This window comes from Bacteroides sp. An51A (genome assembly GCF_002161565.1).
GTDB classification, from domain to species: Bacteria; Bacteroidota; Bacteroidia; order Bacteroidales; family Bacteroidaceae; genus Phocaeicola; species Phocaeicola intestinalis.
Window position 1 is genome coordinate 1 of sequence record NZ_NFIC01000006.1, and the last position, 115343, is coordinate 115343.

At 42.2% G+C, this 115343-nt stretch carries 106 protein-coding genes, 1 tRNA gene and 8 pseudogenes (1 of these 115 running past the window's edge); 67 read left to right on the forward strand and 48 right to left on the reverse strand.

The window, feature by feature from the left end; translation table 11 throughout:
* Positions 1-157 precede the first annotated feature (157 nt).
* From B5G04_RS12145 to B5G04_RS12180, 8 genes are all read right to left on the reverse strand, one after another.
* Entirely contained in the window at positions 158-1330 is a 1173-nt protein-coding gene (locus B5G04_RS12145) for a polysaccharide pyruvyl transferase family protein (protein ID WP_087248147.1), read from the reverse strand.
* The gene (locus B5G04_RS12150) at positions 1327-2442 is read right to left on the reverse strand and encodes a glycosyltransferase (RefSeq protein ID WP_087248146.1); all 1116 of its coding nucleotides are present in this window, start codon (positions 2440-2442) and stop codon (positions 1327-1329) included. Before B5G04_RS12150 ends, B5G04_RS12145 begins: the two co-directional genes overlap by 4 nt.
* Positions 2443-2729: 287 nt before the next feature.
* Entirely contained in the window at positions 2730-3647 is a 918-nt protein-coding gene (locus B5G04_RS12155; RefSeq protein ID WP_087248144.1) for a glycosyltransferase family 2 protein, read from the reverse strand.
* 235 nt (positions 3648-3882) lie between these two features.
* Complete coding sequence (locus B5G04_RS12160; protein ID WP_087248142.1) at positions 3883-5190, reverse strand: O-antigen polymerase; 1308 nt, start codon at positions 5188-5190, stop codon at positions 3883-3885.
* A gap of 14 nt (positions 5191-5204) precedes the next feature.
* On the reverse strand, positions 5205-6386 hold the full coding sequence (locus tag B5G04_RS12165) for a polysaccharide pyruvyl transferase family protein (protein ID WP_087248140.1): 1182 nt from the start codon (positions 6384-6386) through the stop codon (positions 5205-5207).
* A complete protein-coding gene (locus tag B5G04_RS12170) occupies positions 6383-7891 on the reverse strand; it encodes an MATE family efflux transporter (RefSeq protein WP_087248138.1) in 1509 nt (502 codons plus the stop codon). The genes B5G04_RS12165 and B5G04_RS12170 overlap by 4 nt, the downstream gene beginning before the upstream one ends.
* A 341-nt stretch (positions 7892-8232) precedes the next feature.
* The gene (locus B5G04_RS12175) at positions 8233-9738 is read right to left on the reverse strand and encodes a transcription termination/antitermination NusG family protein (protein ID WP_087397377.1); all 1506 of its coding nucleotides are present in this window, start codon (positions 9736-9738) and stop codon (positions 8233-8235) included.
* A gap of 494 nt (positions 9739-10232) precedes the next feature.
* Positions 10233-10454 (reverse strand): hypothetical protein, encoded by a 222-nt coding sequence (locus B5G04_RS12180; RefSeq protein WP_204247018.1) that lies wholly within the window; start codon positions 10452-10454, stop codon positions 10233-10235.
* A gap of 8 nt (positions 10455-10462) precedes the next feature.
* On the opposite strand from B5G04_RS12180, the pseudogene B5G04_RS20540 reads away from it, so the two are divergent.
* The 30 genes and pseudogenes from B5G04_RS20540 to B5G04_RS12335 form a co-directional block, all read left to right on the forward strand.
* Positions 10463-10588 (forward strand): annotated as a pseudogene (locus B5G04_RS20540) (glycoside hydrolase); the annotation flags it as partial.
* A gap of 130 nt (positions 10589-10718) precedes the next feature.
* Positions 10719-11936: a site-specific integrase gene (locus B5G04_RS12190; RefSeq protein ID WP_087248134.1), complete on the forward strand. Its 1218-nt coding sequence runs from the start codon at positions 10719-10721 to the stop codon at positions 11934-11936.
* Between the two features lie 618 nt (positions 11937-12554).
* Positions 12555-14060, forward strand: a complete 1506-nt coding sequence (locus tag B5G04_RS12195) for a transcription termination/antitermination NusG family protein (RefSeq protein WP_087397381.1) — start codon at positions 12555-12557, stop codon at positions 14058-14060.
* Between the two features lie 108 nt (positions 14061-14168).
* Complete coding sequence (locus B5G04_RS12200; protein WP_087397382.1) at positions 14169-15290, forward strand: hypothetical protein; 1122 nt, start codon at positions 14169-14171, stop codon at positions 15288-15290.
* A gap of 49 nt (positions 15291-15339) precedes the next feature.
* Positions 15340-16089, forward strand: a complete 750-nt coding sequence (locus tag B5G04_RS12205; RefSeq protein WP_239414096.1) for a site-specific integrase — start codon at positions 15340-15342, stop codon at positions 16087-16089.
* Positions 16090-16390: 301 nt separating this feature from the next.
* Positions 16391-16540, forward strand: coding sequence for a hypothetical protein (locus B5G04_RS20545; protein WP_239414097.1), 150 nt, complete (start codon positions 16391-16393; stop codon positions 16538-16540).
* Positions 16541-16730: 190 nt separating this feature from the next.
* Positions 16731-16997: a hypothetical protein gene (locus tag B5G04_RS12215; protein ID WP_140400090.1), complete on the forward strand. Its 267-nt coding sequence runs from the start codon at positions 16731-16733 to the stop codon at positions 16995-16997.
* An 81-nt stretch (positions 16998-17078) separates the two neighbouring features.
* The gene (locus tag B5G04_RS12220; RefSeq protein ID WP_087395870.1) at positions 17079-18011 is read left to right on the forward strand and encodes a transposase family protein; all 933 of its coding nucleotides are present in this window, start codon (positions 17079-17081) and stop codon (positions 18009-18011) included.
* 83 nt (positions 18012-18094) lie between these two features.
* The gene (locus B5G04_RS12225; RefSeq protein ID WP_087397386.1) at positions 18095-18463 is read left to right on the forward strand and encodes a hypothetical protein; all 369 of its coding nucleotides are present in this window, start codon (positions 18095-18097) and stop codon (positions 18461-18463) included.
* A gap of 220 nt (positions 18464-18683) precedes the next feature.
* Complete coding sequence (locus tag B5G04_RS12230; protein WP_239414098.1) at positions 18684-19124, forward strand: YfdX family protein; 441 nt, start codon at positions 18684-18686, stop codon at positions 19122-19124.
* An 86-nt stretch (positions 19125-19210) separates the two neighbouring features.
* Entirely contained in the window at positions 19211-20011 is an 801-nt protein-coding gene (locus B5G04_RS12235) for a hypothetical protein (protein WP_143270467.1), read from the forward strand.
* A 99-nt stretch (positions 20012-20110) separates the two neighbouring features.
* Entirely contained in the window at positions 20111-21628 is a 1518-nt protein-coding gene (locus B5G04_RS12240) for an oligosaccharide flippase family protein (RefSeq protein ID WP_087397391.1), read from the forward strand.
* Positions 21625-22788 carry a polysaccharide pyruvyl transferase family protein gene (locus B5G04_RS12245; RefSeq protein WP_087248118.1) on the forward strand — a complete coding sequence of 388 codons (1164 nt, stop codon included), beginning with the start codon at positions 21625-21627 and terminating at the stop codon, positions 22786-22788. The genes B5G04_RS12240 and B5G04_RS12245 overlap by 4 nt, the downstream gene beginning before the upstream one ends.
* Positions 22785-23657 (forward strand): N-acetylneuraminate synthase family protein, encoded by an 873-nt coding sequence (locus B5G04_RS12250; protein ID WP_087397392.1) that lies wholly within the window; start codon positions 22785-22787, stop codon positions 23655-23657. The genes B5G04_RS12245 and B5G04_RS12250 overlap by 4 nt, the downstream gene beginning before the upstream one ends.
* A complete protein-coding gene (locus B5G04_RS12255) occupies positions 23651-24805 on the forward strand; it encodes an N-acylneuraminate cytidylyltransferase (protein ID WP_087397394.1) in 1155 nt (384 codons plus the stop codon). The genes B5G04_RS12250 and B5G04_RS12255 overlap by 7 nt, the downstream gene beginning before the upstream one ends.
* A gap of 15 nt (positions 24806-24820) precedes the next feature.
* Positions 24821-25951, forward strand: coding sequence for a hypothetical protein (locus B5G04_RS12260; RefSeq protein ID WP_087397396.1), 1131 nt, complete (start codon positions 24821-24823; stop codon positions 25949-25951).
* Positions 25952-26072: 121 nt separating this feature from the next.
* Positions 26073-27011 carry a glycosyltransferase gene (locus tag B5G04_RS12265; RefSeq protein ID WP_087397398.1) on the forward strand — a complete coding sequence of 313 codons (939 nt, stop codon included), beginning with the start codon at positions 26073-26075 and terminating at the stop codon, positions 27009-27011.
* 8 nt (positions 27012-27019) lie between these two features.
* The gene (locus B5G04_RS12270) at positions 27020-28165 is read left to right on the forward strand and encodes an EpsG family protein (RefSeq protein WP_087397400.1); all 1146 of its coding nucleotides are present in this window, start codon (positions 27020-27022) and stop codon (positions 28163-28165) included.
* Positions 28166-28203: 38 nt separating this feature from the next.
* Positions 28204-29130, forward strand: coding sequence for a beta-1,6-N-acetylglucosaminyltransferase (locus B5G04_RS12275; RefSeq protein ID WP_087397403.1), 927 nt, complete (start codon positions 28204-28206; stop codon positions 29128-29130).
* A gap of 221 nt (positions 29131-29351) precedes the next feature.
* Entirely contained in the window at positions 29352-29714 is a 363-nt protein-coding gene (locus tag B5G04_RS20220) for a hypothetical protein (RefSeq protein WP_204247024.1), read from the forward strand.
* 75 nt (positions 29715-29789) lie between these two features.
* Positions 29790-30737: pseudogene (locus B5G04_RS12290) on the forward strand (IS66 family transposase); the annotation flags it as partial.
* Between the two features lie 177 nt (positions 30738-30914).
* Positions 30915-31874: a glycosyltransferase gene (locus B5G04_RS12295; protein ID WP_087397737.1), complete on the forward strand. Its 960-nt coding sequence runs from the start codon at positions 30915-30917 to the stop codon at positions 31872-31874.
* Positions 31875-31908: 34 nt separating this feature from the next.
* The gene (locus tag B5G04_RS12300) at positions 31909-32505 is read left to right on the forward strand and encodes a phosphoribosyltransferase (protein WP_087397408.1); all 597 of its coding nucleotides are present in this window, start codon (positions 31909-31911) and stop codon (positions 32503-32505) included.
* Positions 32505-33131, forward strand: a complete 627-nt coding sequence (locus B5G04_RS12305; protein WP_158100102.1) for an HAD family hydrolase — start codon at positions 32505-32507, stop codon at positions 33129-33131. The genes B5G04_RS12300 and B5G04_RS12305 overlap by 1 nt, the downstream gene beginning before the upstream one ends.
* Before the next feature lie 18 nt (positions 33132-33149).
* Positions 33150-34082: a ribose-phosphate pyrophosphokinase gene (locus B5G04_RS12310; RefSeq protein ID WP_087208944.1), complete on the forward strand. Its 933-nt coding sequence runs from the start codon at positions 33150-33152 to the stop codon at positions 34080-34082.
* 16 nt (positions 34083-34098) lie between these two features.
* Positions 34099-35115, forward strand: a complete 1017-nt coding sequence (locus B5G04_RS12315) for an NAD(P)-dependent oxidoreductase (protein WP_087397411.1) — start codon at positions 34099-34101, stop codon at positions 35113-35115.
* Positions 35116-35151: 36 nt separating this feature from the next.
* Positions 35152-36241 (forward strand): annotated as a pseudogene (gene gmd, locus B5G04_RS12320) (GDP-mannose 4,6-dehydratase).
* A gap of 97 nt (positions 36242-36338) precedes the next feature.
* Positions 36339-37433, forward strand: coding sequence for a GDP-L-fucose synthase (locus tag B5G04_RS12325; protein WP_087397413.1), 1095 nt, complete (start codon positions 36339-36341; stop codon positions 37431-37433).
* 331 nt (positions 37434-37764) lie between these two features.
* Positions 37765-38619: a PD-(D/E)XK nuclease family transposase gene (locus tag B5G04_RS12330; protein ID WP_087397416.1), complete on the forward strand. Its 855-nt coding sequence runs from the start codon at positions 37765-37767 to the stop codon at positions 38617-38619.
* 19 nt (positions 38620-38638) lie between these two features.
* The gene (locus B5G04_RS12335; protein ID WP_087397739.1) at positions 38639-39619 is read left to right on the forward strand and encodes a PD-(D/E)XK nuclease family transposase; all 981 of its coding nucleotides are present in this window, start codon (positions 38639-38641) and stop codon (positions 39617-39619) included.
* A 247-nt stretch (positions 39620-39866) separates the two neighbouring features.
* Here B5G04_RS12335 and clpB read toward each other — a convergent pair whose 3' ends face one another.
* Entirely contained in the window at positions 39867-42455 is a 2589-nt protein-coding gene (gene clpB, locus B5G04_RS12340; protein WP_022038597.1) for an ATP-dependent chaperone ClpB, read from the reverse strand.
* A 201-nt stretch (positions 42456-42656) separates the two neighbouring features.
* On the opposite strand from clpB, the gene B5G04_RS12345 reads away from it, so the two are divergent.
* Both B5G04_RS12345 and B5G04_RS12350 read left to right on the forward strand, forming a co-directional pair.
* Positions 42657-43238, forward strand: a complete 582-nt coding sequence (locus B5G04_RS12345) for a DUF6621 family protein (protein ID WP_087397418.1) — start codon at positions 42657-42659, stop codon at positions 43236-43238.
* Positions 43239-43250: 12 nt separating this feature from the next.
* Positions 43251-44180: a LysR substrate-binding domain-containing protein gene (locus B5G04_RS12350; RefSeq protein ID WP_087208955.1), complete on the forward strand. Its 930-nt coding sequence runs from the start codon at positions 43251-43253 to the stop codon at positions 44178-44180.
* 89 nt (positions 44181-44269) lie between these two features.
* Here the strand turns inward: B5G04_RS12350 and B5G04_RS12355 are convergent, their stop codons facing one another.
* Entirely contained in the window at positions 44270-45712 is a 1443-nt protein-coding gene (locus tag B5G04_RS12355) for a carbon starvation protein A (protein ID WP_022038600.1), read from the reverse strand.
* A 184-nt stretch (positions 45713-45896) separates the two neighbouring features.
* Positions 45897-46973: a YeiH family protein gene (locus B5G04_RS12360; RefSeq protein WP_087208956.1), complete on the reverse strand. Its 1077-nt coding sequence runs from the start codon at positions 46971-46973 to the stop codon at positions 45897-45899.
* Positions 46974-47446: 473 nt separating this feature from the next.
* Between B5G04_RS12360 and B5G04_RS12365 the strand changes: the two genes are divergently transcribed.
* Positions 47447-49117 (forward strand): M23 family metallopeptidase, encoded by a 1671-nt coding sequence (locus tag B5G04_RS12365; RefSeq protein ID WP_087397421.1) that lies wholly within the window; start codon positions 47447-47449, stop codon positions 49115-49117.
* Between the two features lie 144 nt (positions 49118-49261).
* A complete protein-coding gene (locus tag B5G04_RS12370; protein ID WP_013616918.1) occupies positions 49262-50908 on the forward strand; it encodes a C69 family dipeptidase in 1647 nt (548 codons plus the stop codon).
* A 226-nt stretch (positions 50909-51134) separates the two neighbouring features.
* Here the strand turns inward: B5G04_RS12370 and B5G04_RS12375 are convergent, their stop codons facing one another.
* The 5 genes from B5G04_RS12375 to B5G04_RS12390 form a co-directional block, all read right to left on the reverse strand.
* A complete protein-coding gene (locus B5G04_RS12375; protein WP_087397423.1) occupies positions 51135-52427 on the reverse strand; it encodes a hypothetical protein in 1293 nt (430 codons plus the stop codon).
* A 1-nt stretch (position 52428) separates the two neighbouring features.
* Complete coding sequence (locus B5G04_RS19885) at positions 52429-52596, reverse strand: hypothetical protein (protein ID WP_158098060.1); 168 nt, start codon at positions 52594-52596, stop codon at positions 52429-52431.
* 16 nt (positions 52597-52612) lie between these two features.
* Positions 52613-53668 carry a hypothetical protein gene (locus B5G04_RS12380; RefSeq protein ID WP_087397426.1) on the reverse strand — a complete coding sequence of 352 codons (1056 nt, stop codon included), beginning with the start codon at positions 53666-53668 and terminating at the stop codon, positions 52613-52615.
* A 66-nt stretch (positions 53669-53734) separates the two neighbouring features.
* Positions 53735-55111 (reverse strand): hypothetical protein, encoded by a 1377-nt coding sequence (locus B5G04_RS12385; protein WP_087208968.1) that lies wholly within the window; start codon positions 55109-55111, stop codon positions 53735-53737.
* 39 nt (positions 55112-55150) lie between these two features.
* A complete protein-coding gene (locus B5G04_RS12390) occupies positions 55151-55393 on the reverse strand; it encodes a DUF2158 domain-containing protein (RefSeq protein ID WP_143269865.1) in 243 nt (80 codons plus the stop codon).
* A gap of 578 nt (positions 55394-55971) precedes the next feature.
* Here B5G04_RS12390 and B5G04_RS12395 point away from each other — a divergent pair.
* On the forward strand, positions 55972-56598 hold the full coding sequence (locus B5G04_RS12395) for an HU family DNA-binding protein (RefSeq protein WP_087397428.1): 627 nt from the start codon (positions 55972-55974) through the stop codon (positions 56596-56598).
* Between the two features lie 171 nt (positions 56599-56769).
* On the opposite strand, the gene pflA is transcribed toward B5G04_RS12395, so the two are convergent.
* Together pflA and pflB are read right to left on the reverse strand one after the other, a co-directional pair.
* Entirely contained in the window at positions 56770-57501 is a 732-nt protein-coding gene (pflA, locus tag B5G04_RS12400) for a pyruvate formate-lyase-activating protein (RefSeq protein WP_087397430.1), read from the reverse strand.
* 97 nt (positions 57502-57598) lie between these two features.
* Positions 57599-59821, reverse strand: coding sequence for a formate C-acetyltransferase (pflB, locus tag B5G04_RS12405; protein WP_022039928.1), 2223 nt, complete (start codon positions 59819-59821; stop codon positions 57599-57601).
* Positions 59822-60348: 527 nt separating this feature from the next.
* Between pflB and B5G04_RS12410 the strand changes: the two genes are divergently transcribed.
* A tRNA-Ser gene (locus B5G04_RS12410) sits at positions 60349-60435 on the forward strand.
* Between the two features lie 323 nt (positions 60436-60758).
* On the opposite strand, the gene B5G04_RS12415 is transcribed toward B5G04_RS12410, so the two are convergent.
* From B5G04_RS12415 to B5G04_RS12465, 11 genes are all read right to left on the reverse strand, one after another.
* The gene (locus B5G04_RS12415) at positions 60759-61349 is read right to left on the reverse strand and encodes a hypothetical protein (RefSeq protein ID WP_087397433.1); all 591 of its coding nucleotides are present in this window, start codon (positions 61347-61349) and stop codon (positions 60759-60761) included.
* The gene (locus B5G04_RS12420; protein WP_087397437.1) at positions 61339-61809 is read right to left on the reverse strand and encodes a sigma-70 family RNA polymerase sigma factor; all 471 of its coding nucleotides are present in this window, start codon (positions 61807-61809) and stop codon (positions 61339-61341) included. Before B5G04_RS12420 ends, B5G04_RS12415 begins: the two co-directional genes overlap by 11 nt.
* Positions 61806-62660, reverse strand: a complete 855-nt coding sequence (locus B5G04_RS12425; RefSeq protein ID WP_087397440.1) for an alpha/beta hydrolase — start codon at positions 62658-62660, stop codon at positions 61806-61808. Before B5G04_RS12425 ends, B5G04_RS12420 begins: the two co-directional genes overlap by 4 nt.
* A gap of 254 nt (positions 62661-62914) precedes the next feature.
* Complete coding sequence (locus tag B5G04_RS12430; RefSeq protein WP_087397443.1) at positions 62915-64708, reverse strand: IS66 family transposase; 1794 nt, start codon at positions 64706-64708, stop codon at positions 62915-62917.
* 72 nt (positions 64709-64780) lie between these two features.
* Positions 64781-65116 carry an IS66 family insertion sequence element accessory protein TnpB gene (gene tnpB / locus B5G04_RS12435; RefSeq protein WP_087395778.1) on the reverse strand — a complete coding sequence of 112 codons (336 nt, stop codon included), beginning with the start codon at positions 65114-65116 and terminating at the stop codon, positions 64781-64783.
* Positions 65110-65472, reverse strand: coding sequence for a hypothetical protein (locus B5G04_RS20225; RefSeq protein WP_204246993.1), 363 nt, complete (start codon positions 65470-65472; stop codon positions 65110-65112). Before B5G04_RS20225 ends, tnpB begins: the two co-directional genes overlap by 7 nt.
* A 361-nt stretch (positions 65473-65833) precedes the next feature.
* Entirely contained in the window at positions 65834-66823 is a 990-nt protein-coding gene (locus B5G04_RS12445) for a hypothetical protein (RefSeq protein WP_087397445.1), read from the reverse strand.
* Positions 66820-70119, reverse strand: coding sequence for a hypothetical protein (locus B5G04_RS12450; protein WP_087397447.1), 3300 nt, complete (start codon positions 70117-70119; stop codon positions 66820-66822). The genes B5G04_RS12445 and B5G04_RS12450 overlap by 4 nt, the downstream gene beginning before the upstream one ends.
* Complete coding sequence (locus B5G04_RS12455; protein ID WP_239414100.1) at positions 70109-70423, reverse strand: hypothetical protein; 315 nt, start codon at positions 70421-70423, stop codon at positions 70109-70111. The genes B5G04_RS12450 and B5G04_RS12455 overlap by 11 nt, the downstream gene beginning before the upstream one ends.
* 28 nt (positions 70424-70451) lie before the next feature.
* Complete coding sequence (locus B5G04_RS12460) at positions 70452-71903, reverse strand: transposase (protein WP_087394992.1); 1452 nt, start codon at positions 71901-71903, stop codon at positions 70452-70454.
* Between the two features lie 95 nt (positions 71904-71998).
* Positions 71999-73486 carry a protein kinase gene (locus B5G04_RS12465; RefSeq protein WP_158100103.1) on the reverse strand — a complete coding sequence of 496 codons (1488 nt, stop codon included), beginning with the start codon at positions 73484-73486 and terminating at the stop codon, positions 71999-72001.
* 470 nt (positions 73487-73956) lie between these two features.
* Between B5G04_RS12465 and B5G04_RS12470 the strand changes: the two genes are divergently transcribed.
* Positions 73957-75408, forward strand: a complete 1452-nt coding sequence (locus B5G04_RS12470) for a transposase (RefSeq protein WP_087394992.1) — start codon at positions 73957-73959, stop codon at positions 75406-75408.
* Here the strand turns inward: B5G04_RS12470 and B5G04_RS12475 are convergent.
* Both B5G04_RS12475 and B5G04_RS12480 read right to left on the reverse strand, forming a co-directional pair.
* Positions 75384-75773, reverse strand: a complete 390-nt coding sequence (locus B5G04_RS12475) for a hypothetical protein (RefSeq protein WP_239414101.1) — start codon at positions 75771-75773, stop codon at positions 75384-75386. The two genes, B5G04_RS12470 and B5G04_RS12475, sit on opposite strands and share 25 nt — an antisense overlap.
* Positions 75743-77053 carry a hypothetical protein gene (locus B5G04_RS12480; RefSeq protein ID WP_087397453.1) on the reverse strand — a complete coding sequence of 437 codons (1311 nt, stop codon included), beginning with the start codon at positions 77051-77053 and terminating at the stop codon, positions 75743-75745. The genes B5G04_RS12475 and B5G04_RS12480 overlap by 31 nt, the downstream gene beginning before the upstream one ends.
* Positions 77054-77190: 137 nt before the next feature.
* Between B5G04_RS12480 and B5G04_RS12485 the strand changes: the two are divergent.
* Positions 77191-78003, forward strand: a pseudogene (locus B5G04_RS12485) (transposase).
* Between the two features lie 852 nt (positions 78004-78855).
* Here B5G04_RS12485 and B5G04_RS12495 read toward each other — a convergent pair.
* The gene (locus B5G04_RS12495; RefSeq protein ID WP_087394992.1) at positions 78856-80307 is read right to left on the reverse strand and encodes a transposase; all 1452 of its coding nucleotides are present in this window, start codon (positions 80305-80307) and stop codon (positions 78856-78858) included.
* Between the two features lie 280 nt (positions 80308-80587).
* Here B5G04_RS12495 and B5G04_RS12500 point away from each other — a divergent pair, with 280 nt between their 5' ends.
* The 23 genes and pseudogenes from B5G04_RS12500 to B5G04_RS12610 form a co-directional block, all read left to right on the forward strand.
* The gene (locus B5G04_RS12500; RefSeq protein ID WP_087397457.1) at positions 80588-80770 is read left to right on the forward strand and encodes a hypothetical protein; all 183 of its coding nucleotides are present in this window, start codon (positions 80588-80590) and stop codon (positions 80768-80770) included.
* A 540-nt stretch (positions 80771-81310) separates the two neighbouring features.
* Positions 81311-82531 carry a site-specific integrase gene (locus B5G04_RS12510; protein WP_004326283.1) on the forward strand — a complete coding sequence of 407 codons (1221 nt, stop codon included), beginning with the start codon at positions 81311-81313 and terminating at the stop codon, positions 82529-82531.
* A 225-nt stretch (positions 82532-82756) separates the two neighbouring features.
* Entirely contained in the window at positions 82757-83926 is a 1170-nt protein-coding gene (locus B5G04_RS12515; RefSeq protein ID WP_087397461.1) for a hypothetical protein, read from the forward strand.
* A gap of 3 nt (positions 83927-83929) precedes the next feature.
* Positions 83930-84808, forward strand: a complete 879-nt coding sequence (locus B5G04_RS12520) for a hypothetical protein (protein WP_087397463.1) — start codon at positions 83930-83932, stop codon at positions 84806-84808.
* A 57-nt stretch (positions 84809-84865) separates the two neighbouring features.
* Complete coding sequence (locus B5G04_RS12525; RefSeq protein WP_228680635.1) at positions 84866-85483, forward strand: DUF4313 domain-containing protein; 618 nt, start codon at positions 84866-84868, stop codon at positions 85481-85483.
* A gap of 15 nt (positions 85484-85498) precedes the next feature.
* On the forward strand, positions 85499-85654 hold the full coding sequence (locus B5G04_RS20230) for a hypothetical protein (RefSeq protein ID WP_004326287.1): 156 nt from the start codon (positions 85499-85501) through the stop codon (positions 85652-85654).
* A gap of 15 nt (positions 85655-85669) precedes the next feature.
* The gene (locus B5G04_RS12530) at positions 85670-86014 is read left to right on the forward strand and encodes a hypothetical protein (protein WP_009121407.1); all 345 of its coding nucleotides are present in this window, start codon (positions 85670-85672) and stop codon (positions 86012-86014) included.
* A gap of 18 nt (positions 86015-86032) precedes the next feature.
* On the forward strand, positions 86033-87010 hold the full coding sequence (locus B5G04_RS12535) for a hypothetical protein (protein WP_087397467.1): 978 nt from the start codon (positions 86033-86035) through the stop codon (positions 87008-87010).
* A 33-nt stretch (positions 87011-87043) separates the two neighbouring features.
* A complete protein-coding gene (locus tag B5G04_RS12540; RefSeq protein WP_004326290.1) occupies positions 87044-87337 on the forward strand; it encodes a DUF4120 family protein in 294 nt (97 codons plus the stop codon).
* A gap of 299 nt (positions 87338-87636) precedes the next feature.
* Positions 87637-88575, forward strand: a complete 939-nt coding sequence (locus tag B5G04_RS12550; protein WP_087397469.1) for a hypothetical protein — start codon at positions 87637-87639, stop codon at positions 88573-88575.
* On the forward strand, positions 88572-88841 hold the full coding sequence (locus tag B5G04_RS12555) for a hypothetical protein (protein WP_004326292.1): 270 nt from the start codon (positions 88572-88574) through the stop codon (positions 88839-88841). The genes B5G04_RS12550 and B5G04_RS12555 overlap by 4 nt, the downstream gene beginning before the upstream one ends.
* Positions 88838-89650 (forward strand): DUF4121 family protein, encoded by an 813-nt coding sequence (locus tag B5G04_RS12560; protein WP_087397471.1) that lies wholly within the window; start codon positions 88838-88840, stop codon positions 89648-89650. Before B5G04_RS12555 ends, B5G04_RS12560 begins: the two co-directional genes overlap by 4 nt.
* 21 nt (positions 89651-89671) lie before the next feature.
* On the forward strand, positions 89672-90391 hold the full coding sequence (locus B5G04_RS12565) for an N-6 DNA methylase (RefSeq protein ID WP_087397473.1): 720 nt from the start codon (positions 89672-89674) through the stop codon (positions 90389-90391).
* Between the two features lie 26 nt (positions 90392-90417).
* Positions 90418-91209: pseudogene (locus B5G04_RS12570) on the forward strand (DUF932 domain-containing protein); the annotation flags it as partial.
* A gap of 182 nt (positions 91210-91391) precedes the next feature.
* A complete protein-coding gene (locus B5G04_RS12575; RefSeq protein ID WP_087397475.1) occupies positions 91392-92633 on the forward strand; it encodes a site-specific integrase in 1242 nt (413 codons plus the stop codon).
* Positions 92614-93621, forward strand: a complete 1008-nt coding sequence (locus tag B5G04_RS12580) for a tyrosine-type recombinase/integrase (RefSeq protein ID WP_087397477.1) — start codon at positions 92614-92616, stop codon at positions 93619-93621. The genes B5G04_RS12575 and B5G04_RS12580 overlap by 20 nt, the downstream gene beginning before the upstream one ends.
* Positions 93622-93629: 8 nt before the next feature.
* On the forward strand, positions 93630-94643 hold the full coding sequence (locus tag B5G04_RS12585; protein WP_087397479.1) for a site-specific integrase: 1014 nt from the start codon (positions 93630-93632) through the stop codon (positions 94641-94643).
* 104 nt (positions 94644-94747) lie between these two features.
* Positions 94748-94855, forward strand: a pseudogene (locus B5G04_RS19375) (DUF932 domain-containing protein); the annotation flags it as partial.
* An 87-nt stretch (positions 94856-94942) separates the two neighbouring features.
* Positions 94943-95209 (forward strand): hypothetical protein, encoded by a 267-nt coding sequence (locus B5G04_RS12590; RefSeq protein WP_022052945.1) that lies wholly within the window; start codon positions 94943-94945, stop codon positions 95207-95209.
* A 43-nt stretch (positions 95210-95252) separates the two neighbouring features.
* Complete coding sequence (locus B5G04_RS12595) at positions 95253-95846, forward strand: hypothetical protein (protein WP_004326298.1); 594 nt, start codon at positions 95253-95255, stop codon at positions 95844-95846.
* Complete coding sequence (locus tag B5G04_RS12600) at positions 95843-97777, forward strand: hypothetical protein (RefSeq protein WP_087397480.1); 1935 nt, start codon at positions 95843-95845, stop codon at positions 97775-97777. The genes B5G04_RS12595 and B5G04_RS12600 overlap by 4 nt, the downstream gene beginning before the upstream one ends.
* A 575-nt stretch (positions 97778-98352) precedes the next feature.
* A pseudogene (locus B5G04_RS20240) lies at positions 98353-99057 on the forward strand (DNA methylase); the annotation flags it as partial.
* Positions 99058-99245: 188 nt separating this feature from the next.
* Positions 99246-99499, forward strand: a pseudogene (locus B5G04_RS12610) (TetR family transcriptional regulator); the annotation flags it as partial.
* Here the strand turns inward: B5G04_RS12610 and B5G04_RS12615 are convergent.
* The gene (locus B5G04_RS12615; protein ID WP_087397484.1) at positions 99499-100068 is read right to left on the reverse strand and encodes a Crp/Fnr family transcriptional regulator; all 570 of its coding nucleotides are present in this window, start codon (positions 100066-100068) and stop codon (positions 99499-99501) included. The pseudogene B5G04_RS12610 and the gene B5G04_RS12615 sit on opposite strands and share 1 nt — an antisense overlap.
* Before the next feature lie 160 nt (positions 100069-100228).
* On the opposite strand from B5G04_RS12615, the gene B5G04_RS12620 reads away from it, so the two are divergent.
* The 6 genes from B5G04_RS12620 to B5G04_RS12640 all read left to right on the forward strand — a co-directional run bounded on the left by B5G04_RS12620 (position 100229) and on the right by B5G04_RS12640 (position 103116).
* Positions 100229-100555 (forward strand): multidrug efflux SMR transporter, encoded by a 327-nt coding sequence (locus B5G04_RS12620; RefSeq protein ID WP_087397486.1) that lies wholly within the window; start codon positions 100229-100231, stop codon positions 100553-100555.
* Between the two features lie 13 nt (positions 100556-100568).
* On the forward strand, positions 100569-101762 hold the full coding sequence (locus tag B5G04_RS12625) for an MFS transporter (protein WP_087397489.1): 1194 nt from the start codon (positions 100569-100571) through the stop codon (positions 101760-101762).
* A gap of 152 nt (positions 101763-101914) precedes the next feature.
* Positions 101915-102088 carry a hypothetical protein gene (locus B5G04_RS19380; RefSeq protein ID WP_022126199.1) on the forward strand — a complete coding sequence of 58 codons (174 nt, stop codon included), beginning with the start codon at positions 101915-101917 and terminating at the stop codon, positions 102086-102088.
* A 56-nt stretch (positions 102089-102144) separates the two neighbouring features.
* Complete coding sequence (locus B5G04_RS12630; protein WP_087397492.1) at positions 102145-102480, forward strand: type II toxin-antitoxin system RelE/ParE family toxin; 336 nt, start codon at positions 102145-102147, stop codon at positions 102478-102480.
* Positions 102464-102769: a helix-turn-helix transcriptional regulator gene (locus B5G04_RS12635; RefSeq protein ID WP_004326306.1), complete on the forward strand. Its 306-nt coding sequence runs from the start codon at positions 102464-102466 to the stop codon at positions 102767-102769. The genes B5G04_RS12630 and B5G04_RS12635 overlap by 17 nt, the downstream gene beginning before the upstream one ends.
* The gene (locus B5G04_RS12640) at positions 102769-103116 is read left to right on the forward strand and encodes a hypothetical protein (RefSeq protein ID WP_087397494.1); all 348 of its coding nucleotides are present in this window, start codon (positions 102769-102771) and stop codon (positions 103114-103116) included. The genes B5G04_RS12635 and B5G04_RS12640 overlap by 1 nt, the downstream gene beginning before the upstream one ends.
* Before the next feature lie 47 nt (positions 103117-103163).
* Here the strand turns inward: B5G04_RS12640 and B5G04_RS12645 are convergent, their stop codons facing one another.
* From B5G04_RS12645 to B5G04_RS12720, 15 genes are all read right to left on the reverse strand, one after another.
* Positions 103164-103619, reverse strand: a complete 456-nt coding sequence (locus B5G04_RS12645) for a glycoside hydrolase (RefSeq protein ID WP_087397741.1) — start codon at positions 103617-103619, stop codon at positions 103164-103166.
* A 47-nt stretch (positions 103620-103666) separates the two neighbouring features.
* On the reverse strand, positions 103667-104170 hold the full coding sequence (locus B5G04_RS12650) for a DUF3872 domain-containing protein (RefSeq protein ID WP_087397497.1): 504 nt from the start codon (positions 104168-104170) through the stop codon (positions 103667-103669).
* Positions 104167-105027 carry a toprim domain-containing protein gene (locus tag B5G04_RS12655; RefSeq protein WP_087397498.1) on the reverse strand — a complete coding sequence of 287 codons (861 nt, stop codon included), beginning with the start codon at positions 105025-105027 and terminating at the stop codon, positions 104167-104169. Before B5G04_RS12655 ends, B5G04_RS12650 begins: the two co-directional genes overlap by 4 nt.
* Positions 105028-105033: 6 nt before the next feature.
* On the reverse strand, positions 105034-105591 hold the full coding sequence (locus B5G04_RS12660) for a conjugal transfer protein TraO (RefSeq protein WP_004326311.1): 558 nt from the start codon (positions 105589-105591) through the stop codon (positions 105034-105036).
* Positions 105588-106502, reverse strand: coding sequence for a conjugative transposon protein TraN (gene traN / locus B5G04_RS12665; protein ID WP_087397743.1), 915 nt, complete (start codon positions 106500-106502; stop codon positions 105588-105590). The genes B5G04_RS12660 and traN overlap by 4 nt, the downstream gene beginning before the upstream one ends.
* Before the next feature lie 46 nt (positions 106503-106548).
* Positions 106549-107853, reverse strand: a complete 1305-nt coding sequence (traM, locus tag B5G04_RS12670; protein ID WP_087397500.1) for a conjugative transposon protein TraM — start codon at positions 107851-107853, stop codon at positions 106549-106551.
* A 252-nt stretch (positions 107854-108105) separates the two neighbouring features.
* On the reverse strand, positions 108106-108729 hold the full coding sequence (gene traK / locus B5G04_RS12680) for a conjugative transposon protein TraK (protein WP_004326315.1): 624 nt from the start codon (positions 108727-108729) through the stop codon (positions 108106-108108).
* Positions 108730-108761: 32 nt separating this feature from the next.
* A complete protein-coding gene (gene traJ / locus B5G04_RS12685) occupies positions 108762-109775 on the reverse strand; it encodes a conjugative transposon protein TraJ (RefSeq protein WP_013619035.1) in 1014 nt (337 codons plus the stop codon).
* Positions 109776-109778: 3 nt separating this feature from the next.
* Positions 109779-110408 (reverse strand): DUF4141 domain-containing protein, encoded by a 630-nt coding sequence (locus B5G04_RS12690; protein ID WP_087397504.1) that lies wholly within the window; start codon positions 110406-110408, stop codon positions 109779-109781.
* Positions 110405-110764, reverse strand: coding sequence for a DUF3876 domain-containing protein (locus B5G04_RS12695; protein ID WP_004294975.1), 360 nt, complete (start codon positions 110762-110764; stop codon positions 110405-110407). The genes B5G04_RS12690 and B5G04_RS12695 overlap by 4 nt, the downstream gene beginning before the upstream one ends.
* Before the next feature lie 44 nt (positions 110765-110808).
* Positions 110809-111423, reverse strand: coding sequence for a hypothetical protein (locus B5G04_RS12700; RefSeq protein ID WP_204247019.1), 615 nt, complete (start codon positions 111421-111423; stop codon positions 110809-110811).
* Between the two features lie 5 nt (positions 111424-111428).
* Positions 111429-113948, reverse strand: a complete 2520-nt coding sequence (locus B5G04_RS12705) for a TraG family conjugative transposon ATPase (protein WP_087397508.1) — start codon at positions 113946-113948, stop codon at positions 111429-111431.
* Positions 113945-114268: a DUF4133 domain-containing protein gene (locus B5G04_RS12710; protein WP_087397510.1), complete on the reverse strand. Its 324-nt coding sequence runs from the start codon at positions 114266-114268 to the stop codon at positions 113945-113947. The genes B5G04_RS12705 and B5G04_RS12710 overlap by 4 nt, the downstream gene beginning before the upstream one ends.
* Positions 114269-114271: 3 nt before the next feature.
* Positions 114272-114568: a DUF4134 domain-containing protein gene (locus B5G04_RS12715; RefSeq protein ID WP_087397513.1), complete on the reverse strand. Its 297-nt coding sequence runs from the start codon at positions 114566-114568 to the stop codon at positions 114272-114274.
* Positions 114569-114752: 184 nt separating this feature from the next.
* Positions 114753-115343, reverse strand: the 3' portion of a protein-coding gene (locus B5G04_RS12720; protein ID WP_087397515.1) for a DUF4122 family protein. It continues 69 nt past the right edge of the window; the window shows 591 of its 660 coding nt (coding positions 70-660); its start codon lies off the right edge, out of view — the gene reads right to left on this strand; its stop codon occupies positions 114753-114755.

A 115343-nucleotide genomic window follows, 5' to 3' on the forward strand; every position in this document is an offset into this window, starting at 1 on the left:
TCACGTATATAATTGTTTTCGTCCAAGTCGCAATTTTGCTCATTCCATTCAATAATTTTTACCCCCCCCCCCAATTTGTTAAAAGATTTAACGTATCGATTTGCTAAATAATTCTTGGGAGTATTGCCAAACCAACAATAATGTACAATTTTGGGTATCATGATTTTATTCCTTTTAAAGCCGTATGTAAATAATCAATAGAAGATTGCCTTAACATATCCAGTCTTTCATCTACTCCCTTATAATTACAAGGCATATCCAAAATAGAGTGCAAATCACTTTGGGAATTGATTCTTCTTTGCGACAACTCTGTCAGATTCAATAAATTGTCTATACGTGTATTTGTGCTCTGTTTAGCTCGCTCGCTGAAACGGCTGAACGTAAAGAACTGTTTTTTATAGAGAATGGAAAACACCGAACAATGGAAAGAATCGGTAAATATATAGTCTGCATTCCGAATATAATTAAGAAATTCCCGTGGTCCGACATTATAGGGTGCTTCATCGGCAAAGCCTTCGTCCGACGGTATATATTCGTCCAAATGTTGTAAAGCTACAATTTTCAATCCTGTTTTTTTCTGTACCTGTTTGATTAATGTACGCTGGTCGGGATTGTTTCCTAATAGATAACAGAAAATATAGTTATCCGTAGTCAATGGCTCTATCTGTTGGATATTCATCCATTGTTCTCCCGTAAACAACAGCGTAGGGTCAAGCACCACCTGCACTTTACGTCCAGTCAGCTTATAAACCAAATCACAAGCACTTTGCTCACGTAAGGCAATATAGTCGAACCGATTCATAAAACGTCTGTTCTTTTCTACTTGAAACCAAGGCACTTCTTTTACACCGATACTGGTAGAATAAGCTATCTTCCGTACATTGTCAGGTACCCATTCCAATGTATAATAGCCATGCTCCACACTATCCGTACGCCACAACTGGTCACTTCCTACAAGGATAGCCGAATAATCGTTTGCCATTGCTTTCAACTCCGCACGGTTCTTGCAATAAGGTGAAAGATGAAACGATTCTTTCGCAAACAGATTGAACGCTTCATCACGTATTGTCCAATTTCGGGCAAAAATCGGATTCTTTTTCTTTTCCCGTTCTATCTTCATCTTGCCAAGCCGCATCTTCCAGTCGCCAATAAGCAATTTCTTGACAATGTAAATTGCTTTGTTTTCTTCCATATAATCTATTGGAGCTTTACAAGCAATGGTTTGATAAGGCAAGTGCATCTGCTGCATAATCATTTCGGTAGCGTATGCTTGCAGCATACTTCCGTAATTGTGATGAAAATAACAGGTTACGAGGGCTATGGGTTTCATAGATTATATATTGATAATAATTTTTCTCTTAAACAATTTTTAGAGTAATGCGAATCGTAATACTTTCTTTCGCGTGCAGAAATGAGATTCAAATTATCTTTTAACAAATCTAGAATCTTTTCTTGCATATTTTCCACATTCCCTTTTTTGAAATTTCTTCCAAATTCTAGTTCTGAAACCATCATGAAAAAAGGAATATCTGAAGCTATTATTGGTTTGCCAAAATAACAAGAAAGAGAAAGTACTCCAGACTGAGTGGCTGAGAGATATGGATATATTGTTACTAATGCATTCTTAAAAAGATAAGCTACTTCATCATCATTTATATAGCGATTGATAAAAATGATGTTATCTTCTTTATTCAAGTTTCTTGGGAAATATATGTCACCACTTCCTGCTATTACGAGAGTTACGTTTTTTAGTGCGGTAGATTCTGTAAATACCCTGTAAGCTAAATCAACACCTTTATATTTTTCAATGCGTCCAAAATACAATACATAATTGTTTTTGCCTGCAAGTTCCAATGGGGAGGATTGACCAGTAATTATAGTACTATTCACTAGTGACGGAAAGTCAAAATAATAAATATTTTTATGCGGAAACATTGCTTTCAGTTCTTTTTCTTGTGTGTTACTATTGGTGACTAAATTGTTGATAGATTTTCTGATTTTATCTAATTTCTTATACATTAATTTTTGTCGCAACATCTTATAAAAAGCCTTATTTGCTTCATGCGGATGTAAATCGTGAACCGTGAAAAAGACTTTATACTTTTTAGACAAATCCGTTATTATTTTTCCATATGGGACTTCACTTGTCATGAAATGTATTGTATCAACTTCATTTTCATCACAGTATTTGAACAAAAGCCGTGAAATTTTTTTTGATGGATAAATTAAATCACATAACTTGTTTATATTGGAATTTTTACGGTATATAATGATGCCATTGTTTCGCATTTCTTCAGCTATATTTTTACTGAAATAATGTCTTTCGTCTTCAACTAAAAAGTATTTTACCTTGTCTTTTGGACAGAATGCATTGATTATTTCACTCGCATATGGCCCCATTCCCGCCCAAGAACTAGTTGCTACAAATAAAATATTAGACATGAATTCAAAGTATTATTAAAACATTTTTGAGGTTTTGGTTATTTATAACAGCAAATACCTTTAAAGGATAATTTTTTATTTATCAAAATGTTATTTGCTGGTAGATTTACAATACGATTTAAAGCATCTATTAAATGCCTACATTGTGTATTTCTTATAATGAAATACTTCAAGTGTAAGTTTTTGAAAAACATAGGATAATCATTTGCTTGATTTTAATGTTCTTATGCATAAGAAATCTGCATAATCTGTGGTATTTATGGATTTAAAATCATAGCAATTTGCTGTTATAAAAATTTCAAACAAAACATTAGTAATTTGCAACTATGAGTTGGGTTTAGAATCTTGTTATAATAACTTAATAAGTCTTTTTTTTGTTTTTGCGTCAAATTCTTTCTTTCTTTTAATATCTCACCTAAAGGACGTTTCATATAAAAAGTTCTATTGCCATATCCTTTGTCTTTTGCGAAGTCTGAAATCCATTTGGTGTTTAAAATTAGAGACTTAATTTTTCTATATAAAATAGAATTTTCTTTATTGGGAGATATGTTTTCATCGCTTTTGCGCCATTGGACTTTTGCATTATTACAAGTTATGATTCCGTTTGTAACATTTGAGAATTTTATCCAACTGATAAAATCACTTCCCCATGCTAAATCAAAATTTTGAAACCTTCCTTGTGCATAAAAAATGTCTTTTCTAATTACAAACTCAATGACAAAGCTAATCAAATGCCCTTTTAATTTTTCATCAATATAATATCGTGTAGAACATTTTTTTGGGAATAGTGGTAATTCATCTATGGTATTAGTGGAATTGTTTAAACGATTTACATTAAAATGTATTAATCCATTATTGGGATTATTCTTTATAGTCTTATAGAATTCTTCAACGCAGTTTAAATCCATTACGTCATCATCTGAGAAAAGCCAAATCCATTCCTCATCTTGCACCATATCAATACAGCGTTCCCATTGTGCTACGAGATCCTTACTTCCAAGATTTGAGTTAAATCGCTGATATACAATATTTATTTTATCATTATATTGTTCTACAATTTCTTTAATATTATTGGGGCTACAATCATCACCTATATAAAGCGTGAAGTTTTTGCAAGTCTGTGCAGCTATCGAGTCTAATGCTTCTGATAGAAATTTTGATTTATAGGCTGGAATTATGATTGCTAAAGTATTTCTATTATTCATATAATTTGCTTTATAGATTCAATATTTTATAACTATTCAGTGGATAATTTTGTTAACAGTAATTATTCTCAATGGAAATATTGCAGAAAGCAAGAGTATAGATATATAAGTGAAAGTCAATATTCTATTGTGTTCATTTCTTTTAATTGTTAGGACTTGTTGATTTAAACATCTGATTATCATTATATTTATCTAATAAACAACTGTAGTTTTATTATACTCTACAATTGCTTTGTTAATATTTTAATCTTCCGTGCGAAATAGATGTGATTACACGCATTAAGAAAATAATTGAGATGCATAGCCAAAAAATAAATTCATCTTGTTGAACAGACATAACTGCATATACATTAGAAGTAAAACCTGTAACAAATAAGCAAAAAAACTTTACAATTATAATTAGTTCAATAAATCCTATTTTTTGTTTAATCTTTATTTTATTGCAGATTGAGTTTAAAAAGAAAAATATTAAAACACATACTATTATTGTTCCTAACACGTTGAAATCCAAGTAAAATGATCCAATAAAGGTGTAAAATACACTTGTTTTGATACCTATTCTGCTTTCATAGACATCATTGGCTATATCATTGTTTTTATATCCATTACCGTTTAATAATGACTTTATATAAGAAAAGTTTTTATCTCCATTTAAATCTTTCTCTAATGGCCATAAAACATCTGAAAACCGTATCATCCCTTCACCCAAATATTGAGAAATCCATTGTGACATATATATGTTGGATGTACTTAATTCTCCTGTGGTAAAACGTGATATTGATATAGCTGAAAGACCTAATACAATACTACTAAATACAACGATTGCTGTTATTCTTATTTTTTTTACAATGTTTTTCCAAATACCACTATTATATATACTACTAAATATTAGGAAATATCCAATAGCTACAGTGCAATCTTTCACAATTCCTCCTCTGCTACCTGCTTGGAATGCATATAGAAAAAAAGATAATACTCCTAGCAGAAGACAGGTATTTACAATTTTGTTATATTTAGTATGCTTTTTTAAAAAAACATTATAACAGAGAAGGAAGACGATTAGATCGTAGAATCGCCTAATTACTGAAAAAAAAAGTTTTACTGGTGGAAAAAATATTGAGGTTGCATTGTCTATATTGCTTTCATACATGGAGTTCAGAACATTTCCTGTGAATGATCTTGTAGCTAAGTTTATTAGTAAATTTATAAATACTGGTACAGAACACAATCCAAAAATAGTAGACAGTGCATTGAAAATATCTTCATAACCTGTGGAATCGAATTTCTTTATTTTGTCTAATCTTAATCTTATAAATGGCGTGATACATAACAACACGAGAGCGTATATATATATTAATGGAACTATTCTGATGTTAGGGTAATACAATGGGACTAAATCAAATGAATAATACCAACATGCCCCAAGGCTTGATAATGTGAAAGCTGAAATACATAAAAATCCTAAATCAATTTTTCTTTTGTGTTTAGCATATATAATCAAAGTGAGTAGATATGCGAAAAAATTCAATATTAATATATACATAAAGAAAGGGTAGTTTATTGGTATAATTCAGCTAATTCATGAAATTTTTCTATAACATTAGATTTTTGCCGTTCAGCATTCCGGTCGATGAATGAACTTTTATATACATTGATCGATGTTTCAGATAAAGAGTTTTTTTGAGAGAATAATTTTATGTTGGAATCTGTCCATTGTTCAATATATGCTTTTAATTTTCTTGCACCATAACCCACATAAGGTACCCCAAAACTCATAGCCGTTATAGTTCCGTGTAAACTTGATCCTATATACATCTGAGAGTGTTTGATTAGCCACATGATATCAAATATGTTTGGCTGATTAATTAAGAAATAGTTTTCCCCCATTTTTTTTGCTATATTTTTAAGTGCAATTTGATCAGAATGTCCAAGAGCCGTTCCAATAGGGCATAAGCATATTGTACAACCTAATACTTTAGATATGTTAATGAGTTGATTTGCAGCAAGATCATATTTCCCTTTCCATAAGTTTAAATTACCTTGGAAAAATATATAATTGCTATTTATTATATCTTTTGATACAGTTATTTTAGCTCGTAGTATATCTTCGTTAAAAACTTCAGACATTAGTATTGCTGAGTCTGGACATATCGAATGTTTAATATGTCGTAGTGTAAGTGCTTTACTTGTTTCATTGTCTCTTACAGCGAAATAATCAACGCTTTTAAGAATTTCTTGTACTTTAGGATTGTCCAGTTCATCTGAGTGTAATAGCCATGATCCTCCCAATGCATTATATGCAATAGTCTTAAATTGAGGCAATTCATTTTTACCTACGGAAAAGACAAAGCATGTTTTTGTTTTAAAAACATATTTCACAAATGAAGCGCATATATCTTTAAAATAGCATCCAAGCGGAATTTTTGAAACCTTTGAAGAAAAGCGATATAAATAATCAACCCATGGAAAAATGTATGATAAGATAGTGAACCAACGTACGCATAGTGATTCACCTCCAGCAACAATCAAATGATTTTCCCATTCTTTGTCAGTTTTGAATAATTCAGAATATTCTTTAGTTTTTATACCGCCTTTTTCAGACAAATCTGATGCTGTTGTTGATACATATACAACATCATCAAAGATTTTGGAAAAATAGTATGTTATAATGTGCGGGAATAATAAATCCCCATAATTAAACCTATCATTTGGTGCTAAAATATACAACCGCTTTTTCATTTCTTTTTAAAGATTTTAGTTATGACATATTTAAATTCGGATTTCTTTACGCCGATTAAAATCGTTAATATGGATGAAATGGCAAGGGATATCAAGACTCCCCAAAATGTAGGACTGATGTTTTTTTTAAGAAATAAATAGGCAATGGTCATTAATAAAAAGACTAATGTATTTCTAAACATCACTTCTTTGTTAAATAAATTTATCGATATATCAACTATGCGCTTTAGCATAAATAGACGGGCATATAAGGTCAACAATGCCAATGATATTGCAACGATATAAACCGTTTCTGGTCTAAATCCATAATGAAGCAAAATAAGTGAAATTGGGAAATTCATCATGTGCATTGTTCCAACAACGATTTGGTAATTTTTAATTTTTCCTGTTGCTTGTTGAAGTGTAACTAATGGCAAACTAATAACTTCTACAATTGTTAGAATCAAAGTCAATCTTACAAAATTCACGGAATAATCGGGTACTATTTTTAGCCATAATTCTAGTATGTAGGTTGTCTCGCATATTATAGGAAAAGAAATTATGGTCAATAATAAAAATGAAAAACGTGCACTATATATAGCTAATTTAAAAGAGCGTTTTAGATCATTTTGTGAATATGATTTTATTATTTGAGGATTTACTGCCATTAAGAAGTTATTTGAAAAACTTGAAATAGCATTATTTACTTGGACAGCTATGCCTCGTGCTGCATTTACCATTGGATCAAAATAAATATTTAACAAAATGTTAGTTCCTTGAGTCCTCAATACACCGGCTGAAGCACCGATAAAATTCCATCCTGCAAAGCCGAACATTTTTTTTAAAATTTCCATATCCCAATAGAAATGATAGTTGCATTCTTCAAAATGCTTCTTACAATAATAACCATATACTAAACGGATTATAATTGCAACTGAACACATTAATATCGCATAAAAGACTAACTTGTCTATTGGTGAGATTGTAATCAAAAAAGCTATAGCAAGTTTGCTTAATGCCTCCAATATACTAATATAAGCAAATGCTGACATACTTTCATGTGCAATAATTGTAGCATTATAAGGCACACTTATTAGATTTATTACAAAAGTAATTATTGAAAACTGTAGGGTCCAATTAGCAGCAATAAGTCGATTTGTTGGAATTGTCATTTTTGTATTTAAAAACCATACGCCAAATGATTCTATCAGGATGACAATTATAAGAGACAATAATAATTGGATGGTAAGAGACGCTGAAAATATTTTTCGAAGCTTACTTGTATCACCTTTTCCTAATTCATATGTTATAAATCTACTGATTGAAGAAGACAATGAAGCTGATATGATTGTAAACATCATAACCACTCCGCCAACCACATTATAAATCCCGAAATCTTCTACTCCAAGAGCATTCAGCACGACACGTGAAGTGTAGAGACTGACTGCCATCATGAAAAGCATGCGGAAGTACAGCAGCAGCGTATTCTTGGCTATGCGCTTGTTGTTTGCAGAAGTGTTTTCCATGAATAAAATAAATAGTTATACTTTGAACCGTGTGTGAATGTGCATTTTATGGAATACACACAGCCGGTGTTACACTGGGTTGCAAATCCGCTTCTTCAATTATGCTGGCTTACATATCCGGCATGTCAAGCAAGCTTTGTTCTCTCCGCAATATAGCTGCATCGTTTGTAAGATTATTAATCTTACAGCTTGAAGATTAATAATCTTTCGGCGTGAAGATTAATAATCTTACAAGCAACGCAGTTATGAGGTTCCGAATCAGCACGCGATAAATTCAAGACACAGTCTCTTAAAACAGGCTTTCAGATTATTCTCTATTTTTTCTTGATTTCTCCGACGGTTTATTGATGCAGCCATACCGTCCGCAAGTACCTGCGCCATATAGCAAGGTGTGTGGTGGTGTTTATCTCCTGGCAGATATCGGTGCATGTCTTTATCAATTCGTTTTTACCTTTTTCGGGGTCGGTGGTCGTTATTGCCATCACATTCAAGGTATCTGTACCGATTGTAAGCCTTTGTATGGCTTTTACTGCTGAAGACGTATCCGTTAATACCTTATAGAGGGAAGGGGCGTAGTTGCGGAAAGACTCGATGAGCTTTTTTTGCTTTCCGTTGTCCGTATTGTTCCCGTGAGCGGTTTGGGTGGTTCCGCTAACCAGTTTTTCGTTGGCTTTTTCTGCCGTCAGGAAGTATTCGCCGAGGAATTCGTCCCAGTTGGCGAAGAATGTATATTCGTCTTTTTCCTTATCCTTCAGGATGCCGATGTGCGCATAATAAGTCGTGGTAATGCTTTCGTTTTTTTTCTTGCTGGGGTAGTAAGCTTCTTCTGTTATTTCTATTTTACGGATGATTTCCGTAAAGTGTGTATGCTGAAGCTTTGTCTCGTCTTGGCTGTCTTCCAATGTTATACCTGCTGTCGGAGTGAGGTACGGACGGAGAACGAGCTTCTGCCAGTTTTGCCTTACATAGCCGGGATTGTCATGCTCGTAGCGCACGAGATTCAGGATGAGTTCTGCCTCATTGCCGTTTATTTGTGCCAGTCGCATGCTTAAGGCTGTGTCGCCTTTTTTATGAAGGTCTTGGCAAAGGGAAACCAATGAGGGTCTGACCGTCAGGTTGTCTATGATTTCGTAGAGTAAGGGGAGTGTCTGTTCGCCATAGCCGCAGGCTTGCAGGATACCGATTAGCAGGTCGATGGCACGTCCTTTTTCGGTACCGATGGACAAACGGTCGCCTTCGGCATTGTGCAGGCGGACTACGTGGAAGTTCCAGATGTTGGGAAGGGAAACGGTGAGGTAACTGTCTTTCTTTAGTCCCCGCATTTGGAACACCAGCCGTTTATCTCTGCGGAAGCGGGCGATATATCCTTCCCGTCCTTTTAGCGGACCGTCTATGACGCGCACAATTTCGTTGGGGTTACCTGTCTTGGGGTTGAATGCATAGTCGGTGTATGGTCGTTCAAGGATAATCATCTGCTCTGCGTAGTTTTCGTTGAAATCCCGGAAAGCGCGCATTTGTTCTTCAGGGATAACACGCATGCGTGTCTTTTCTCCTTTCTCTGTTTTGCGCTCGTACTGCACAACGCCCTCCATAGCGTGTTCTTCCATAAAGTCTATCAACGATTTTTGGGTAGCAAGTACAAATACAATTCCCACAAACAAGGGTGCCTGCTTGTCGCCATTGTCACCACGGACTGTGACTGTGGTATGGGTAGGTGCATAGACTTCGAGAATGTTTTTAGACTTCGCCTTGTATTGTTCTAAAAGTTTTACAAACTTTTTTTCCTGACGAGGCCGGGTGCGCACAACGTACCAGCAGTAATCCAAATGATTGAGTTTGTCGATCATTTGTATGCTTCATTTAAATGTATTTCCCATGTTCCCTTCATGACAATTGCATGAAAGTTCTGAAGTACCTTTTTCCAGGTGTAGCGGTAGGATTCTGGACGAAACTCAGCAGCAATGGTCTACCGTTTTTATGTGACAAGAAGAATAAAGCATCATGTGCTTCAAGTATATTGCTTCCATATCACAAGATTTTAATATTCAGTTTGTTAACTTGATCCAATCTTGCCGCTTCGCTATGGTTCGTATGTATGAAGCGGTGATTTCGTTGCAAAGATAAGAAAAAAATTTAGAAACTGTTTTGAATTTCTACAAAAGTTTTTCTTGGCTTGATGGTTCACATGATAAATTCGGAACAGGCTTTTATTTTCCCCAAATCTTGTCAATCATTTTCCGGTTGGCTTTCATTACGCCGTAGGTGTTTTGTTTTTTATGTTACTTTTTTGTTAGCCGTTTCTTGGAACTTTCAGATGGTTTTGTTATCTCTGCATTATCAGTTAAACTAACCAAGAAACACGCATACGGGCTTCACTATGCAATGCGGACAAGACAAACTTCTTTTCATGCTTCTGCAATTGCCTCGGAATCTCTTCAAAAATGGCGGCGACTTTCGTTTCTTGATTGTCAGCATATTTGCGGATGTCATTGCGGTAAAGAGCCAATACGTCGCGCTTCACCTCATCCACTTTTTCAAAATCCCGCGTTTCCACATATTTCATACAGATGCAAATTAGAACGTGGAGACCGGGATATTTTCAAAGAATACGTGTCTTTCCGAAAATGGAAAGGAAAGGTCATTCCCGGCATTGAGCGGCGCAGGAGGGTCGAGTTAGCCTTGCTGTTCGAGCCTTGAAACTGGAAAGAAGGAAATAGGCAACCGAATAATGCCCGGCATTACACAGACAAACTATTCAGGACAAAATGCTAAATAACGACCGCTTCTGTATATTTTCATTTGGACTACAAATTTAAAATCAGACATCATGGCAACATTCAAACTAAAATTCCGCCCTTCTACCGCTGAAGGCAAGCCTGGCACTATGTATTTCCAAGTGACACACCGCAGAAGCACGAGAGCTATTTATACCGATTATCATATCACACCAGAGGAATGGGACGGGCGGACTTCGTTCATCCGCATCACCGGCACGCCGGAACGGCAGGCGGAACTGCAACTGATTGCCTCCAAGGTACGGTGGGACTGCAAACAAATCACTTCATTGATTACGGAAAAGGAGCAGGCAATGGTGGAATATACGGCAGATGACATTGCATCGGCCTTTCGGCTGCTCCCGCCTTGCCCAACGTGGTTCGGCTTTATCCACGGCATGGTGGCGAAAAAGCTCCGCATCGGCAGGCTGGGTACAGCCAAGACCTATCGTGATGCCTTGGCGAGCTTCTCTCGTTACCGTAACGGCGAGGACATCGCCATAGACGCATTGGACGCGGAACTGATGAACCAATATGAGGCATGGCTGAAAGAACAGGGCGTGAAGCGAAATTCATCATCGTGCTACCTGCGCACCTTGCGCACCCTTTACCGCAAGGCGGTGGAAAAGGGGCTGGCAACCGACAAGGACATCTTCCGCCATGTCTTCACGGGCTTTGCCTCTACCGTGAAACGCGCCCTCCCGTTAGATACCATACGGACCATCAGAAGGCTCAACTTGCCGGACGGTTCCGACCTTTCCTTTGCCCGTGACCTATTCATGCTCTGCATCTACCTGCAAGGCATCTCGTTCGTAGACATGGCGTATCTGAAGAAGAATGACATCAAGAACGGGCTGCTGCAATACAGCCGCAAGAAGACAGGGCAGAGCATTTCCATCGGATGGGAACCGGTCATGCAGGAGATTGTGGACACCTACGCCCACCTGACTGTCGGTAGTCCTTATCTGCTGCCCATCATCACCAAGCAGGACGGCACGGAACGCCGGCAATATGAGCGGATGGAACATAAGGTGAACCGTCTGCTGAAGAGAATCGGCGACATGGTGGGGCTGCAGGTTCCGCTCACAACGTATGTAGGAAGGCATTGCTGGGCAAGCACGATGCGGGACATGGGAGTCAGCCTGTCCATCGTTAGTAAGGGTTTGGGGCATGAAAGTTTAAAAACCACGCAAATCTACCTTTCGTCCATTGACACGGAGGGTGTTGTGAAAGCCAACCGTCAACTGATTGGCAAGATTTTTCGCAAATAAAACGACTGGAATCTGTTCGACAAAACCTGCCACTGTATATTATGAAGCGGCAAAACACGTTGCAAATGTAATAAAAAGATTTAATACTAAGGAATTTACGGCCTAATTTTTTTCAAGATTAGTGATTAAAATTTTCCAAAAGCTGCATTTGTTCGACTAATTAAGAAAACCAAGGCTTGATATCCGCTGAATATCAGTGTATTATAAAAACCTGCCGTTTCATAATATAAAACTATGGTAAAGCGGCGAACTATAAGATACTTAATTGATTGAAAACTAAAGATTTGTGATATGGGAACAAAAATGTTAAAGCGCATTGCGCTTTGTTCTTCTCGTCACATAACAACGGCAGGTCATTGTTGCTGAGTTTTTACTCCGGAATGCTGCCGCTAAACCTAAAGAATACTGTAAACAACGCCTAAGAACGTCCTAAAAATGTTTGCAAAGCGTGGTGATTCAAATTCGGAGAGGTATCAGTCAGCCATCATGCGATTGTCATGGGGGTAGCGTAAGGAACGCCTTGTTCATTTACAATTCGTCTATTTACAATTTACGATTTGGTGTGTTGTAAATGGGATAAACCACCGTAAATAGTACTTTGCAAATCGTAAATCCATCATGTTGTCCGACAAACTCAACACAGTCGATTACCATTGGTTTCTTGTTTGCACCAAACCCGGACATGAAACGGAACTGTGTGCACTCATCGAGCGCGAAAAGGGCAAGATACGGAATATATTGGAAGTCTATTGTCCTACGCATACCAAGGTCTATGTGCGCCGTGGTGACAACGAGCAGCGGCAGCCCTTTTTCGACGGCTATGTGTTTGTGCTTGCCACCCAAGGCGCGTTGGCTGAGTTTCTCCGTGACAACGATTCCGGTGCTTATATTTGGTACAACCGAAAGCGCATGTCGGACGAGAAAGCTGTCGCTTGCATCATACCCGAATCCCAAATTCGTGCTTTCCGCGACTACAACGAGAACTATGCCGACAAGGTGATAGTGTTGGAGCGTTCTTATACGGATTATGCGTTCAATGCGAAAACGGACGAGCCGAACGAGATAGTCCGTGTGGTTGATGGCCCGCTTGCCGGGTGTGAAGGATACATCTGCCGCTTCCACAAGAAAAAAGGACTGGTGTTCCGTGTTCAGGGCATAATGCCGGGCAGTTGGCTGACCGTAACCTACCCAAATGCTTCCGACCTTCATGTAGTCCGCCTTCACAATGCCGAGGGTGACCGATTGTCCATCGGTACGGAGAAAGGGCGGGCTGTTGACTTGCTTGTCGGCATTCTGCAAGGCTGTGGCTACAGAGAACGCACACAGCCCATGCTGTATGAGCTGATGGAGCATCTTGCCGCCGACCTGTCGTTGGAGGCTCTTTGCAAGTATCTTCAGAAACAAGAAGAAAAGGCTTTGGCTGACCGTCTTGCCAAACTGACCACCAAAGAAGCCGAACTCCTGATAAACCTTGCCCGCTACGAGCATGACACGCCCGGATATGTGAAGGAAAACTGGCCGCGGATTACCTTCCGCCCGTTCCTTACGCCCACATCCGGAATAGAGATGGAAGAAGACAAGAATGAGGTAGAGTTGCAACATAAGGATTTTACGGAAATCATCCGCAAGGTGGACATCACCGAAGAGGTTTATTACCCCAGCCGACAGGAGGACGGAAAAACCAACACTGCGTATTATGCCCATATCGGCATGAGGGAAGAGATGGGGAACCTCATTTTCTTCGCCAACTGGGACGATTTTCTCCGCGAGTATTTCCTCACGGCAGGAAAAGCCAACGAGAAGTTGGTTTCCGGTAAGGTGCAGAAAGTCCGTAACGAGGTTACCCTTACAGAAACGGAAAAGCTCATCGAGTCTTTCCGTAATTACGCGCCTACTTTATATAAGGTATTGACGGAACCTGATTCAGCCGTAAAAGCAGTATCGAATTTCAAGGTCGGCGAAGAGTTGCTGAACGTATTTGCCATCCGGTCGTCAGCGCAAGAAAAAGAGGCGGCAAAGGACCAATTGATTAAAACCTGTGTCCGTATCTGCAAGGAAATAAACACCACCAACCATCTTGCCGTATGGCGCAGGTATCTGCGGACGGTGTGGTTGCACAATTGAAGTTGACAAGGTATCAGTTGACAAGGCAACAAGGTTCTGAATAGTTTCACTAATGGCATCTAAAACCTCGTTAACTCGTCAACTGGTCAACTTGTTACCTAAAATAAAATGTTTACATTTGTCCAATTCTCCTCCGAATGGAAACGCCTTCACCATCCGTCCATGAACGTTGACGGCGATGTGGCTTTCTTTTATGAAATCTACGTCAGGCTGCACCGTTTGTTAGAACAAGAAGCGGCGGCATTCGACGAGCAGCTTATTCTTTTCTTGCTGCTCTATACGGAGAACACCGTTTCTATCGGGCTTGACGGCGTTTACGAGTACAGGTACCGCAGCGTGGGCAATGTGGTGTCCAGCTGGTGCGAGAGTTTGGACATGAGCGCGGAAGCCACCTCCCAAGTGGACAGGTTCGTATCTGCGGTCGTGACAAAAGCTCCTTGCAGTGCCCTTCGTGGGTGGATGACGGCATGTGTACTGTCAGGCGATTTCTCCCGTTTGGGCGAAATGCTGACATGGTTTCCACAGGAAGACCAAGTGATGTGGCGCATCTTCCCAGACTTGCGTTTCAGGGAAATGATGTTCCGCAGGCTTACGGGAGACTGGCAGACCGCCCGGCAAATGCTGTGGGCAGACCTTGCCTTCAACTGGCGTGACAAGCGCGGTGATTCTTTGGCGGTTACCATTGCCAAACAGTTCCGTTATGAAACTTCTTTTGTGGAAGCGGAGGAAAAGGCTTTGCTGATGGAAGCGGCAGAAACACTTGATGCCATCCATGCCGAACAGTTGGACACTTATACGGTCATAGAACGAAACAATGAAAATGTGCTTACCTTGCGCCATAGGGACGGTCGTGTGTTCCAGAATGTAATTTTCCCGACACCCGTTCCCAAAGACGTGCCCAGCCATTATCTTGCCGTCCAGCTTGTTACCTATAATAACAAAACATACATAAGCGGTTCTGCTGTATGGCTCAACGAGGAAGCCCTGCCGATATGGAACGGTGAAGCCAATTGGAACGACATCGTGAAGAAAGAACAGGATGCGGCAAAGCTTACTTATTTCACCACCACCTTTGGCAAGCGGATCAGTCTTTATGAAGACCTCTACACCGTGCCTGAAGACCCTGAGGAAGCCTATTACGCCGACATGGGCATCTATTTTGACGAGCCGAACATCTTTGATTTCTTGGGAGGCAGGCCGAATGGCAGGGTAATCTATTTTGGCGGCTGACAGACAAGGTAAAATTGAAATAAAAGTGGATAACAACAGAAAAAAGAACATGCAGACGGCAATCATAACCCTCTCTCCTCCTGGGGATAGTTGGAGAGGGGCTGGAGAGGAACTGGAAGGTTTCGGTTTCATCGCCTACGCCAACTCCCGCGTTGAGAAACTGAGGGATGAGGGACGGTATGACGCCGCCAATAAGTTGAAAATGTATCTCAGGAGGTTCATCGCCTATCTGGGAAAAAACGAAGTGCCTTTCAAGGACTTTGACGCCCTGTTGATACGCAACTACCACACGTGGCTGAAGAATCAGGAGCTGGGGCGCAATACCATTTCCCTCTATATCCGGAATTTGAAGCGGGTGTACCGTCTTGCCGTTGATGACGGCCTTGCTGCCGACAGCAACCCCTTTGAAGGCATGGACGTGAGCTACCGCGTCAAGAAAGACAGGAACGGGTTGACGCTTGATGAGGTGAAACGCCTGCGTGATTTGGACTTGAGCGGCGAGCCACAGCAGGTCGTATTCGCCCGTGACATTTTCCTGTTCACGGTCTATACCAAGGGCATGAGGAGCGATGACATTTTCCGGTTGACAAGAAAGAATATCAAGAACGGACATCTCACCTACGCCAACACATCACCGGCAAGGAGATTTCCATTCCGTGGGAGCAGGCTCTGCAGGAGATTGCGGACCGCTACAAACAGGAAGGGACGACACGGCTTTTCCCTGTCATCACGGCAAAATCTCCGCGCGAGCAATGGAGACAGTATGACGGCATTCTGCACCGCATCAATTACAGCCTGAAGAAATTGGGTGAGATGATGGAGCTTGGTTATCCGCTGAACCTTACCGTTGCCCGGCATTCGTGGCAGAACATGGTGGGAGGGATAAGGATAAGCGACATCCTATAGAAAATAGCCTTGCTTCTGAAAGCGGTGCAAAAGGTATTGGCATTTAACTCCCAGCCCGCACTGGCGGGCGATAACTGCCTGTAACTCCCTTTTTTGAGATACCTTACCTCAGGCAGATAGCCGCCGCTCAGGAATACCTGAATGCAAACCGCAACGCCGACCTCTCGCACGTAAAGTGCCTTCTCCGCTGGATAATGCCCAAGGAGTACCACGATGAGATAGACAAGCTCCACGAGCGGGAAGACCCCCAGTTTGTCTGCATCATCAACGGCGGCCAGAACCTCATCGCCCCGAACGCGCAGCAGGCAGAACAGAACATACAAGATAGTATACCCGAAAAATGAATATATACTGCATCGGCAGTTGAATATATACTGCAACTGCCGATGAATATATACTTCATCCGCCGATGCAGTATATATCCTTTAAAAAAGCAGTACGAATGTCCTCATTTTGCCAAAATTTTTCATTCAGACATTTGCTTAATAAAATAGAAACGGCTATATTTGCCTTGTAGAGTTATATTTTTCACTTATGGCAACAACTGTAACTATTGAACCAAACGACAAAATGGCGGATAAACTGTTTGATATTATTCGTTCACAAAGCCTTGACGTAAAAATCAAGTTGCAACGCCTTTTGTCCAAGGATATAGACAGGCAGAAGAAAGAAGAGATATTGTCCGGCCATGTTGACAAACCGTATTCATTAGACGAGCTCTACGGTATACTGAACCATGACGATGGTTTGTCTTACAAAGAAATGAGGGATGAATACTTAAAAGACAAGTATCAGCTATGAAAGTGTTTTGTGATACTAACATCATTAGAGTTTATGTAATTTAGATTTGTTATATATCGCGCATACGCGTACCTTTGCAACATGAATTACCACGACCATAAAGACAACAGCAAAAGTTTCCGTGCCTTGACGGGAGTTAGCCATGAACAGTTTTGTGCGCTTCTCCCTTATTTCGAGGCTGCGCATGAGGACTATTTGTCCGAGTATGAAATGACCGGGGAACGCCGTAGCGGAAAACGCCGCAGTCCTTCCATCTACAAGAACAGCCCCCTTCCCAGCATATCCGACCGCCTGTTCTTCATTTTGGTTTATTTGAAAAACAACCCGTTGCAGGAATATCATGCGGCCTGTTTCGGAATGAACCAGAAGCACTGCAACATATTCATCCATTGCCTGACTAAAATCCTTCGTCTGTCCCTTAAAGCGAAAGGTCTTGTCCCCGCAGAAACCGACAAGGAGCTTGCCGAACGGCTGGCGGAACTTTCCAAAGAGGGAGACAAGCCGGTACTTCTTCATGACGGGACGGAACGGGAGATTCCCCGTCCGGCAGACCGGGACATGCAAAAGGAGCGTTACAGCGGCAAGAAAAAACGGCACACGGTCAAGAACGCCGTCATTGTAACGATGGCTTGTCTGGTCATATTTGTCAGTCAGACCGTTTCGGGCAAGACCCACGACAAGAAGATGGCTGACACAATGTATTCTTTTCCTGTGCCTTGCACCTTGTATCAAGATACGGGATACCAAGGCTATGAGCCTGAGGGGGTGGAAATCATACAACCGGTCAAGAAGCCCAAAGGGAAAGAGCTTTCCAGGCAGGACAAGGAATACAACAAGAAAGTTTCCGCCATCAGGGTGCGTATAGAACATGTCATAGGAAGCGCGAAAGTCATGCGCATCGTCAAAGACGAGTGCAGGCTCAGGGCAAACAACTTTGTAGAAAACATCTTTTCCACATGTATGGCACTGCATAATCTCAGAATTAAAATCAACCCTTGGAACTATCATAACTAATTTACATAAACTCTATTATAGAATATCTCTTCAAACGCAAAGAAGCTGAAACGATAAGGCGAATATTCCATTATTTGAGCAGGATGGATGTAGAGAAAGTCTTGTCATGCGGTTCTTTTTATACGTTGACTTACCTCATAGAAAATTATCTGAAAAAAGATGGACTTGAAAAAGACGAACGTATATCTGAATTAAGGCGTATCTTGAATGGCTTGCTTCTGGAATATCACATTGAAAGCGGAATAAGCTGGAAAGCTGGTATAAACGATATTCATTTTAACGATATTGAGGACAGTTATCAATATCAGGCTGCCTTATCATCCGGTTGCGATGTCCTGTTAACATTGAACATACATGATTTTCAACATGTCTCGCCTACTTTATTAAAAATATACACTCCTGTCGAATTTCTAGCTGAATATGGGGATAATAATGTAAGCACCCAAAACTGACGTATTGTCCAATCTGATAGATGTGCCTGCCTTCGCACTGTAAACATTAAAATTATAATGATATGTACAGCAGTGAAGATTTTGAAAGGCTTTTCATCCGTTACAAGAGTGAGGTCTACCTTCACCGCCCCGTGAAGGTATCTTCATAAAAACAAGGGCAGGATGTCAACTCACAAACTCATAAACTCACAAACTTAAAATGAGCTATATCTGTCAGCGTATGAAAGACAAATCACGTACTGACATTGAATTGACTCCGTTGAAAGCTAAAATCGAAACCGTTTTCAACAAGCGGAATATCGATGAGGATTGCGATACCATTGCAAACCTGCTTGCACCCTATCAGAAAGCGGTTCGTGAATTGTTGAGTCAAGGCAAGTATGCCGAAGCCGTAACCATCTTGCTCGAAGTGCTCGAAAGCCTTACTTATCACTTCGTAAAAGACGAGCATTACAATTATTTCGATGATATGTACAGTCCCGATTATGTCTGCCAAGATATGATGGAAGCAATTATCAATGGCATAAAAAACAGGAATTTTCCAGCGGCTGAGTTGCTGCGGTTGAAAGACGGATTGGAGAAGTTGAAGCATACGGAGGAATACGAAAATTATGGTGTGCCGTATGCATTGGATGTGTGGGAGAAGTTTCAATGTCAATAATATGCAAGGACATTTCCATATAACGTTACAATGTTATAGCCATGCACAACAAATCGATTAGAGGAACATCGTTCACCCTTCCATCCGTGAAGAAACTTAAGAAGCAATTAGGTGAAATGGATGCTTTCACACAATATATTGAAGTTGCTTTAAGGCATCTTGAACAAGGGTATAATGCAACAGAAATGACCTATAATCAATATGTCAAGGCTACCGCAACTGAACTGGGAATGAATTTGCATAATATAGACATAGAAAACTACAAACAGAAAATCATTCTTCGGCACCTGATTATCCCTCGTGCTTTTCTTGAATCATTTGTAGAAGACTTGCAAGAAGACATAAAAGGCATGGGACATCCCATGTTTGATATTGGGAAAAAAGCTCCGGCAGGCATGCCTAATACGGAGTTGAATAGGCTTATCAATCATATAAATGCGGATTTACATATAACTGTTGATCTGACAGTTTTTCAAAAAGACTTGTTTGATTATTACCGGACATTGCGTAATGCAGTGGCACATGCTTCAATCGATTCCACTAAAATAGAAGATGCATACAATGCTCTTGATATAAATGCCATACATGCTTTTTACCCAACTCTGTCAGCCCCTAATAAGATAGAAAATCTGACATTTGATGATTTCACTCTTTGTACGGCTAATATCAAAAATATAGCCGATATGATTGTATGCTCGCTTGAAAACGCGATACGTTGGGACTCTCCAGAAGTATTGGGCAATGCTTGCTTTGCAAACGTCAAACAAAAGGCAAAGGTAAGAACGAAAGAAAGGATGTTAGGGTACATCAGACATAGTGCCAAGATGACATGGAACATAGTGCCATCGGATGCAGATTGTGAAATAATATACAGTTCACTCGTATAATGGTCAGTACAGCATCCTCAGGACAGGGATAATATCATATCCTTATCTAAAAGATGCAGGTCAGAGTTCGAATCTCTGGTGAACTACAAAATAATTTGTATGACAGATTATTCAACCAACAACAAGCGCATAGCCAAGAACACGCTCTTCCTTTATCTTCGACAACTCATAACGATGGCTGTGTCTCTTTACACGGTACGGGTGATACTGGACGTGTTGGGAGCGGAAGACTATGGAATTTATAATGTGATTGGTGGAATTGTGTCTTTGTTCAGTTTCCTGAGCGGCACTATGGCCTCTGCCACACAACGGTTTCTGTCATTTGAGATGGGTAAGCAGGAAAATGGTTCCCTTACAAAAGTCTTTTCTGTTTCCATGTACACTTACTTGTTGTTGATTGGCATTATCCTGTTATTGTCTGAGACAATAGGATTATGGTTTGTCAATAATCAATTGACGATTCCAGCAGAACGGTTGACTGCTGCGAATTTTGTTTATCAAAGTTCCATATTGTCATTTATAGTCACGTTGCTATGCATCCCATATAACGCTTCCATTATAGCGATGGAACGCATGAGTGTATTTGCCTATTCAAGTATTGTCGATGCTGGGCTAAAGTTGGCAATCGCTTGGCTATTACCCTATATCGTAATGGATCATCTGAAAGTGTATGCCATATTGATGTTCATCGTCATAGCTTCTGTCCAACTTTATTATGTATGGTATTGCCGCCGGTATTTTGATTTTTGCCGATACAGCCATTACAAAGATCACAACCTGTTCCGAAATATGCTTTCGTTCGCAGGATGGAACATGATTGGAGCATTGGCCAATATTTTACGAGGGCAAGGGCTGAACATCCTAATAAACCTGTTCTTCAATCCTGTATTGAATGCGGCGTATGGCATCGCACTTCAAGTAAACAATGCCATTACCAATTTCACGAACAATTTTTATACGGCTGTCCGCCCGCAACTGGTAAAGTTATATGCCGGAGGAGATACGAAAGGAATGTTGGACTTGGGCTATCAAAGTTCAAGGTATGCTTTCTATTTGATGTTGGTCATCACGATTCCCATTATGCTGAATACGGAAGAAATCCTGTCCATTTGGCTAAAAGATGTACCTGAACATACAGTTGTTTTTTTAAGAATAATAATGCTGTCATCATTGATTGAAGTGTTATCCGTACCTTTAGCCAATATGTTACAGGCTTCCGGAAAAATAAAAATATACCAATTGACGGTATCCATACTTTTCCTTTTAAATATTCCTATATCTTATATATTCCTTCGTATGGATTATAATCCTGAAACTACATTATGGATAAATTTGGCAATAATCCTCTTGTCAATGTTTCCACGATTATATATCTGTAAAAACATTATAGGTTTATCCATAAATGATTATATGAAGGACGTTATCATAAAGATAAGCATTCCACTTATCTTTCTTATGCTACTGTTTTATATTCTAATGCCTGTTATTTCAACAATGAACATTATTGTAACCATAGCCGTCCAGATGAGTTTATCCAGTATTCTAATTTTTACGACAGGATTCACACGTCTTGAAAAATCATTCATTTTAAAACAATTAAAACTACGTATCAAATGAGAATTATCAAAAGGATTTTAAGAAAAATCTATAAATTGGTTATTGGCAACAGAGTGCCATGTATTTCAGAATATCCCTTCGTTTCTGATTTTGGTTTAATTGTAACCCATATATCAGCGTATGGGAATGGTAATATGGGAGATACCTATCTACCTATTGCATTGAGGAATCTCTTTAATTCACAAATTGGAGTAAAGAAATGGATTAATAGGTCTGTATACAAAGAAGTGACAGATAAGGACATATCAGTTTACAATCAATCTGATTTAGTCGTAATTGGAGGTGGCGGATTGTTTTTGAAAGATACAAACCCAAATGATTTATCCGGCTGGCAATGGAGTTGCAGTTTGGAAATGTTAGATAAAATAGAATCTCCTTTAATCGCTTTTGCTATAGGATATAACAGATTTAGAGGACAAGATGATTTTGAACCTGTTTTTCAAGAACATATAAATAAATTTGTTGAAAAGGCAAAATTTATCGGACTTCGAAACCACGGAAGCATTGAGAATTTAAAAAGATATCTGAAGACAGAAGCATCAAAAAACAAATTGGTTTTCCAGCCTTGCATGACTACACTGACTTCTTTGTTGTATCCTCGATTGCACCAATATGAAAAGAAAGACGATTTTATTGCTTTGAATTGCGCTTTCGACCGCCAGCAACTGAGAATATCCGGTGACGAAACTCTAAAAGGTATAGCAAGAGTAATAAGTAAGCTATCGAAATTTGCAAAAATTAAAATTTATGCTCATGCAAATACGGACGGAAAGATTTGTCCCTACTTAGATGCACTGTCTATCAATTATGAATATATAGAATTTAAAAGAACAGAGCAGATGCTTTCGGCATACTCTAAGCCAAGATTGGTGATAGGTATGCGTGGACACGCACAAATGATTCCTTTTGGATGCAACACCCCCATCCTTTCTATTATTTCCCATGATAAAATGCAATGGTTCTTAGATGACATACATCATCCAGAATGGGGAGTAGATGTATTGAATCCGTCTTTTGAAGCAGAATTGCTTGAAAAAGCGAAAAAACTGTATGAATCTACAGAAATATTGATTCCTATCCTCAAAGACGAACAACGCAAGTTGTGGAATATTACCCAACAGAACATGAATTATATAAAATCTATAATCAAAAACAAATGAAAGCTCCAAAAATCATTGCAGAAATCGGTTGCAACCACAAGGGTGACATGGCAATCGCAAAAGAGATGATTATGACGGCTGCCACCTACTGCAAGGTGGATGTTGTCAAGTTTCAAAAACGTTGTGTCAAGGAACTGTTGACACCGGAAGAATACAATGCCCCGCATCCTCATCCAGAAAATTCATACGGAAAGACATACGGTGAGCACCGGGAATTTCTGGAATTCAACCTTGACCAGCACCGCCAGTTGCAGGAATGGTGTAACGAGTTCGGCGTGGAATATTCCACTTCGGTATGGGACATTACTTCGGCAAAGGAAATCTGCACGCTGCATCCCAATCTGATAAAAGTGCCTTCCGCCTGCAACTTGAACAAAGGCTTGTTAGAATACCTGTGCGATAACTTCGGCGGTGAAATCCATTTATCTTTCGGCATGACGACCCATGACGAGGAAGAACAGATTATCCGGTTCTTCGAATCAAAAGGACGCAACAAGGATTTGGTCATTTACGATTGCACATCAGGTTATCCTGTGCCTTTCGAGGACATTTGCCTGCTCGAAATCACTCGTTTGCGTGAACTGTACGCTGATCGTGTAAAGTCCATTGGTTTTTCCGGACACCACTTGGGTATAGCTGTAGATAGTGCCGCTGTAGCACTTGGTGCTGAATGGATAGAACGCCACTATACACTCGACCGTACTTGGAAAGGCACAGACCATGCTGCTTCTTTGGAACCGGACGGTGTACGGAAACTGGCACGTGATTGCCGTGCCGTAGCAAAGGCTTTGACTTACAAGAAAGAAGATATACTCGATATCGAGAAGGTACAAAGAGATAAATTGAAAAAACATCAAGTGAAATGGTAATCGCATTTATACCTGTTAGGGGTGGTAGCAAGTCTATCCCCCTTAAAAACATTAAGTCTTTCTGCGGCAAGCCTTTGGTCTGCTGGAACATTGAGGCGTTGGAGAATTGTTCCGAAGTGGACGAGATTATTGTAGCTACAGATTCGGATAAGATAGAAGAAACAGTAACATCACAATCTTATAAAAAAACAAAAGTATACCGCCGTTCTGCCGAGAACGCTTGTGACACGGCAAGCACGGAAAGCGTGATGCTGGAATATATCCATTATGCACAGCTTCCGGCAGATGATGTTTTTATGTTGGTGCAAGCCACTTCCCCGCTGACAGAAACGGTTCACTTTACAGAAGCACTTACTATGTATGGCAAAGGTGAATATGACTCTATTCTGACTTGCGTGCGAAACTACCGTTTCTTTTGGAATGAAGACGGCACAAGCATGAACTACGATTACAAGAATCGTCCACGTAGGCAGAACTTTTCAGGTATGCTGATGGAAAACGGCGCTTTCTACATAAATAAGGTAAGGAATATCCTTGAATCGGGCAATCGTCTTAGCGGACATATTGGCATTTATGAGATGCCGGAATATACGGCAACGGAGATTGACGAGCCGGATGACTGGATTGTATTGGAGAACCTGATGCGCAAGCATGTCTTGTCTAAGCGCAAAGAAGTGAAAAAGCCGATTAAGCTTTTCTTATGTGATGTAGATGGTACGTTGACAGACGGTGGCATGTATTATTCAGAAAAAGGTGATGAACTGAAAAAATTCAATACCCGTGACGGCATGGGCTTCCAGTTGCTGCGTGAAGCTGGAATAAAGACAGGCATCATTACTTCGGAAGATACCAAGATCGTAGAAAACCGAGCAAAGAAACTAAAAGTGGACTTTCTAAGTCAAGGTAAACGAAATGGTGGAAAGCTGGCAGTCGCAAAAGAAATATGCGAACAACTTGGCATCACATTGGATGAAGTAGCTTATATCGGTGATGATGTGAATTGTGTGGAATTGCTTGAAGCTGTTGGCTTGAAAGCTTGTCCTGCTGATGCTTGTGAGGAAGTGAAAGCGATTGATGGCATCCGTGTGATGACAAAAAAAGGTGGAGAAGGATGTGTGAGGGAATTTATAGATCAGATAGTAAAATAGTAATTATTGTGTCTTATGGCAAAATTGGTATTTATATCACATGAACCATTAACCCAATATCTTTATCATCTATTTTACATGGATGAAATCTATAAAGCAGGTTTTGAAATTAGTTATTGGGATTGTTCTGAAATTGTATGGAAAGGATTATCGTTACCAGATTCATTAACTGAAAGTTTTATCAGAAAAATCAAAAGCCTTGATGAATTTTCTCTGTATATAAATCAAGAAGATATTAGAAATACTATATTTTCTGTAGAATTAGATAAAGACACAAAATCCTTGCTTCTTTATAAAATTCTATCTCAGAAAAATTGTTGTACGGTGAGATTTAGACTTTTTGAGAATTGTGTGCTTCCAACAACTTTAGAAGATATTTTTAGGAGTATCAAAAGTGGCAAGATTCTGATTGATGTCAAAAATAGAATAACCAATATCTTAAGAAATAGAAAACTCAACAGACTATATTCGGATAATGGCATTAAGCATTATGATGTCATTTTTTCTCCAACACAAAGTGGAACGGTGTATATAAATCATCCTGATTATGATAGTTGTTTGACCAAGGAAATTCCTAAAATTATCCCTGAAATAAATTATGCGGTTTATTTAGATAATTATTTTCCATACCATCCAGATATTATCAAAAACAACCCCAATATTATTATTGACACTAAAGTACATTACGATGAATTAAATGCATTGTTCTGCGAGATTGAAACTAAATTCAATTTAAAAGTTATTATTGCCGCACATCCTAAAGCTGATTACAAAGATAATGAATTTCAAGGTAGAGTGATTGTTAAATACAAGACGCAAGAACTTGTTCGCAATGCATCTCTTGTATTGCTTCATTCAAGCAATGCCATTGCTTTTGCCATTACTTATGAGAAACCATTTATGTTCATTTCAACCAGTCAATACAAATTGGCTGTTAAGGAATATAACCGAATGAAACGATTGTCTAGCTATTTTAAAGCACCTATTATTAGGCGACCTTATACTAATAAACAATTGGGAAAATGGGAAAGAGCACCAAAAAAACTATGTGACAAATATAAATATATGTTTTTGACGAAACCAGAGATAGAGAATGTTTGTAATGTTGATATTATTATTCCTTGTTTGAAAAATCTGATTAAGTAAGTAGTTGTCTATCGGCAGTATTGTTTCATTATATTTTAAGTGATAATTGTATGTCTGCCAATAATGCTACAAAAAATAGCACATAGAGGTAATAGTGAATTAAATCAAAAAGCACATACAGATGAAAAATCCAAGTATTAGCATAATCGTTCCGGTGTATAATGCTGAGGCTTATTTGCCTCGTTGCATAGGCAGTATCCTGTCACAGACATTTACAGATTTCGAGTTGTTGCTTATTAATGACGGTAGCACCGATAATTCAGGCAACATATGCGATGCTTACGCTCAAAGAGATGACCGTGTAAGGGTGTTTCATAAGAAAAATGGAGGAGTAAGCTCGGCCAGAAATTTAGGGATAGATAATGCTAAAGGGGAATGGATTGCATTTTGTGATGCGGATGATTATATTTCAAATGATTTTTTGGTAATCGAAGATAAATATATTGAATGTGATGTTATCGAGAAGCCATTTGTTATTGAGATAGATGGTCGCATAAAAAAACAACCAAAAAGAACAGAACGTATCTATTGTGGAGAAAAAGTTCTATATAAATACTATCTGAAAGAACGAAATACTGCACTTTGGAATAAACTTATCTCTATGAGATTAGTTCAGGGGAAACGTTTCGATGAAACCGTGAGTATAGGAGAAGATTTATTGTTTTTCCTCTCTTTTATAAATCAGATTCATAGGTATGCAATATCAAATATAGGTGTCTATTATTATGTGCGAAACGATATGTCTGCCATGTCCATAGTGAATGAGGATGTTCATAGTAGAGTACAATCTGCTTTATTATTGAATGATAAAATTAAAAAGTCCATTTCAGATTCATCCTTAGTGCATGGGCTTATTCTTCAAAACAACTTGTTTTATTTCTATAAAAACATAAAATTATTCAATGTTCAAGACTATAAAGCTGTTAATGAAATATTTAATCTGATTAATCTGGAAAATGTTCGATTGTTGCCTTTCTTTGTTAAATCAAAAGTTTTTATTTTGAAAATATTATTTCTAATAAAAAACATGTTTTTAATGGGTCGTTCATCTTATAAATAATTCTTCAAATGCTTATATACCTAGTAGTTTTTTTCTTTTCCATTCTATTTACATACATTGCTGAAAGAAGTATAGCCAAAAATAGAAAACAGTTTATTGCATTTTCTGTTTTATCGGTTGGCTTACCGGTATTGTTAAGCGGACTTAGAGACAACAGTGTAGGTACCGATACGGAGGGATATGTAGCATGGGTTTGGAATATTGTTTCCCGTTGTTCCGATTGGGATTCCTTTCTTCATTTATATCATGGTGGCTATTTTGCAGACATAGAATTCGGTTATTTGATGGTCAATTTTGTTGCCAATGTCTTCAGCAATGATGTTCACTCCGTATATTTCCTAACAGGTTTACTCTCTATTTTGCCCATTTATATAGCAATATATCATTATAGGGCTAAAGTCCCCATGTGGTTGTCCATGGCTATATTTTTGCTGACATATTATAATCTTTCATTAAATTTGACCCGACAATCCATAGCATTGGCTTTCTGTATTTATGCATTTCGTTATGTAGAGCAACGAAGATGGTTCAAGTTAGTAGTAATGTTTATTGTTATACTTGGTTTTCACAATACAGGATTTATCTTCATTCCCGCCGTTGTAATGTTTTTATTAATGGAACATCTGCGTTGGAGAGGCAAAATTATTTTCTTATTAGCTTGTTTTGTATCACTTATGATTGCTTTTAGATATGTGGATGTTTTGTTATTTGCATCAGTTACTTATGGACTGCTTCCTGAGAAATTCTTGTATTACCAAATTGATGAAATGACTGGCTTTCTGTCCCGTTCTAATTTTATCGTGTACATTTTTGAAAGTTTGTTGATGCTAATGGTTATATTGTCTCGGGCTAGTAGAAAAATGAAGTCAAGACTGTTCTCATACTTCACGTTAAAGTGTATAGGTGTTTATTCGTTTACACTTTCCACTTTGTCCATGTGGGCATTTCGGATTTCATACTATTTCAATTTCCCCGCAGACTGTCTGTTCCTTCCTTCATCATTAAACACCCTTCGCCAAAATGGCAAAACAAATCTTTATCGATGGAGTCTTGTACTGCTAATATCATTGCTTTTGTTTAATTGGTATTTTAATATTGTGATTAAAAATGCGAATGAAACTTATCCTTATAAATCTTCAATATTAGGGATATAATACATAATCAATAAATTGGATATTTAAAATCAATCCCGATGAAACTGACATACATTATAACTGCACATAATTACCCGCAAATGTTGGAGCGTTTAATTGAACGCTTGAAAGGTGATGAAATATCTTTCATTGTCCACATTGACGCTAAAAGTAAGAAAGATTTTTCTTTTGATAGATTATATAAAATCGGCGTTAATATGCTGATTATCAATAATGTAGATTGGGGCGGGTATTCGCAGGTAGATGCGGTGCTAAAATGTTGTAAAAAAGCTCTTGAGATCAATGGTAATGATGGATATTGCATTTTGCTGAGTGGCACAGATTATCCTGTTAAAAGTAGTAGTTACATACAAAATTACCTAATAAATAATTTTTATGATTATATTACAGGTTATCCATTGCCGCATATGATGAATTGGTTGGAGGGGGGACGTAGAAAAATCAGTTGTTACGCTTTACGGATTGCTCCACAAAAAATAGCAACGATAGAACCTCATGTATATAATTGGAATAATTTGAGGCAATTCATGAAAGTACTAAGATACAATCCTTCCAAGTTTTCGTATGCATTAAAAATCCTATTTACTTATTCTTTGCGTGTCCATCCGTCTTATATAAAGCCTTATGGGGGAGAGTTTTGGTGGGGATTACGTATGAATACGATCAAAGATATACTTGCTTTTTTAGAAATTCATCGCGATTTCGAGATATGGCATCATGATACAGCTAATCCAGATGAAATGTTCATGAACTCTTTGGTATACAATCTTAGTAAGCCAAATGAAATTAGGAATAGTTGTTTGCGTTATATACATTGGGAAAATGGTCGTGGCAATTCTCCTGGTTTCATTAAGGATAGAAAACTCATTGATGGGTTAATTGCTCATCCCGATTATTTATTTGCTCGTAAAATCAACGATTGTTCTGTATGCGATTATATCGATTCAAAGATAGTTACTTATTGATCAGTATCTAAATAGTTAGATTCGCATCTATAAGATGTCTTGATGAAGCGAACCCAATTGTGAGAGTGAAGCTAATCTTTAAGACAAATAGACTGTTCGGCTTAAGAAAATGCAGAATAAATTCAAAACAGTTCCTAAGCGCATGAATTGAAAAGTAAGCAGTCAAAAAATGGCTATTGATTGAAATGGGTAACTTCGCTGCCAACCAAATTTATAGAATTATGTATAGCAGTGAAGATCTTGAAAGGTTTTACTTTCAGTACCAGACGGAGGCGTTACCCCGTGGAGAATCTCTCCAATCGTTTTGTGTCAAGAACAAAGTCCCTTATAACATTTTCCAGAAATGGTTTAAGGATACCCGCAAAAAAGTAGTTGAAGTCCAGGTTGACGGTGCTCCAGTGATTGCCCATGAAGAAAAGACCAAGACTGGTGACCGGCCTAAACCTGTATCAAAAGGCTGCAATGACAATCCCGTCCGCATATGGATTGACATCCGTATCAGTAATGGATTGCACTTGTCCCAAAAGAATTTAAGCTATCAGGACTTAGTCCGGATGATAGAGAAACTGGAGGGTTTATGCTGAGTGTTACTGGCCTGAATCATTTTTATTATGTGCGTGACTTTACCGACATGCGTTGTAAGCACAGCCGTGTGTTGTCTATCATTCATAGGTATGACCATTTCTAAAAACACCTTACGCAACTGGCTTAAGAAAGGCAAGAAATACCTTGATGAACTGGTTCGTGTATTGAAGTCCGTTGCCTTGGAAAAGGACTCGGTTGTGAACTGCGATGAGACCTGGTGCAAGGTTCGCAAATATGACCGTTATAAGAAGTGTTATATCTGGGTATTGGTCAACAAGGCTCAGAAAACAGCCATTTTCTTCTATGAGGATGGCTCCCGCGGCCGTGAGGTGCTTACGGATTTTCTGGGTGATGCGGAATTGAAGAGTATCATGTCCGACGGCTACAATGCTTATGTTTTTATCGGTGATGAGTTGAAATCGGCTCAGTTTAAGGATACTATCCATCAGGTTTGTATGTCCCATGCGAATAATAAGTTCGTTAAAGCCGGTAATCAAGGAGGCGAACCGCTGGCCGAACGTTTTTCAAAGCTTTTAAAGTGGTTCTTTTCTAAAGAACATATTTATGATGAAGCCGGTCTTACTCCGGAAGAGAGACTGCGGGAAAGGCAAAGCCTGGAAACGAAGGAACACCTGATAGAATTGCGCAGCCTGTTGGAGAGTGAACTGTCGAAGAATTCAGAATTTAGAAGCCAGTATTATACAGAAGCTCTTAATTACTTGAAGAAGTTTTGGAAGGAACTATTTGCTTTTCTGGACGATGGGGATCTTCCGATAGACAACAATCTTGCCGAGCGGACCATCCGGAAGCTGACTACCCAACGCAACAATTCACTCCATTATGGCAGTGATGCCGGGGCTGAGATGGCCGCCACTTATCATAGTGTAATAGGCACGGTAAAGCTTCATGGCAGTTCTGTCTGGAACTTCATCGGAACTTTTTTCAAAAATATCTTTAACGGGTGCAGGGATTATGTTAACATGGTTCCTGACAAAATCACTTTGGCTACCAGCCAATGTTAAATTCAAAGCTAATTAATTAACAAAACTCGGTTTAGGGCACTCAAAAGTGCCCTTTCAAAGGGGGATGCCCTAAATTGAGTGCTTACCTCTGGATAGATATACTTGTCGTAGTGAATGAGTTTTGTTGATAAAACAATCGCTTTCTTATTGGCTATTAATTAAAGCACTGATATGAATATGAGCAATCCCCTAATTTCTGTTATCGTCCCCGTGTATAACGTGGAGAAGTATTTGCCTATGTGTGTGGACAGCATTATAGGGCAGACTTATCGCAACCTTGAAATCTTTCTTGTAGATGACGGTTCACCAGATAATTGCGGAAGGATTTGTGATGAATATGCACAAAAAGACAAGCGCATTAAAGTAATCCATAAGAAGAACGGAGGGTTATCGGATGCACGCAATGTCGCTATTGATATAGCCAAGGGTGAATACATTACGTTTGTAGACAGTGATGATTATCTGTCTTTGGATTTTATTGAACAACTTTATTTGTTGGCAATCCAAACAGATAGTGAAATTGCTATTTCCAATTTCTTTTTTTTTAAAGAGCCTAAAAGGGAACTTGAGGTAGCTTATAAAAAGATGCCTAAAATGTCTGTCTATTCTTCTAAAGAGGCTTTGTGTGCCTTGTTATATCAAAACAATATAGAAACATCAGCATGGGGGAAATTATATAAAACATCATTATGGAAAGAAATCCGTTTTCCTAAAGGAAGATTATTTGAAGATATTGCTACTATATATAAATCTTTTTTATTATCAAAACGTATAGTTACCATATCATTACCCCTATATTACTATCGTATTCGTTCAGATAGTATTATGGGGAAAGAATTCTATCCAAAGAAAATGGAAGCTGTAACTTCTTCAAAAATGATGCTGGATGATATTTTCTTATTAAAGGACAAAGAGTTATGCAAAGCTGCGACATGTAGATATGTATCGATGTGTTTTAATATTTTGTTTCAGACAACCCAAAAATCTAAAGAAGAACAATTCATTTATGCGGAAATAAAAAGATACAGATGGAATATTATTTTAGATAAAAATGCTAGATTTAAATCCCGAGTAGCCTTAATACTATCTTTTTTCGGAAATCACTTTCTTAGATTTATATACAAGTTCATAAACTAGTGAATTTATAATCTTCAACAAACTATTTTCCAATATGAAAGTAATTACATTATTAGGTTCGGATTTCTCCGAGTCTTGCCTTTTATTGTCTCAAAAAATAGACAAGGAATATAATCCGGATTTAGTGATAGGAGTATTAACAGGAGGCGGATATGTAGGTCGTGAAATATTTAAGACTTTATCGGGAATGTCTGGCAGGAAGTATGCAGAGATTAAAATACAACGTCCTGATACAAGACAGAAAGAAAATGGATTGCTAAAACTGGTCTTGAAATATTCTCCAACTTTTTTATTGAATTGGTTGAGAATGTTGGAGTCTGTTGTTTTAGAGAAAAAGGCTCGGAAGCATAATCCCAAACGTAGCGGAACAATTGCCATTCCCAATGATATTGACTCTTTCCTGAAAGAAACTCCCAAGAACATATTACTGGTAGATGACGCTATAGATTCGGGAGCAACCTTAAATCTGCTGAAAGAATATTTGGAATCGCATTATGATAATGCAGCAATAAAGATAGCAGTAATTACGGTCACAACTCCCCATCCGATAATTGACGCTGACTTTTTCTTGTACCATAATAGGGTGTTGGTACGTTTCCCATGGTCGAACGATGTAAAAAAGAAGCGGTGATGCAGAAAGCAATTGTAATAGATTTGGACGGTACATTATTGACAATCAATACATTCAAGAGTTATATCTTATTTGTAAGTAAGTTAGCTTGCAGAAAATGCCGGTTGGATATAGCCGTTGCCTTAGCCTTTTGGGTAGGTTTAAGGAAATGCCGTTTGACCAGTCACGAAAAGATGAAACGTCACATATTAAAACATTCGGCACATTTCATGAACCAGGAACGCTTGAATGACTTTGTTGACTCCATTTTACCTTTTCGGAACGGAAAAGTTTACGAATGCGCTTTGGCTTATCGCAAACAAGGCTTCTTTTTATGCCTGTCTACCGCTGCTCCTTGCAGTTATGCTTCTTTGATAGCTGAACGGCTGTCTTTTGATAGTGTCTGCGCTACTCCGATGCCTTCGCAGATACATAATTGGAAAGAAAATGTAAAGGAAATAAAATGTAAAAACACATTGAAACAATTAGAGAAACATCATCTGACATTAGATGTTCTAATGACAGACCATTATGATGACATACCTTTATTAAAAATAAAGAAATTGAAGAATATTGTTGTAAATCCAACGGCACATACCCTAGAAAAATTGGAAACAGAAAGCATCAATTTTGAACTTTTAAAATGAATATCCTATCTGATTATCATGGAAGAACCTTTTAAAATTTTTGCAGGAAGCAATTCAAAGTATCTTGCCGAAAAAATATGCAAAAGTTTGAGTTGTCCCTTAGGCAATATGAACATATTGCATTTTGCGGATGGTGAGTTTGCTGTCTCATTTGAGGAATCTATTCGAGGTAAACACGTATTTTTAGTCCAATCCACTTTCCCAACTTCGGACAACCTAATGGAATTGTTATTAATGATTGATGCTGCCAAGCGAGCATCAGCGAAACATATCATAGCTGTTATCCCCTATTTTGGCTGGGCACGTCAAGATCGGAAAGACAAGCCACGGGTTTCTATAGGTGCAAAGTTAGTGGCGGATATGTTAAGTGTGGCCGGCATTGACCGATTGATAACGATGGATTTGCACGCCGATCAAATACAAGGATTCTTTAATATTCCAGTAGATCATTTGTATGCGTCCAGCATTTTCCTTCCTTATATAAAAAAGCTAAATTTGGAGAAGCTCGTTATAGCCACTCCAGATGTAGGCGGTTCAAAACGTGCCAGTTTATATGCTAAATATTTGAATGTCCCTTTGGTGTTGGGACATAAGACACGCGAAAAAGCCAATGTTGTTTCGTCTATTCAGATTATAGGTGATGTAAAAGATAAAAATGTCATTCTGATTGATGATATGGTGGATACAGCCGGAACAATAGTACAAGCAGCTGATGTTATTAAATCGGCTGGAGCCATATCAGTGCGTGCTATGGCTTCTCATTGCGTTATGTCAGATCCTGCATCAAGACGCATACAGGATTCTGAATTGGACGAAATAGTTTTTACCGACAGTATTCCATTCTATAAAGAATGTAAAAAGGTAAAACAACTGACTGTAGCTGACATGTTTGCAGAGACAATCAGACGTGTTATGAGTCATGAGTCCATCAGCAATCAATATTTAATCTAAAAAAGATTTTAAGCATATGAATTATTTTATCACTGGCGGTACCGGATTTATCGGTACTCACCTCACCAAACTTTTGAAAGAAGTACATCCCGAAGCGAACATTTATAATCTGGACATTGTGGAACCGGGCACTCCGCTTCCTGCCGTAAAAGGTCATTACCGTTCTCCATTGAAGGAAGGAGAAACCTTAGCGTCCAAGTTTATTTATTGTGATGTGCGCAAGCCTATCAAGCTGGACGTGCCAGTATCGAGCGAGGACATCATCTTCAACTTTGCTGCGGTACACCGCACACCCGGACATCCCGATCGTGAGTATTTTGAAACGAATATCCGTGGAGCGGAGAATGTATGTGCTTTTGCAGAAAAGCACGGAATTAAGAAAATAGTTTTCACTAGTTCGATAGCTCCGTATGGTGCTGCTGAAGCATTGAAAGAAGAAACCACTCTGCCTACACCCAATACTCCGTATGGCATCTCGAAGCTGGTAGCGGAAAAGATTCATCAGATATGGCAGGCAAAGGACAGCAATAACAGGCAACTCACCATTGTACGTCCGGGTGTGGTGTTCGGCAAGGGAGAGAATGGAAACTTCACCCGTCTGTATTGGGGCATCCGCAAGCATACGTTTGCTTATCCGGGACGTAAGAATACCATCAAGGCATGCATTTATGTGAAAGAACTGGTACGCTTCATGCTGTATCGACTGGAACATCACGAGCAAGGAGTGGAATTGTATAACTGCTGTTACGAACCGGCTTATACAATAGAACACATTGTACAGGCTATGAAGAGAATAACAGGGTTGACTCAGTTCGTACCTTATATCCCGAACGCCTTGATTATGCCTGCCGCTTACATCGCCCAATGTTTGGGAAGCCCGATGGGTATCTGTCCGGCACGGGTGAAGAAGCTCCAGATATCCACCAATATTTGTGGCAAGAAGCTTGCCGCTTCGGGTTATCCTTTTCATTACACTTTTGAAGAAGCCATTGCTGACTGGTTTGCAGACAATGACAAGCAATGTTTAGAATAACTCCTATAAAAATCAAAAAGATAGATTTCATATACAATGAGAAAAGTGGCATTAATCACCGGTATCACCGGACAGAGGCTCTTATTTAGCCGAGTTTTTATTAGAAAAAGGATATGATGTACACGGCACCATCCGCCGTTCATCGGTGGACTATCGCGAACGTATCGCTCATCTGGAAGGACAGTCGCATTTCCACTTGCATTATGCGGACTTGGGGGACTCGATGAGCATCATACAGGTGATGAACAAGATACGTCCTACCGAAGTATATAACCTTGCCGCCCAAAGCCATGTGCAGGTCAGTTTCGATTCGCCGGAATTTACTTGCGACGTGGATGCTACGGGAGTGCTTCGTATCCTGGAAGCCATCCGCCAGTGCGGTCTTGCTGATACCTGCCGCATGTATCAGGCTTCCACTTCGGAACTGTATGGCAAAGTGGAGGAAGTGCCGCAGAACGAGAATACGCCTTTCCATCCTTACAGCCCCTATGCCGTGGCAAAACTATACGGTTACTGGATTGTGAAGGAATATCGTGAGGCATATAACATGTTCTGCTGTTCGGGCATTCTGTTCAACCACGAGAGTGAACGGCGCGGGGAGACATTCGTGACACGCAAGATTACGCTTGCCGCCGCACGCATCAAGCAGGGCAAGCAAGAGAAACTGTATTTGGGTAACCTGTCTTCACTTCGTGACTGGGGATATGCCAAGGACTACGTGGAATGTATGTGGCTTATCCTGCAAAATGACAAGCCTGAAGATTTCGTTATCGCAACGGGTAAGCAGCATAGCGTGCGCGAGTTCTGTTACGAGGCATTCAAGCACGTAGGCATCGAACTGGAGTTCCAAGGTGAAGGCATTGATGAGAAAGGCATAGACAAGGCTACCGGCAAGGTGTTGGTAGAGGTGTCGCCCGACTTCTTCCGCCCGACGGATGTGGTGAACTTATGGGGAGACCCGACTAAGGCGAAGGCCGAATTGGGTTGGAATCCGGAAAAGACTACATTTAAAGAATTGGTAAAACTCATGGTAGATGCCGATATGGCAAAGGTAGCCGCTGAGGATGCCGGACAGAAGGTACGCACCAACCTTGCCGAATATTTAGAGAAAGGAATAGTTAAATAAGGCAGCGAGGTTTCAGGTGACAAGTTGACAAGGTTCTGAATAGTTTTGTCAAAGCCTGGTCACCTGAAACCATGTTTACTAGTCAACTTAAAGAAGCATGTTAGATAAATCATCGAAAATATATGTGGCGGGACATCACGGACTGGTGGGTTCCGCCATCTGGAATAATCTCTTGCAGAGAGGATATATAAACCTTGTAGGACGCAGTCATAAAGAACTGGATTTATTGGATGGTACTGCCGTAAAGCGTTTCTTTGACGAGGAACAGCCTGATGCCGTGGTATTGGCAGCGGCACATGTCGGCGGCATCATGGCAAACCTGCAATACCGCGCGGACTTCATCTACCAGAACCTGCAAATACAGCAGAACGTTATCGGCGAGAGCTTCCGCCACCATGTGAAGAAGCTGCTGTTCTTGGGAAGCACTTGCATCTATCCGCGTGAGGCTCCCCAGCCGATGAAAGAAGAAGTGCTCCTCACCTCTCCTTTGGAATACACCAACGAGCCGTATGCCATCGCCAAGATAGCCGGACTGAAGATGTGCGAGAGCTTCAACCTGCAATATGGCACGAACTACATTGCCGTAATGCCTACCAACCTGTATGGGCCGAATGACAACTTCCACTTGGAGAACAGCCACGTGCTTCCGGCAATGATCCGCAAGGTTTACCTTGCCAAATGCCTGAACGAAGGAAACTGGGATGCCGTGCGCAAGGACATCGACTTGCGTCCAGTAGAAGGCGTGAACGGCAGGAATACCGATGAAGAGATATTGGAGAAGTTGGCGAAGTTCGGCATCACACCCGAAGCTGTCATATTATGGGGAACAGGCAAGCCCCTGCGTGAGTTCCTGTGGAGTGAAGAAATGGCAGATGCCAGTGTACATGTGTTATTGAACGTGGACTTCAAAGACACCTATAAAGAGGGTGATAAGGAAATCCGCAACTGCCACATCAACGTAGGTACAGGAAAAGAACTGAGCATAAAAGAACTTGCCGAAAAGATTGTGAAAGAAATCGGTTTCAAGGGAGAACTGCGCTGGGATGCCACAAAACCGGACGGAACGATGCGCAAGCTGACCGACGTAACGAAGCTTCACAACTTGGGCTGGCATCATAAAGTGGAGATAGACGAAGGCATCCACCGCCTGTATGAATGGTACCTGAAAGGGATTTGCATCAATCACCAATAAGCGTTCAAAACTGACGTATTGCCCGTTCAGATAGATGTGCCTACCTTCGCACTGTCAATATAAAAAGTTTGGTGATATGTACAGTAGTGTAGATTTCAAAAGGCTTTTTATCCGTTACAAGAGTGAGAAATGGTACAAAACCAAAAGGATCGGTTCTGTAAAATGAAAGCTTTAAAAACTTCTCCACACTCAAATTTGTGAATCTCCCCAAGTATTCCTATCTTTGTAAACAGACAAGTCTGTGAGATTTGTAAATCTTATGTTTTTTAGTTCTTAAGCTGGAATCGAAGAAACGAGGGCTTGCCTGCATCTTTAACTAAAAATTGTCCTTATGCAAAAGAATTCTTATATACGGTTTGATTGGGCCATCAAAAGGCTGTTGAGAGACAAGGCTAATTTCAGCGTGCTGGAAGGATTGCTGACTGTGCTTTTGTGTGAAGAAATTCGTATAGAAGAGATTATAAAAGATGAGAAAGCCTATTGCGTATGGGACGATGCTCAAACAGACCGGATAGATATTAAAGCCAAAGACAAGAAAGGGGATGATATTGTGATTCGCATTCAGAACATGCGTAAGCTTTATTATCTGGAACGCATACGGTTTGGTACACCTGCTTTTGCGGAGCATATTTATCAAGAGGTAAATAAAGTGTATTTAGTCAGTATCCTTTATTTCGATTTGGGAAAGGGTAATGATTATCTGTATCACGGGCAGAACCGTTTTATCGGCGTACATACGAATGATGAACTGCTAATTACAGCAAAAGAGGAAGGTGCTATAATCCAGAAGCTTCCCCAAGAGGTTTTCCCTGAATATTACCTGATACGGGTGAACGAGTTTAACCAAGTGGCAAAAACGCCTTTGGAAGAGTGGGTGAAATATCTTAAAACAGGTATTATTGATCCGGATACAACAGCGCCCGGCTTACCTGAAGCGCGGGAAAAGCTTCGTTATTATGATATGTCGCCAGAAGAACGGCATGAATATGACGAACATGTCAATGCCATCATGATTCAAAATGACGTGCTGAATACAGCAAAATTGGAAGGTCATGCAGAAGGACGTGCAGAAGGACGTGCAGAAGGTAAATTAGAAGATGCCAGAAACCTGAAACAACTGGGAGTGTCGATTGATATTATAGCCCAAGCTACCGGACTTAGCCGGGAAGAAATTGGTAAGCTGTAAGCATATGGAACTGAAATATATGCCGCATTTCGTAAACCCGTTTACGGATATCGGCTTCAAGATCATCTTCGGGCAACCTGCCAGCAAGGAACTGCTCATTACCTTGCTGAACGAGCTGCTTGCGGGGGAGCATCACATTGAAGACCTGACGTTCATCGACAAGGAAGACAATTCGGACAACGTAAACGACAGGGGGATTATCTTCGACCTGTATTGCCTGACTTCGGGCGGGGAATACATCATCGTGGAGATGCAGAACCGGTGGCACAGTAATTTTCTGGACCGTACGCTGTACTATGTATGCCGTGCCATCAGCCGGTTGATAGAACGTCCCATAACGGATGAAGTGGAATTGCCGGCTGGCAGGAATGACAACGTAACAGACACGGTGAATGAGGCACCGCCCCGCTACGGTGACCGCTACAAACTCTCAACCGTGTACGGAATATTCCTGATGAACTTCAAGGAAGGGAAGTTAGAGCCGAAATTCCGTACGGACACGGTGGTGGCAGACCGTGAGAGCGGACGGACGGTGAACCCGCATTTCCGGCAGATATACTTGCAGTTCCCTTACTTTACCAAACAACTGGAGGAATGCGAGACATTGTATGACAAACTAATCTATGCACTGAAGAATATGAACGAATGGAACAGAATGCCGGATGCGCTGAAAGAACAGGTGTTCAAGCATCTGGAACGGCTGGCTGCCGTAGCGAACCTGTCGGAAGCGAACCGTGTGGCTTATGATAAGGCAGTAGACCGTTTCTACGTGAGCCGTATTTACGAGGAGGACATGCAGGACAGGGTGGAGAACGCGATGCGGGAAGGAAGAGAAAAAGGAATGCAGGAAGGAAGAGAAGAAGGCATAAAAGAAGGTATAAAAGAAGGCATAAAAGAAGGTAAATTGGAAACGGCGAAAAAAATGAAAAGTTTAGGCGTATCTACAGACATCATAGTGGAAGCTACCGGACTTAGCCTGGAAGAAATAGCAGAGCTTTAAAAAGACATTTCCCTAAATTTCGGGAGCATCTCAAAAACTATCTTCTATGTATGAGGCACAATTAGCTCACTCCAATTGTAAAAAAATAAATGTTCGCATTTTCTTAATTTGCTTGAAAAGACAAACCCACCGTCAAGTTCGAAATAGAAAGAGGCCGTCTCTTGGTGGTGAGACAGCCTCTTTTGCTTTATTGAAAATGGTAATCCTGTTTTTACCAACCTTGTGGATAAAGCATTATTGATATTTTTCAGTTGCGGAACTTCAGACCGTCGGCATTGCGTTCTACCACAATCGGTTTCGTGCGGTCGACTTCCTGAGCCAGCAGTTTCTTCGACAAATCATTGAGCAGGTAACGCTGGATGGCACGCTTGACCGGACGTGCACCGAATTCGGGGTCGAATCCTGCCGTAGCAAGGAACTCGACGGCTTCGTCGGTCATCTGCAGCGTTACGCCATTGTCGGCAAGCATCTTCTGTATGCCGTTGATTTGCAGGCGTACAATCTGCTTGATTTGGTCTTTATCCAACGGCTGGAACATGATGATTTCATCGATACGGTTCAAGAACTCCGGACGGATGGTCTTTTTCAGCATCTCCATCACTTCTTTCTTGGTGTCTTCTACAATCTGGTCATGGTTCTGGTCGTTAATCTTCTCAAACTGACTTTGTATGTATGAGCTTCCCAAGTTGGAGGTCATGATGATGATGGTGTTCTTGAAGTTCACCGTACGTCCCTTATTGTCCGTCAGACGTCCGTCGTCCAATACCTGAAGCAGGATATTGAAGACATCAGGGTGCGCTTTCTCGATTTCATCGAACAGTACGACCGAGTAAGGTTTCCGGCGCACGGCTTCGGTCAGCTGACCGCCCTCGTCATAACCTACGTATCCCGGAGGCGCACCAATCAGACGCGAGACGGTATGTTTCTCCTGATACTCACTCATGTCAATACGGGTCATCAGCGATTCGTCATCGAACAGGTATTCTGCCAGTGCCTTTGCCAGTTCGGTCTTACCTACACCGGTGGTGCCAAGGAAGATGAACGAGCCGATGGGGCGTTTCGGGTCTTGCAGTCCTGCACGGCTCCGGCGCACGGCGTCTGCTACGGCTTCGATGGCTTCGTCTTGTCCGATAACACGTTTGTGCAGTTCGTCTTCCAGATGGAGCAGTTTGTCGCGTTCGCTTTGCAGCATCTTGCTTACCGGTATTCCCGTCCAGCGCGATACTACATCGGCTATATCCTCGGCAGTTACCTCTTCCTTAATCATGGCGTTGTCGCCCTGCTTTTTCTTCAGGTCTTCCTGGATGCTCTTGATTTCGTTTTCCAATGCCTGTAGTTTTCCGTATCGGATTTCTGCTACTTTTCCGTAGTCGCCTTCACGTTCGGCACGGTCGGCTTCGAACTTCAATTGCTCGATTTCCTTCTTGTTCTGCTGTATCTTGTTCACCAGTTCCTTCTCGCTCTGCCATTTAGCTTTGTATGAAGTGTCTTGTTCCTTGAGTTCGGCTATTTCCTTGTTCAGTTGGGCAAGTTTGGCTTCATCCTTTTCCCGCTTGATGGCTTCGCGCTCGATTTCCAGTTGTTTCAACCGGCGTTCGATTTCGTCCAGCTCTTCGGGAAGCGAATCACGCTCCATACGGAGTTTTGCGGCTGCCTCGTCCATCAGGTCGATAGCCTTATCGGGCAAGAAACGGTCGGTGATGTAACGGTTGCTCAGTTCTACGGCGGCAATGATGGCTTCGTCTTTGATACGCACTTGGTGGTGGTTCTCGTAACGCTCCTTCAAGCCACGCAGGATAGAGATAGAGCTTGCCGTGTCGGGTTCGTCCACCATGACGGTCTGGAACCTACGCTCCAAGGCTTTATCCTTTTCGAAATACTTCTGGTATTCGTCAAGGGTAGTGGCACCGATGCTCCGCAGTTCGCCACGTGCCAATGCCGGTTTCAGGATATTGGCTGCATCCATGGCACCTTCACCTTTTCCTGCACCTACCAGTGTGTGGATTTCATCGATGAACAGGATGATGTTTCCCTCTGATTTCTTCACCTCGTTGATAACCGATTTCAGCCGCTCTTCGAATTCGCCTTTGTATTTGGCACCGGCAATCAGCGCACCCATATCCAGTGAGTAGAGCTGTTTGTTCTTCAGGTTTTCGGGCACGTCACCACGCAGGATACGTTGGGCAAGCCCTTCTACAATAGCGGTCTTACCGGTACCCGGCTCACCAATCAGAATCGGGTTGTTCTTCGTACGCCGGCTTAATATCTGAAGCACACGGCGGATTTCCTCGTCACGTCCGATTACGGGGTCGAGTTTTCCGGTACGGGCTGCCTCAATCAGGTTGATGGCATACTTGTTCAGTGACTGGTAGGTATCTTCGCTCGATTGCGAAGTTACTTTCTGTCCTTGCCGCAGTTCGCTGATGGCTGCACGCAGTTCCTTGTCGGTCAGTCCGGCATCCTTCAGCATGGTGGAAACGGTGCTCTTCACATTCAGCAGGGCGAGCAGCAGCGCTTCCAGTGATACATACTCGTCACCTAATCCTTTCGAGTATTCGATGGCTTTCTGCAATACCTCGTTTGCATCACGGCTCAGGTAGGGTTCGCCTCCCGATACCTTCGGCAGAGAAGCAATCTGCCTGTCGAGTACCGTTTCGATTTGTTGGCCGTTGATGCCCAGTTTCTGGAAAATGAAGTTTGTCACATTTTCTCCTACTTTCAGCACCCCTGCCATCAAATGTTCTGGCTCGATGGCTTGCTGTCCGCGGCTTTGTACCAGATTGACCGCTTCTTGCACAGCTTCTTGCGATTTGATTGTAAAGTTGTTAAAGTTCATATTGTATTCTCCTTTTTGTTTCTTAGTAAATGAATTACGATTACTATTCATCAAATTCTTTGCCAAACGGCAAGAAGAGTGTATATATGTCTATATGTCAGATGTTTACCTTGGATTTCTGCAATATTGTCCGTTCTTTGTACAAATTGTCAGTAAAGTTTTCGTATCTTTACTCCCAAAACCGTTAGATAGTTTGGATATATGGAAAAGAAGATACCTTTCGACCCGGTGGTGATGCTGATTGATGCGTCTTATCTTGACCGTGTGGGAAATGATTTGAAAGCGCATTTTGCCCCGATGTTGAAGCGTGAGTTGCCAAAAGCTGATTTGGCTGTACTGTTGGAATGTCTTGCCTTAGATGCTGGTGTATCCTTAGGTGAAACGAAAGTGCAGGTAATCTTTGTTTATGATGCTGAGGGGAAGCGCTTCTCGTTTTGTGCTCCTGCTGATTTGGAAAAAGAAATTCATTCGATGGCATTTAAGAGTCAGTTGGGAGAATTCTCGCTTTATGCTTTCCAGCCGTCTGGATTGGCTACGCGTGAAGATTTGTTTGCCGAGTCGTTCCAGTTGATGGCCGAGTCGAAAGATGTGCGGCATATCATTGCCGTTCCGGATGAAGACGGATATGGTAGCCGTCTGAGCGACTATATAAATAAGGTGGAAAAGAAAGATCCGGTTACGGTGTTCGGCATGAATCCACCTGTTTATTCGGGAAACTTTACATTCGAAATGTTGGGATTTGCCATACTTCAGGCATTGGGCATCCGTGCCGATGAATTATGATGGGAAGAAGGTATGTCTGATTTTCGTTTGAAAGTTTTTTATGCGGTGGCCAAGAACCTGAGTTTTACCAAGGCATCGCAGGAACTGTTTGTCAGCCAGCCTGCCATAACCAAGCATATTCACGAATTGGAGAGTCTTTATCAGGTGCGCTTGTTCAACCGGTTGGGCAACAAGATCTCCCTTACCGAGGCAGGGCGTGTGCTGTTGGAGTATAGTGAACGGATTCTTGCTGAATACCGCAGGTTGGATTATAGCATGCATTTGTTGCATAACGAGTATAGCGGACAGTTGCGTTTGGGAGCCAGCACCACCATTGCCCAATATGTTCTTCCGCCTATTCTTGCCGAATATACTCGTCAATATCCGAAAATCAAGCTGACATTGATTGAAACCAATTCGCGTAATGTAGAGCAGGCATTGCAAGAACATAGCATTGATTTGGGAATGGTAGAAGGGGTGTTTCGTCTGCCTAATTTGCGTTATGAAGCTTTTTTGTGTGATGAATTGGTCCCGGTTTCGTCTATTCAGGAAGGAGGAGAGCCGGAAGAGGAAATTTCGTTTGAAGAATTCAGGCAGATTCCTTTGATTCTCCGTGAGCGTGGTTCGGGCACGCTGGATGCCATCGAAGCCGTCTTGGCAGAAAAGGGAGTGAAACTTTCTTCGCTCAATGTACGGATGCACTTGGGAAGTACCGAAGGCATCAAGTCTTTCTTGAAGCACAGTCCTTGTCTGGGCATTGTTTCAATATTTGCTATTCGCCGGGAATTGGAAGAGAATGTGTTTCGAATTACCGACATTGCAGGCTTGCATTTCCAGCGTCAGTTCTGTTTCGTGTCTCAGCAAGGGCAGGAAGATGGAACGGCACTTAATTTCATTCATTTTGTTTTCCGTTATTTGCAGGAACACCGGATTCCCGGACGCATAAAAGGCGGAACAAAATGACTTTGCCTTTCTTTGAAAGATATACAGAAGTACCCTGAAGGTCCAATTATAGGTTTGCTAAAGTCTTCAGTGTACTTCTGTGGCAATGATTAGTTGTGCATGGACTTGCCTGCTGATGTTTTCCATATAGCAAAGAGCAATCCCGATATGATGAAAGCGGCTATAGCCGAGATGTAGCCTACGATAGTTGGCAAGCCGAAACTATCCTTGGAAATGAGCAGGAACGAAAGGCAGACCGCCGTCATGAACATGGCAGGAAGAAGCGTAATCCAATAATTTTTCTTCTTCCGTACCAAGTAAACGGTTATTGTCCAAAGCGTGAATACCGCTAATGTTTGGTTAGCCCATCCGAAATAATTCCATATCACGTTGAATCCGTCTGCATCGGCAATGTTATACCATAATAGCGCTAAGGTGACTCCGAATACGGGGATGCAAATGTAGATGCGTTTGCGTATGGAGTGTTGTTCCAAGTGCAGGAATTCGGCAATGATAAGCCGGGCACTGCGCAGGGCTGTGTCGCCGCTGGTGATAGGGGCGGCTACTACTCCCAATATTGCCAGGGCGCCGCCGAATACTCCCAGCCATCCTTGAGATACGGTGGTAACGACTTCGGGCGCTTGCAGGGTAGCCGGCACGCCTAACTCTCCGGCAGCACCTCCATAAAAGAAGTACATCGATACGGTGGCCCATATCAGAGCAACTACTCCTTCGGTTATCATGGCTCCATAGAACAAGGGGCGTCCTTGGCGTTCACTCTTGATGCACCGTGCCATAAGCGGGCTTTGGGTGGCATGGAAACCGCTGATGGCTCCGCAGGCAATAGTGATGAACAGGCAGGGGAATATGGTTCCTGAAGCCGGATTCATGTTCGTAAGCCCATCGGTCAGTTCGGGTAGGGAAGGCCATTTGATAAAGAGCACGCCCATTAAGGCGATTGCCATAAACAGCATGGCTATGGCAAAAATCGGATAGATGCGTCCGATAATCTTATCGATGGGCAGCATGGTGGCAAGGAAGTAATAAGCGAAAATGATGAGGCACCAGATGTACACCCACGTTAGCGAGTCGCTGCAAAGTTTTCCTAAAATGATAGCAGGGCTATAAACGAATACGGCACCTACCATTAATAAGAGGAATACGGAGAAAACCAGCATTACTTTCTTGGTGCGGTCGCCCAGATAAGCGCCTACCAGTTCGGGCAATCCGGCTCCGCCATGGCGCATGGAGAGCATGCCGCTTAAATAATCGTGCACGGCTCCGGCAAAGATGCAGCCTAATACAATCCACAGGTAAGCGGAAGGACCGAACTTGGCTCCCATGATGGCACCGAAGATAGGGCCTGTTCCAGCAATGTTCAGGAATTGAATCATAAAAATCTTCCATCCGGGAAGTACCACGTAATCGACCCCGTCCGCCATGCTGACCGCAGGGGTAGGGCGGTCATCGGGAGCAAATATACGCTCTACGATACGCCCATAAATGAGATAGCCCGCTACGAGGGCTATCAGGCTCAATACAAATGTTATCATAGTTTTTCAGTAATTAAATTGTTTCATATTGTAACAAATCGCTGCAAAACTACGAATAATTCTTTAAATATGATTTGTTCTGCTATTGAAAAAACGAAGAAACGCAGATTTGCATGGATTCTTTTTATTATTTATCCATGTAAATCTGCGCTAATCTGTGTTTAAATCGTTTCTTTGTGAGACATCACATCAACGCCGGAACCAGCCATTTCGTGAGCAGGTATCCGCCTCCCACCAGCCATACATATAATAATCCGGCAAGAAGGAACGGTTTGGCGCCCGCTTGCTTGAACTTCTCGATGCTGGTATCTGTGCCCAGTGCCGTCATCGCCATGGTCAGCATAAAGGTATCGATGTATTCGATGGCGCCGTTCAGCGGGATTTCCTTTACACTCTCTACACCTAATATATATTGTAGGAAAGAGTTGAGGCAGATGATGCCGATAAATCCGAAGGCAAACCAGGGGATGGTGATTTTGCTTTTACCCGAGGTGCTTCCGGTTTCAGCCGACTTGCGTTTGGCAAGTGCGAAACTCATGATAACCAATACCGGGGCAAGCATCATGACGCGAATCATCTTGGTGATGGTGGCTGTACCGGCTATGCCCAAGGCATCGGTCGGGTCCATGGCATTGCCGGCTCCGGCTACGTGTGCCACTTCGTGAAGTGTGCTTCCGGTATAGATAGCCGTACCGATGTTCCCTAATGCGTCCAATAGTCCGGCGCGGTACATAATCGGGTATAAGAACATGGAAATGGTACCGAAGATAACGACCGTAGATACTGCAATGGCGGTTTTATGCCCTTCACATTTCACCACCGGTTCGGCTCCCAGTACTGCTGCCGCACCGCAAATGGCACTTCCCGTAGCGGTCATGAGCGAAGTGTCCTTGTCCATTTTCAAGGCACGTCCCAGCCATACACCCAGTCCGATGGTGCCAGCCACGATGAGGGTATCAATGAGGATGGCGGGAAGCCCTACCGCTACTACTTGTGTAAGGGTCAGACGAAAACCGTAAAGCACGATGCCGGCACGCAGGATTTGCTTGGTGCAGAACTTGATGCCCGGTACCCATGTCTCTGGCAACCGGTTCCGTAAGCTGTTGGCATACAGCATGCCTAATATGATACCGACGATAAGCGGGCTGAATGAGAGATTTCTGACAAATGGGATTTCTGAGATGTAGAATGCTGCAAATGAGAAGAGGGCAATGAGCAGGATTCCGTGTAGAGTGTTTCCTCTGTTTCCTTTTTCGAACATATCGCAATAATGTTTTAAAGTGGTTATACTTTTTCTAATGCACCGCAAAGGTAAGACATTATTGTCGACAGACCTATTGAAAAATATTTATCTGCTATAACTTGTAGTAATAACGAGAAAAATGTTCGCTTGTTTGTTACAAGTAGAAGAAAGAGATTCTCTACTTGTAACATTCATGCGTTAAAGTCATCATCACAGATATCATCATCCGCTCAGAAGGGGGAGCAATCATAACTGTTTCCCTTCCTATTCTGTTTGCTATAATTATATGTAATCCTATTGAAAACAAGTAAAAATGTAAAGAGAATCTTGGTATTAGGAAAGGTCACAAGTTTCCTTTTCGGAATCATCCGAAAGTTCACAAATATAAGAAAAAAATGAATAGATGACAAATTTCATGTGGCGTTTTTACAGGGAAATTGTATATTTGTTCCCGATTTTAGATAATGAATAAAAATAGCAGATAGATTCAGATGAGAAAACATCTATTATTGACATTATTGATACTGGCTTGGGGGGCGATGTTGTCCTTGCAAGGACAGAACAGGATGCAGCCGGACTTCCGTTCGCCTTTCGACTTTCCGCTTTTATTGAGCGCGAACTTTGGTGAATTGCGTCCCAATCATTTCCATAACGGTTTGGACATCAAGACCGGAGGCGTGACAGGAAAACCTATTTACAGTGTAGCGGAAGGCTATGTGTCGCGCGTCATGGTGCTGCATGGCGGATATGGGCAAGCTTTGTTCGTGACCCATCCCAACGGATTCACTTCGGTATACGGACACGTGGTTTCGTTCGCTCCGAAAATTCAGGAATATGTCCGTAAGTATCAGTACGAACATGAGACGTTTGTATGCGACATCCGCATCGAGCCGGATGTGCTTCCCATAGAAAAGGGAGAAATGATTGCGTTGAGCGGAAACGAAGGCTCATCGGCAGGGCCGCACCTGCACCTGGAGTTGCGCCGGAACGATAACGGGGATTATGTCGACCCCATGCCTTACTTCCGGAAATACCTGAAGGATGACCGTCCGCCCGTGGCAAGCCTGATAGGGCTTTATCCCGTAAAGGGCAGGGGAGTGGTAGACGGAAGTTCCCGGCGCAAGCTGGTAGGGGCTGGAAACCTGAAGCAACGCTTTACGGCATGGGGAGAAATCTATACGGGCATTGCCGCTAAGGATTACATGAGCGGGACTTCCAATTTCTATGGCGTGCATTCGGTGACGCTTTATGTCGATTCGGTACAGGTTTTCCGGAGCGTTACCGATGAAGTTTCGGCAAATGAGAACCGGATGATAAACAGCTTTATCGATTATGGAGAGTACGCGAAAACCCGCCGGCTCGTCATGCGTTCGTATAAGGCTCCCGGCAATAGCTTGCGTTTATTGGAGACGGATGACGCAAGGGGCATCGTGACGATAGACGAGGAGCGCGATTATCATTTCCGGTATGTGCTGGAGGATAATTTCGGGAACAAGCGTTCTTATCGTTTCACCGTGTCCGGAAAGCGGCAGGACATCCCTGCTTACGAGCCTCAAACCAAGTGGATATTGCACTGGAACCAGACCAATGTCGTACAGGAACCGGGCATGAACCTGATTGTTCCGAAAGCCATGGTGTATGAAGATACCGAACTGGATACCCGTGTGGTGAGTGATAGTGGGAATATCTCGTTCGACTATGTACTTGATGCGGGACCTGCACCTTTGCATGGCTTTTGTCCGTTGGAAATAGGCGTGCGCCGTTTGCCCGTAGCAGATACCACGAAATATTACATCGAGCAACGGGTGGGCAAGTGGAAAGCATCGGTGGGAGGAACATACGCCAACGGTTGGATAAAGGCAACCGTCCGTACGCTCGGTACATTTTCGGTACAGATAGATACGGTCGCTCCACGCATTACTCCCTTGGGAAGAGGCACTTGGCGTACGAACCGCAACATACGTTTCCGGGTGAGCGATGCGCAGACTGGGATTGCTTCGTATAAGGTTTATGTCGACGGAGAGTTTGTATTGTTCGGGCTGAAGAAAGGCATCTTGGTCATTCAAGACCCTGAGCGGATAAAGAAAGGCGTGGCTCATCGGCTGGAAGTCATCGTGAAAGACGGATGCGGGAACGAGGCACGAGAGGAATATGAATTCTGAATATAGGTGCGCGAGTCGATGCATATACGTCCGTCGGCTGATGCATATAGGTGCATCGGGCGATGCATTTAAATCCGCGTCAATCTGCGGGTATCTGCGTTTCAGAACAATTATAAATTATCAAAATAAAAAACACGAATAACAATGAGAAAAAAACTTGGATGGATTGCCATGCTATTGGCAATGTGTGTGATGAACGGTTGGGCTTGTACCAACCTGATTGTCGGAAAGAAAGCCTCTGCCGACGGGTCTGTAATCGTTTCCTACTCGGCGGATTCGTACGGCATGTTCGGATTCTTGTGCCATTATCCGGCGATGACGCACGAATCGGGAGCCATGCGCCCTATCTACGAATGGGATACCGGCAAGTACCTGGGGCAGATAAAGGAGGCGAAGCAGACCTATAATGTCATCGGAAATATGAACGAATTTCAGGTGACGATAGGGGAGACCACCTTTGGCGGACGTCCCGAACTGGTGGATACTACCGGAATCATGGACTATGGAAGCTTGATTTATGTGGCGCTCCAGCGTTCTCGCACGGCAAAGGAAGCCATTAAGGTGATGACCGATCTGGTTAAGGAATACGGATATTATAGCAGCGGAGAATCGTTTTCTATCGCCGACCCGAATGAGGTATGGATTATGGAAATGATAGGCAAAGGACCGGGCGTGAAAGGTGCCGTATGGGTAGCGGTACGCGTTCCCGATGATTGCATCGCGGCACATGCCAACCAAAGCCGCATCCATAAGTTCGACCTGAACGACAAGGACAATTGTCTGTATTCGCCCGATGTGATTTCCTTCGCCCGTGAAAAAGGTTATTTCAATGGGATGAACAAGGATTTCAGCTTTGCCGATGCCTATTGTCCGCTGGATTTCAGTGGCTTGCGTGCGTGCGAAGCCCGCGTGTGGAGTTTCTATAATATGTTCAGCAAGACCACCGGCGATGCATATCTTCCTTACATCCAAGGCAAAAGCAAGGAGCCGATGCCGCTTTACGTGAAGCCCGACCGCAAGGTGTCGGTGCGCGACATCCAGCAGGCGATGCGCGACCATTACGAAGGGACTCCCCTCGATATTACGAACGATATGGGTGCCGGAGCCTTTCAGATGCCTTACCGCTTGTCTCCGTTGACATTTAAGGTAGACGGGCAGGAATATTTCAACGAGCGTCCCATCTCGACCCAGCAAAGTGCCTTTACGTTTGTTTCCCAGATGCGTTCCACGATGCCCGATGCTATTGGCGGTGTTCTGTGGTTCGGCTTGGACGATGCCAACATGACGGTTTTCACTCCGGTGTATTGCAATACCGATAAGGTGCCGGCTTCGTATGCCGAAGGAGAAGGCGATTGTGTCACGTTCTCATGGAACTCGGCGTTTTGGATTTACAATTGGGTGGCAGATATGATTCGTCCGCGTTATAGCTTGATGGTAGAGGATATGCGTACCGTTCAGAATGCATTGGAAGATATGTATGCCGATGCGCAATCTGGAATCGAAAGCACCGCGATGAAACTTTATGCCGAGAATCCGCAGAAGGCGAAAGAGTTCCTCACCAATTACACAGGCATGAGTGCCCAGGCGGCGGTAGATGCATGGAAGAAGTTGGGCGAGTTCCTCATTGTGCGCTATAACGACGGGGTAGTGAAACGGGTAAAGAATGGCAAGCTGGTACGTCCCGAAACGGGCAATACGGCTCCGCTTGACCGTCCCGGATATCCGCAAGAATTCCTGAACGAACTGGTGAAGTCTACCGGCGAGCGCTATAAGATGATTGACCTGAAGTAGGCCTTTATACAAATATTAAGTCCGCCTCAAGATAAAAGTAACTTTATTTTGAGGCGGATTCCTTTTTGTAAATGGGCTAGTTAGATTGATATTATGCCTGCCGATTCCCATTGGATGCCGCATGAACAACCCTAACGTATCTCTTATGGGTTGGCCGAAGAAAACGCCTTTCAGTTTGTCTTCATTTTTATTGACATATCCCAATGTTTTCATGGCTTCTTACCCACTAAAACATTATTCCGCAATGAAAACGAACAATCGCTTCTGATTCTTTTATCTGAAAATCAGTAATCGTATGAGAATGTGGATTGTACTTTACCAAGCATTCCACTTGCCTTAGTCCATACCAATAATCGAACCAATAATGGCTGATGTAGGCTTTATCATCATCCAAGAAGACTACGGGAGACATGCTTTCCGACCAATTTGCCTTTGCCTCAGATTTAAAGTGATTTAGCTCATTATAGTTCGCTTCAAACAGTTGTGTCAGATGGTCTATGTCCTCAATCTGATTAATGAAGACCCGATATTTATACAAACCATGCCACCACATCCCTATCTTATGCTTGGTTTGCTTCAACAGATAAGCTTGCCAAATGGCTTCTTCGGTAAAAGGTAATGTAATGTGTTTGAAAGGACTTTCAAACTCTGGGAGAGGTTTTGCTTCCGGATATTTTTTATCCCTATTATACCACATGGCAAAATCTACATCGCATGGCTTTTCTACAGATTTAAGCCGGGCGTAAAGCCGCAAATGCTGTCCGATATCCCTAAAATAAGGAGAGTCGGGCTGAGGATTGTAATTATCCAATACATACATTTCATCCAAATTCAAGTCGGGCAATTCTGTCAGCAAGGCATTCAGATTGGTGGAACCTTTCAAAGAGATTTTCGAAAGCGAACCGCAAAATCTGTTGCATATGTCTATCAAGCAAGGATTGTGTTTCCCCAATCCTTTATACTTGGCAAAGTTGTCATTGTTGTCATCTTTAGCAGAACGGTCTGGCTTTTCTTCTTTTGCTCTTTTGAAAAACTTGGCAAACATATTCCAAAAAGATTTCATTCTTTTGAGTGTTGGCATGATTTGCCTATTCTTTTTCTTTTCAGCCTTTATAAACTTCAAAAGGGAAGGGCAAGCGGTCTTTACATAATGTTCATTCAATTTCCAGCTGGCTACAAGTATGGGCAGTTTGGCGGAGGACAAATCGATATAGGTTTCTTCTGCCACATAATTTGTGCTTATAGGCAACCAATATTCAGAATATACTGGATTACCTGCATTCCAAACTTTCACGTCATGCTTATATTCTTGATATTGCTGTAATAGCTTAGTATAAGGAATCAAGCTTTTAGAAAAACTCGGAAAGCAATAATCCTTGCCTCTTTTAGCATGGACGACCAAAAGGGAATAACTTGAATCATGTAAGCGCAGCCAAACTTCCTGATGTTCATTCAAGAACTTGACGCAATCTGACGCTTGTTGAATCCTTGAGTCTAATGTTTCTTTGTCTATCTCCATTTTATTTCCTTTTCTTCCGCTTGGTACGGGAACTTTGAGGGTAAGCCCTGTCCTTTTTCAAACGGATTTTCCATTGTTCATTATCAGCCTTTTCCGTAGCTATCACACTCTCCGCATTCGCTTTTGTCTCTATGATAAAGCGTTGCTGTTCCTTTAATGTCTTGACCATACTTGTAGCGTTTTATTTACATGTCATATAACTTTTCTAAATCACTAATAATCTCATCATTTAGTATCGGCTTGAACAATTTGTCAAACATGCTTTGGTTTCCTTTTAGACCTTTGGATTGTTCCGGTTCTGGCAATAGAGCATGTTTTCTCAATAACAGTTGTACCAAAGGAAATGTCCATTCTATCCGTGGATTCAGTTCCATAACTCCCCAATCTAATTCATCTTGATGTTCCAAAACGAATGATGCTTGAAGAGGTAAATACGAATACAATTTATAAATGTTGTTCGTATAATATTCCAATTTTTTCTCTACAGTTTCATCCGTAATATAATCTTTATCCGTTTCCGCCCGATTCTTATTATTTAATTGCTGAATGTGGCGAAGGGTTTGCTCTATATTGTCTATTCCTTGCCAAGCGATGTAGCCACAATTGTTTAATAGGGGATGTAAAGTGATAGAATCATTCATTTCAACAAAATCATCTATATCCCATTTACTCCAATCAATATAAGGATTCTTTATGATTCCGTTTTTATGCAAATGTTCAAATGAATCAGCATTAGGGTTTAAGTTTAAAGATGTCATAAAATATCCTATACCTTCTTCTGTCTTATATTTATTTGTTGTGCAATTTCTTCCAAAATCATTATGGATATTACAACAAGGCGGTGATAAGAAATATTCATGATTGTCACAATGAAAATGAATACCTTTTCGAATATATACGGAAAAATTTGTTATAAAATATCTGTTGTATTTCCCAACCGCACAATTTTCGTATTTCAAAATTTGTTCATCATTCAAGTCATAATATTGGCGTATCAGATTCCGCATCAATTGCTTCCCAAACTTTTCTTCCATTACATATTTCCGTAGTAAAATCAAAGCTAATCCATTTTGTTCTATTTGATTGGCATTTTTCATGTCTTGCAATTCATTTATCTTAACTTGAAAGTTGTTTAGTGCTTTCATGTTTTCAGCCAAATCAAATAGGTCGTTCACTTGTGTGTTCAGATAGCAATTAAGTATTTTGCTGATTGCTAAACTATGTTCTTTGTTTATTGACATATAACATAGATTTATTGAATTTTCTATAAATATTTCATTGTAAAACAGATTTCAGCATGATCAATTTTAATTATAGATTTCATTATATACATTCACTTCAGTTCCATTATTTCTTATTCTTTCAGTTCTTATATTAATTGTAGTTGTTGACTTATTTCCACGTGTATCTAAAAAATCAATTTGTATATAATTATCACCAGTATTCAATTTATGAAAATGGTGTCTGAATCTTATAATATAATGTTTTGTATAATTATATATAGTATTGCCTTGCTCCCTTATTTCTACGTTCATATCATTTATCTTTTTCTTTTTACCTTTAATAACTATTGCAGATAAATCAAAAGACGAATCTAATTTTAATATAAAAGGAACAGAATAACCATCGTAATCATTTCCATCAAAATTTCCATATTTCAATGACAAAATATCTGTTTGTATATCATAGTTATAATCAAAGTCGACATAGTAATTATAAAATTTTTCAATATTATATCCATATTCTCTATGTTTCTTAGCTTCAAAAATAGATGAATAGTTAAACTTAGATGAAATATATGGAGGTACATCGTCAATAATTACACCACCTACAAGAATACTTTTTGAACTCCAATCTTTATTTATTCCACACAGAAATAAATAAAGATAATTTCCATGCGTTTTTATAGGTGACAAGTGTAAATCTTTTGTACCTCTTACATAAGAAGATTGTCCTTGCGTAAATCCATTGACTATTTCGGTCTTAATAAAGTCATCTAAAGTTTTCTGATTTTTTACACCAACTAAATAAAAATAATCTGCGTTCATATTTGTTTTTATATTCACAGACTGCGCTGGTAATTGTTTATAAATCGGAATTTTTTTATTATTCTTATAAGCTATTGTATTATTAGTCAACAAGTAAAATAAATACCTTGCCATAGTTTCTATGGTTGTACTATCTGCTTTTAGATTGTAATTTACCAAAAATTTTTTTACGTCGTAAATTTTATCTTTATATGTACTTTTTTGCACCCCAGCATAATGAGTATTTTTCATATAAGCGTAAATGCTATCTGAAATAACTGGAGGAATTTTTTTGTAAAATATTGCTGTGTCACATAATATAATACTGTCATTTTTTATCATGTAGTGTATAGGAAACGAATCTTTATTTGCTATTTCGTATGCTATTTCATAAGCCTTTTTGCTTAACATCTTTATGGTCGCTTTTTTAAAACTATAAGAACTATCATCTTCAGCGAAAAACTGAGTTTTATATAATTCAAAATTGCCATATTTTATAATATATGTTAGTTGGGTAGAATCTTTTCCTTTAAAGCAGAATGTGAAATTCTGTTTTGAAAAAGCTATATTATCAAGATGTATTGGAACACGTTTTGAACAAGACGGGCATATAATAAATAACGCTATTATAAAAAATGGAAATTTCCGCTTCATCATACACATAATTATAGGCAGATACAAATATTTAGTCACTAATCACCAACAAGAAGAGTAGCAATCATCATCAATGTTATAAGGTTTTATCTTTCCCACATTAACAAATTCAACTTCATCAACATGAAATGTTCTTTGCTTCTTTTCTCCATTCATGTCCCATTCACAAACAATATAATCCGAAAGTTCTTCGTCAATAGGATTTTTTCTAACCGAAATTATTCGCATATTCTGACCATTCGATTTTAGTTTCACAATATTGCCGACTTCATAATTATGGCTCATAATTGAATCCTCCGTTACCTTCCAGCCCCTCGAAGATTTAAAAGTTAACAAAAAGAAGCGTGGAACTGCGTGCTACTTCCACGTTCTTGAAGGTCCTAGGAAAACCCAACACACAATGGTAAATAGACAGCAGACCCACGCTATGCAGCGTGGGAACCGCCAACGTCCATCCTTGTGTGTTTTGAAAATTTCCTAGGTTTTCAAGAACAAGAATGAAGCATGACGCTTCTCACATAATATTTTTCCCACAAAATAGTGAGCCGCAGACGCTTCTGACTGCTCACTGCCACAAAAGTAAGCAATACTTACGAATAAATCAAACGAATATTCTTTTTTATTTGAAAAATCAAGAATTTATATCCGAATCTTTTTCAAATAAATCCCCCAAACACTTGACTTCTCTTCTGGGCTATATTATCTTTGCAGATAGCTCCCTTTTACGGTTTTGATATCAAGAACGTACGGTTTCCAATTGGAGAACGTATGGTTTCCAATTGAAGAACGTACGGTTTCGATATGGAAACCGTAAAAAGGAGACAACTGAAAACCGATTATTAACCTTTTAAAAACACATTGCCATGAGTGCCCTTTATGATTTCTTGCCTGTGCCGCCAAAAGGAAACAATGAAAGCGGATCGCACCTTTATCCTAAACTGCGTCCTTACAAGACTGTTTCTTTTGATGAACTTACAGAAAAGATTGCCTCCCATTCCGGATTGACCAAAGGAAATATCCTTGCCGTGATGGAAGAAATAGAAAACTGGACCAAGCAGCTCCTTTCGGAGGGGTACCGCGTGCAGATAGGGAACATCGGCACGGTTTCTGCCTCGCTCAAGGCAGATGCGGAAGTGTACGATAAAGGGGATATACACGCCCAATCCATCCGTTTTGATAAGGTGAAGGTGACCGTATCGAAACAGTTCTCGAAGCAATGCGACGGAAAGGTACTGCGTGCCCCTTCGGGGAAGAAATTCCGGCAAAGTTCGTACACGTATACGGAGGAAGAGCGGCTCGCCTTGCTTCAATCGTATCTGGAGAGCCACGACTATATCACCCGTGCGGAATATGGCGCTTTGACGGGGCTGCTGAAATACAAAGCTTGGCAGGACTTGGACAAATGGGTGAAAGCGCACCTTATCGACATCAAGGGGCGTGCTCCTCACCGGGTGTATGTGAAGCGTAAGGGACAGGATGACGGGCTTTAATTTTTCAATATAGCAAGACGCGGTTTCTAGTTATATCATGCGCGGTACAAGTTCGTGTATTTTCTTACCATAGAGGACACTGAGCACTCGAAGGAAAAATTTAAAAGACTCTGTGTGTTGTGTCCTCTGTGGTAAAACAGTTACTTTACACCGGGCTACATAGAGCTCCATTCAATTGACATAGACTTTAATAAAGTATGTTTCGAACAGCATCTGGGCTTCCTCCAGTTCTTCGGGTGTATTTTGAGGAACTTTTTTTAATTGGTAATCCAGACCCATTGCTTCGTACTTATGAACGCCTAGTGTGTGGTAAGGCAGGATTTCTACTCGTTCTATCATCCGGTAAGGATGGAAATGGGCTCCTAAAGCCTTGATGTCTTCACGAAATGAACTGTAGCCTGGAACTAGCACGTAACGCAACCAGAAGGGCTTTTCGTTAGCTTCCAGCCAGGCAGCCGTTTCCAGCGTTTGGGCATTGCTATGACCGGTCAGCCGGCGATGGCGTATATCATTAAATTCCTTTACATCGAGCAGTACCAGGTCGGTCAGTGTCAGCAGTTCCTTCACATCTTCGTTCCAGATGCTTCCATTTGTGTCCAGACAGATATGAATGCCCTCTTTCTTCAGCATCCGGAACAGAGGTATCAAGTCTTTTGCCTGGATCGTAGGTTCTCCTCCGCTGAAGGTGATGCCGCCTTTCTTGCCGAAAAAAGGTTTTTGATTTGTTGCCATCCGCAAAATGTCTTGGGGATCCGTGGCCTTGCTTTCACCTTGCGGATTGATGGTGTCGGGATTGGCACAATACAAGCACCGGAAGTTGCACCCTTGCAAAAAGACTACCAGACGGATGCCAGGTCCGTCGTAAGTGCCCAACGATTCGTATGAATGTACTTTTATTGCCATTATTATTTTTTACTTTGGACACGGAGACGCACTGGTGTTGAGCTTCTTTGTGGATGATCAGGTCACCTTGTGTCCCGTGTCCAATTGTTAAACTATTTTACATCCGTTCGTGGAAACTGCGTGAGATAACCTCCAACTGGTGCTCGCGGCTTAGCTTGATGAAGTTGACCGCATAGCCCGATACGCGGATGGTGAGTTGCGGGTATTTTTCAGGATGCTCCATCGCGTCTTCCAGCATTTCACGATTCAGCACATTCACGTTCAGGTGGTGTGCCCCTTTTACGAAATATCCGTCCATTAATGTCACCAGGTTTTCAATGCGACTTTCGCGGTCTACACCCAGTGATTTCGGAACGATGGAAAACGTGTTGCTGATACCATCCTGTGAGTCGCGGTAACGTAATTTTGCCACCGAGCTGAGTGATGCTACGGCTCCGTTCTTGTCACGCCCGTGCATCGGGTTCGCTCCAGGGGCGAATGCTACTCCTTTGGCACGTCCGTCAGGGGTGGCGCCCGTTTTCTTGCCGTACATCACATTTGAGGTGATGGTCAGGATGGAGAGTGTCGGCTTGGCGTGTTTGTAGACGGGCAACTTTTTCAGTTCTTCGTCGAAGTAATAAATCAAGTCTACCGCCAAATGGTCCACGCGGTCATCATCGTTCCCGAAGCAGGGGAACTCGCCTTCGATGTCGAAACCTTCGGTCAGTCCGATATCGTTACGGCGTGCTTTTACCTTGGCATATTTGATAGCAGAAAGCGAGTCTACTGCGATTGACATACCGGCCACTCCGTATGCCAGGTTAATTTCCGGGTCGGTGTCAACGAAGGCCATCTGCGCTTTCTCGTAATAATATTTGTCGTGCATGTAATGGATGATGTTCATCGCGTCGTTGTATACGCGTGCCATCTCTTTCAGTACTTTCTTGTAGTTGGCAAGCACTTCCTCGAAATTCAGCTCATCGTTACTTAATACCGGAATATCTTTCACCATCACTGTGCCCGTATTTTCGCAACGTCCGCCGTTGATGGCAAGCAAGAGTGCCTTGGCCAGGTTGCAGCGTGCACCGAAGAATTGGATATGACGGCCGATGTCTTGATACGACACGCAGCAGGCAATACCGTAATCGTCCGAACCGCGCACCTCGCGCATCAGGTCGTCGTTTTCGTACTGGATGGAAGATGTATCGATGGATACTTGTGCGCAGAAATCCTTGAAGCCTTCGGGTAGCTGCGGGCTCCAGAGCACGGTCAGGTTCGGTTCGGGCGAAGGCCCTAGGTTGTACAGTGTCTGTAAGAAGCGGAAGGAGGTCTTTGTCACTTTCACCCGTCCGTCATTGAAGCGTCCGCCGATGGACTCGGTTACCCATGTGGGGTCGCCTGCGAAAATATCAGTGTACGCCTGCATACGTAAGTGGCGCACCATACGGAGTTTGATGACAAACTGGTCAATCAGTTCCTGTGCGTGTGCTTCATCCAATGTTCCGTGAGCAAGGTCATACTCGATGTAGATGTCGAGAAATGATGACACGTTGCCTAGCGACATTGCTGCTCCGTCTTGCTCTTTCACGGCAGCCAGGTAGGCCATATATACCCATTGTACCGCTTCCTGTGCCGTTTCGGCCGGACGGCTCAGATCGAGTCCGTATTGTTCTCCCAGTATCTTTATTTCTTTCAAAGCCTTGATTTGCTCCATCACTTCCTCACGCAAGCGGATGCGCTCATCAGTCATCGGGCTGGTCAGGTGACGCAGGTCGTCCTGCTTCGCTTCTATCAGTCGGTCCAGTCCGTACAAAGCAAGGCGGCGGTAGTCACCAATGATTCGTCCGCGTGCGTAGTTGTCGGGAAGTCCGGTGAGGAATCCCAGCGAGCGGAATGATCGGATTTCTTCAGTATAAGCATCGAATACACCATCGTTGTGCGTCTTGCGGTAATGCGTGAATATATCCTTTACCTTCGGGTCTACTTCTGTTCCGTTTTCGCGGCAAGCTTTCTCTACGACCTTGATGCCTCCGAAGGGCTTGATGGCACGGCGCAGCACCTCGTCGGTCTGCAGACCGACGATTACTTCATTGTTTTTATCAATGTATCCTGGAGCAAACGACGTGATAGTAGAGACGGTAGACGGATCGAGCGAGCGCACGCCGTTGTTGGCACGTTCTTCGGCAAGCGCTTCCAGGCATTTATTCCATACGGCTTTGGTACGTTCGGTGGGACCGGTCAGGAAAGATGCGTTGCCCACATAAGGAGTAATGTTAGTCTTTACGAAATCGGTGACGTCGACGTGATGATTCCAACGTCCCGGTTTGAAATTCATTGTCATAAGGCAAGAAATAATTAAAATGTGATATACTTGTTTTTCCTAAAAACGGATGCAAAGGTACGGAAAATCCCGATACGGCGCAATACCTGAAAATGGGGATAAGCACATGGAGGGTTGCAGTCCTTTCATTTACACACAGATGACCCGCTATCTTTCTCATCACACAAACGGAAATGCCTCAAAAACTCACCCCAAATCATCGCACGATAAGTTCGAAACAGTTTCATAATTCTCTTCCTAATTTATCAGGAAGAAAGATTTGGGGATATTTGATGCCTAATCCCGACAGGTCTATTGATGATACATTGCAATATGAACGTTAATTGATTTTGGGGGAAGCAGCAGTTTTCTCTTTATTTTTGTATCATTGATTGATCTTTCTATCTTGATTCTGTCTTTTTCTTACCGAGAGGACTATGCGAAAAGTGCAAAAAAAGTGCGTGAAAAGTTTGCACAAGTCAAAAACTCCATCTATCTTTGCACCGCATTTGAGAGAAAATGTGTTTTCAAAAATGACACAAACAAACGGAAGTTTGGGTGAGTGGCTGAAACCAGCAGTTTGCTAAACTGCCGTACGGGTTACCGTACCGGGGGTTCGAATCCCCCAGCTTCCGCTGTAACTACTGGACAGAAATGGACAGTGATAGGATAGGGATCTGCAAATTATTGATTTGTAGGTCTTTTTTTTATGGTCAGAAGTCCTATAGGAAAATGACACTTAGGGACCTTTAATAGTTGACAAAACAACATGGGGTATCTGACAACTAATGCCATATGCAACATATAGGTTCAACAAAATAATAGCGACTGAAACTATTAGGTTCATAGTGACAGTCGCTATTGTTGTATATAAAGGTTTAAAACTTGTAGTTTATCGAATGCTTACAGTAAATGAGAATGTATCTGTCTTTTTATGTGTTTGTCCCAAAGACAATACCTATTCTAATAGCTGTTCCCTATGACTTTCAATGTACCTCATAAAGTCGTAGAACTTGTGATTGCGTTTTCTTATGATACGCGGTCGGAACACAAACCAGTTTAGAGCAATCCATAGCAACAGAACAGAATAAGCAATTATCCCCCAATAAAACGAATGGAAAAATGTATATTCATATCCATAGAGTGCAAAACCAATTGACAAAAAGAAAAAATATAAGTTCAAGATGAGATGCTGCTGTCTGTACTCTCGCTTTTTTATTCTTAAAAGATTATCTATATAGTCAATATTGGTACTATCAATTTTCAGTCCATAATAAAGCCGAAGGAGTCTGCCGTAGGATAAAGCCGGCAGCATAAAGCCTATGGACAACAAAGTAATGCCCACTTTGGTGACCGTCAGCAAGGGTGGCCAACATATCCAGATAACCGCTCCAAAGACAATGGCTAATATCATAAGCGTAATGACGGCATAAGCCTCTCCGATTCTGCGTAATCTGAAACATTTTATCTTTTTGCGTATGGCAGACAAATCTGCAACAGGTGCCTGCTGTCCTTTCCATAAGGATTTTATATCTATATCATTCATCATTATTACGTATTTTTTTTGCTAATGTGGATTTTATCCGGTGTATCTTTACACGTATATTTGCTTCCGACAGGCCTGTGATTTGAGCTATTTCAGCTTGCTTCAACTCTTCGAGATAAAGTGAAATAATCAAGCGGTCCATTTCCGGAAGCTCTGCTATGGCTTCATACAGAATTTTCACCTGTAATGAATTATCGCTCGGCTCTTTAGCAAACAGGTTCAATGGGACTTCTGCTTGAGAAATACTATTCTGACGCTCTCTTTGGCGCAAACAAATGTTTGTGGCAATACGAAAAATCCACGTTCCTACGGATGATTCACCTTTGAAAGTGGGAAGATATTGCCACACACGGACAAAGACATCTTGTGCCAAGTCTTGCGCCAAAGAATAATCATTGAAATAGCCCATACATAATCGGAAGACCTTATCCCAATAGACCTTATATAAATACTCGAAACTCACGGTCTGTCATTTAAAAAGTCCATAATCTGTTGTATATACCATTCCCAGTCATCAAACATAATGAAATGCAATCCTTTATTCGCGTATTCCAACCGGATGTTCGGCAGATTGCCAAACTGTTGCTCAATCATAGGGGCTATTTTCTTAAAAGGATACTCCAACAAAACTAATGTTGAAACGGAAATGCTTGGTATAATGGGTCTTAAATCTATGTTGGAATACTCATAATACATATGGGCGTAAGTCGTTCTGTCAGATGATAAGCTCCATTTGACGAGATTGTCATACCGAAGCGAATCACTCGTAAGCGATGTTGCGCTGATATAGGCTTGCCTGTAAAATTGCTCTTCATCTATCTTGCGCATTTGAGATTCAAACTCGCTAAACTCTTCGGGAGCAATCTTTTTACTCTGAAAATCGGGATTATAAAGAGCCGCCAAACAAGGAAGTGCATCTACAATGACAATGCCTTTGACTAAATTTGGCTGGCTTGATGCTATATAAAGAGCCAAGCCACCACCCATACTATGACCTATGAGTATAGGATTTTTTATATTTTCTTTTTGAATGAACCCAATAATCTGTTTTGCCCAACTATCAAAGGACGGATTCTTTTCGGGAGGAATACCTGCAAATCCAGGCATCGTTAGAATGTAACAACTGTAATTGTTTTGTAAGCTATCAACCGTCTGTTCCCATACTTCACCAGAACACGCAAAGCCAGGAATCAGAATAATAGCTTGTTTCCCATTACCTACACGTTGCACGGAAAATGATTGAGCAAAGCCCGTATCTATGATTCCCAATAACACGACACACAGCAGCCCGATTTTACAAATTAAATTCTTCATGATTTTATTCTTTTTCCATTTAGATACGAAACCATGTGGAATGTTACAAAAATCAAGTGTTTTTTCGCTCGGTGTTTTTCCTGAATAATACAAAAACACCCGACTTTACATTCTTGGGTGTAAAATCGGGTGTTTGTTTTGCAAAACATTGATTTTCAATGTTTATTGGTAAGCACTCAATTTAGGGCATCCCCCTTTGAAAGGGCACTTTTGAGTGCCCTAAACCGAGTTTTGTTAATTAATTAGCTTTGAATTTAACATTGGCTGGTAGCCAAAGTGATTTTGTCAGGAACCATGTTAACATAATCCCTGCACCCGTTAAAGATATTTTTGAAAAAAGTTCCGATGAAGTTCCAGACAGAACTGCCATGAAGCTTTACCGTTCCTATTACACTATGGTAAGTCGCAGCCATCTCAGCGCCTGCATCACTACCGTAATGAAGTGAATTGTTGCGTTGGGTAGTCAGCTTCCGGATGGTCCGTTCTGCCAGATTGTTGTCTATCGGAAGATCCCCATCGTCCAGAAAAGCAAATAGTTCCTTCCAAAACTTCTTCAAGTAATTAAGAGCTTCTGTATAATACTGGCTTCTAAATTCTGAATTCTTCGACAGTTCACTCTCCAACAGGCTGCGCAATTCTATCAGGTGTTCCTTCGTTTCCAGGCTTTGCCTTTCCCGCAGTCTCTCTTCCGGAGTAAGACCGGCTTCATCATAAATATGTTCTTTAGAAAAGAACCACTTTAAAAGCTTTGAAAAACGTTCGGCCAGCGGTTCGCCTCCTTGATTACCGGCTTTAACGAACTTATTATTCGCATGGGACATACAAACCTGATGGATAGTATCCTTAAACTGAGCCGATTTCAACTCATCACCGATAAAAACATAAGCATTGTAGCCGTCGGACATGATACTCTTCAATTCCGCATCACCCAGAAAATCCGTAAGCACCTCACGGCCGCGGGAGCCATCCTCATAGAAGAAAATGGCTGTTTTCTGAGCCTTGTTGACCAATACCCAGATATAACACTTCTTATAACGGTCATATTTGCGAACCTTGCACCAGGTCTCATCGCAGTTCACAACCGAGTCCTTTTCCAAGGCAACGGACTTCAATACACGAACCAGTTCATCAAGGTATTTCTTGCCTTTCTTAAGCCAGTTGCGTAAGGTGTTTTTAGAAATGGTCATTCCCATATCCGTCAGCCATTGGTGCAGAAGGCCGAAGGTCACATTCTTTACATAAACTTCATAGGCGATGGCCTGCAGAAATTCAGGAGTGGCTTTAGTCCCCTCAAACTTAGTTACCACCTCCGGATGGCCTTCAGAGGGGAAATAACCCCACTTCGGCTTTTTGCCAGGCTCTGCATAATGGACCATCTCAAAACATTCTTCCGTAAGGAAGGTACGGAAACTGAATACACGTACCATCCTTCTTTCAATGATACGTCCGGGAACCTTTGTCAGATCTGACGGATGCTCTACCACTTCTCCGGACACTCCCATCGTTTTATACCCGTCGGGACGATTGCCCAGGTCACGTTCCTTTCTGGGAAGGGCCGGCTCATTCCGGGATTCGTTATTGTCTACAGAGTCCGTACGGAGCGTATCGTCCGTACCGTCATAATCATCTTTTTCCTTTTGCCGGTCAGAAGCGTTCTGTTTAGCTTTAGGGTTTATCCGTTGACGCCTGTCACCAAAACGTTCCTGGTTGGCAAAATCAAGTTTTTCCTGAAGGGACTTTGCCTTACGTTCAGCCGATTTGCGAAGCTTGCGCTCTTCCGATAACCGGTTTTCCAAATCGGACTGTTTCGATTGCATGGAGGACACCTGATCCTTCAGCTCCTTCATCTGAACCATAAAATCCTCCAAGACAAGCTTCATGGCGTCATTTGTCAACCTGAGGTCCTGATTCTGCTCAGCAAGGTATTGTATGTACCGGTCTTTTTGATCGTCTGCCATACCTTCACTATAATTTATAGGGTTCCGTGAGTAGGTTTCCCTACTCAACAATTCCCTTTTTGAGTCTATTATATGTTGCAGTTCGATCATGTTTAAACCTTTGATTTACAGATATAAAGGTACTAAAATAATCGCAAAAACGCAAGCAAATAGACATATTAATTATCTGATTTTTAATGTTTTAACTATAGGGTTTTCCAGTATCAGGACCACATCTTTCCAGTCAATCCGATAAATGGTATCCGCCCCGTTCCGCTCCACTTTCATGAACTGGTAGCCCGCGACAAACTTCTTTTCGAACAGGCTGTATGAATGATTGTCAAATGAAAACATACGGACTATCCTTCGGTTTCGCGACATGACAATGAAGACATCCCCGTCACAGGGTTCCCGGTGAAGCCGTTCACGGATGATGGACAACACACGGCTGTGCTTACAACGCATGTCGGTAAAGTCACGCACATAATAAAAATGATTCAGGCCGGTAACACTCAGCATAGACCCTCCAGCTTCTCTATCATCCGGACTAAATCCTGATAGCTTAAATTCTTTTGGGACAAGTGCAATCCATTACTGATACGGATGTCTATCCATATGCGGACGGGATTGTCATTACCGCTTCTTGATACAGGTTTAGGCCGGTCACCAATTTTAGTCTTTTCTTCATGGGTAATCTCAGGAGCACCGTCAACCTGAATCTCAACTACTTTTTTGCGGGTATCCTTAAACCATTTCTGGAAAATGTTATAAGGGACTTTGTTCTTGACACAAAACGATTGGAGAGATTCTCCACGGGGTAACGCCTCCGTCTGGTACTGAAAGTAAAACCTTTCAAGATCTTCACTGCTATACATAATTCTATAAATTTGGTTGGCAGCGAAGTTACCCATTTCAATCAATAGCCATTTTTTGACTGCTTACTGTTTATTGCGGTGCGTACGGGACTAACAGAGTCTTTAATCAATACTGATATTCAATATGTTATAATAATCCCCCAAGAAAAGCACCCACTTCTGCACCTGCTTCATTTCTATGTTTTTCCGATAGGAATTTGCCTTGTTCCAACGGGGTAAAGATAGGGATTTTATCATAAACTATCAAGCGAAAAAATATATTACTACACATTGGAAGAGTGAAATGTAAGCCCTAATAAAAGGAATTAGCTCTACCAGTGCTATTCGTCAATATTCAAATCCGAGTTAAGACTAGGCAAATTTATATTATTCCGCTTTTTATTCCATTGATTATTTCACCAATATCATTCCCTTCTTCCTCAATCCACTCATCTGATTTTATAAGATTTTGTATGATTGTTAGTTGTTTAGAAGAATATAGATTAGCAGTTAATGATGATAATTCTGTGGTTTTATCCCATTTACTACGATGATAATCTTCTGTATCTTTGATTCGTTCGGATTTACCGTTCGGATTTATAAGTCGCAATGAGGAAGCTTTGTCCTTAATCATTTCAATTTGATGATAAATACGCTCATAAATTTGCAATCCCATCAAATCCCAATCACACAGGTAATATATCGGGTACTCAATTTTAGGTAAATTTTCAATTGGTAGGATATTATTTCCACCCACGTGCCATAATTCAACATCTCTTTTCTGAGCAATATTAAGAGTAAGAAAATAGCGATTTTCACATAGGATTATACATGTTGGATTTTTACATGGAACACGATAAATCCACTGACCTTCGTTTTGAGGAAATTTATCTATCCTTATTATTTTTAAAACAGCATATTCCAATGCAGAACCTTTTTCAATATGTTTGGCCGACTTGAAGAACGATTTTGATATTCCTTTTCGTCCATCTTTTCCTACCTCTATATTACTTCGTATTTCAGATAATAGTGTTTGCCCACTATCAACCAAAACGTTCTCACATTGCTTAATGTGCATAAGGCTCTTAATTTCAAATTCAGAAAATGGAGTGTGAGGTGTAAGAATTCCATTTTTTGACATAAACGAATAATACTTATGAAATAAATCTTCAATATTCTCCCGTTTATATTCATCATCAAATTTACTGTATGGCTCTATGGTTTTAGCTGAACCAATCTTATTCTTAATATACCCTTCTCGTTTTAGATATTTGAAGTATGGACGATCCTGTACTTTCAAATTAGTTTTTCGTTCGTGGTATAATTGATATAATGCTTTAAACTCAGGCCATGTTAACTGTTTATTTATCATATCTTTTGAATTTCATCAGTATTACTGAATATAGCAAAAGTACTTACCCTCTCTTTTCGCTTTTTTGTACCGTTGAGAATGTATAAATATTGTTCACCTTCCCTAAAATCATCAATGGGATTGATTGACATTGATACTAATTGATAATCTTTGGCTTTAGCAATTCGTTCAAGTAAATCGAAATTACTACCAATACCTTCAGCCTCATCAATAGGCATGAAACGTAGTCCATTATGCTGTCTTCCCTTTTCTTTCTTCTCAACTAAGGAAAGTCGGGCAACACATAACATAGCAGTAACTGCATAAGTCTGACCTGCACTTCCAATATTCTTTTCTCCGTCATCCGACTTCATTTCGAATTTTATATCAAAATAGTTTTTAGGATTCAATAAATCTTCAATTTTCGCATTTTTGAATCCACCACATTTTTCAAAAGCTGTAGCCATCATGTCAGGAAGATCAATTTTTTCTCTTAAAGCGGCAAATAAATCTTGATGAATGCTTTCTTGTTTTATAGAATCATTAAGTTTTTCCAAAAACAAGTCAATCCAATTGATTGGATAAATTAAAGAAAACGTACAAGTAAGGCTTAACTTAAATCCTTGTGATATTTCTTTATCAGGACCCTTAAAATAGGTTCCAATCTCGTGTATCTTTGTAACATAATTGCTGACAGCATCTCTAACATCCTGAAAAATTTCCTTGAGCAAATTCAGTTTTCGATTACCAATATTGATATATATGTCATTTAACCGTTTGAGGAAGTCTAACATTTGTTGCAAAGCATCAGTCTCATTTGAAACTAACTGTTTTGCTGGAATCTCATTAACGACTTCCCTTGTTAATGCCATATAATCTTCAGACCCTATAAAGCGTTGATGCTTTTTCTCGCTTAAAAACTTTATAACAATATCATCATAAGCCTCCTTATAAGCATTCTTTACAGAATCGAATAATTGCTTCTTTTCTTCTGGCCTGACTTCAATATTAGTTTCTAAGTTTACCTGTTGTCCTGAATTTGCTTGATATTCTAATTCTGCCTGATGATAAAGATAATCTTCTTCTTTAATTTTAGTTTTCAAAACTTTTATTTCTTCTTTAAAACTATGTTTTTTCTTTAAATTGTCATTTAATTCCGAACGAATATTTAACATACTTTTCGTTTCTAAATCTCTATTACTTTGTATATAAGTTGAAAATAATTGTAGAAATCGATTTTTTCTATTTTGTTTATATAAAAGCGATCTGTTTGCCTTTTCGTAAAGTTTTCTGATAGCGGTTTGAAGTTCAATAAAATAATCTTTTTCTGAAAATTCTATTTTGCAGACTTGTTGTATATCTTTTTTTACCTGTTCCTGCTCTATTTCTCCCTTTAGTTTCTTATCTTTAGCTATATCAAGTTCTGATTTGGTTTGCTTAATGTCTTCTCCATTAAAATAAACAATCAACAGTTCATCCAATTGTCTAGTAGTAATATCTAAATTTTCATCTATAATATATGCAGATATTTCATCTCTACGAATAAAAGCATTAACTGCATTCTCACCATATTTAGACGCCACTTTTTGCATAGCCTCTATAGTTTCTTTCTCTTTTCTTAATGAATTGATGATTTTTTCTGCATCTTTATATTTTTCGTTGAAGTAACCTACTATTTCGTCACTATTCTTCATTGTAAAAAATCGTTCGGATATATAAGGCACAAATCTCTTAATGCCACCCCAATCAACCCAAAAACCATTCGGGTTGCTTTCTTTTTCGTCTATTTTTAAATTACTAAAAAAAGTTTCTGGCTTTGGTATATATTGTACATTCTTTTTAATATTTACTGGTTTCTCAATAAATATTGCATCTAAGTTGAACAAAACACTTTCTTGTTCATGTGATAATGACGGCTTGTTATGTATTGTCCAATATGCTAGAGATTTAGTATTAGTGACATCTGTAAAGTTTTTTAAAGTAGTAAGTCGCTTTATTTCAGTATTAATTTCTTCTGTTCTCTTCTTGCAAAAAGCATAACCAGCATCTGTACCTTTTACCCAAGGAGATTTTATCCATTCCTCATATAATCTTTGTTCCTTCAATTCATTACTCAAATTTTTCAAATATTCCTTTTCTTCCTTTTCTATCAATTGTTTTGAGTGTCTCTCTCGTAATTTCTCGCATGTTTTATATGTATTAAGTAACTCTTCTACTTTTTGCACTTGAATATACTGTTCATTAAGTTTGGGGTATTTCTGAAACGCAATGAATTCTTTAGTCAAATACGTTGTTATATTTTTTTGAGCATTTTCAATGATAGATAATTTATCTGCTAAAGAATTTATATGCCTCTGTTGTTCCTCAGTTTCTGCTGAAAATAAGCCAAAAAGGAGATTAGCTACTTTATGATTAATATTTTTTATACCATCCTGAAATTGAACATATTTTCTTTCTGCAGCATTTCTGTTCTGATAATGAAATATAATTTTTGTTTTCAAGTAATCTTCTTGTGCTGCATCTCGTGCTTTTTTTAAGTCAAAAAGACGTTTGAACTTTTCATATTTGATTCGCACATTTTCTAATGTTTCTTTATTTTCCTTATGGTCTCTTAGTTCTTGAGCTATATCTGCAAGTTGTTCATCAAAACGAGTTTTGATGATATTTTCTAAATCGTCATTAAAGAAAAATTCTTTCAGCCATTTCGAATTATTTTTAAAACCTTTGCCACGAGAGAATGCCCGAATAATTTGTGCAAAAGTCTTTAAGTTTCCTTCCGTCTTCAAATTAATGGGAAGAATATTATTTTGTTCAAGCAATTCGTGATATTTATTTAAAGTCAATTTTACTGCATAAGCCTGTTTACTTTCCTTCATCCTTTCAGGAAGATCTATGATATCTATAATCTCATCCCCCGACATAAAATCTTTGGATATAATAGGCGAAGAAAGCGGTTCAAACATATCTAATCCTATATTAGCCTGAATGATGAAAGGATCGATAGATGTGGCTGATATATACATTCCTATAACAATAAATTGTCCCGTATTTATTGCAATATTTAGAAATACATATCCATATCGCTCTATGATTAATTTTCTTGCTTCCCGTTCAGAGCTTGAGTCTGTAGCAGATTTAAACTCTCTTTCTCCAACTAATATTAGTTGGAGTACATCTGCGATAATAGACTTTCCTACACCGCTGTCACCTACAAAATCTGTTCGAAAAGGATGAAAACGATAATCTGAATTATAATGATTACGAATACCCACTGTAGAGAGGCTGTATATACGAGGAAAATTTTTATTATGGCTCATAGTTAATTGGTGTATTGATAATATAATTCTCAAATATATTCAGTAAACGATTAAGGGACGGCATGATTTCAAACGTTTCAGTGTTTTTGTCTATCATAATCCAACATAATTCATTGAATTTTTTTAGAGCTTTCTCAATTTCATCTTCAATAGACTTTAACTCATAATCCGTTTCTTTTGTATCTTCCGATTTTGCAAACAGTCGTAATAAGTGTGGTTTATATTCTTCGTACTCCGATAAAACTTGTATCTTAAAATCTTGTATTAGTATCCGTTTTTCTACTCTTGGCTCAAGAACATACATACGAATTAATAATTCAAGTTTCGCAAGTTCAACTTGCAGGTTTTAATCTATAAATGTCGCAAATATGTTTCATATCTTCCTCCCTGTTGATGATAGCCTGATAGATATCTTCATCAGTCAATCCGAAGAGTTCCGCAACCGCAATGACCAGTTCTTGCATGACGCCCCATATCCTTTCCGCAACGGACAGTTCCAAAGAATCCTTGGTTACGTCTTCAAAGAGCTTTCCCATGGTCTCGTAGGCTGCAAACCTCTTCACTAAGGAAAGGATGTTGTATTGCAAAGCCGTCAGGGATGTCGCCGCGATTTGCGAGGCGAAGTTGCCGGCCTGGCATTTGCCCAGCCCCAACAGCCCCTTCGCTTCCTTGAACACGACTTCCAAAGACCACCTTTGGGCATAAATCCGGTACGCTTCAAGGAACTCAAGCCGTATGTCCGTGGTCATCAGGCCGTTCCATGCGCCCCGTTTGCTTCTCCTGACAAAGTACAGGCGTACCTTGGTATCCGCAAAGGTCACGTCCGCCACGATGTAATAGCAACGCAGTCTCCTGCTGTACTTCCGCCTGCCTTGCCTGTTAAGGTGCCTGATCAAGGCCGGCGCGGTATAAGGCTTCCCGTCCAGACAGTATTTTGTCCTGCTGTTTTCTCCCACCTTGATCATGCCCAGGTAATCGCACCTGACGTGGCGGGAGCGGATGAACCGGATGACATCCTTGCAGGCGAACCAGCTGTCTGCCAGCACATACCTGAACCTGACCCCTTTGCGGATGGCGCGTCTTATCATGGCAATCATCAGGTCGGTTTTCTTTGCCGTGTATTCACCGATACGCTCCTGCAAGGCGTCGCCGCTGTCACGTCCTTTGGTGAAACGTCTTGCGAGCTCTTCATCGGACATCCCGAACTTTCCATCCTTTCCTTTTTCACCCAGCAGTGCAAAATCCAGAAGCATTTGGGTTGTCCCGTCCGTGACGGCAAGGAACAATGCCTTGAAACCGAGGATGCACCTGTGATGGACATGGGAAAACACCCTGCCGATGTTCTCCATGCGCCGTCCCGTCTTGGGATAGTCCGTGTCATCGACTATCAGACAGACCGTGCCTTCCTTGCGCCCGGAGCGGAGTCTGATCTTCGACCAAAGCTGGAGGGTGAGGTGATAGACGGACTTCCGCCAGTTTATCTTGGGATTACTCATGAAACGGTAGAACACGTCTTTCTTGCATCCCAGCAAGCCGCTTAAGGAAGACCCGGTGAAACGATAAGGGTTACGGACCATGAAACACGGGTACAACAGCAAAGCCTGGAACACCTGCAACAACGGATACACATTGTTGCACTTGCTCTTCATGCCGAACAAGGTGGATTCATTCATTCTTAACCATTTGATAACGTCCAGTATGGAATACATCGCTTTATGCGCGTCATTTTTTCTAAAAAATGCGCTGATTTCTGAAAGAAAGTCTGTAACTTTGTGCAAGGGCATAGGGCTGAGTAATGTTTTGATTTGCAACTATAAAATTACTCATTTTCTGCGATATGTGGAAATCCCTGTGCCTCTTTTATATCCCAAGAAGAAGGTTATCTATTAACTTGCGAAACTTGAATTATTGAGTTATAAAAACTACGCTTAGCGACAAAGACTATAGCTCCATGACAATACCTTTCTACACGTTTTGCATCAACTGGTAATGGTTCGCCTGTGTCATAATCATATACTCGATAGATCCAATTCTTAGCATCGATGTAATGAGCCGGCTTATCTTCAATCAATTCTTCACTAATTCGATCTTCAAAAATAAAAGGAAGTTTATCAAATTCAAGATAGAAATAATTCCACAATTCATCTCCAACAAAACTTCTGATTACTAAACGTTTTGGCTTACAAATAAAAGTAAATTGGTAGTCCAGATAAATACACCCTTCTTCAGGTGCAATGCTCGCTCCTTCCAGCTTTAGACCGCCTCTAGAAGGCAACATGGAATAATTCAATACGCCATATCTCGATAAAGCATTTAGAGTCTTTACAATATCTTCTCTTTCTGTAAGGACAGTATGAACCGGTTTCATGCCTCTAAAGAGAATTTTATATATGAAATTCCATTCTTGTATATTTCTTAGACGTAAATCACCATCAGATCTTTCCCAGGAATCCAAGGCTGCAATCAAATCATCCATATTCGGTCGTTTCCTCGGTTGTTCTTGTGTTGCATCATGAAGAAAATCATCTATTTCTACAAGATATTTACCTCTATACTGCTGGATATCATGAAGGCTGATAGAACTATATTCAACATCATATCTTCCATCAAACCCATCTTCATCTGTGGCTAAATACATCCATAATGACTTAGCCAAAGAGTATACATCTGCGGCTGGCGTAGCTTTACTTGCATCCCTTAACACCTCTGGGGCTATAGTATTCCAAGCTCCCAATTTATCACCTTTCTTTGTTTGATGATCGCTGTCTGGGATATCTACAATACCGAAATCTCCAATTAGAAATTTATCATCCAACCGATATAAATTTTTAGGTTTAATATCACGATGAGTATAACCAAACTTATGAACTTGCGATAAAGTTATAGCGAAATTGCGGAATGCTTCAACTGCAAATTTCACAATATCATCTTTATACATATCTTTCGGAAGTGCTTTTTCTATTTTCTTCTTCCAATCCTTAATTTCGTCACTTATGCTTCTAGCTATTGGCATCACATACCAACACTCATCAATATTAAAATCAATGATTGGCATAACCCCCTCTATGCCCTTTCTCGCACACATACGCATCACTTTGATTTCATCTTTGAATCGTGATATTTTATCTTGATTTTTCTCATAGAGAAACTTAATAGCAAATTCTTGTCCATCACTTTTACGCTTGCATCTAAAGACTTTAGCAGCTCCTCCAGATCCTAAAGAGGATTTCATATCTACATCATATATATCTACATATGATTGTCCAATATTTAGAGAATTTATTTGATTTTTATATTTGATGAGCATACTCCACTTTACTTTTAGATCTTTAATAATTTTCTCTTTAATACTTTTCAAACTATACATAGTGATAATAAACATAATGTTCCCTTAACCCCATTTCAGGTAATATTTCAATCATAATTATATTGTATGATTCCATTGCGCTCCATGTCTAGCATCACAAAACGGACACCTTCAACCACTGCCCAATGGTAGTAGTGATTGACCATAACACCAAGTGTGCAAAGAATGACCATCAAGACGGAGCTTTTCCCATAATTTTGACATAGTCTCTAGCTCTGCATTTTTAATTCAGGAAAAATATTTAAAATCATCACTACCCCCAATATACCACTAGAAAATAAAAGACTCACCCTGAGCGCGCTGTTCTTATGGGAAGCGAGGAGAGTATGTTATTGCAACATTTAATTAATTCAAGTTTCGCAAGTTAATAGATAACCTTCTTCTTGGGATATAAAAGAGGCACAGGGATTTCCACATATCGCAGAAAATGAGTAATTTTATAGTTGCAAATCAAAACATTACTCAGCCCTATGCCCTTGCACAAAGTTACAGACTTTCTTTCAGAAATCAGCGCATTTTTTAGAAAAAATGACGCGCATAAAGCGATGTATTCCATACTGGACGTTATCAAATGGTTAAGAATGAATGAATCCACCTTGTTCGGCATGAAGAGCAAGTGCAACAATGTGTATCCGTTGTTGCAGGTGTTCCAGGCTTTGCTGTTGTACCCGTGTTTCATGGTCCGTAACCCTTATCGTTTCACCGGGTCTTCCTTAAGCGGCTTGCTGGGATGCAAGAAAGACGTGTTCTACCGTTTCATGAGTAATCCCAAGATAAACTGGCGGAAGTCCGTCTATCACCTCACCCTCCAGCTTTGGTCGAAGATCAGACTCCGCTCCGGGCGCAAGGAAGGCACGGTCTGTCTGATAGTCGATGACACGGACTATCCCAAGACGGGACGGCGCATGGAGAACATCGGCAGGGTGTTTTCCCATGTCCATCACAGGTGCATCCTCGGTTTCAAGGCATTGTTCCTTGCCGTCACGGACGGGACAACCCAAATGCTTCTGGATTTTGCACTGCTGGGTGAAAAAGGAAAGGATGGAAAGTTCGGGATGTCCGATGAAGAGCTCGCAAGACGTTTCACCAAAGGACGTGACAGCGGCGACGCCTTGCAGGAGCGTATCGGTGAATACACGGCAAAGAAAACCGACCTGATGATTGCCATGATAAGACGCGCCATCCGCAAAGGGGTCAGGTTCAGGTATGTGCTGGCAGACAGCTGGTTCGCCTGCAAGGATGTCATCCGGTTCATCCGCTCCCGCCACGTCAGGTGCGATTACCTGGGCATGATCAAGGTGGGAGAAAACAGCAGGACAAAATACTGTCTGGACGGGAAGCCTTATACCGCGCCGGCCTTGATCAGGCACCTTAACAGGCAAGGCAGGCGGAAGTACAGCAGGAGACTGCGTTGCTATTACATCGTGGCGGACGTGACCTTTGCGGATACCAAGGTACGCCTGTACTTTGTCAGGAGAAGCAAACGGGGCGCATGGAACGGCCTGATGACCACGGACATACGGCTTGAGTTCCTTGAAGCGTACCGGATTTATGCCCAAAGGTGGTCTTTGGAAGTCGTGTTCAAGGAAGCGAAGGGGCTGTTGGGGCTGGGCAAATGCCAGGCCGGCAACTTCGCCTCGCAAATCGCGGCGACATCCCTGACGGCTTTGCAATACAACATCCTTTCCTTAGTGAAGAGGTTTGCAGCCTACGAGACCATGGGAAAGCTCTTTGAAGACGTAACCAAGGATTCTTTGGAACTGTCCGTTGCGGAAAGGATATGGGGCGTCATGCAAGAACTGGTCATTGCGGTTGCGGAACTCTTCGGATTGACTGATGAAGATATCTATCAGGCTATCATCAACAGGGAGGAAGATATGAAACATATTTGCGACATTTATAGATTAAAACCTGCAAGTTGAACTTGCGAAACTTGAATTAATAAAAATGCTATGATTAGATGTGATTCTGCAAGATATTCCCGATTTTCTACAGGAATATTACCCCGTTGATAGTATCCGTTCCTATCTTTGAAGAAATCAATGAAAAAGTATTCTAGTTCACCTTCTCCTTCACTATTTAAATGAATACCAAACAAATTATCATAATATGATTTTAATTGATCATAATACCTTTTAATAAAAGCGAATAATTTACCTTGTGAAGGACACTTTTGGATATGTCTTCCACTTTTCAAAGCATAATCAACATCTGCAAATATTGATATTGCTTCTTGTGTTGTTAAGAATGTATAATCTACATTCTCTTGTAAATGATAGTTTTCCATATTTTTATTATTGGATATTCGGGAATACCAACCATTTCATTTGAGATAGATATTCCAAAAGTATTATCGCCACGATGATATTTATACATGGTTTTGTGAGCTAATTTCACACAAATATTGATGTTTCCATTTTCTTTTTTGAGTACTTCATAAAAGAAAGCAGAAAAATCAACCTCTTGGTACATCTTTAACCGATTTTCCAAATCAAACATATAAGAATTAATTCTTTTTTGAACTTCAAATCTTTCTTTTTCTAATATAAAACGATTCTCTGTTTCAATCTCGTTAGTTATAGGAATTTTTGATTTTGCTGTTTTGAACTGACTGAGGGAAGCTCCATCAAAATTTTCTTTAACGATAATGAATTTTATCTGTTGAGCATTCCGTATCGGAATACTTGGTATTTCATTAGGAAAATGAATTTTGCCTTTTTCCAAAGTGCTTTTTTCAAGTAATTGATTGAAGAAGCATTTGAACCGAATATAAAAATCATGCCTATTTATATTTCTAATATATTCATTCAGTCGAGGTTTAACACTATCTATACGCTTGCTAATGATTTTCAAATTACTCTGAACTTCTTGGAAAAAATATAGCACATTTTCACATTGTCTATTCAGAAGAATATCTTCTGTAATTATACGACTCTTCAATAACTTATTTCGAATATCATATGCTCCGCTAAAGGCATTATTTAATTCTTCTGTTTTATAACGAATATCTTCCAATGTATTAACAATTGATTTTAAAGCACTCAAATCGTAAGCACGTTCATTTGATATCTGCTGTCTAAAATCAATTACTAATCTGTCAATCTGTAAATATAGAGTATTAATTTGTGTATCTACCCTTTGACTATAACTTTCAAAAGTAGTGGTATACCACTCTGAAAAGGATTGTTCATTAAAGGTATTAGAAAGATATAAAAACTCTTTTTGTAACTGAGTGGGATTGAATGTTTCTTCAAGAATATTTTCAATCAATTTACACCATTTCTTTGTAAAAGGCTTAAAGCGATATTGTCTGTTATTCTCATCACGCCATAAAAAATATTTTTGAAAATACTTAATTGTATGATTAAACTGCTCTTTCTGGTAGGTTTTTAAATCATATCGGATTTCTCTCAATGATTTGATAATTTCTTCCTCTGAGAATTCTTTCCCGATATTCCCATCCTTTTGCCTCTGATATAGATGAAACAGCACCAATCCTTCCTGCTTAAGAGGAATAAGATTTTCGTATTCTTTTTCTATTTCATTATATAAATTGAATAAGGACATAAATTAAACAACACTTTAAATTCGTAACTAACGTAAGTTCTATATAAACATTAATATATTTATTTGATTATCAATAATATAGAAACAGAAATATTAGGTTTATAATGAACAACTATAACATTTAAACGATTACCACTATGTTCCTAGAGTCCAAAGTTACAGAGATTTATTGTATAGCCGATGATTTTTGCAAGGAATTTGCGTTGCAATAGGAAAAATTCTTAATAATTGAGGATAAGGAAAGAGTGCATTGTAACAATCCTAACCATATGAATGGTACGATAATGTTATCTATTCCACTCTGGTGGTTTACGCCACTTCAAACATTATTACAAGAAGTTGTCTGAATCATCTGTTTCTGCGTCAGGTATCCTGTCCTATAACCGTTTTGTAGAACTGAAGAAGGAAGTATCGCTTCACCTCCTGTTTCATCAAGAAAGTCCTGCTGGATATCTATACTGACATCATGCCAACTCGACTCTTTGTGTCTGTCGTAACCAACGAGTTCTGGATTATAAGACATTCTAAGGACTTGCCAATTTACATCTGATAATCAATAATCAAGGCGAAATTCTTAACTTCATGTTTACACTTGGAAGCATGGATGAGCGTGAACCTTTATATGGTAGGTTCTTGGAAAACATTAAAAGTAAACTATGCGCAGACAAGGATATATTGGACAGGTTTTGTTTGAAAATCTCTTTCGTAAAGGAATATAGCTAGTCACTAAAGTTAAAAACAATATGAAGAACTCACTGATAAGTATCGCTGACAAGATTCTGCTCTGAAAAAAGCTTTGATTGAAACATTCACTAACGGACTGAAGAATATTTTACAGATAGGATACTCCATTTTTTAGAAAAAATCTCGTTATTGACGTAAATTTTGTCAATAATGTACAACCTTCTATTTTCAATTTCACATTAACTACTTATTTTAAACATGTATAAGATGAAAAAAGTAATTCTCTATCCTCACATATCTTTCTCGGTTACTTTATCTTCCGGCGCCTATGGACAGAGGCTTTGTCAAGTACAACCTTCATTTTCTTCTTTACTTCAAAAGAAAACCTATCAAGATAACCCACAAGCATGTCTGCATTGATGGATTCTTATGTTGTAAAGCCTTTAAACTGATTTTTTCGGGTTTTCATGCCAAAGAAATTAAGTCTTGCAACTTATCCTTCTTTGTATTTGTAGAGTTGTGGTAAAGTTATACCGTTGCACATCTTATTCGCTTATATCTTGCACCAATACTCTTTAAAAACGTTTAAAGGTAATGCCATTGGCTTTTTGCCAGAAACCTTTTCCTTGGCTTCACGTGCTTTTGATAGTCTTCTCTTATAGCCTTGTGGACGACTTCTTCATCGGAACAAGCCATTATAAGCTTACAGCCTTAGACGGGACGTGTTTCAAGCCTTTTGATTCCATTTTCTTTATAAAATTTTATCCATGCGTATACTGTTGTGACTATTACATCAAACATTTCAATTATTTCTGAAGCCGATTTACATCATGACTTCAACAGCATGGATTTGTATCAAATACGATGGTTGTGAATAGGACTATTATCCAGTTTAAGACAATCAGCTTCACTTAATCAAGTACTTTTATATATTTCATAATTTACAGTTAACAATAAAATGATACAATATCAATATTTCGTGCTGAATATAAAAAAATTAATCACTTACTTAAGAATAAAAGTAATCTATTAAAAACAGAGACATAGGTTTTAAATTTATATTGATGAATTATAATCTTTAACGAGTCCATCATATTATTAATTCAAGTTTCGCAAGTTCAACTTGCAGGTTTTAATCTATAAATGTCGCAAATATGTTTCATATCTTCCTCCCTGTTGATGATAGCCTGATAGATATCTTCATCAGTCAATCCGAAGAGTTCCGCAACCGCAATGACCAGTTCTTGCATGACGCCCCATATCCTTTCCGCAACGGACAGTTCCAAAGAATCCTTGGTTACGTCTTCAAAGAGCTTTCCCATGGTCTCGTAGGCTGCAAACCTCTTCACTAAGGAAAGGATGTTGTATTGCAAAGCCGTCAGGGATGTCGCCGCGATTTGCGAGGCGAAGTTGCCGGCCTGGCATTTGCCCAGCCCCAACAGCCCCTTCGCTTCCTTGAACACGACTTCCAAAGACCACCTTTGGGCATAAATCCGGTACGCTTCAAGGAACTCAAGCCGTATGTCCGTGGTCATCAGGCCGTTCCATGCGCCCCGTTTGCTTCTCCTGACAAAGTACAGGCGTACCTTGGTATCCGCAAAGGTCACGTCCGCCACGATGTAATAGCAACGCAGTCTCCTGCTGTACTTCCGCCTGCCTTGCCTGTTAAGGTGCCTGATCAAGGCCGGCGCGGTATAAGGCTTCCCGTCCAGACAGTATTTTGTCCTGCTGTTTTCTCCCACCTTGATCATGCCCAGGTAATCGCACCTGACGTGGCGGGAGCGGATGAACCGGATGACATCCTTGCAGGCGAACCAGCTGTCTGCCAGCACATACCTGAACCTGACCCCTTTGCGGATGGCGCGTCTTATCATGGCAATCATCAGGTCGGTTTTCTTTGCCGTGTATTCACCGATACGCTCCTGCAAGGCGTCGCCGCTGTCACGTCCTTTGGTGAAACGTCTTGCGAGCTCTTCATCGGACATCCCGAACTTTCCATCCTTTCCTTTTTCACCCAGCAGTGCAAAATCCAGAAGCATTTGGGTTGTCCCGTCCGTGACGGCAAGGAACAATGCCTTGAAACCGAGGATGCACCTGTGATGGACATGGGAAAACACCCTGCCGATGTTCTCCATGCGCCGTCCCGTCTTGGGATAGTCCGTGTCATCGACTATCAGACAGACCGTGCCTTCCTTGCGCCCGGAGCGGAGTCTGATCTTCGACCAAAGCTGGAGGGTGAGGTGATAGACGGACTTCCGCCAGTTTATCTTGGGATTACTCATGAAACGGTAGAACACGTCTTTCTTGCATCCCAGCAAGCCGCTTAAGGAAGACCCGGTGAAACGATAAGGGTTACGGACCATGAAACACGGGTACAACAGCAAAGCCTGGAACACCTGCAACAACGGATACACATTGTTGCACTTGCTCTTCATGCCGAACAAGGTGGATTCATTCATTCTTAACCATTTGATAACGTCCAGTATGGAATACATCGCTTTATGCGCGTCATTTTTTCTAAAAAATGCGCTGATTTCTGAAAGAAAGTCTGTAACTTTGTGCAAGGGCATAGGGCTGAGTAATGTTTTGATTTGCAACTATAAAATTACTCATTTTCTGCGATATGTGGAAATCCCTGTGCCTCTTTTATATCCCAAGAAGAAGGTTATCTATTAACTTGCGAAACTTGAATTATTAAGAGCTAAAGTTGCAGAAATTTATCATATACATATATCAGATAACTATAAAAAGAGTTTATATACAATTGAAGGCATAATATAAGTATATCAATTTTCAAAATTTTGCGCCATCAAACTTGTCATTCTCTAGCAAGAGAACTATCTTTGAAACATGAAAACAGAAAAGGAAACCTTGAAAGAAAACTGTCTAACAAACATCGACGAACTCATGGAGGTCCAGTTCGGTAAACCCGGAACATCGGAACATGAAAGATTCCGTGAAGAAGCCCGTACTTATGTGAACGGACATGCCAAAACTGCGGAATGTAGGAACTCCCAAAAGAAACAGAAATAACCAGCTTTTCCTGTCTGTTCCGACGAGCCGGAAAACGCTACCTCCGTAACGTCAAATTCTTCTCTAATGAAGATGGAAAGAGGTGGTTCTCTGAAAAGTCCGTACTTAATAGCTCGATGTATCCAGTTGAATACTAATATCCTACAAGGTTCACTAGCAAATATTGTAGGAACTGAACCTATTTTTGTAAGCAATGCCGAACTATGCAGGCTCAAATACGTGATAATAAACACATTACATTTCATCCAATTACTCCAAGGCAAATTGGGACTCTGGGTTCGGGCCCCAAGCGGATCACTCAAACAAAAAGCAAAACAATGAAAACCGCTGATAATCAATCATTATCAGCGGTTTTTCTTTTTATCCATACCGCAAATTGAAGCAGAATACCGCATCTTACTGGAGGTGAAATAGGTGGACTTGATTTCCACTTAAAAACAAGTCCACCTGATTGGATTATATTTCACTGATTCTCTGCGTTTTGCATAGAACAAACTCTTTTCAAAACATGTATTTTTACACCATCAAAAAAAGAAGAGTATGGCAATGCAAAGAAACTATTTTACGGTATTGTTTTTCCTGAAGAAATCAAAGCTGCTAAAAAATGGAGAAGCACCAATCTGTATGCGTATCACAATAAACGGAAAACGTGCAGAGGTACAAATCAAGCGAAGTATAGATGTTACAAAATGGAATACGCAAAAAGAATGCGCGATTGGCAGGGAAAAGAAGTATCAAGAAATAAACCACTATCTTGATACGATAAGAACTAAAATCCTTCAAATTCACCGTGAACTTGAGCAGGACGGTAAACCTATTACAGCAGATATTATAAAAAATATCTATTATGGAGAACACTCTACTCCCAAAATGCTGCTTGAAGTATTCCAGGAACACAATTCGGAATATCGGGAATTAATGAACAAGGAATATGCCGAAGGTACTGTACTTCGATACGAACGTACAGCAAGATATTTGAAGGAGTTTATCAGTGAACAGTATAAACTGGCTGATATTCCATTAAAATCAATCAACTATGAATTTATAACCAAATTCGAACATTTCATTAAAATACAGAAAAACTGTGCGCAAAATGCGACAGTGAAATATCTGAAGAATTTAAAGAAAATCATCAAAACTGCATTGATAAAGAAGTGGATAACTGATGATCCGTTTGCAGAAATACACTTCAAACAGACCAAGTGTAACCGTGAATTCTTAAACGAAATGGAACTTCGCAAAATCATCAATAAAGATTTTGATATTCAACGATTACAAACCGTAAGGGACATATTCATCTTCTGTTGCTTCACCGGTTTGGCTTTCACAGACGTAAAGAATCTGAAAAAGGAACACCTTGTACAGGCTGATAATGGTGAATGGTGGATAAGAAAAGCAAGGGAAAAGACCGATAATATGTGCGACATTCCATTGTTGGATATACCAAGACTTATTTTAGAGAAATATCAATCAAATCCAATCTGCAATGAAAAAGGATTATTACTTCCTGTTCCCAGCAACCAACGAATGAACAGTTATTTGAAAGAAATAGCTGATGTATGTGGTATTCAGAAGAATCTTTCCACACATATTGCAAGACATACATTTGCATCACTGGCTATTGCAAATAAGGTTTCCTTGGAATCCATTGCCAAAATGTTAGGACATACGGACATTCGTACAACTCGTATTTATGCCAAAATAATGAATTCTACCATTGCCAATGAAATGAAAGTACTGCAAAACAAGTTCGCAATATAATTTTCAACCATTATTTCATTTCTTACAGCAAATATCGCCCTTTGCCACTGACTGTGCAAGGCGGCCCTGTCGGGCTGGTTGGCTGGAAAAAAATCATCCTCGCTTCGCTCCGGTATTTTTTTCCGCCAAGCCTTGCACCGGTCATTGGCAAAGAACAGCCGGGCCAGTAAGAAATTGAAATACTGGCTCCACGGAGCCGGTCATGTCTAATTTAAATAAAAGAATATGACTGAAGAAGTTGGAAAGAAGGTATGTGAAGGTACAGTAGCAGACCTCATGAAGGACAAGACCGGAAAACAGACGGTTATCACGTTGACAAGAAAGAATGCTTACCGAGTGAAGAAAATCAGAGAACAAGGGACGGATGACGAAGCCGTCCTTTTTCATTTCCGTAAGCGCTGTACGGGAATGGGCTCCTATGTACACACCATCGAAACGGCAGACGGGGAAACAGAATTGCACCCGTCTGAATTTGAAAAATGGGAAGCTGTGGAATTCCTGTATCCCGGCTATCTGGAGGATCTGCTTGATGCTGCATACAACGCGTACAGATGGAGTTCCTTCGAACCTGAAGCAAGGGCGGAAACAGACATCATGCAATATGAAAAACAACTTGTAGAGGATCTGAAACTGATTCCGGAAGAAAAGCAGAACGAGTATGTCAGTGCATACCATAGCAAGTTCTCCGCCTTGCTGGGCAGTCTCTCACGATGTGCCAGTCCAATGGTGACAGGGCCTGCCAAATTCAACTGCCAGCGCAACAACAAGGCCTTAGATGCATACCAGAACAGATTTGATGAATTTCATGACTGGCGTAACCGCTTCAAGGCTGCCATGGAAAGGATGAAAGAGGCTGCCAAACCGGAAGAACAGAAGCAGGAAGAGGCATGGAACCGCCTAAAGCGTGACATTGCAAGCAGCGCACAGACCATTCATGATATTGATACCGGTAAAGCAAGAGGATACAGCCGTGCCTTGTTTGTCAGCAGTATCCTTAATAAGGTAAGCACCTATGCAGGAAAAGGAGAAGTGGAAATCGTACAGAAAGCGGTGGACTTCATTACAGACTTCAATGCGCAATGCAAAAAACCGGTTATCACTCCGCGGAACCGTTTCTTCCAACTGCCGGAAATGGCACGCCAGGCCAGACTGAAACTTCAGGAAATCAGAGAACGGGAAAACCGTGAACTGAAATTTGAAGGCGGAACGCTGGTATGGAACTATGAGGCAGACCGCCTGCAAATCCTATTTGACAGTATTCCGGATGACCAGAGGCGCAGGGAGCTGAAATCATACGGTTTCAAATGGTCGCCGAGATACCAGGCATGGCAACGGCAACTTACACAGAATGCCGTATATGCAGTCAAAAGAGTGTTGAACCTTCAAAACCTATAAGACATGAAAGACCGATTGAAATATGTAATCGATTCCCGCTACTTCGACGGAACATGCCTGACAAGTATGAGTGACGGATTCCATAATGACTATGGTGGGGAAACAATCGAAGAACTGCGCATACGGGAAAACAATCCCTATCTGAAAGCAGTAACACCTTCTGATATAGACAAGAAGCTGCGGCTATACAATCAGTCCCTGTCCGAACCGTTCAAGGAAATCACCGAAGAAGACTACTATGAGCTGCTGGATGTACTGCCACCCTTGCGCATGAGACAAAACTCGTTCTTTGTGGGAGAACCGTATTACGGAAATATGTACTCTTTCTGCTTTACCCGTCAAGGAAGATATTTCAAGGGCCTGCGCTCCGTACTTACTCCGCAATCCGAACTGGACAATCAGATAGACCGTCACATGGAAATCATCAACCGGAAAGCCGTGATTTCAAAAGAGGAAACAAGCAAAACAATCAGCGGAACCAGACTCATTCCCTATTATTTTTCACTGGACGGAAAACAGTCCGTATTCATCTGCAACCTTGTCATCCAATCAGATTCCAGACAAGCAAGGACGGACATGGCGAATACCCTGAAAAGTCTTCGCCGGAACCATTATCAGTTCTATAAAGGAAAAGGACATTACGAAACTCCGGACGAACTGATAGACCATGTATCAGGAAAGAAGCTCACCCTTGTTTCCGACGGACATTTCTTTCAATATCCTCCCGGCAGGGAATCCGCAACTTTCATCGGACACATCAAGGAGACATCAGAGGAATTTCTTTTCCGGATCTATGACCGTGAATATTTCCTGTATCTCCTTAAAAGACTGAGGACCGTGAAAAAGGAATCGGCACAGGAACAAATAAATATCAAATCATAACATTCGGGGGAATGCGGTAGAATGACTGCCGTATTCCCTCATAAAAACAATACAAGTATGAACAAATCAAACACTCTATACTGGAAAACAGCCACAGATCCGGCTGAGCGCATTGAGGTCAGACTCGTCCTTAACAGTTATATCGACAATGACAATCTGTATGTAGGACTTGAATCCCGGTCTAAGGAGAATCCGGAATGCTGGGAATCCTACACGGACATCACCGTCAACCTCAATTCCCTTCCCCCGTTCCATGCTTATGTGGACAGCCGGGACTGCAACAGACACGTACATGATTTCCTGACCAGTAACAGAATAGCGGAGCCTGCCGGATTTGAATATCAGGGATTCAGAATGTTCCGCTTCAATCCTGACAGGTTGAAGGAACTCGCACCCGAACAGTTCAAGACAATCAGCGCCAAACTGCCACCACAGGATGACATGATAAAGGACATCATCTATCAGGAAAGACGTTTCCCTTTGAGAACTGTTCAAGACATTCACGGAATATATCTTGTTTCAAGCAAGGAACTGGAAGAATCTCTGATCGAAGGAGTACGGAACCTGGATGCTGCGGCAAATGAACTGCTGGATGGCATCTGCCTGTTCTGCTCCACACAGGAACTGCGCTATCTTACGGATGCAGAACTGATAGAAACAATCTACGCACAATAAAAAGGAGGAACAAATATGAAAACCGGAGACATTGTATTTCTGAGACGTCCCTATAAGGGATACCGTGCCGTCGAACTGATGGAAAGACTGGAATGCCGCTGGCTGGTCAGGATTGTCGAGAGCGGTCTTGAACTGGAGGTATATGAAGATGAACTTATATCAGAATTTTAATACGAATAAAGTGTTATGGAAAAATATCAGTTTGCATTCCATTCGGAAATAATCGGCTATACCTCACCCCATATCGGCGAGGTCAGAAAAGCCATACACAGAAAAGTGGAAAAGGAAAAGTCTGCCGCCATAAAGAATGATATTGAGCTGCACATGTACAAGGTGCATGACGGCATACCGGTTCTCCTTAACACCTGCTACCTGTATGATGAAAAAGGATGTATGGTACACGGAAGTATCAAGGGAACCAAGGATTATCTGCTTGAGACATGGAGATACCATACAAACAGACATTCCAAAGGTTTCAGTTCCACAAGAATCAGGCCCTGCACGACAAGCAGGGCTTTTTCGTTTGTATAACTCTTAAAATCAGGAATCATGAACCAGACATTACAACTTACAGACTATATTCCACAGTATGTAAGCCTCTACTACGTGGACTACCGGGATGACCTTGATGAGCATGAAGACATCCAGGAGGAATGCATCCGTTCCAACAATATGGAAAAACTCTATGAAAAGGCATACGAATGGTATGAGGAACAGGAAAGCTCAAACATGCACGACTATCTGGAGGAGACAAGAAAGAACATGGAAGCGGACAATTTAGCCGGAGAGTTTGAAGAGCATGAAGATGAAATCAGGGAACTTATCTACGACCGGAACGATTCCGACCCGGTAAAGGACCTGATACGCAACTCGTCCGTCAGTAATTTCTTCTATTCGCTTGGAGTGGAAATCAGCGGATATCTGACCGGTTGTTCACTGCGGGGAGAATCAGTCGCCATGGCCTGCCATAAGGTACGCCGCGCACTGCATCTGAAAAAGGGGCAGTTTGACGAGAAGATTGAAGAACTGGTAGAGAATGCCACATACGGCGGAGAACTGCGCATCTACTTCAACGCCATGTTTGACAGGCTCATCAGCAAAGACCCTGAGAACGATTTCAAAAGCATCCGTTTCCACGGGAATGTAGTGGTGGCCATTGCCGACAGCCGGAACGGTTCCGGACATCATGTACGGATTCCGCTGGATATCACTTTCCCTTTCCGAAGAGAGAACCTGTTTGTCGATTCACAGGTACACTATTCCTATGCCAATGAAGTCTGCGGCATGACCAATGACTGGTGTGATTCCACAAAATGGGAAACGGGCATGATACCTTTTACCGGATCTGTCCGAAAAAGCCGGATGGCTGAATACAAGAAACAGGAAGCCGCTTATGAGCAGACATTCCGAGACGGGAAATGCACCTTCGGTGACATGAACTACAAACGTCACCGTGACGTGCGGTATTCGAATGAATATCCTGCCGGATGCAGGTGCCCTCATTGCGGTACTTTCTGGATTGACTGAAAAAACATTTACCAACCAATAAATTCAAACGATATGAAAATCTGCTGTTCACAAGAGCATTACGACAAGGTCGTACAGTATGCAAAATCAATCAATGACAAGACACTGGAAAACTGTCTTGAACGTCTAAAACAATGGGAGAAGAACGAGAACCGTCCATGCGAAATCGAACTCTATTACGACCATGCGCCGTATTCGTTCGGATTCTGCGAACGTTATCCGGACGGAAATACAGGCATTGTCGGAGGACTGCTGTATCATGGAAATCCGGACGAGTCCTTTGCCGTCACCATGGAACGTTTCCACGGATGGAGCATACATACCTGACATATATGCGACAGTCTGTATTGGGGAGCCTCATGCAATATGGGGTTCCCTTTTTTTATGCCGCAGACATGATGACAGCATCCTCATTTCTTGCTGCAAAAATAGCTGTTTGCCGCGCAACTCCCGCAAGGCGGCCCTGCCGGGCTGGTTGTCTGGAAAAAAATCATCCTCGCTTCGCTCCGGTATTTTTTTCCGCCAAGCCTTGCAGGGATGCGGGCAAACAGACAACAGGGACAACAAGAAATAAGAATGCCTGTACCTTACAGGCAGACAATGTATAACAATAAATATCAGAAGTCATGATTACAGACCAGAAGACACAGAACAGGCTTCACGCGGATACCGGAACAGAACTGTTCTCCATCAGACAAAGGAAGGAAGCCGTCACAAGGATGCTGGACATTCTGAAAGAAACTCCGGAATACCTGCAGGTTATGAACCATATACCGGCTTATGCCATGGATGACGATACGTCAGAATGGTGGAATTCGGAAGAATCGGAAAATTTCATGAACTCACTCCTGGAAGTGATGGAAAGCTATACTCCGGACGGATACAGGTTCGGACCTAAATCCGGCACGGCCGACCTTTACGGCTACTGGGAAAGCAAGACCGGGCGGACAACCCTCTTCCATCTGCTTTTCAGTCTGGAAAGCGGATATGAATGGGGAAAAGGTCTTTCCCATGAGAAAACGGACGCATTCTACAAGGAAATAAAAGAGAAATTTCATGGAGAGGGATTCGACACGGACAGAACAGGCTGTACATCACAGGCCATGTATCTTGTAAAAGGAAAGACACGCCTGTACGTGCATCCGATGGAAATAAGCGGCTACTGTGAAACACTGCATATTCCACAGATTACAGCCATACTGAAAAAAGGAGGCCGTACATTCCGTCTCGTAAAGGATACGATAGCGGAAGAGGTGTATTCCTTCACCGATGAAGAAGAAATGGAATATTACCGTGCCAGATACGGAACGTGCATCCACAGGAATATACTGGATGCCTTCAATAACCGCCGGGCAGGGAAAGAAGACATCCTTTCCATGATGGCATCACGGATAAATGTGGCGACGACATCACATCTGCACGGTATCGGATATGATTCACCGGCATACAGGTTCGTGCATGAGGCATACGACAGACTGGTAAACAACGGAAAGCTGAAGGAGAATATCAGGAAGACAGGTTGCTGCAACATCATAATGGCCATTTCAAATACCAACGCAATATGAGACTGAATTACAATGACATACTGCTTCTGGCAATATGGGAATACAACAGAAGACAGGACGAGGATCTGACCCTGGAACTGTTTCAGGAAACATTCGGACAGGTTCCCGGCGCACATTTCCATGACAAATGGGTGCATTATTACAACAGGAACCTGCTGATGATGGCCGCCTATTTCAGGGGTGAGGAAGAAAACGGCCAGAAATTCTGTGATATGATCACCCGACAGGTTGAACGCTATACACAAAACAGGAGGAGAACAGGATGAATACAAAGATACGATATGACCTTGACAGTCTTGAACTGGCAAACGGTGACTTCGGATATCCCATTACAGAAAAGGAAGTACGGAAAGTGAACCGTATGCTGGAACTGATGGAGAATGTCCGAAACAGGCAGATGTGCCCGACAGAAGGAGACTGCGTGGAATTTGTCTCACGTTCTGGTGACTATTTCGGAAAAGCTCATATAGAACGGATAACAGGAAAATATGCGGATATATGCCTGATACCGGAAACGGTATTCTGTTTCGATGACATGGGAAAAGCCGCCTATGATACCACCGGAAGTCCCTGGACGCAGGTCAATATCCGGAACATGAAACCCGCAGGTACTGAAATCCGCATATTCAGGACATGGGGATTCGGGAAGCGCAGCAATACGGGCAGTCTCAGGTTCGATGCTCCGGTCAGGAAATGGGAATACAGAGAACCGAATCCGTTGTATGACGGTTACACCACCCGTAACTGGTTCCGCTATCATATCATGAAACACCGGGACAGGGAAAGGACAGGCGAATACACCTTCCGCAGCGATTCATTCACGCTGTACAGCCGGAGCGAGCTGGACGAGCTGGCCGCAATCCTGAAAGGCAGACTCTACAAGGGAATCCTGCCTGACTCTCTTGTACTTTGGGGATACCGCATGGATATTAAGGAAATATCACGTGAGCAGTGGAACGGTATGGGACAGCACGGACAAATCCGCATGAAATTTATGGGATACGGTCCCGTCAGAATCCACACGGACAATGAAAACCATACCGTAACAGTATACAGAATCAACGACAGTATATAACCAATTATAAAATTAAGGAATATGGCACGATATGAAATCTCCAACGAAATCAGGCCGCTCGACAGGCTCATCACAGGCTTTGCCTCCTCATGCGGCTATGAAATACAGACCGTATTCAACGACCTGCTGCGTTTCATCATCCACGGCTTCTCTCCTGGAGCACCGCCAATAAGCAACTGGAAATACAAGCGTCAGCAAAACGCCTCGTTCATGGAAATGACAGCCGAATGGACACGTATCATGCAGAAACAAATCGGCAGGTCGGGCTGGTTCGACGCTTTCGGTGAACTCCACATGGCTTACTGCTCAAAACCGGGACAGCAGGCAAACGGACAGTTCTTCACGCCGTCACATATCTGTGAACTCATGGTCATGTGCGCGGCAGGTAAAAAAGAGACCGGACAGAGGATGGGAGACCCCACATGCGGCAGCGGAAGACTCCTGCTGGCATACCATGCGCACAATCCGGGGAACTATCTGGTCGGAGAAGACATCAGCCGGACCTGCTGCATGATGACCGTATGCAACATGCTCGTCCACGGATGTGTCGGGGAAGTGATCTGTCATGACAGTCTCCAGCCGAAGGCATTCACCGACGGATGGAAAGTCAACCAGGCTCTGCCCTTGACGGGAATACCTTCTATAAGACGCATGAAGGAAGAGGAATACAGGAATCCTCTTCCGGAAAATATCGGACGCTTCAAAGAGGCAGTCCGTATCATCAACCTATTGGACAAATAATTACCAACCATTTAAAAAATATAATTATGGAAGCTTTAGCAACATTGAACAATCAGAGACAGTTTGATTTCCAGAACAACGGAATCGAAGTAATGGACCTTGAAACACTCCAGCGTACCTACAAGGAGAACGACATCTACGGCAATCCGGTAAGGGGAATCTACCACTACCAGGTCATCCAGCGCATGACGGACATCTGCCGCCGTCACAACCTGAACTACGAGGTGGAGGAAATCTTCGCCGCCCAGAACAAGAACCGGACACAGCCCGGAGTGGTCATCTTGCCGCAGGTGGAACAGACCTATGGAGAGAAGGCGGTAGAAGCACATGTACTGCGCAGAATATTCACAACCATCCGTATTCTGAACGGGGATACCGACGAACTGACAACCACACTCGTGGTAGCCTACCATCAGGACGGTATCCAGGCGGCAATAGGTCCCTGCGTACGTATCTGCCACAATCAGTGTATCCTTTCACCCGAACGAAGCGTTGCCAACTACGGTAAGGACAAGGTGACTACCGAGGAACTGTTCGGGAAGGTGGATGACTGGATGCGCAATTTTGAGCGTGACATGGATGCGGACAGAAGCCGAATCCAAAGGCTCAAGGAAAAGGTGTTGACACCCGGTGAATTGTACATGATCATCGGTATGCTGACGGCTCTGCGTGTATCCCATGACAGTGCAGACAAAAGACTGGCATCACAGGTGGACACCTATCCGCTCAACCAGGGACAGATTTCCGTGTTTACGGAAGAACTGCTCAAACTCTCACTTGAACAGCCACGCATTACAGCGTGGGATGTCTACAATGTATTATGTACAGCTGTACATAATACGCTATATGAGTAGTAAATCATTATGTGAAGTACCATCTTTGAAATTATTATAACATAATGATAATCAGATAATAAAAAGGGCATGTAGAAAAATTACTGTACATAACTATTTTGTATTTTAGCTCTATATTGGGATAACATCCCCCAATAAGAGCAGATATGAATAAAAATATTAAAATTCAAGGATGGAAGATTACTGAACAACTCTCCAGCTATCTGGAGGAACGAGGTTCCACATCCAAAACACTAAAATCGCATAATAAGAACTGGCAACGCCTATATGATTATGCGCAGAAAGAAGGTTTGAGCGTTGATTTTCAATCCATAAATTCTGTTAGAAAATTGATAAGTCAATACCTCCTATCTGTAACTCTATCAGCGACTGATCTACGGTCGGCTTTGAATTCGTTCAAAATATTGAAGGAATTCGCTCTTAATGGTAAACTTAAAGAACGATGTCAAACATTCGATTTCTCAGGACCTATTGGTGCAAAAATGCTGGATCTTATTTCTGAGAAAGAAACTCAACATGTAAGTCAAACTACGATTAGAATTTACAAAACCAATCTTTCAAGATTTTTAGATTATCTAAATTCTCAAGATGTCAGACATGTGTATGAACTTAAAAAGGAACATGTAATACAATATATAAATCAGTTAGACAGTGAGTATAAAAGCATGCTCTATCAAAGTGTCTATTATACAAAAGTTTTTCTAAAATGGTTGTTCCATAATAAATTAATGGAAACAGATATTACGATAAACATACCTTCACCCAAGTTTGTCCAACAACCCCAACTACCTTCTGTATACTCAACAGAAGAAATAACAAAAGTTCTAAATACAATAGACAGAGGCAATCCAGTCGGCAAAAGGAATTATTTATGTTTACTGTTGGCTGCAAGATTGGCGTTAAGAAGTTCCGATATACGTAATCTTAAATTTTCCAATATCTTTTGGGAAGAGAATATTATAAGACTTATACAAGTCAAAACAGGACATCCAGTTGAACTACCCTTGCTTCCGGAGATTGGAAATGCCATAATTGACTATTTGAAATATGGTCGTCCCGAGTCCGATTCTCCATTCATAATTCTAACTAGCATACCTCCTTATGAGCCTCTTAAGCCACTCAGAATATATCGGATAACAATGAAGGCTTTCAAACGAGCTGGAATTAGCATTCTAGACAGGAAACATGGGCCACATGCCTTGCGTCATTCGTTATCATCCAGAATGTTGGAAAGTTTAACTACAATGCCTGTAATCTCAGAGGTATTGGGACATACTAATAGCGGATCAACAATGTTCTATTTACGTATTGATACAACATCTTTAAAACTTTGCGCATTGGATGCTCCAGAATTAAAAAATTCATTTTATGAACAGTTTAAATGGTAACATCATGAGGAAAATAAGATTTAATGGGGTCTATAAGAACCTACTGGAAGAGTTTGTACAGTTCAAACGCCAATGTGGGTTCAAGTATGTAACAGCCGAGAAAATGCTTGTACTATTTGACAAACTGACAATTGAACGTGGTGAAACGGAAACTTCACTCGGGATTGAGTTAGCTCGGGCATGGGCGGTAAAGAGACCTAATGAAACCGAAAGCTACCGCTATAAAAGAAGTGTTGTATTCAATCAGTTTGCTTTGTACTTAAGACAACAAGATAGACCTTGTTCAATATGTCATGTTCCTCCTTATAAAACATACTTTATCCCACATATTTACAGCTCGAAAGAACTAGAACAGATTTTCTCTGTATGTGATAATCAAGTATGTATGCCCATAAGAAGAGATTCTGTTATGTTTGTAATGCCTGCCTTGTTACGCTTTTTATTATGTACAGGACTGAGAATAGGAGAAGCCCTTGGACTTTTGGATACGGATGTCAATTTGCAAAATAAAATGCTTATAATTAGAGACTCAAAGAATGGGAAAGAGCGTCTCGTTCCGTTTTCGGATTCTTTAGCAACTATTCTAACCCAATATCGTATACACCGGGTAAGGCTAAACCCCAGTCCCTCAACATCTCACTTCTTCCTTTCTGCACGGGGTCGAAGTCTTGAACCAGGCGATATATATGTCTGTTTTAAAAGGATATTACACAAAGCGGGAATACCATTCAAAGGGAATCATTATGGACCAAGAGTACATGATTTTAGGCATACATTTGCTGTCAGATCTTTAGTTCATATGCTGGAAAACGGAATGGATATTTACTGTTCATTGCCGATTCTTTCAACTTATTTGGGACATCAATCCTTAGAAGCCACGAATAAATATGTCCGTCTTACCAAAGAAATGTATCCAGATCTTGTATATACTATTGATACAATATATACAGATGTTTTTCCTTCCATTGATGACAATAAAACAGAATAATAAATAGTATGAAAACAACAAATTTTGCAAAATATTTATCCGAATTTCTGACAGTATACATGGTTAATGAACGTGGATTCAGTCATAATACAATAAAATCCTATCGTGATACTTTTGTTCAATTCATCTCGTACATATCAGAACATAAGAATATAAAAATTGACAGATTTGATTTTCCCATGATCACCCAAAATATGGTGATTGAATTTCTTGACTGGTTGGAAAAAGAAAGAAAATGCAGCATTCAGACAAGGAACAACAGGCTCGCTGCAATACATTCTTTCATAAAGTACGTACAATACCAGTACCCTGATAACCTATATGAATTTCAACGTATTCTGAGTATAAGAAATAAAAAGCATACAAAAGGAAAAATCAATTATTTGACTATTGAAGGAATATCGCTCCTTCTCTCCATGCCAAATAAACACAGTATAAATGGGCGACGAGACTTGGCCTTACTATCTTTAATGTATGATATTGGAGCCCGAGTGCAAGAGATGGCTGATCTGAAGGTAGAAGATGTTCATTTGGATAAACCGTTTTATATCAATGTATGTGGAAAAGGAAATAAAATTAGAACAGTTCCAATGACTGAGAGCCAATTGAACGTTTTATCTGTATACATGAAAGAAAATCGGCTGACGGAGAAAACCTGGAGACCTTATCCCTTATTTATGAATAATCGAAAGGAGAAACTAACCAGAGGAGGAATTACATACATTCTTAAAAAATACGTGACAATGGCCAGAAAAGTTAATCCTGATATAATACCTGAAATTGTCAGTTGTCATTCTTTGCGACACTCTAAAGCTATGCATCTCTTACAAGCGGGTGTAAATCTAGTTTATATACGTGATATATTGGGACATGTTTCGATTCAAACGACGGAGGTCTATGCTCGTGCGGACTCCAAGCAAAAACGTGAAGCAATACAAAAAGCTTATAAAAATGTAGCTCCTGATGTTGAACCCTTATGGGAAAAAGATAAGGATCTTTTGCAGTGGCTAAAATCATTCTAAATATTATGTATAGTAATCTGTTTGTCTTAAAGGGTCAAGAAGTTAGTTATCAGCATATTTAATAAATGTACAAATAAATACTTCACATAATGATTTACTACTCATATAATGTAGCGACAGAAATCTACAAGCCTGGAAAGACTGATTTTCCTGCCATGATTCCACAGAACGGAGCAATGGCCGATTTCCTGCTTTCATATAACCAGAATTAGAACCTGAAACCGAAATACGACAGGCCCGGTTCCGTCACCAGCGGAATCGGGCTTTGTCGTTTATCAACCGTAATAATCAGATAAGATATGGCAGCAAGTAACAGAATAAAGGCTGAAATGTATATCCTTTTCAGCTGCAACGCATGGCACGAATACAGTTCATTCGAGCCAAAGGCGGTCTTCTCTTCCATAGAAAAGGCAGCAGACTTCCTGCAAAAGAACAGAAGAAAACTGAAACTGGAGGAAGATGACATCGAATGTTTCAGACAGCACAGTCAGACTCAGGGCAGAAATACCAATTACCTGGTACAGTCCTGTCCCTATAATCCAGTCCGCGCAAGAGACTTGGAATGACAAAGAATCCCATTCATAAACAATCATATAAAAATATACGACTATGACAAATGATGAAAACACTTACATCGGAATGTCCCTGCCGGAAGGAATACGGTACATCACCGTTTTTGAAAAAGGGGATTTTGAAAACTGCGGAAGAATACTCAGGACATTCTACCGTACGGAAGACAGGGTGAGAAAACTGCTCGCTTTGGGAAACCTGCTCCATCTGGGAGGCAGCCTCTCATCAAATGAAAACAAGACAAGCTGTTGGCCTTTGAATAATGGGAATCCCATTCACGAAGCAAAGGAAATATCCGGCAAGGAAAAGTTCTTCCTGCTCGGTGACTGGACTTACCTGTATGAAAATGGCAGATGGTTTCTGGGCTATGAAGGAAAAATCTATGAAATCAGCAATCCTGAATTTTCTGTCTTTGTTCCCGACAAGGACCATACGCCTTCCCCTCTGGACAAAGGACTTTCCTTTGCCGTAATCGGCGAAACGGGAAAACTGGAATTCACTCCGGAAATTGTCAACGGATGGGATACCTGGAAAAGCCTTCCCAAAAGAGTCAGTGAAAAAGGGAAAACGGTATATGTATTCCGCAAAACACAACTTATAAAAGTCATCAAACCTAAAAAACTGGAATCATGAAAGAAATCAATATGACAAAGGCTATATCATGTATGCCGGACAAATTCATCACAATGGAAATGGTTGAACTGGCCGCAGCCGAACACCGTCCGGAACTGGTCAACTATCTGCCGGAGAAATATATTACTTCTGAAATACTTGACAGTATCTTCAAAACAGATGATTACGGATGGCGTTCCTGGCAGCTTTCGAAGATACCTGAAGAAAAACGTAACCGCCAGATTTGTCTAAGGGCAATAAAGGCCGAAAAGAGTAATTTTCCTGACATACCGGAAAAATACAGGAACAGTGACATACTTGAATCGCTGTTCGCACACAGGAATTTCATGTACTACCTGCATCTGATACCTTCATCCTCATGGAACAACGGAACAGTCCGTGATGCAATATACTCCCTTTACCGTGACGTACAGCAAAACGGAGGTTACCGGTACTGTTCAGAGAGGTATGAACAGCAGTTCTTATATGAAACAAGCGTCATGCTTTCTTTCGTTCCGCGACAAGCCAAGGATTTCAGACTTTGGAAAGAACTGATCCATGACGGACGTATCGCAACCATGACTATCGACAAAATGATGCCTAAATGTTTCAAACAGGCAGCATACTACAAGGAATGGGCCATACGCTGTATCAAGGAAGTGGATACACGCTGGCTTGACTATGACACCGTATGGAAGGCCATCTGTCACAAGACAGGCAACCTGCATGGCATTTTCGATTCATACGGACATTACGAGTGGTTCTCCAAACATGCGGATGATGCCATGGCTGACAAAGCAATGGAGCTGGAACCTAACCTGTTTAACAAACTTCCCAGACGGTTCCGGACACCGGAAAGACTTATTCATACACTTGAAGTAAAAAGAGAAATCAACAGTTACAACTTCATTCTTGAACCGAACCTGATGACGAAAGAGGTTTGTATGGCACTGGCCAGAAGGGATTCGTTCTATCCGGATATTCCATCGGAACGCTGGAACAGGGAACTTGTGGAATATTTCACCGAACACGGAAACAGCATGTATTGGTTTCCTCAACTGCCGAAAAAACTACAGACCAGAAAACTTGCCGGGAAGGTTCTCAAGGAGAAGCCGCAATACTTCCATTATCTGCGGATGGAATTCATCACACCTGAAATGTCCAGGCTGTTATGTCAAAAAGACCAGGATAATATCCGTCATTTCAAGGAGCGTGTCATGGAGTTCCAGAAATATACAGGACTTCCAGCCGAATTCTATGGATGTGAAACGGATTTCGAGCATATCAGAGACCGTGATGACAGCCGCCGATACTGCCGTATAGGACTCGCTTACATCGCCTTACAAAAATGTAAACGCGGATGGCATGAAAGTGAATACTATCTCATCATGACACGCCATCCCAACCGATATATGCCTGCCGAAACAGTGTTCAGAAAACAAATTACCACATTCCACCGGACATGGCTGGAAAAGACAATATGTGACAACGACCCGCAATTCCGGATTCCGAAGATTCAAAAGGATTTGAAGGATGTACAGGCCATGCGGTATTATGAGGTGGAACATATCCGTACCATACTGGGTTGCGAAATATTCCGCAACTCTTTCATGGGACAGACAGTGGAATACTGTATCCGCAAGGACGGACTGACCTACCATGACAGGAACATGGAAAGGCTCGCTTCCGGCCTGCAATACAAGATCCGTCAGTTGAAGGAACAGGCTGTACTCCCCAAAGGTACTGATGACTCTATAGAAATCAATGCTGAAACGGTACACCGTAATATGGGGTATTGTCTGATCGGAATAGAAGCCTTTGCGGAAGACTACGGACTGGACGTAGCCCGGACATATACCCTGAAAGAGCTGAAGGACGTTATCCATGAACAGGGATACAAGCCTTCACTGGAGAAATACAAAAAAGAAGTCCAACATCTAAATCTTATCTGAATATGAATATTTTCCAAAAAAAAATTGAAAACCTGTGCGATGAAATCATCGGCAGGATACTTGCACTGATGCAGGTAAACTCGGTTTCCGAAGTAATACTGACAGACAATGACAATCCGGTTTACGTAATCTGGTTTGACAAGATAGGTGATCCGTGCGAATGTTCCGTACACAAGGTAACTGCTGTCGGAGAAGGAATCACACTTGAAGTCCATGATAAGATAACCGGAGAAAATTATAAGGTAACAAGCCGCCATGAGGCGGCTCTGGCCAATCCGGTATGGCTTAACGATATTCTGGAATCCATAACAAACATCTTCCATATAAAAGAAGATAATGTTATATGCTGCAAATGCGGAAGTACAAACGTAACCTGTGAAGCGATGATAAATCCCAATACAAAGGACTTTGACCACTATACAGATGACTCTTTTCAGTATGGGTGGTGCGACAACTGTAAAACCGGAGTAATCATAAGCGACACATCTGAAGTAAAGAAGGGAATATCTCAGAAATATAAAGAGTTTACAGAGACTTACAATACCGAACCGCAACTGGCCTTATGCCGTATCTGGAAACTGAGGAACAACCAGGCCACCATAGCCGCTATGACGGAGGACTGGGAGAAATTCACGGCTGCCGCACAGACAGACCAGGAAGGCAACAGGCTGAACCTGCTCAGGATTGACGGGCTGGATTCCACCGACGAGAAGACAATCGGCAAGCGCCTGCAGGAGATAGCCAGGAATGCCACGACGGGCGGACAGTACAAGCGCGTAGGCGAACTGTACGGCTTCCCCATCGAGGTGGTCAGCGAAAGAACACTCAAAGACGGGCTGGAGTTCTGCGACAACCGATTTGTGGTAGCGGGCAACTACAGGTACAGCTACAATAACGGACATCTGGCGATGGCTGACACACACGCCGCCGCCATGAATTTTCTGAACGCACTGGAGAGGATACCGGGTATCATCGACCAGTACAGGAAGAAGAACGAAGTGCTGGAGCGGGAAATCCCGCAGTTGCAGGAGATAGCCGGAAAGACATGGAAGAAGGAGGAGGACGAGCTGAAACAGCTGAAGTCCGAACTCGCCGCACTGGACCGCAAGATACAGCTGGAGCTGGCTCCGCCGACGCCAGAAAACTCGGAAGAGAACCGGCAAAGCAACGAAAAGAAACAGACGGAACAGCAGCCGGAAAGCCCGCACGCGGACTTCGTGCGCAGCCATCTGGTTGTCGGAAGACCGGGGCTGACGGAACCGAGGGGCATGAAGCTGTAGTTCCGCATTGTCCGGTAATGACCACGGGCGACTGCCTTTGCATGAAGCGAAGCGGTCGCCCGTACTTTTTTCAATGAAGAAATGTATTACAAGACATTCATCCGTGGTATTTTATGACAATAAAAAACACTGGAATACAAATGTTTGAAAAGAGAAAATCCGTATCTTCGTAACTGACACAAAAATGGATGCGTACCTTTACAAACAGGGAAGAAGCATTGGAAAAGCCCTTACAGGTATTCACCAAAATGAATTATGAGAAAGCAACCCAGATGGAAATAGTCAAAGCCTGCGGCCTGTCAAAAGCCGGATTGGTGTATTATTTCCCGTTCAAGCAGAATTTGTTCGTGGTTATTGTGGACAAATATGTATTTCATCCCCAGCAGTTGGAAAAAAGTTCCAATTTACAGCAGGTTCGTTCCCGGAGTTTATCGACCAGTATTACGGCCGTGTGATTTTTGCCCTAATCCGGCTCAGACTTGCCTGCGTTACGCCTAAATAGGTGGCGATACTTCCCAGCGGCAATCGCTGTAACAAATCTGGTTCTTTCTCCAATAGCTCCTTATACCGTTCCGAAGCGATAGCGGACAACATAGAAATCAGCCGTTCCTCAGTGGCAAGCAGCTCCATCTCCGCATAACGCCGTCCCCAATTGGCGATGTGCAAGTCTTCCGAAAACAACTCTTTCAGTTTTTTCCTTTTCAATACATATAAGACGGAATCTTCCATCAATTCCATTGTTTCATATCCCGGCTCGTCATTTACATAGCCTTTCATAGAAACAAGGGTAGCTCCCTCTTTGCCGACCCAAAAAGTAATTTCTTTCCCATCCACCGAAGTATAGGCACGGACAATGCCTTGTTTAATGAAAAAGATGTCTTTCTCCACCTTGCCGCATTCCAATACTCGGAATCCTTTGGGATATGAGACTTCCGTCAGGCATTGTTGCAACCTGTCCAAAGATGCGTCCGGCATGGCATATCTTTGGTTGATGATTTCCTTTATATCCATAGTTCATTGCTGTTGTTAGTGTGCAAAATTATAAAATAGCATACGGAAACGAGAATAAACAGATGTTTTTTGTCAAATGAAAAGTCTGTTTTTGCCAAATGCAAAAAGCTATTAGGGATTGCTTATTTATTTTTGCGCTCGAATTTAATAAATCATAGGTATGAATTGGATAATCTTATTATTGGCAGGATTGTTTGAGGTGAGCCTCACATTCTGTTTAGGGAAAACGAGAGCGGCATCAGGAGTTGAATTTTATTTGTGGGGAAGCGGTTTCCTTGCCTCTACCGTACTGAGCATGACTTTGCTTGCCAAAGCGGTACAGACTTTGCCTTTGGGAACTGCGTACGCCATTTGGACGGGAATCGGAGCGGTTGGTACGGTTTTGATTGGGATATTCGTTTTCAAGGAACCTGCCACTCCCATCCGGCTTTTCTTCCTCTTCACGCTCATTGCATCCTTGATAGGATTGAAAGTCGTGTCATACTGAAAGGAGGCGACAAATGAAGTATGAATTAAGAGAGAACCAAGGCATTCCGGTACCTCTGCTGGCTCTGATGGCAGTTGCTACCGAACTTTCCGTTGCCAACTGCTACTACAACCAACCTTTGTTGGGTAGCATGGCAAAAGATTTCGCGGTAAACGACTTTTCTGCTAGCATGGTAGCGACATTGACACAGATAGGCTATGTGACCGGACTTGTGTTTGTCATCCCGCTTGGTGATTTGGTCTCACGAAAGAAGCTGATATTGACCAATTATATCATATCTTCGTGCGCCTTGCTTGCCATAGCCCTTGCCCCGAACATCTATTGGGTGTGGGGCGCATCATTGCTTGCCGGCGCATCTTCGGTTATGCCGCAATTTTTCATTCCGTTAGTATCTTATTATTCACCCCCTGCGCACAAGGTGCGCAACGTAGGGATTATACAATCTTGCCTGCTCATAGGCATTCTTGGTTCACGGGTATTCAGTGGCTTTCTGGCTGACGTATGGGGATGGCGTTCCGTCTATTTTGTAGCTTGCTTGTTTATGCTCGGATGCTTCCAGATGATTCACAAGATGCTACCCACGCTGTCTACCTGTTCTCAAGAAAGTTATGCAGGGTTGATGAAATCTTTGTCGCGCCTGCTCTCCCAATACCCGTACTTGCGTATCGCATCGCTGAGGGCGGCATTGGCTTATGGCTCGTTCTTCGCTTTGTGGAGTTGCCTTGCTTTTCGGATGAAACAGGAACCTTTTTTTGCTAGCGACGACATTATCGGAGCACTCGGTTTGTGTGGACTGGCAGGTGCATCCACGGTGGTTTTCATCAGCGGCTACGTCCAAAAGTACGGTGCGAGGTTCTTCTCTATTGCCGGAGGATGCGTAGTGTTGGTTGCATGGATACTGGCATTTTGGGGGAATGACAGCTATTTGTGGATAATAATTGCTATCTTGCTGATTGATGCCGGTATGCAATGCATCCATTTGTCGAATCAGACCAGCGTAGTCACCCTTGACGCATCTGCCATCAATCGTATCAATACCGTTTATATGACCATTTACTTTTTGGGTGGTTCTGCCGGTACATTCGTTTCCGGTCTGTCTTGGCAGCATTGCGGGTGGACAGGTGTGGTGGGGGTAGGAATTGCCTTTACCGTGGCTTCCTTGCTCGTAAACTGCTTCAAGCCCCAACGACATAAGGGCGGATACTAAATATTCTTTCAGTCTGAATATTTTATGCTTTTCATCCATAAAAGTTGTCCGAACAAGCAAAGTAATCCTGAAAACAAAGAAAATCTTTTGACTCACTTGATTTTCAAAGGCGTATTTTTTGTAGGAAATAAGAAATAAACTGGAAAGATGATATGAAAGAAACGGAAGTTTCCATAGCACTCGAAAACATTCCGGAAGAGCATGATGATGCCATCTTCTTCTATTGCGACAGCCTGTCCGATTTCATGGCGTTGGCAGAATACGGAGGAGAAGACTTCATCGTTACGGAATGTTTTAACTTTACCAACTTGGAAAATGAGGAATAATTTATTTACATCTTTTCAAAGTTGCCTGATATGTAAACTTTATATATATTTGCAGCATGAAACAGGAAAGGACCATATCAGCCTACAAGAATTATTTCATGGACTTTATCTCATCTCTCAGAAAAGAGGAAGCCCGTAAGATATACTACATTCTTGATATGCTGAAAGTACAGGAAAGGATAAGCAGCAAGTTCGTAAAGTATCTGCGCGAAGAGCTCTATGAAATCCGTGCTGAATATGGAGGCAACATCTTCCGGGTATTCTTCATATTTGATGACGGGAACATCGTAATCTTGTTCAACGGATTTCAGAAAAAGACAAAGAAGACACCGCCTTCTGAAATAGAAAAGGCATTAAAGATAAAGGAGGAGTATTATGAAAGCAAGAAATGAAAACCTGACCAGCATCGATGCTATCATGGATGCGGAATTCGGCAAGCCGGGAACACCTGAACGTGAGGAGTTCCGTAAGGAGGCATACGCCTACTGCATGGGACAGATTATATGCGATGCCAGAAAGAAGGAAAAGATGACCCAGTCCGAACTGGCTGAAAAAATCGGGACCAACAAGTCCTATATCTCCAGAATAGAAAAAGGTATTGTAGATCCGGGTATCAGTACGTTCTGCCGTATCATTGATGCACTCGGATTGAAGATTGAAATTGTCAAACCGGTATTATAATGGAAAATTATCAGGAAAAAGCCAGAGAAAACTTTTACCGCAACCGTCCATACGGCATTCACATTGATTATGCCCGAAAAGGATTTGTACTGTTCAATCACTATACAAACAGTCTCGGCAAACAGGAAACCGGTTCTATTGAAGGCCTTCCCCTTGAAAAGTTCGAGGATGTGGACGCGATACCATTGAACGGGAAAATTATAAAAAATGGCAACCGGACAATAGACATCTATTTCTATACGGAAGATTCAAATCCTTACAGAAATATGAAGCTGGATATGGATGCTCTGAAACAGTATAACCGGTTCATTTATCCCCTGTCACTTTTTCTGAACAGAACACTATAACAGAACAGCCGTGAACTTTTCATAATTCACGGCTGTTCTGTTCTTTTTCATTGTATAAACAATAACTTGTATTCTTCTTTTCTTCTCCTTTCTATTGACGGAATTTTCTTTCCCTTATAGTGACAATATCGTATGAAGTCCGCATAAATGTCCCGATTACCGGCTTCCAGTTTCTTTATCAACGTGCTTTTGGGCATCCTGCCATAACCGAGCAACTTATATGGTCCCACCTGATAAGCAAGACAGGCTATCAGCAGCGAATCCTTTCCCAGGTGACGGAACAATGCACACATTTCCTTCAGGTCTTTTCTCAGAATACTGTCTCCCTCACTTTCTGTCAGACTGACGGGAAACTTTTCCCCTTTTCTGATACGGTGACCGTATGCAACATACGGATGATGTTCCGGACCATGCCATCCTTCGTATTTTTTGATACACCTGACAGCCGTTTCCCAACGTGAGTCTTCAACATTCTCCTGTGCCCGCAGGAAAGTTACCGTCATGGTCAGTACCACCAACGGCAGTACCGACCTTAGAAGTCTAACGGTTATTATAGGGCACCTCCTTCCTGAACTGACAATGAATCTTCCACAGCATCCGTCTCTTCATCACCTGCATTGTTGAAGTCAAATTCCATTTCCGTCATGTTTCCCCAGTTGTCCTCGACAACGACAATGAAGTTCTGTGCCTCTTCACATAGTGAAGTATAATACAGCCTGAACTTCCGGTTCTCCAGCAGATAACGGTCATTCGGCCTGAATTCAAGACCGTTGTCCAGTTTCAGGGAACCTTCCCCGTCATACTGGAAATAACGGATCGTATAGACCGTACCGTCAAAATCGCCCTCACTTTTGAGTTCACATCGTATTTCCGCCGTCTCATTCCTGTTCAGTTCCTTTGGAACCGGCATTGTTTCCACGGTAAACGGATAACTCTGCTGTATTTCCAGCTCGGATTCGCACGAGATCAGTACAAGACTGACCAGACCTATGCAGAACATGGCAATCTTACCTGCCAGCCCAAATCCTTTTCTCATATTCTTTTCTGTCTTCATTTGTTTTCCTTTGTTTTTGTCAGATATTCATTCAAGTCCTTTAATCCATCATACAGACCGGAACAGTCCATAACCTTATTCCCGAAATGTATGTTCAAAGTCTCCAGTGCAGTAATCCCGGCCCGATCACGGTCAAGAAAGCACAGGATTTTACCGTAACCCTCCAGAACGGCATACGACCGTTCCAGATTGGATACAGAGTTCAGCACCAGGCAGTCCTCGTCCTTCACAATCCGCAATACCAATGCCGAAAGGAAATCCACAAATCCTTCAAACACGCAGCACGTATCCTGTTTCTTTCCGGACAGGGACACACAGGAAATGTCCTTGGGAGAGATGCATCCCTTGAACATCGGGTTACGGAGTTCATAGCCGCCGCTCCGGTTCATGAAGCCTATGGCAAAATACCGTTTGCCCCGTATTCCGTATGCCACTTCCTTGCAGAATCTCCCGGCTATGGCCGGATCAATGCCTCTCTCTTTCAGGTAACCTTTCAATGCCTCATGACTCAGTTCCGTCACTTTCACGTCCTCGAATCCGGAAACGCGGGGTATCTTCTTACGTTCCTGTAAAGGCCGGAGGGGAAGTATGCCGGATTTCCCTGAAAGGAACTCCAGCTGTTCCATGAAACCGGTGCTTCCGGTCAGTTCTCCGGCAAGATGGAAGATGTCACCTCCCTTTCCGAGGCCAAAATCAAACCAGACATTCCGCTGCGTATCCACCTTGAAGGATGCGGTTCTCTCATTTCTGAAAGGGGATCTGAACCAGACATCATTTCCTTTACGGGATACCGGTACATGCCCCATACCTTCAAGAAAACCGACAAGAGAAATACGTCTAATCTGTTCCAGTTCCATAACCCGCTAATTTATCATAAAACGAATGCCGATTCCATATTGGGTATGGCAATATCCGAGACTTCCGCCCCACAGGAAACGCTCACGCAAGGAAGCCGTCAATGCCACACGGTCGGCAAGGTACAGTTCCATCTCCAGCGTCAGGGCACAGCCGTACACAAAGGCATCGCCGTTTTTCAGAGTGGCCCCGTCATAGAGTTTTTTATCGGACCAGTTTACCGTCTCATATCCGGCCAGTGCCGATCCTCCAAGATTGAGGAAGAACACTTTTCCCGCATCGGAAAGGAAATTCAGGTAATATCCGCCTTCTGCCGTAAACTGCGCCGAAGGGATGGTCACATGACGGTAACCGTGCTTCATGTGCAAATATTCCGCTCCATATACCCATTTGTTTCCGCCTTTGGCATAACTTGAAAGTGTCATTCCCATATAGTATCCGTTATCGGAAGCCATACCTCCACGCATTTCCACACCCTGCATCCTTGGCAGAATCCGCTGGGCGTCTGCCTGCCCTACGGAAAGGACAAGCAGCAATGCCAGCATATACAATACTTTCGTTCTCATCGTACCTTCAGTTCGTTGATGGTTTCCGCACGCACCAGGTCTTCGTTGACCACCTCAAAACTCTGGTGACGGCCACCCTGTTTCTCATACATCTCCACAACCAGTTTCTTGTCGTCCGGTATCGTAAACTTAGGAAGGGCAAATACCGTGCATTCCGAATCCCTGCCGTTTACACGTGTCACATAATTATAGGCACGCAGCGGATAAATCACCTGCTCCTGCATGGCCGTACGCTTCATCATCTTTTTGTCCACCACCTTGAACGTAATGAAATCCACGTCAAAGGGCACATTCGAGGAGTTCTTTACCTGGGTATGGAAATAAAGCAGGTCATTATGGGTGTACAGCCCTTTGAGCAGATACTGGATACCGAAACGCTTGCAGCCGATATGACGGATACGGCGCTTGTCATTCTCATACACGGATTTCATGATAAGACGTACCAGACGGGGTGACTCGTTATCCAGCTCGGTCAGATAGATTTCCATGGCATTGTTGGGACGGTTCACCGATTCTCCGTCATGGATGAAATCACACATCTCCACATTCAGCAGCAGCGGCTCATCGGCATACTTCACGTTGAAGGTATAGAAGTTCCCGTCTTCGGTTATTACAGACATATTGGTCTCCTCCCTGAAATTGCGTGTCGTGGCCTTTACTCGGATTACATTCTCGGCACCGTCGGCCTTGCCGGCTATCAGGTTTGTAGAACCGAGATCCACATACTTGACCGGAGCCGGAAAAATGACATGGACGGTCTTGTCATACGTTATTTCCAGTCCGTGCGGCGGAATCATCTGGCTGAAACCGATCTTGCGGGTCAGCCCCTCATAATAATCACCGCTACTCTGCTGCGCCCAGGCAGCCGATACGCCCAGTAAAAGGGCAAACATCATCAGAATCTTCTTCATGTGCTTTTGTTTAATGGTTGTCTTTTCTTTCATAGTTTCCTGTATTTCATTTCTCCGGTGAATGGAGCAGTACCCGGTGTCCGGCCTTCAAAGTAATCTTTACCGTACGCATCCGTTTGGATATGTACTGGGAAACGCCCTGTATCACACCTTTTCCCAGATCAGAGGCAATCTGCGCCCCGGCATCGGTGGAAATGTTAATGCTGCTGTTCATCGAGGTTCCCATATTGGCGGCAATCTCTCTGGCAGCGTCATATTCCAGTGAACCCGGCACCAGGATTCCCTGCTGTCCATCCAGATCATAGACTTCCAGCTCCACCGGCAGGATAGTTCCCTTGTATTCCACGGCATTGACCATGATTTCCAGCCGTTCACCCTGTATGCGTGTGCCACCTACCAGTACGGTCCCTTTCGGTATGAAACGTCCGGCAACAGACATGGGCTCGGTAAGCCGCAGGCGCAAGGCCTGTCCGTCGGATACGGTCTGCGTACCGTGTACACAGGCAGCAATGGTATTGCCTTCCGCTACTGTCTTCCGGCCGACAGCCGTATTGAAACCGGCATTGCGTTCTCCCGAAAAGGCGGATATGAACTCTTCGTCGCTCATAGGTCTGGAAAGCGAGGATACCACCTCATTGTGAACCTGTTTCACCGGTATGGCTTTTTTGTCCTCCGCTTTTCTGACGGGAGAAGGAGTCTCCACTGCCTGACGGTTATTGTATTTGGCGGCCAGTTCGTAGGATTTTTCCATCAGGGCCATCTTTTCCTCCATGCCTGACAGTGGCTCCTGTTTCTGCTGCTGTTGCTGCATACGCTCCAGTTCCTCAATCCTTTCCAGAAGCCTTTCCTTTTCCGGATCGGTCCGCGGTTCATAGATGCTTCCCAGCGTACGGTTCATCTCACGGTAGGCTCCGGCCGAGGAACTGACCGGTCCGGCATTGCCTTTTTCTGTTTCCGTTTCCGTGTTTGTTTGCCTCTCCGGTGGAATGTTATCGGGAAGACGGACACTGTCTTTCCGTTCCTCTTTGGCAAACATGGACTCCGCAGCTTCAAAGAATGTCTTCCTTTTCCTGCTTTCCTGTTCCATCAGAGCCTTTTCATAGGCATCTTTCTTGTTTCCTTCCAGGCGGCTGTCCTCGGGAGAAGGGATTTCCGTATTGAATCCCTGTCCTTTATCCTGCCGCTCCCGTTCCTGCCCGGAAGGTGAGAATATCAGATAGAAACTTCCCAGACACAGCAGGAACATCAGCGGATACACCACAAATCTGGCGCGTTTGCGTTTCTGTTCCTCACTCAGCGGCTTTCTGTCCCTTGAAGACCGGAGCCTGAACGGTTTCATCAGCCGTTCCATTACTTTCTTGACTTTTTCTTTCTCCATTTCTTACAATAGATTGAATGAACTCCATACGGAGTGAATCCTTTTCCATAAATTCCATTCCGGACTCCCGGTTCTTACTGCCTATAAACGGTCTGCATGCCGTATAGACACATGCGGCGGTAAACGGGACAAACAGTATCCAGAGAACGGCCTTGCGCTGTTTAACGGTAAGTCTGTGGCAGAACCTCCTGAGTTGAAGGTCCGCCTGTCTCGTCAGGTTCCTTTTCATCGCTCTACGCTCCTTATGTCCTTGTTTTCCAGTATGGTCAGATGTTCGATGATAAAGCCGTTGGGGTTGTCATCGGAACGGGACGTATTCTGAAGCTGGCAGTCAGTCACCAGCGAACGTTCCGTCACATTACTCTCACGGATAATCATCTGGCGGGCATACGTCCTGGCCCTGTAGGGGTATCCGGAAAAGTCGCAGACCACGCTGTCCACCCGTACCACCTGATTGATATTACCGGAAATGAGACGGTTGTAATATCCTTTCTCGGCAAAATCCACATAGTAATGATAGGCGCTTTTGTCCGCCAGCTGCAAGGCACGGTTGATATTGTGCTCGATGGCATCCTTCTGTGGCGACAGCCCGAAAAAGAGCTCATGGAACCTTCTTACATGCTCCCTGGCTTCAGCCGGACGGTTCTGTGAAAGATCCTGCGAAAGGGCAAGCATCAGTGACTTGCCGCCATCGAGTACATAAATTTTCTCACGCTGTTTCTCCGCAAAGCGGTATGAGTTCCACAGGGCAAAGACGGTCACAAGCGTGCAGCATCCGACAAAGACCGCAAGCATCAGGCGTATCCGTCTGAAACTGCTTTCAATATTGGTCAGTGATTTGAATTCCATCTGTTTTCATGATTTTTATGTTCCTGTTCTGTTTATTTTCCACGCAGACGCCCTCCGATATTTCCCAGTCCGGAACCTGCGGCACCGGCTGCAAATCCTCCGGCCTTGGTCGCGGTACGGTTGATGTTGCGGTTATAGTTTCCGCCACCGCCTGCCTGTACAATCCATCCGGCCACGGTCGGCACGGTAAAATATCCGATGATACCTATGAGCATGAAGATCACATATACCGAATTGGAGTTGTCCAGCGAATAGTTCGGATTGTTCTGGAGCTCCAGGATGTCGTTCTGCAGCATGAGCACCTGAATCTTAGCCAGCATACAGCTGAAAAGGTCACTCACGGGAAGCCACAGATAGACGGAAATGTAACGTGTGAACCACTGGCTGAGCGTGGACTGGAAACCGTCCCACACACTGAAGGCAAAGGCAATGGGACCAAGGATGGACAATACAACCAGAAAAAAAGTCCTTACCGTATCTATAAGCAGGGATGCCGCAGCAAAAAGCAGTTCCAGCAGACTGCGGAAGGCGTCCCGGATATTCTTTTCCAGATTGTACATGCCCACTTCCATATACATGCCCATACGGGTTGCCATGGCATCGGGCGACCATCCGAGCTCGTCCAGCTGACGGTCAAACTCCTCATCGCTGACCAGATAGGCCGTTTCCGGATTACGGAGCATGGCTTCACGTTCCAGCCTGTCCTTCTGCTCACGGTACTGCTGCATGTCCATCGTCTGCCCCTCAAGCATCTTGTGGGTTCCCTGCACAATCGGACTCAGCACCGTATTCATCGTTCCGAGTACCAGAGTCGGGAAAAGCATGATGCAGATGCCTATCGCAAACGGGCGCAGAAGCGGATACACGTCTATCGGTTCGGCACGGGCAAGCGACTGCCATACACGGACGGCCACATAAAACAGGGCACCGAGTCCGGCAAGTCCCTTGGCCACATCCAGCATATCCCCGCAAAGGGGCATCATTTCATTGTAAAGGCTCTCAAGAATGGTATGGAGATTCGAGAAATCCACGGATAACAATACCATAGGCTACCAGTATTTGGAGGTGTCATTGCCATAAAGCTTCAGGACACGGTCAAGGTCATTCTTCTTGCGGGCACGCAGAAAACTCACGGCTATATTCCTGTTCGTATAATAATTCACGAGATTGCGGTAACGGCGCATACTGACATAACAGTCATCCACCACGTCCATACGGTCCTTGTCGGTCATGGAAAGGGTGCTGACGTTGATTACCTGCTTGAGGTCCTGCAACACCCCGTTGCTCTCTTCCAGAAGTTTGGTATAACCGAAAGCGATGGCATCCAGCTCTTCGGGAGAAAAGTTCTCGTCACCCAGCATCTTCTGGAAATTGGTCACGTAGATTTCCGACACGTCACCGACCATCAGGATGATTTCACTGACCTTACGGGCATCCTTCACCAGATTGTTGACGGACTTCAGGGCATCGTAGTATTTCTTGTACTGCTGGTATATCTTCACCGTCTCCGCAAAATTCTGGGCGGTACTTGTCGCAGTTGAAGAGGTATGCACGATATTGTCCGACATGTTGATGATACTCTGGGCAAGGTTTCCCGGATCGGTCACCACCCACTGTGCTCGTATCTGTCCGGCAAGAAAAAAGGTTCCTGCACAAAGCAGCAGCAGTCTTTTTCTCATGGACGTACCTCCTTCCTTACATAGTCACCGTTCGGAGAAAAGGTCAATACGTCAGCCGCCTCATTGTAGGCGATGTCTATGCGGTAGCCGGTATTGATGAACAGGTTACCGTTTTCTTCCACCAGCAGATAGGTTTCCGGCTTCAGCTTCCGTGTCTTTCCGCTGCGGGCGAAGACCGTCACCTTGTAGGCGTCCCCTTCCTTATATATAAGGACATCGGGCTTGCCTTCCACACTGCTCCATGAACCGCACAGGCGGTCACAGTCCTTGAACCTGCTCTCACTGCAGCTCTGCAGAAGCAGTGATGCCGCCCCGATCAGGCAGGCGGCCAGTCTGTACAACTGTCTGTTTTTCATGTCTTGTCTTTTTTAATGATGTTGTTCTTGTTTTACTGAATCTCTCAAAGTCCCATCTTGCGTCTCTTTGGCTTCGGAGTGACCGGGATGTGGACTTTTCCGGTCGGCCTGTCCTTACAGGCTGGCTGCCGACATTCCTTGCGGATAATGGTATCGTCCTTTTTGTTTGGGGACTTCAGGCCAACCATGGTTTCAAACCTGGCATAAAGTTCTTTATATGCCTTTTCTGACTGTTGCCGCCTGATTTCATCCGGGGAATTCCGGTCAATGCCGTATTTCATGAGAAAACAGGAATTAATGAAAGGGCTGTCAATATTCTTCAGGTTGGCTATGAAACCTCCCAGCTTTTCCAGTTCCCCGTACAGCTTGTCGAGATACTGTACGGGAGGAGGGGAACAAAGCCGCTCGAAGACCTTCTCCACAGCATGTGTCAGTCTTACATCGACCTCCACGGCATCAGGTATCTCGCCTCTGAGCCTTCTTTCCCTGTAATCTTCCGGTTCCATACTTTCAAGCCGGTGGTACAGTTCATAGTCCTCTGAAAATCCGTAATGTTCACGGATATCCTTCGGTATGTCCCATCCGTTCATCAGGGACCAGTAGAGACATTCGATTGTCTCCTTACGCTTTCTTTCATCCGATTCAAAACTGTCATTCATAACCGTCATGCTTTACCGTTTGACCTTTTCCTTTCCCTTCTCATTTCCGCAATGCGTTTCACGGCCAGTTCCAGATTTCCGCCCAGTTCCTTGGCCAGATTCTGCAATTCCAGCTTTTCCGACTCTTCCGTGGTATATACGGCATATTCCTCATCGCTGACTTCCGTGGCATACACGGCCGAGTGAGTACCGCCAAGACCGATCCAGACCTCACGGTAGAAACGTCCGGGATGGTTGGCCTGATTAATGGACAGGATCTGTCCACGTTCCTTGTCGGTCAGTCCGAGAAGCCGCTGGATATGGTCGAACTTGTTCATGTATTTCCGCTGGTCAAGAAGAATCTTGCAGTCACTGTTGTTGATGATAGCTTCCTTTACGACAGGGGAACTGATGATGTCATCCACTTCCTGGGTGACCACCACGGCCTCACCGAAATATTTTCTGACGGTCTTAAAGAGATACTTTATGTACTCACTCATATTGGCGGACATCAGGGCTTTCCAGCATTCCTCAATAAGTATCATCTTGCGGATACCTTTCAAACGGCGCATCTTGGCGATGAAGGTTTCCATGATTATCAGCGTGACCACGGGCAGAAGCACCTTGTTTCCGCTGATATTGTCCAGTTCAAATACGATAAAGCGCTTGTTGGTAAGATCCAGTTCCTTGTCCGAATTAAGCAGGAAATCATAATCACCGCCACGGTAGAACGGTTCCAGCACGTTCAGGAAACCGTCGATGTCAAAATCCTTCTCACGGACTTTTTTCTCCTCAATCATCCGACGGTAGTCATCACGCACAAACTCGTAGAATCCGTTGAAATCGGGTCTGACATCCCTGTTTTCCGTTATCCTGCGGATGTATGCGTTCACCGCTCCAGAAAGGGCCACTTCTTCCGAACGCCTTGGGGCTTCATCCTCACGTTTCCAGAGTGTGAGTATCAGTGTCTTGATGCTTTCACGCTTTTCCACGTCAAATTCCCCAGAATCCGTATAGAACGGATTGAAGGCGATGGGATTGTCCTCCTCATAGGTGATATAGATACCGTCCTCGCCATGTGTCCGGTCATGAATCAGGCTGCAAAGTCCCTGATAGCTGTTTCCGGTATCCACCAGCAGGATATGGGTACCCTGTTCATAATACTGGCGGACAAGGTGGTTCGTAAAGAAGGATTTACCGCTGCCGGAGGGACCGAGTATGAACTTGTTGCGGTTGGTAATGATTCCCTTGCGCATGGGCAGGTCACTGATGTCCAGATGAAGCGGTACGCCGCTCTGCCTGTCCGTCATACGGATACCGAACGGGCTGGGCGAACTGCGGTAATTCGTTTCCGAAGCAAACAGGCAGACAGCCTGTTCCAGAAAGGTATAGAAACTTTCCTCAGCCGGAAAATCGCCCGCATTGCCTGGAATACCAGACCAGTACAGCACCGGGGTATCTATCGTGTTGTAATGGGGTACGCATCCCATCAGGGCAAGCTGGCTGCCGGTATCGTTCTTGATACGCCTTAACTCTTCCTCGTCTTCCGCCCAGGCCAGTACATTACAGTGGCACCGTACCGGAACAAGCCCATTCGTATGCGCCTCGTCAAGATACATTTCTGCCCATTCATAGTTCACGGCATTGCTGCGGCTGTATTTCGACAGGGACAACATGTTGCGTGAAGTCTTTTCCATGCGTTGCAGGATTTCCTGCGCGTCATCGATAAACACGTACTGCGAATAGACATGGTTGCATGAAAGCAGAAGTCCTACCGGAGCCGCAAACGAAAGACGGCAGTCGCTACGGTCAGTGGACAAGCGCTCATAACGCATGTCCGTGCCCACACTGCCGGGAAGGTCTTCCGTATCGGAAAGCACATGCAGGCAAAGACGTTTGTCACCGATGCGCATACGTTCTGGATCAAGGCAGATGTCCTGCAATACGGGGTGCGTGTCCTCCATACCGAGAGTCAGGTATCTTTCAATCAGCCCGGGACATTCTTCCGTTCCGATAACCTCTTCAGTTCTGAGACGCTTCATCCTGACATGCCCCGAATCGTTCATGATACGCTCGAACTGCTCCACCGCCTCCAGGAATTTCACGACCGAATCCCAGTCCGTGATTTCCTTGGGAAGGATATAGCCGCGGCACAGGGTACTGAAATCACTGCGGCGACGGGCACGTTCGCGTGTGGTCTTTGTCAGATACAGGAAGCAGCGGTGTCTGAGATACGGGCGTTCGTTGAAATGACGCTCATAGCTGCGGGACAGGAAACTTTCCGTCCCGTCTCCTTCGCTCCGGTAGTTTTCCTTGACGAACCAGTCCTGCTTGTACACGACCGAATAATTGGGAAGCACCTTCATGGCCTTCACCCAGGTACCGTGAATGGCTTCATATTCCGCCGCCGTCACCGTGTACAGTTCAGGCAGCTCGACCTCAAAGGCTACCGTAATGTCCGCATCCTTGCTTACGATGCAGTTGTTTTCCACGGCCAGAATCGGGAATCTGTCTTCCAGATCACAGGCCTTCAATACACTTCTCATTTCTTTCTCTTCTTTTTGGTTAATGCTCTGAATATTCTGCGACGGGCTGACAGATAGCGCGGATGGCGTTTCTCGGCCAGCATCTTCATCAGCCCGTGCTCACCGTAGCGGGTATTCATGCGGAAGGTCAGCCATACGGCCAGGGAACCGGATACTGCTCCGAAAGACAGGCATACCAGCTGGCTGACACCGGCCATATACAGGACTACCACCGCAAGAAAGACCGATACAAGACCTCCGGCAAAAAAGAACAGGTACTGTGATTTCAAGCCCTTGAACTCAATCGGACGGCCTGCTCCTTTGTTGATACGGTAATCCATGGCTTACAGGAAGAAGGAACGGAGAATGGTGGCGGCCACAATCAGGAAGATGCAGGCGAAGAACCAGCTTGCCGCAGTCTTGGACGTATCCGGGTCACCGCTGCTGAACTTGCCATACGTCTTGATACCGCCGACCAGACCGAGTACGGCTCCGATGGCATAACACAATTTGGTGGCCGGATCGAAATACGAAGTCATAAGGCTGGTAGCCTCATTGATGCCGGCAAGACCCTGTCCCTGTGCGAAGGCACCTGCCGCTACCAGCACACACAATACTGAAAATAGGATTCTTCTCTTCATTGTCGAATCATTTTGGGGTTTGACATAAATTTTGAATTCGACTGCAAATATATAAGGCTTAAACCGCTGTGATACAACACCGTCATCAGATGTCACCAGATGTCATCAGATGTCATTCAGGAAGCCTTACAGACATAAAAAAAGCATCCCGAAAAGATTTCCGGGATGCCTGAATATATCGGTGTCAGATATATTTCCGCCAGTTGTCAGACGGTTCATTCCCATCCTTTACTTTAAGCGGTTTGGGATTGCCGTCCTCATCAAGATACCTGTCTATCAGTTCCTCTACAATCGCGGAATTCTCCATATTGGAAAGGAACACATCAATCAGGCTGGTCTGCCTGATGGAGAACAGGACACGGGCTGCCTGCATGGCCTTCTCATGGTCGGCTTCATCCTGATGTGTCAGATATTCGCCGAGTACTTCCATGTCCTTGCTGGACAGAACAGGTGATACGGATTCCACTTCGGGAGACTCCGCATCAAGGTCTTCCTGGACTTCCTGCAGGAGTTTCATCTTATCCAGCTGAAGGTTGCATTCCACATCTTCCTGCTGCACATCCTCCTCCTCACCGATAAAATTCCTTTCAAGTGGCTGGCTCATGAAGGGAGCGGCAGTCTTTCCGGCATTCTCGTCCAGATAGACATAACGGGTACTTCCCATCACTTCTGCATCTGAAACCGCAGATTCCGTTACGACAGTTTCTTTCTTTTCCTTCTTCACGCAAGGTTTCCCATAAAGCAGGGTACAAACAGTTTCGATACGCCTTCTCCA

Coding starts and splice junctions, on each gene's coding strand:
- B5G04_RS12145 (WP_087248147.1), bottom strand. CDS start 1,330: ATGAAACCCATAGCCCTCGTAACCTGTTATTTTCATCACAATTACGGA.
- B5G04_RS12150 (WP_087248146.1), bottom strand. CDS start 2,442: ATGTCTAATATTTTATTTGTAGCAACTAGTTCTTGGGCGGGAATGGGG.
- B5G04_RS12155 (WP_087248144.1), bottom strand. CDS start 3,647: ATGAATAATAGAAATACTTTAGCAATCATAATTCCAGCCTATAAATCA.
- B5G04_RS12160 (WP_087248142.1), bottom strand. CDS start 5,190: ATGTATATATTAATATTGAATTTTTTCGCATATCTACTCACTTTGATT.
- B5G04_RS12165 (WP_087248140.1), bottom strand. CDS start 6,386: ATGAAAAAGCGGTTGTATATTTTAGCACCAAATGATAGGTTTAATTAT.
- B5G04_RS12170 (WP_087248138.1), bottom strand. CDS start 7,891: ATGGAAAACACTTCTGCAAACAACAAGCGCATAGCCAAGAATACGCTG.
- B5G04_RS12175 (WP_087397377.1), bottom strand. CDS start 9,738: ATGATCGACAAACTCAATCATTTGGATTACTGCTGGTACGTTGTGCGC.
- B5G04_RS12180 (WP_204247018.1), bottom strand. CDS start 10,454: ATGAAATATGTGGAAACGCGGGATTTTGAAAAAGTGGATGAGGTGAAG.
- B5G04_RS12190 (WP_087248134.1), top strand. CDS start 10,719: ATGGCAACATTCAAACTAAAATTCCGCCCTTCTACCGCTGAAGGCAAG.
- B5G04_RS12195 (WP_087397381.1), top strand. CDS start 12,555: ATGTTGTCCGACAAACTCAACACAGTCGATTACCATTGGTTTCTTGTT.
- B5G04_RS12200 (WP_087397382.1), top strand. CDS start 14,169: ATGTTTACATTTGTCCAATTCTCCTCCGAATGGAAACGCCTTCACCAT.
- B5G04_RS12205 (WP_239414096.1), top strand. CDS start 15,340: ATGCAGACGGCAATCATAACCCTCTCTCCTCCTGGGGATAGTTGGAGA.
- B5G04_RS20545 (WP_239414097.1), top strand. CDS start 16,391: ATGCCCAAGGAGTACCACGATGAGATAGACAAGCTCCACGAGCGGGAA.
- B5G04_RS12215 (WP_140400090.1), top strand. CDS start 16,731: ATGGCAACAACTGTAACTATTGAACCAAACGACAAAATGGCGGATAAA.
- B5G04_RS12220 (WP_087395870.1), top strand. CDS start 17,079: ATGAATTACCACGACCATAAAGACAACAGCAAAAGTTTCCGTGCCTTG.
- B5G04_RS12225 (WP_087397386.1), top strand. CDS start 18,095: ATGGATGTAGAGAAAGTCTTGTCATGCGGTTCTTTTTATACGTTGACT.
- B5G04_RS12230 (WP_239414098.1), top strand. CDS start 18,684: ATGAAAGACAAATCACGTACTGACATTGAATTGACTCCGTTGAAAGCT.
- B5G04_RS12240 (WP_087397391.1), top strand. CDS start 20,111: ATGACAGATTATTCAACCAACAACAAGCGCATAGCCAAGAACACGCTC.
- B5G04_RS12245 (WP_087248118.1), top strand. CDS start 21,625: ATGAGAATTATCAAAAGGATTTTAAGAAAAATCTATAAATTGGTTATT.
- B5G04_RS12250 (WP_087397392.1), top strand. CDS start 22,785: ATGAAAGCTCCAAAAATCATTGCAGAAATCGGTTGCAACCACAAGGGT.
- B5G04_RS12255 (WP_087397394.1), top strand. CDS start 23,651: ATGGTAATCGCATTTATACCTGTTAGGGGTGGTAGCAAGTCTATCCCC.
- B5G04_RS12260 (WP_087397396.1), top strand. CDS start 24,821: ATGGCAAAATTGGTATTTATATCACATGAACCATTAACCCAATATCTT.
- B5G04_RS12265 (WP_087397398.1), top strand. CDS start 26,073: ATGAAAAATCCAAGTATTAGCATAATCGTTCCGGTGTATAATGCTGAG.
- B5G04_RS12270 (WP_087397400.1), top strand. CDS start 27,020: ATGCTTATATACCTAGTAGTTTTTTTCTTTTCCATTCTATTTACATAC.
- B5G04_RS12275 (WP_087397403.1), top strand. CDS start 28,204: ATGAAACTGACATACATTATAACTGCACATAATTACCCGCAAATGTTG.
- B5G04_RS20220 (WP_204247024.1), top strand. CDS start 29,352: ATGTATAGCAGTGAAGATCTTGAAAGGTTTTACTTTCAGTACCAGACG.
- B5G04_RS12295 (WP_087397737.1), top strand. CDS start 30,915: ATGAGCAATCCCCTAATTTCTGTTATCGTCCCCGTGTATAACGTGGAG.
- B5G04_RS12300 (WP_087397408.1), top strand. CDS start 31,909: ATGAAAGTAATTACATTATTAGGTTCGGATTTCTCCGAGTCTTGCCTT.
- B5G04_RS12305 (WP_158100102.1), top strand. CDS start 32,505: ATGCAGAAAGCAATTGTAATAGATTTGGACGGTACATTATTGACAATC.
- B5G04_RS12310 (WP_087208944.1), top strand. CDS start 33,150: ATGGAAGAACCTTTTAAAATTTTTGCAGGAAGCAATTCAAAGTATCTT.
- B5G04_RS12315 (WP_087397411.1), top strand. CDS start 34,099: ATGAATTATTTTATCACTGGCGGTACCGGATTTATCGGTACTCACCTC.
- B5G04_RS12325 (WP_087397413.1), top strand. CDS start 36,339: ATGTTAGATAAATCATCGAAAATATATGTGGCGGGACATCACGGACTG.
- B5G04_RS12330 (WP_087397416.1), top strand. CDS start 37,765: ATGCAAAAGAATTCTTATATACGGTTTGATTGGGCCATCAAAAGGCTG.
- B5G04_RS12335 (WP_087397739.1), top strand. CDS start 38,639: ATGCCGCATTTCGTAAACCCGTTTACGGATATCGGCTTCAAGATCATC.
- clpB (WP_022038597.1), bottom strand. CDS start 42,455: ATGAACTTTAACAACTTTACAATCAAATCGCAAGAAGCTGTGCAAGAA.
- B5G04_RS12345 (WP_087397418.1), top strand. CDS start 42,657: ATGGAAAAGAAGATACCTTTCGACCCGGTGGTGATGCTGATTGATGCG.
- B5G04_RS12350 (WP_087208955.1), top strand. CDS start 43,251: ATGTCTGATTTTCGTTTGAAAGTTTTTTATGCGGTGGCCAAGAACCTG.
- B5G04_RS12355 (WP_022038600.1), bottom strand. CDS start 45,712: ATGATAACATTTGTATTGAGCCTGATAGCCCTCGTAGCGGGCTATCTC.
- B5G04_RS12360 (WP_087208956.1), bottom strand. CDS start 46,973: ATGTTCGAAAAAGGAAACAGAGGAAACACTCTACACGGAATCCTGCTC.
- B5G04_RS12365 (WP_087397421.1), top strand. CDS start 47,447: ATGAGAAAACATCTATTATTGACATTATTGATACTGGCTTGGGGGGCG.
- B5G04_RS12370 (WP_013616918.1), top strand. CDS start 49,262: ATGAGAAAAAAACTTGGATGGATTGCCATGCTATTGGCAATGTGTGTG.
- B5G04_RS12375 (WP_087397423.1), bottom strand. CDS start 52,427: ATGGAGATAGACAAAGAAACATTAGACTCAAGGATTCAACAAGCGTCA.
- B5G04_RS19885 (WP_158098060.1), bottom strand. CDS start 52,596: ATGGTCAAGACATTAAAGGAACAGCAACGCTTTATCATAGAGACAAAA.
- B5G04_RS12380 (WP_087397426.1), bottom strand. CDS start 53,668: ATGTCAATAAACAAAGAACATAGTTTAGCAATCAGCAAAATACTTAAT.
- B5G04_RS12385 (WP_087208968.1), bottom strand. CDS start 55,111: ATGATGAAGCGGAAATTTCCATTTTTTATAATAGCGTTATTTATTATA.
- B5G04_RS12390 (WP_143269865.1), bottom strand. CDS start 55,393: ATGAGCCATAATTATGAAGTCGGCAATATTGTGAAACTAAAATCGAAT.
- B5G04_RS12395 (WP_087397428.1), top strand. CDS start 55,972: ATGAGTGCCCTTTATGATTTCTTGCCTGTGCCGCCAAAAGGAAACAAT.
- pflA (WP_087397430.1), bottom strand. CDS start 57,501: ATGGCAATAAAAGTACATTCATACGAATCGTTGGGCACTTACGACGGA.
- pflB (WP_022039928.1), bottom strand. CDS start 59,821: ATGACAATGAATTTCAAACCGGGACGTTGGAATCATCACGTCGACGTC.
- B5G04_RS12415 (WP_087397433.1), bottom strand. CDS start 61,349: ATGATGAATGATATAGATATAAAATCCTTATGGAAAGGACAGCAGGCA.
- B5G04_RS12425 (WP_087397440.1), bottom strand. CDS start 62,660: ATGAAGAATTTAATTTGTAAAATCGGGCTGCTGTGTGTCGTGTTATTG.
- B5G04_RS12430 (WP_087397443.1), bottom strand. CDS start 64,708: ATGATCGAACTGCAACATATAATAGACTCAAAAAGGGAATTGTTGAGT.
- tnpB (WP_087395778.1), bottom strand. CDS start 65,116: ATGCTGAGTGTTACCGGCCTGAATCATTTTTATTATGTGCGTGACTTT.
- B5G04_RS20225 (WP_204246993.1), bottom strand. CDS start 65,472: ATGTATAGCAGTGAAGATCTTGAAAGGTTTTACTTTCAGTACCAGACG.
- B5G04_RS12445 (WP_087397445.1), bottom strand. CDS start 66,823: ATGATAAATAAACAGTTAACATGGCCTGAGTTTAAAGCATTATATCAA.
- B5G04_RS12450 (WP_087397447.1), bottom strand. CDS start 70,119: ATGAGCCATAATAAAAATTTTCCTCGTATATACAGCCTCTCTACAGTG.
- B5G04_RS12455 (WP_239414100.1), bottom strand. CDS start 70,423: ATGTATGTTCTTGAGCCAAGAGTAGAAAAACGGATACTAATACAAGAT.
- B5G04_RS12460 (WP_087394992.1), bottom strand. CDS start 71,903: ATGCCCTTGCACAAAGTTACAGACTTTCTTTCAGAAATCAGCGCATTT.
- B5G04_RS12465 (WP_158100103.1), bottom strand. CDS start 73,486: ATGTATAGTTTGAAAAGTATTAAAGAGAAAATTATTAAAGATCTAAAA.
- B5G04_RS12470 (WP_087394992.1), top strand. CDS start 73,957: ATGCCCTTGCACAAAGTTACAGACTTTCTTTCAGAAATCAGCGCATTT.
- B5G04_RS12475 (WP_239414101.1), bottom strand. CDS start 75,773: ATGGAAAACTATCATTTACAAGAGAATGTAGATTATACATTCTTAACA.
- B5G04_RS12480 (WP_087397453.1), bottom strand. CDS start 77,053: ATGTCCTTATTCAATTTATATAATGAAATAGAAAAAGAATACGAAAAT.
- B5G04_RS12495 (WP_087394992.1), bottom strand. CDS start 80,307: ATGCCCTTGCACAAAGTTACAGACTTTCTTTCAGAAATCAGCGCATTT.
- B5G04_RS12500 (WP_087397457.1), top strand. CDS start 80,588: ATGAAAACAGAAAAGGAAACCTTGAAAGAAAACTGTCTAACAAACATC.
- B5G04_RS12510 (WP_004326283.1), top strand. CDS start 81,311: ATGGCAATGCAAAGAAACTATTTTACGGTATTGTTTTTCCTGAAGAAA.
- B5G04_RS12515 (WP_087397461.1), top strand. CDS start 82,757: ATGACTGAAGAAGTTGGAAAGAAGGTATGTGAAGGTACAGTAGCAGAC.
- B5G04_RS12520 (WP_087397463.1), top strand. CDS start 83,930: ATGAAAGACCGATTGAAATATGTAATCGATTCCCGCTACTTCGACGGA.
- B5G04_RS12525 (WP_228680635.1), top strand. CDS start 84,866: ATGAACAAATCAAACACTCTATACTGGAAAACAGCCACAGATCCGGCT.
- B5G04_RS20230 (WP_004326287.1), top strand. CDS start 85,499: ATGAAAACCGGAGACATTGTATTTCTGAGACGTCCCTATAAGGGATAC.
- B5G04_RS12530 (WP_009121407.1), top strand. CDS start 85,670: ATGGAAAAATATCAGTTTGCATTCCATTCGGAAATAATCGGCTATACC.
- B5G04_RS12535 (WP_087397467.1), top strand. CDS start 86,033: ATGAACCAGACATTACAACTTACAGACTATATTCCACAGTATGTAAGC.
- B5G04_RS12540 (WP_004326290.1), top strand. CDS start 87,044: ATGAAAATCTGCTGTTCACAAGAGCATTACGACAAGGTCGTACAGTAT.
- B5G04_RS12550 (WP_087397469.1), top strand. CDS start 87,637: ATGATTACAGACCAGAAGACACAGAACAGGCTTCACGCGGATACCGGA.
- B5G04_RS12555 (WP_004326292.1), top strand. CDS start 88,572: ATGAGACTGAATTACAATGACATACTGCTTCTGGCAATATGGGAATAC.
- B5G04_RS12560 (WP_087397471.1), top strand. CDS start 88,838: ATGAATACAAAGATACGATATGACCTTGACAGTCTTGAACTGGCAAAC.
- B5G04_RS12565 (WP_087397473.1), top strand. CDS start 89,672: ATGGCACGATATGAAATCTCCAACGAAATCAGGCCGCTCGACAGGCTC.
- B5G04_RS12575 (WP_087397475.1), top strand. CDS start 91,392: ATGAATAAAAATATTAAAATTCAAGGATGGAAGATTACTGAACAACTC.
- B5G04_RS12580 (WP_087397477.1), top strand. CDS start 92,614: ATGAACAGTTTAAATGGTAACATCATGAGGAAAATAAGATTTAATGGG.
- B5G04_RS12585 (WP_087397479.1), top strand. CDS start 93,630: ATGAAAACAACAAATTTTGCAAAATATTTATCCGAATTTCTGACAGTA.
- B5G04_RS12590 (WP_022052945.1), top strand. CDS start 94,943: ATGGCAGCAAGTAACAGAATAAAGGCTGAAATGTATATCCTTTTCAGC.
- B5G04_RS12595 (WP_004326298.1), top strand. CDS start 95,253: ATGACAAATGATGAAAACACTTACATCGGAATGTCCCTGCCGGAAGGA.
- B5G04_RS12600 (WP_087397480.1), top strand. CDS start 95,843: ATGAAAGAAATCAATATGACAAAGGCTATATCATGTATGCCGGACAAA.
- B5G04_RS12615 (WP_087397484.1), bottom strand. CDS start 100,068: ATGGATATAAAGGAAATCATCAACCAAAGATATGCCATGCCGGACGCA.
- B5G04_RS12620 (WP_087397486.1), top strand. CDS start 100,229: ATGAATTGGATAATCTTATTATTGGCAGGATTGTTTGAGGTGAGCCTC.
- B5G04_RS12625 (WP_087397489.1), top strand. CDS start 100,569: ATGAAGTATGAATTAAGAGAGAACCAAGGCATTCCGGTACCTCTGCTG.
- B5G04_RS19380 (WP_022126199.1), top strand. CDS start 101,915: ATGAAAGAAACGGAAGTTTCCATAGCACTCGAAAACATTCCGGAAGAG.
- B5G04_RS12630 (WP_087397492.1), top strand. CDS start 102,145: ATGAAACAGGAAAGGACCATATCAGCCTACAAGAATTATTTCATGGAC.
- B5G04_RS12635 (WP_004326306.1), top strand. CDS start 102,464: ATGAAAGCAAGAAATGAAAACCTGACCAGCATCGATGCTATCATGGAT.
- B5G04_RS12640 (WP_087397494.1), top strand. CDS start 102,769: ATGGAAAATTATCAGGAAAAAGCCAGAGAAAACTTTTACCGCAACCGT.
- B5G04_RS12645 (WP_087397741.1), bottom strand. CDS start 103,619: ATGACGGTAACTTTCCTGCGGGCACAGGAGAATGTTGAAGACTCACGT.
- B5G04_RS12650 (WP_087397497.1), bottom strand. CDS start 104,170: ATGAAGACAGAAAAGAATATGAGAAAAGGATTTGGGCTGGCAGGTAAG.
- B5G04_RS12655 (WP_087397498.1), bottom strand. CDS start 105,027: ATGGAACTGGAACAGATTAGACGTATTTCTCTTGTCGGTTTTCTTGAA.
- B5G04_RS12660 (WP_004326311.1), bottom strand. CDS start 105,591: ATGAGAACGAAAGTATTGTATATGCTGGCATTGCTGCTTGTCCTTTCC.
- traN (WP_087397743.1), bottom strand. CDS start 106,502: ATGAAGAAGATTCTGATGATGTTTGCCCTTTTACTGGGCGTATCGGCT.
- traM (WP_087397500.1), bottom strand. CDS start 107,853: ATGGAACGGCTGATGAAACCGTTCAGGCTCCGGTCTTCAAGGGACAGA.
- traK (WP_004326315.1), bottom strand. CDS start 108,729: ATGGAATTCAAATCACTGACCAATATTGAAAGCAGTTTCAGACGGATA.
- traJ (WP_013619035.1), bottom strand. CDS start 109,775: ATGGTATTGTTATCCGTGGATTTCTCGAATCTCCATACCATTCTTGAG.
- B5G04_RS12690 (WP_087397504.1), bottom strand. CDS start 110,408: ATGAGAAAAAGACTGCTGCTGCTTTGTGCAGGAACCTTTTTTCTTGCC.
- B5G04_RS12695 (WP_004294975.1), bottom strand. CDS start 110,764: ATGAAAAACAGACAGTTGTACAGACTGGCCGCCTGCCTGATCGGGGCG.
- B5G04_RS12700 (WP_204247019.1), bottom strand. CDS start 111,423: ATGAATGACAGTTTTGAATCGGATGAAAGAAAGCGTAAGGAGACAATC.
- B5G04_RS12705 (WP_087397508.1), bottom strand. CDS start 113,948: ATGAGAAGTGTATTGAAGGCCTGTGATCTGGAAGACAGATTCCCGATT.
- B5G04_RS12710 (WP_087397510.1), bottom strand. CDS start 114,268: ATGGATTACCGTATCAACAAAGGAGCAGGCCGTCCGATTGAGTTCAAG.
- B5G04_RS12715 (WP_087397513.1), bottom strand. CDS start 114,568: ATGAAGAGAAGAATCCTATTTTCAGTATTGTGTGTGCTGGTAGCGGCA.